Consider the following 115,343-nt stretch of genomic DNA (forward strand, 5'->3'; position numbering starts at 1 on the left):
TGGATGTGGACATACCTTACAAAAGGCGTTACATTTTCCGGAAAATTGAATCTCTATATATTCTGGAAAATCAGAAATTTCTGTGAATTCTTTATTTTTTTCAAGTTTTCCATCATTTCTTAACATAACTTTTTCCTGCTTCTTTAAATTTTCCATACTAAATAATTCCCCATAAATAAATAATCAATATCTGACTCCAAAAAACAATCAATTGCATCGTGTGGACTTTCACAAATAGGACGACCTTTAATGTTAAATGATGTATTTAAAACAACTGGAATACTGGACAGTTTATAAAATTCCTGTATAACTGAATAAAATTGTGGATTGAACGTTTTCGTTACAGATTGTACTCTTGCTGTTCCGTCAACATGAACCACAGCGGGTATTCGAGAAATCACTTCTTTGTTTGTTTCCGGAATTAGCAACATATACTCATTGCTTTTTATCATTTCAAAATATTCTTTTTCATGTTCTGCCATCACTGCAGGAGCAAATGGCCGGTAACTTTCTCTAAACTTTACTCTATTATTTAAAATGTCCTTCATCTTCGGATTACAAGGATTTGCCAATATACTTCTATTGCCTAAACTTCTGGGTCCAAATTCAGAACCTCCTTGATACCAAGCAATAATCCTATTCTCCTTTATGAGTTTTGCTGCAAGCTTTTCACCGTTCGCTAATTTACTGTAAAAAATTTTATCTTGCTGCTTTTCCAAGCTCTGTTCTATTTCTTCGTTATTGTACGAGAAACCATAAAAATTATTTTTCATCTCTTTTTTTGAACAGTTATTTTTTTCATAAAACTTTGATAAAGCAGCCCCTATTGAGGTACCCGCATCATTTGCTGCTGGGCAAATAAAGATGTTTTCAAATTTTGTATCCATTAAAATTTTCTGATTTGCTAATCCGTTTAATCCAACACCTCCAGCGATACATATGTTTTTACTTTTAGTAATTTCATATAAATAATCTGCACATTTTACTACTAAATCTTCTAATATCTTCTGAGCAGTAGCGGCCAAATTCATTTTAGTTTCCTGCTCACTTTTAGTTTCAGCCAAAACTTTTTCTACGTATTGTCTGATATTCTCAACTTCAATCTCTACCTGCCCTTGTTCAAAACGAATAAAACGCTCAAAATCCTCTTTATATACAGGTTTTCCATAAGAAGATAGGCCCATCAATTTTCCTGATTCACTGTGAATCTTATTATCTCCACCCATGCTTTGACATCCAAGCATTTTTGCTATCATAGAATAAAAATAACCTATTGAATTATTCGGTTTTTTTACAATTCCATTTTTTATCTCACCATCACCACTTACTCTATCCATAAGTGCAATTCTATTTTCTGTCCCTCTATAATATGAAATAGTTTCCGTAGAAAGCCCTTTGGAGTCCTTTATGATACTGCCACTATGATCAATCACCAAAATAGCTGTATCTTCAAATCCAGACTCATAAAATGCACTTGCTGCATGTGTATAGTGATGATTATAAAGTTGATTCATCTTCCCTTTTACACAATCAAAATAGTCCTTATTCAATAAGTCATTACTGACAAAATAGTCAATTTCGGCTTCTTTAGTATTCGTTTTTTCAAGAACATATTTATAAGCCAGATTCTCTCTTAACTCACAGCCGTACCCATACTTTTTTTTTGCCAACCGTTCTTCCTCAATCGCAATTTTCACTTCTCCATTTTCAACTAAACAAACTGAAAAATCATGAGTTGATCCTCCAAAACCAATTATTTTCATAGTTCCCTCCTATTTTCATTTTATCGTTCTTAGGGTTTTTCTTTCTGTAAACACTTTCTCAGAACAATCATTAACTCTCTGTTTTCTAAAGCTACACCTCTGTAATCACTTGAGTTTATTTTGTTATACAAACTATCTAATTCTAGTTCATTAATAGGATCAGTATACTCAGTAAAATGTGGAACCTGCAGATTTTCAAACATTTCTATCAAAGTCTGTTCAATACAACTGTTACCAATTGCAGTCTCAATATTCTTCATTTTTTCATCGATTTTCTTATCCTTAGAACGAAGTTGCTTTATTGTTTCAACTAAAGTAAATACACTCGCAAAACCATGTGGTATTTTATATGTTGGTCCCAATACATCACTTATATGATGTGAAAAAGTTAGACCTACACCAGTTGCGAAAGACATCGTTGCTAGCAAACTTGCTAAAAACATATTTTCTGCAGCCTCTTCATTCTGATTATTTTGATATAGTTTTTCAAGATTCATACTAATAAGCTTTAGTGCAGAGATTGAGAATAAACGACAAATTTCATTCTTATCATTAACAAGATAAGATTCTAGTGCATGAGACAAGGCATCTACTCCAGAGGCAGCAATCTGTTCTTTTTTCAATGTTTTTGCTACTAGTGGATCAATCAACGCGATGTCTGCAAAGCACCCTCCACTACTAAATCCCCGCTTAATTTTATGCTGTTGATCATATAGTACAGTCCCTCTGGTAATTTCGGCACCAGTACCTGCAGTTGTCGGAATCAAAATCATAGGAATTTTTTTCTCAGCCAAAGTTGTGTTTGGGACGAGATAGTCTTCAATATTATTGGCTTTAGAGCTCAATAATATATTGACAGCTTTTGCCGAGTCCAAACAACTGCCACCGCCTATTCCGATGATTCCATCATAAGAACAATCCATACATATTTCTGCAATTGCATTAATAGACTGATCTGTAGGTTCGCATACTACATAAGGACAAACATCTACGCTGATACTATCCTTACACAAATCTTCCCGCATCTTCTCAAACCATTTTTTTTTACTAATTTCTTCATCTGTCAGAATTAGGATAGCAGACATATTCAGTCTGTTTGTATATTCTAAAATCTCCTTCAAAATTCCTTTTTTAAAGTGAACCTCCACAGGTAAATGGTACTTAAAGTCATACTTCATAATGCCTCATTCCTTTCTGAATTGTTGATATTTTTCCATACGATTAAAGTCAAAAACACGTTCTCCAATATGCAAGGAATCAATTATTTTTGTTTTCCCATCAAAAGAATACAATTCATGTGTCTTGGCAGATGGATATTCTTTTATTAGATCTAAAATTGAAGGTTCATTTAAACCAAAGAAGTCATTACAAATTGAAAAAGTATAGAGTACTTCATCAGATACTTGAAAATCCTCCACTCTGGTAATAAAAGAATCTAGTTTTTTTTCTTTCAATACTTTATGAATCAAAATATGAACATCACAAAGCTTATAAAGCGCTAAATCTTTGTAGGTTTTAACTTTTTCCAATGATACAGCTTCTTTGTAGAAATGGATACAGACGAAAAGAAGCAAATCGATTAAACTCAACGAATAAAAAGATTGTTTATCTTTTTTTCCAGCATATAAAAATCGGCTACCATGCATCTTATTTACATACTCATCTGTTCTATTGGTTGAAAATAAATCTAACGAAAATTGAAAGTCCAGAATATGATAATTCAGATACTCATTATCCACTTGCTTAATCAATGGATAAATTTCATGAGAAGACAGAGGCCTCATCAGCACTGCTTTTCTGGTGGCTTCTTTAATTCCATTATGAATATAGTCCTTTTTTCCAAAAACATATCCTTCATCTTTTGCAATTCTGACAATAGCATCTAGATCTTTTTGTTTAACAAGAATATCATTATCATTAAAACTTCTGTATACATCTTCTGGATACCCGTATTCAGATAGGGCAAGACCTTTGACTAAAACATATTCAATCGCTTCTTCAGTCATTTTTTGGGTAATCCTAAGCGTTTGTTTCTCTTGTGCACTGTTAATGCTTTGCAATAATTTATTTTCCTGATCTAAAATCGTTATAAATCGATCATAGGAACACAAAAAATTTTCTTTTTTAAAACAGTATTTCTTTACAGTTGCCCAAGAAATACCGAAAATCCGATGTATTGCCAACTGACCTAAAACAACGGACCAATCTAATCCATTCTCCATTAAATGAATTAGTTCAAGCTCTTCTTTTTCATCTAAATAATATTTAGCTAACAAAGTAACTAACCTATATTCTTTTTTCATTTCACTGATTTTCATATTTTTCTCCAATTGATTAATTTTTCAATAAATAAATCTAAAAAACAAACTAATTCTCCTGTTAAAGAAATATTTGAAGCTTCTACTGCTTCTGATTCTGATTCTCTAACACTAACTCCAATACTAGCTGCTTCTAACAGTTCAACATCATCTTTATCGTTTCCAAAGAACATCGTATTCTGAAATGTAGATTCCTTAAATTCTGAAAAAAGAAACTGTGCTGCCCCTTCTTTTTTTGTTATTTCAGGAAAAATCCTTACGGTGTTAAGCTTTCTGTACTGTCTTATGACTACACCTTCTACCTCTAAATATTCCAAGTTAAATGACGTGTTAGGAAATATATAAATACTTAATACAGCTTCTTCTTTTAGCTTTTGTTTAAGCAAATCACTTGATATCTCGGCTAGTCTACTTGAAGCTACTTGAAAAACCATTTGATATTTTATTCTACTTTTTTTATTTATAGTATAGATGTGTTCTGGACAGACAATTGCATAATCATATCCTCTTCTAGTAACAAACGTAATTATTTTTTCTATGCTTTCCGAATTGAGTCTGTGAATAAATTGATTTTTTCCACTTTCTGAATAGGTAATATTTCCGAACTGACCCAAAGATTTCTCATAAAAATATTGGTCTATTTGATCCTTTTTTACAAATTCTTCTAGACTATCATATTCTCGTCCACTAATAATAATGGAGATAATTCCTAATTTTTTTAACTGCTCTACTCTTCTTAAAACTGGCTTTACATTGGCATTTGTTTTTGTAATTATCGTTCCATCAATATCAAAAAAGCAGTATTTGATTTTTTCTATTTCCTTCAACCCTTCTCCTCTTTTCAAAATTGTTGGTCAAGGCAGTAGTATGCTCTCAATCGTCTCTTTAAGCTTCTCAAAATTTTCAAATGTTCCAGGAACTAAATAGCTGTCAGGGATTTGAATATCAAATTCAGTTTCAATTGAAATCAGAAGCTCAATTGACGACATAGAATCTAATCCGAGGTTTCTTAAATTTTCACTCTTTTGAATTTCCTTAATGTCTTCATATAAATAATTATTTATAATACGTTCCAATTTTTTTTCCACTTTATAACTCCAATCTACATTTTTGACTTCAAAACCTTTAAAAATTATCTTTTGTCTGGTGGCATTCCTCCCAAATATCCCTGTTATTTTCGATATTTTACTATGCTAACTATTTATTTTTTTACCAAAGCCTTTCCACAAAAAAAGAATTTGATTATTAACGATTATAGTAAAAATAGGAACTGAAGTTAATAATTTAGATAAAGGTCAAAAGAAGATTTTTATCATACATATAAATCCATATTTCAAACATTCATTTTGTTTTACCGCTTTTTATAAAATATTCAAAAAAACTATAGCCGCGAACTATCATAATTTAATGACAGTTCGCGGCTATAGTTCAGAAAAATATTTCCATTTTCTATTTCATCACAAAACATATTTGTATCCAACTTCTCACATATAAAGTTTCATTTCTTTTTTTGAATCAAACTTCACTTCTTTTTTCGAATTAATTCTCATAATTTTATCCTCCTTTTTCAAAAATTGATACTGATTAATATCTTCTTTTATTATAAAGTACTAGAAAAAGGTAAACTAGATTATCTCTGTTTTCCAAAATTTTTTTAGCGTGATTAAGTTTTTCAAGCTGTTAACTAAACTCTTTTGTCTTTTAAAAATAACGTAAAACAATGTATACTTTAGATCATTAACGTCCAAATATTATAAGATATCTAATTAAAATTCAATTTCACTTTTTTCAATGATAGTCTGAGAAATAGAAACAATTTGATTATTGTAAAAGCAAATCTCTTTAGGTACTTCTCTGCTTAAAAAATTGATTAAGCTAGAGGATAAACCGTATGCTCCAACATTGTTTATATAAAATAGGTCTCCCGAGTAAATCTCTCTTGATGTTTCAACGCGAGAATTAACGATATCCAAAGGAGAACATGACGGCCCAACTAATCTGTAACAATTTTCTCCCCGGCTACTATTCATAAAATTGATATCATTTTTAGGTGGTAGTGTTCTCCTACTTCCAGAAAACCCGTTCAAACAATGTATTCCAACGTCTGAAATCAAATACGGTATGCCTTTGCTCACTTTTTTATATAAAATACTCCCTAAAAGAACTCCAGATTCAGAAGTCAAATATCTGCCAGATTCAAAGAAACATTTCTTACTTTCTCGATTATCAATCTTCATAAAACATTTTTCAAGATTTTCTTTTAGGGAAGTAAGCTCAAATGCATTATCATTACTTGCATACGGGGCTGGAAATCCACCACCTAAATCTAGCATCTGTAAAGAAATACCCATGTGCTCAATTTTATTTCCTATTTCCACTATCGCTTCTACATTTGAAACTATTTCATTCAAGTCTGTAATATTACTACCAAAAAAACTGTGTATACCCTTCACTGTAATGTGTCCCGATTTAAACCTGTCTATATTTTCTAGAAAAACCTCGAGATCTATGCCAAATTGACTCGAACTGCCCCCCATTTTTAATGATGAGTGACTATTTTTTGAAGAAATGTTTAACCTAATAAAAATGCCAATTTCTTTATTTAATGACATACAAAGATGGTTGAGCATTTCAAATTCTGGAATAGATTCACATGAAATCAGACTAAGTCCATGACAAATCATATAATGTACTTCATTATACGTTTTTGCCGGAGAAGTAAAAAGAATTTTGCTAGGTTCTACATTATTTTTTATTAATAGCATAAATTCTTCTTTGTTTGCGACTTCGAAGTGACTACCTAACTTACTTAAATGCCTAATTACCCCTGGATTGTTATTACATTTCACTGAATATAAAATAGTACTATCTTTTGGTAAAGCTTTTTTCAGTCGTGTATATGCTTTCGAAATTATATTCAAATCATAGATATATACGGGGCTGCCGTAGTTTTCGATTACTTTTTCAAGATTCATTTTTTATCTCTTTGACCCTTTCTTTTAAAAAATCCACTGCATCATGTTCCATTACTGTTATTTCTTTCAATAATCGCTCCATTGTGTCATAAATTTCTTCTTGAATACAAGTTGATACGATTATTTTTAAAATAGACATAAATACATTTGACCATTTAGTATAAATTTTAAGATAGAGAGATCGAATTTTTACTTCACCTCTAAGCTCAAAAAAATCGGCTGCCTGTTTCCTACTTCTTCGAATAGTATCAATTCCTTCTGAGAAGCTATCTAGTCTGTAAAAATCTTTGTTCACTATTGCTTTTAAAATATCTGTTACAATTTTTTCTAAGGCGTCGAATCCATAACTAAACTGGTAATCCCCATAGGACTGATATATATTCTGATCAGTCATCAATTTTATATTATGTTGCAATGCTTCTAACGTACTAATCTCTTTGCAAGTTGCCGCATCTATTACTTCTATTCGAACAAACTTACATTTAACAAATTCTTGGGAATAATTCCACCATGATAGTAAGGTTTCCTTCTCTATGATTTTCTCACAGCCAAAGTAATTATCCTGAATCGAAACTAGATCTTCGTTTATATCTATTATGAATGCATGAATATGATGCTCTTTTTGATACATATTACAGTAATTCAGAAAAAAATAATCTAGTTTAATTATATAACTCCCACTCTGCTCTATTTCCACTTCAATAGCAGGATTAATTTTTTCCTCAAGAAGTATACCAAAATAGTTCAAGAAATAGTAATCATAATAATGATCTTGGGTAGCGATTGTAAATAAATTAGAGTGGCATTGCTTTCCATATTCCAAACCAGCTCTCCAAAAAAAATGTTTAAATTCATAATTCATAGCTTTTAATTTTTCTGCTAAAAGCATCTCAAAACAATTAAACTGTGGCTCTTGTAACATTTAATCTACCCCTCTATTTTTAAAATAATGTGATTGCAAAAATCCGAATACATAAATTATCTGGTAATTTTATATAGTCTACTTTATATTCTGAATCTAAAGGTACCTTCATCTCAAAAACAGAAGCCTGTTGATTGATTTTTCTTGCTTCTGGGTGTTGGGAAATAACATATTTTGTTGTGTAAAAAATAGAAGTATTCTCAAAATTGACAGATGTTCTGCTAAAATTCGGGAAATTAACTTCTACTTCATACTCGCCTCTTTCTGATCCAACAACGACTTTTTCTATATAATCACCATACAACCCCAAAGCGATGATTCCCAGATAATCAAATTTTTCTTTTGCTTCAATTTTAATATTATTATTTTTCGCTTCAAAATTATCTAATTCTTCATCATAGCAAATTTTATAATCTGATCGATTGCTAAATATATTTTTAGGGTAAGGAAAAGCGGTACCCAATAAAGTCAGCATAGCCTCATTATCAAGATCATCTTTCTGATAAGCTTTGTTATTGAAATGTTTTGATATATTTATACTTTTCATTCAGTAGGGCTCTCCAATTCAGCACAATATTTTTTAAGCTTTAGAACATCTATTTTTCTGTTAGAGGTCAATGGCATTTTTTTTATTTTTAACACTTTAGGAATTTTGTACTTATCGAGTTTAAACTTTAATCCATCTCTTACGATTTTTTCTGAACATTCTCCCTGATAGACCAAAAAGAAATGGTCATCAAGTGTAAATACTTTTGCAAAAACCACTTCAGGGGTTTTCATTGCGATTGATTCTATTTCAAATGGATCAATCCGATAGCCATTATATTTGATAAATTCTGAACTGCGCCCTTCAAAAAATAAGTAACCTTGCTGATCAATATAAAATTGATCTCCAGTTCTAAAATATCGCGCTTTATCAATCTCAAAATAGTGGATAGCTTCTTCTGTTGATTTATCTGATAAATATCCAAATGTAACACTTGGTCCTTCTACAACTAATTCGCCATAACCATATTCACTTAATTTATTTGATTCATGATCTATCACATAAGCTTTTGTTCCCGGCAATGGTTTTCCTACAGAAGTTGGTTTAAATTTGAATTCTTCCGGAGTTAAAATAGAAACTCTCTTACATTCCGTAATGCCGTACATAAAATAGATATTTAAATTTAGATTTTGTTCCCAAATTAGTTCCTGTATTGAAGGAGATAAATATTCTCCTGTGTTTGTTATCGTTTTTAACGACAACATATTCAACAAATTGTTTCTTTTGGCCAACCAGATTAAATTTGTTGTCGTTTTAGGTAATGAGGGCAGAAAAGTTATTTTTCTCTCTGAAATAAAAGACAGCAGCGCAAACTCTGAATACTCTTCAGAAAAGAATTCTAATCTACAATTTTTAATTACTGTAAAAAAAATATGATACAATCCGTAATCAAATGTAATCGGAAGAAATAGACCAATTCTATCCTCCGAACTTAGTTTCAATATCTTTAAAATAGATTCGATACAAAAATAAATATTAGACATCATTATTTTAATCCCTTTGGGTACACCTGTAGAACCTGAAGTAAAAATGGTCAGTACTTGTCTATCTTCAATGAAATAGTCAATATCAGTTTTATTTCCAGTATACTTTGAGGAATAAATTGACTTGATAGAAATCTCATTATTAACTAATACATTCTCACTCTCCATAATAATTATTTCTGGATGAAAAATAATTCTACGTTGTTTTTTTGATTTACTTTCTCTTTTTAAATCAACTAAACAGACATTTATTCCTAAAGTAATTGTAGCTATCAATATAGGAATAATTTCAATCTCATCAAAAAATTCAATTAATATACTTTGATCAAATATTTTATGGGCATTGAAGTAATTTATACAACATTGAGTTTTTTCATATAAGATTTTATTAGTTAGTTCATTTTTCCCTGACTTAAAAATAATTTTATAAGGACTATTTTTTGCATTTTTAATCACATTTTTATATAGAATATCGCATTCTCCTTCCTAAGTTGCTATAATAATTTTTTGTTCATTTTACCTATTCAAACAGTATTTATTTAAGGAATTCTTGTTTTATATTAACGAACTTTTTTGTTGCACATAGTATATTTAGTCAACTTTTCTGATTTTATTAAGTATTCAGCAGCTTTTTTATATTTTCTATGATTAAAATAAAAATGGGCCAAGCTTCTAATAGCAGCTTTTTGATATAAAAGCACATGATTGTTACAAAAAAAACTACAACACAAAAGCATTGTCTCTTCATAATGTAAAAAATTAATATTTTCTTCTAAATTAATACAACAATACATATAAATATGCTCTAGTGTTTTATTGTAAATTATTCCTTTGACTTTTTTTAATTCTTCTTTTGCAAGTTCCTTTTCGCGAATTTCTAACAAGCAAAAACTCTTAATGATCTTTAGAAAATTGTCTTTAGGTAATTTCTCATTATTCTTATCAATCAATTCTAGACTATCTTGAAAGCTTTCTTTTGTTATATGCTCCATGATAAGCAGCATTAATTGCTTTTGATTACAGTCTGAATCACTCACTTCATCTTGAAAAACAGTATTTTCGACCTCTGTATTTAAACTTGCCATAATTTGTATAACTTCTTCAACTTGCCAATTCACTTTCTTCTCGATACTATCCGTACATCTTCCTATTTTTATCAACTGCTCATTACAAGCAGAGGCTCCTTCATAAATTTTTTTTAAGCAAAAAACTAGTTCTATAACATTTGAATCTTCTGAAGAAATTAATTCAGACATTTTATTGATTAAAGAATAGAAAATATCAAAATTAATACAGTCTAATTTGAACATTGCAGACTCAAATTGACAATTTGAAAATAAATCAGCGATCTCATAAATATTATCAATAAAAAAATGTTTAAATAACTCATTTGTTAATCTCATATTTTTAAAATGATTTGATACCTGCATTCTATCTAACATCAAAAAATATGTTTGCTGGTCAAAATGATACTTACCTGATATCATATTTGAAAAATGACTTTCACTTATAATTCCTTCACATAATTTCTTTTGTGGAATACATTTTTTCTTACATAAGAATAATGCAATAAACATTCTCATCCTTTCACCCATTTAATCTCCACCTTTTTTAACTTAATTCTAATAAAAAGCCAGCATTTTTTTAATACTTTATGCTAAGCAACAAAATTTTTTCTTTTATTCACAGTTTATTAAGAAATTATAGAAATACTTTTTTCTTCTATTTTATGCTTAAAATACAAAAAAAAAGCCAGAATTAGTCTATTCTAACTGTTCCAAATACAGTATCTTACTAAGTATATTCCAACACCCATTCCTACCATGCAAACTAGAGTTTGGGACGTAAGTCCTAAGAACCAAAAAATAGAAGACCGAAAATCATAAAAAAGATTTTCAGTCTTCTATTTTTTAGATTATGGGGAGAATCATGTTTATTATTGGGTCTATTCAATCGATATTTCCTTAAATTTACAGCCATTAACGCAAAGCCAATTTCATTATGTGTCTTCTGTTTTCCTCGAACAGAGAACCGAGTGAAGCCTAAACAAGCTTTCAAATGTCCGAAAGCTGGTTCAACGTCAATTTTTCGTTGACGGTAGAGTTTACCTGTTTTTGCTTCTGAAAGTAGCTGTTGAATCCTCGCTTTAAAGTATTCCCAGTTCATGTTCTTATGAATCCCACAATTCTTGTTACTCTTCGCTTTTGTACATTGGCTTCGAAGAGGACTATTCGAGCAGTCTTCACGTTCATATTGTTTTAAATACCGTGTAAACCCATACTTATCTGTACGAATAGAATAATTTCGAAAATTCATTATAAAGGAAGGTTGATTTCTCAGTGAGCTTTTTGTCAAAGTTATCAACGGATTTTCTCCAAACAAAGGTATATTTATTTGCGTTGGCTTCAATCTTTGTGCCATCTATAAAAATGTCATCTTCATCGATTAATTGTTCCTTGACTAATTGACTACGGAATTGGACGAAGCACTCCCGAAGGAGTGCGTTCACTAAGGGATTCACACGGAAACGATTGATCGTTCGATAGCTCGGCTGATAACTTTGAGTGAGCCACATCATCCGGATACTATCCTTCGTTAAAGCTTCAATCTTTCGACCAGAGAACACAGATTGTGTATAGGCACATAAAATCATCTTCATCATCATTTTCGGATGATAAGAAGAAGGGCCCATTTGATGGTGAAAAGGAAGAAAATGTGCCTCGGGAATACTTTCAACTAATTGATCAATAGCGAATGCGATATCATTATTTTCTAACTGAAAGCTAAAATCTAGAGGAAGAATGACTTGATTTGTGGTATAATTTTTAAAAATAATCCAGATGTCAATCAATTTGACTGGTATCTGGATTTTTCGTTAGGACTTATTATACGAAAACTAAACTCGTAAAAAAAACAAAAAAAGGCTACCTCCTACCTAATGCGTAGTTAGCCATAATTGGTCTAGAACACTTTAGCAGTTATATATTAGAGTGTTCTTTCTATTTTTTAAATAACTTTCTCCAAGTTCATCATAGCGGGACTGATCGGAAAACATCCGATAAATGATACGTAACAATAAATGAACGGTCGCTACAACCGATTTTTTGTGTCCAGCATTTCTTCTTACTCGAAAGAAAAATGCTTGAATTCGAGTAGGTTTCCCTTGGGAAACCGCCAGTGCCCCTTGTGCTAAGACTTTTTTTAGATAAGAATTTCCTTTTCCTACCCGTTTACTTCGCGTCTTTCCAGCACTTTGATTATTTCCTGGACTCGCTCCTGCCCATGAAGCCAAATGCCCAGATGAGAGGAAAACAGACATATCTATTCCTACTTCTGCAAGTACAACTGCCGCCGTTCTTCGATTGATTCCAGGGATTTCCTCTAAACGTTCTACGTATTCTTCATAAGGAACGAGATAGTCGTTTATTGTTTCTTCGACTTCTACTAATTGTTTTTCTAGGGATTCAAGCAATTGAGGCACTTTTCTGCGTAATGTTGTATAAACACACTCTAAAATGAGTGTTTCTGTGATTGGCCTGTTTTTTACTAAAGCATAGAGCAACGCTCTACCTGATTTTCCGTAGATATCTTTAATCACCGAGGTTAATTTGATTCCAGCATTCTGTATTACCATGTGTCCGCGATTTTTTTCCCGATTCAAATCTTCCACTAAATGTTTGCGATAACGTGTTAAATCTCTCAATTCTTGAATAGGTTCTGGTGGAACAAAACTTGTAGGAACGACTCCTAATCGTGTGAGACGAGCAATCCATTCCGCATCTTTCATATCCGTTTTTTTCCTGGAATATTTTTGATGTGACGAGGATTCGCTAACTGCAGCTCAAAATGATTCTGTAAAATCCGCCACACGCATTTCCAATAAACACCGGTACTTTCCATACTTATATGTGTGACTTCGTAAGAAGTCAACCAATCAGATAGGTCAAAAAGACCACGAGTTGTCGTATCAAAACTACCAAAGAATTTTTCTGGGCGTTTTTTCCCTTCAGCAGAACGAATAATGCACGCAACAATTACTTTTTGATGGATGTCTAATCCAGCACAACAAGAACGAAGTACATCTTCCATTTTCAACATTCCTCCTTGAAAAAAATTACAGAAGAGGTTATTCTACTTATAGAAACAATTTATTTTTATACGCAGGTTCTATGACCTAATGATTGGTGCAAATAAGTAGAATGATCTAGTTTGTCCCTCAAGGTTACTTGGAGCAGAACCTCAATAAGTGATCGACCTACAAGCCACTCCTGTCATCTCTAAGTATGACAGGAAAAAGCCTGCAGGTCGATCACTTTCGTTTTCATTCTGTTCGGTGAGGGCGATCGCCCTCATGGGTGTTTGTCCCAAGCTCTGGTCTAACTGTTAAAGTCTATTATGAGCGTGTTTTACAAGCCATAGTACACACCTCCATCTATATATTGATTTCAATACTAATCAGTACCACTATATATTTTATTATGTTTAACTTTTATTAACCACATGAGTTATACTTTTCAAAAGTGGTTACTTCGATTATGAAGTATTTATGTTTAATGATATTTATTTTTGTTCTCAAGGTATAAGTCATTTGTCATTTTCAACAATCACTCGTGAGAGCTATCGAACGTATAAATCTAATCCAAAACTCTGCATTCATTGTCCATTACTTGAACCCTGTACTCTGAGTGAAAAACATCAAAAAGTTGTGACTCGATATGTTTGGGCTGATCTGATGGACAAACTTGAACATCAACGCCATACGACGTTGAATAAAGAAATGTATAGAAAGAGAAAACAGACAATTGAACGAATATTTGCAGATGCAAAAGAAAAGCATGGAATGCGTTGGACGAACTATATATTTTCGTCCTATTTAGATAAGAATAAAGACTTTTGCGAGCCATGTCTATATAATAAAAAGAAGAGGTCAAAAGACTATTTGACAAGGGAGGTAAGACATTGGTGAGACACAAAAAAATGAATAAGGAGTGGTCAAAAAAGAAAACAAAGGAAATTACTAGAAGCCCATTATGAAGATGCAATTCCAATCGAACTTTTCAAAAAGGAACAAGCCACTTTGAAAAATTCACTTATCGGTATTGATAACCAATTGAAGCTCCATGTTAATTATGGTCAACATGCAAAAGAGAACTATAGTCGAATTCTTGAGATGATCGAAGGTTGCCATAAAGTGTATGCTACTGCACCCAATTATATCAAACACTTGTTTAACCAAGCATTATTTGCTAAAGTTCTTGTATACTCAAGTTGCAACCTATCTTATGAAGCTGCTGATAGCTTCGACCCCGTAATAAGCATTAAAGCGCACAATAAAAAAGAATCCGCTAATTCTAGCGGATTCTTCGACACATTTATCTCAGTACCTAACACCTTAAAAAATTTTTTTGGTGCAGGTTTAAATAATGACAAAATGGTCGGGAAGACAGGATTCGAACCTGCGACCCCTTGGTCCCAAACCAAGTGCTCTACCAAGCTGAGCTACTTCCCGTAGCTATAATAATAAAAAAAGACTAAATGCTTAAAAGGAACTAGTACCACTACCCTCTAAACCGTAGTCAGACATTTCAACTATGCACCCAAAGGGAGTCGAACCCCTAACCTCTTGATTCGTAGTCAAGCACTCTATCCAGTTGAGCTATGGGTGCTAAAACAAGGATCAAAGCCAGATGAATTCATCTACTTCGTACTTGCCAACATCTATTCTGTCAATTGTACAATTGACATTTATAGTGTTTCAAAGCAATGCCGAGGACCGGAATCGAACCGGTACGGTGATCACTCACCGCAGGATTTTAAGTCCTGTGCGTCTGCCAGTTCCGCCACCCCGGCGAAAGAACAAGCTAAGCGGAAAACGGGGTTCGAACCCGCGACCCCCACCTTGGCAAGGTGGTGCTCTACCACTGAGCTATTTCCGCAGTCTGGATGCCGGCTAAAGGATTTGAACCCTCGACCCTCTGATTACAAATCAGATGCTCTACCAACTGAGCTAAGCCGGCGTATAAGCGCCTAGTTAAAAACAAGACTAAAAATGCGGGTGAAGGGACTTGAACCCCCACGCCGTAAGGCGCTAGATCCTAAATCTAGTGCGTCTGCCAATTCCGCCACACCCGCAAAATATTCCTATGAGCCGTGCAGGGCTCGAACCTGCGACCCTCTGATTAAAAGTCAGATGCTCTACCAACTGAGCTAACGGCTCAAAAAATGGAGGTTGACGGGATCGAACCGCCGACCCCCTGCTTGTAAGGCAGGTGCTCTCCCAGCTGAGCTAAACCTCCAAGACAACACTTTAGCGTGGCGACGTCCTACTCTCACAAAGGGAAACCCTTCACTACAATCGGCGCTAAGAAGCTTAACTTCTGTGTTCGGCATGGGAACAGGTGTATCCTTCTCGCTATCGCCACCACACTGGGTGTTGTTGCTATTTAGTTGAGTGATTATTCACTCAAAACTGGATTGAAGTAATAGAATCAAACATTCCGAAAAACTTTTTTATTTCGTTTCTTTGGTTAAGTCCTCGACCGATTAGTATTGGTCCGCTCCGTACATCACTGCACTTCCACTTCCAACCTATCTACCTCATCATCTCTGAGGGGTCTTACTTTCTTAAAGAAATGGGAAATCTCATCTTGAGGTGGGCTTCACACTTAGATGCTTTCAGCGTTTATCCCTTCCCTACATAGCTACCCAGCAATGCCCTTGGCAGAACAACTGGTACACCAGCGGTAAGTCCATCCCGGTCCTCTCGTACTAAGGACAGCTCCTCTCAAATTTCCAACGCCCGCGACGGATAGGGACCGAACTGTCTCACGACGTTCTGAACCCAGCTCGCGTGCCGCTTTAATGGGCGAACAGCCCAACCCTTGGGACCGACTACAGCCCCAGGATGCGACGAGCCGACATCGAGGTGCCAAACCTCCCCGTCGATGTGGACTCTTGGGGGAGATAAGCCTGTTATCCCCAGGGTAGCTTTTATCCGTTGAGCGATGGCCCTTCCATGCGGAACCACCGGATCACTAAGCCCGACTTTCGTCCCTGCTCGACTTGTAAGTCTCGCAGTCAAGCTCCCTTCTGCCTTTACACTCTGCGAATGATTTCCAACCATTCTGAGGGAACCTTTGGGCGCCTCCGTTACTCTTTAGGAGGCGACCGCCCCAGTCAAACTGCCCACCTGACACTGTCTCCCACCACGATAAGTGGTGCGGGTTAGAGGGTTCATAACACAAGGGTAGTATCCCACCAGCGCCTCCACCGAAACTAGCGTTCCGGGTTCATCGGCTCCTACCTATCCTGTACATGTGGTACAAACACTCAATATCAAGCTACAGTAAAGCTCCATGGGGTCTTTCCGTCCTGTCGCGGGTAACCTGCATCTTCACAGGTACTAAAATTTCACCGAGTCTCTCGTTGAGACAGTGCCCAAATCGTTACGCCTTTCGTGCGGGTCGGAACTTACCCGACAAGGAATTTCGCTACCTTAGGACCGTTATAGTTACGGCCGCCGTTTACTGGGGCTTCAATTCTGAGCTTCGCCGAAGCTAACCCATCCTCTTAACCTTCCAGCACCGGGCAGGCGTCAGCCCCTATACTTCATCTTTCGATTTTGCAGAGACCTGTGTTTTTGATAAACAGTCGCTTGGGCCTATTCACTGCGGCTGACCGAAGTCAGCACCCCTTCTCCCGAAGTTACGGGGTCATTTTGCCGAGTTCCTTAACGAGAGTTCGCTCGCTCACCTTAGGATACTCTCCTCGACTACCTGTGTCGGTTTACGGTACGGGCAGTTGTTTTCTCACTAGAAGCTTTTCTTGACAGTGTGACATCAGGAACTTCGGTACTATTATTTCCCTCCCCATCACAGCTTGTCCGTACAGAGTAAAGCATTTGACTCTACTCAAGACTTACTGCTTGGACATGCACTTCCAGTCGCATGCATTCCTTAGCCTCCTGCGTCCCTCCATTGCTCAAACAAAAACAACTGGTACAGGAATATCAACCTGTTGTCCATCGCCTACGCCTTTCGGCCTCGGCTTAGGTCCCGACTAACCCTGGGCGGACGAGCCTTCCCCAGGAAACCTTAGTCATACGGTGGACGGGATTCTCACCCGTCTTTCGCTACTCATACCGGCATTCTCACTTCTAAGCGCTCCACTAGTCCTCACGATCTAGCTTCGACGCCCTTAGAACGCTCTCCTACCATCACACCAGAGGTGTGATCCACAGCTTCGGTAATATGTTTAGCCCCGGTACATTTTCGGCGCAGGGTCACTCGACTAGTGAGCTATTACGCACTCTTTAAATGGTGGCTGCTTCTGAGCCAACATCCTAGTTGTCTGTGCAACCCCACATCCTTTTCCACTTAACATATATTTTGGGACCTTAGCTGGTGGTCTGGGCTGTTTCCCTTTCGACTACGGATCTTATCACTCGCAGTCTGACTGCCGAATATGAATGAATGGCATTCGGAGTTTATCTGAATTCGGTAACCCGAGATGGGCCCCTAGTCCAAACAGTGCTCTACCTCCATCATTCTTAACTTCGACGCTAGCCCTAAAGCTATTTCGGAGAGAACCAGCTATCTCCAAGTTCGTTTGGAATTTCTCCGCTACCCACAGCTCATCCCCGCACTTTTCAACGTACGTGGGTTCGGTCCTCCAGTGCGTTTTACCACACCTTCAACCTGGCCATGGGTAGATCACATGGTTTCGGGTCTACGACTACATACTCATTCGCCCTATTCAGACTCGCTTTCGCTGCGGCTCCGGCTCTTCACCTTAACCTCGCATGCAATCGTAACTCGCCGGTTCATTCTACAAAAGGCACGCCATTACCCATTAACGGGCTTTGACTTGTTGTAGGCACACGGTTTCAGGATCTATTTCACTCCCCTTCCGGGATGCTTTTCACCTTTCCCTCACGGTACTGGTTCACTATCGGTCATTAGGGAGTATTTAGCCTTGCGGGATGGTCCCCGCGGATTCCGACGGAATTTCTCGTGTTCCGCCGTACTCAGGATCCTCCTAGGTGTTGCCAACATTTCGTCTACGGGGCTATTACCCACTTTGGCGAACCTTTCCAGGTTCTTCGACTATCTTGACAGACTACCACAACGGAGTCCTACAACCCCAACAAGCAAGCTTGTTGGTTTGGGCTCTTCCCGTTTCGCTCGCCGCTACTCAGGGAATCGAATTTTCTTTCTCTTCCTGCAGGTACTAAGATGTTTCAGTTCTCTGCGTCTACCTCTAACCAGCTATGTATTCACTGGAAAGTAACATCCTATAAAAGATGTTGGGTTTCCCCATTCGGAAATCTCTGGATCATAGCTCACTTACAGCTCCCCAAAGCATATCGGTGTTAGTCCCGTCCTTCATCGGCTCCTAATGCCAAGGCATCCACCGTGCGCCCTTATTCACTTAACCTTATGACCTTACGGTCAATTGTTTGGTTCGTTTCTCTAGCGATAGAGGCGTCACCAATAAAATAAGCTTCGAACAGTTAATTAACTCTTCAACGCGGTGTTCTCGGTTTGTTTTGATTACTTTTTTACTTCAATATCCAGTTTTCAATGAACAATTCGTTTGAGAGAACTATATGAATAGAAAAAATCAATTGATATCTTCTATTTATAAGAGTAAACCTCTCAAAACTGAACAAAGTGTCGACGAATGTGTAAGTTTCCGTAATATTCCTTAGAAAGGAGGTGATCCAGCCGCACCTTCCGATACGGCTACCTTGTTACGACTTCACCCCAATCATCTATCCCACCTTAGGCGGCTGGCTCCACAAGGGTTACCTCACCGACTTCGGGTGTTACAAACTTTCGTGGTGTGACGGGCGGTGTGTACAAGGCCCGGGAACGTATTCACCGCGGCGTGCTGATCCGCGATTACTAGCGATTCCGGCTTCATGTAGGCGAGTTGCAGCCTACAATCCGAACTGAGAGAAGCTTTAAGAGATTTGCATGACCTCGCGGCCTAGCGACTCGTTGTACTTCCCATTGTAGCACGTGTGTAGCCCAGGTCATAAGGGGCATGATGATTTGACGTCATCCCCACCTTCCTCCGGTTTGTCACCGGCAGTCTCGCTAGAGTGCCCAACTGAATGATGGCAACTAACAATAAGGGTTGCGCTCGTTGCGGGACTTAACCCAACATCTCACGACACGAGCTGACGACAACCATGCACCACCTGTCACTTTGTCCCCGAAGGGAAAGCTCGATCTCTCGAGTGGTCAAAGGATGTCAAGACCTGGTAAGGTTCTTCGCGTTGCTTCGAATTAAACCACATGCTCCACCGCTTGTGCGGGCCCCCGTCAATTCCTTTGAGTTTCAACCTTGCGGTCGTACTCCCCAGGCGGAGTGCTTAATGCGTTAGCTGCAGCACTGAAGGGCGGAAACCCTCCAACACTTAGCACTCATCGTTTACGGCGTGGACTACCAGGGTATCTAATCCTGTTTGCTCCCCACGCTTTCGAGCCTCAGCGTCAGTTACAGACCAGAGAGTCGCCTTCGCCACTGGTGTTCCTCCATATATCTACGCATTTCACCGCTACACATGGAATTCCACTCTCCTCTTCTGCACTCAAGTCTCCCAGTTTCCAATGACCCTCCCCGGTTGAGCCGGGGGCTTTCACATCAGACTTAAGAAACCGCCTGCGCTCGCTTTACGCCCAATAAATCCGGACAACGCTTGCCACCTACGTATTACCGCGGCTGCTGGCACGTAGTTAGCCGTGGCTTTCTGGTTAGATACCGTCAAGGTAAGAGCAGTTACTCTCCTACTTGTTCTTCTCTAACAACAGAGTTTTACGATCCGAAAACCTTCTTCACTCACGCGGCGTTGCTCGGTCAGACTTTCGTCCATTGCCGAAGATTCCCTACTGCTGCCTCCCGTAGGAGTCTGGGCCGTGTCTCAGTCCCAGTGTGGCCGATCACCCTCTCAGGTCGGCTATGCATCATGGCCTTGGTGAGCCGTTACCTCACCAACTAGCTAATGCACCGCAGGTCCATCCATCAGTGACACCCGAAAGCGCCTTTCAAATCAACACCATGCGGTGTCGACTATTATGCGGTATTAGCACCTGTTTCCAAGTGTTATCCCCCTCTGATGGGTAGGTTACCCACGTGTTACTCACCCGTCCGCCACTCTTCTTTTCAAATGAGTGCAAGCACTCGGTAGAAAAGAAGCGTTCGACTTGCATGTATTAGGCACGCCGCCAGCGTTCGTCCTGAGCCAGGATCAAACTCTCATAATAAAAGTTGAACACGATCTTGCGATCGATAAGCTCATTTGGTTGCTAGCATATTGCTTGCTTGTTAAAAATTGTTGTTTGTTTTTACCGTTGTAAAAACAACCTACACATTTGGTTCGTCTTACTTTGTTCAGTTTTCAAAGGTCTACCGTGTTACCTCGCAGCAACTTTTATATCATATCAAATCTTTGATTTGATGTCAACACTTTTCTTCAAAAGTTTCAAAGTTTTTTCTGCTTGATGTTATCGAACGTTTCGCCGACAACTTCATTAGTTTATCAGGTTTGTTGTTATTTGTCAACAACTTTTTCCTGATTTTTCAAGTTTTTTAAAACCTGAATTGTTATTTTATTTCTTTTTCATTGCCATTCATTTCTGAGACAACTTCATTAGTTTATCAGGTCAGTTATCATTTGTCAACAATAATTTTTCTGATTCCTAAAGTTTTTTTCACCCGTTAGGATGTTATGTTATTTCTATCGTTCGGCGTGTTTCATTGGTGCCTTGCGACAAGATATAATATACCAAGTTTCTGGGCTTAGGTCAACTAAAATTTCTATTTTTTTCAAAGTTTTTTTCGTTACCGATTATTCTATTACTTTTGTTCTTTATTGTTCGTTTTTAAGCAGAAAAACCTATTTTTTTAGTTATTTCTTAATTTTTAGTAACAGATTCTAAATTTCCCATAACTTCGCTTTGTTTTTGTCAATTTTCTCAGTTTTTTGTTAGAATGAAGGAGAAGAATTCTACTATATAATGGGGGAAATGAATGATATGAAAATTTTAGTTGCTGATGATGACAAAGAAATTGTAGAACTGCTGAGTATTTATATACACAACGAAGGCTATGAAGTAGTAAAAGCTTATGATGGAAAAGAAGCTTTGTCTAAGATTCGGACAATAGCAGATATCGACCTTCTTATTTTGGATATCATGATGCCGATCATGGATGGGATGCAAGTTGTGAAAGAATTACGAAAAGAGTCACAGATCCCGATCATCATGTTAACCGCCAAAACAACTGATATGGATAAAATCAAGGGACTTGTAGCCGGAGCAGATGATTACGTTACAAAACCTTTTAATCCATTAGAAGTCATGGCACGTGTTAAATCTATTTTGAGACGTAGCCAAATGCAACTTAAAGCGGATGAACCTGATATTCTTGAAACTGGTTCATTGATCATCAACAAGGATTCCCATGAAGTAAAAACCGTTGATGGAAAGGAGATTCAGCTAACCGCCTTAGAATTTGGTATTTTGTATCTACTGGCTAGCCATCCGAATCGTGTTTTTAGTGCTGATGAAATTTTTGAACGCGTCTGGCAACAAGAAAGTATTGTTTCTGCAAAAACAGTAATGGTTCATGTAAGTCATTTGCGGGATAAGATAGAAGAAGCAACTGGTGGAGAAAAAGTCATTCAAACAGTTTGGGGAGTTGGATATAAGATCGATGCTCGTTAGACAAAAGAAAATTGAAAAGCAAAAACGAATTACCTTAACATCAAAGGAAATTAGTGAATTACTTGCTGAAGGAATTGTCACGATTATCCTGTTACTTCTATTAAATGTCTCAATCACAGTTATTCTTAGCGGCAGTCAGACATTACAAGGAATCATCTGGGCAACAAAAGGCGCCTTTGCCCAAGAACTAAACACAGACTTATTTTGGAGCTTAAGTAAATTTGTGATCCCTATCTTTTTTATTGTTGATGTCGGTGTCTTGTATTGGCGCTTGATTCGCCGTTACCGTCAAATGCAGTTGCGTCATATTATTAGTGAACTTCATTACATTGCCGATGGTAACTATGATCATCGTATTCCTTTTGAGTTAAGCGGTGATTTAGCAAAAGTCGTAACCAGTATTAATGGTCTGGTAGACAGTACTGTTGCCGCAATTGAAGACGAACGGAAAATAGAAAAATCAAAAGATGAATTGATCACAAATGTAAGTCACGATATACGAACACCGTTAACTTCTATTATAGGTTATTTAGGATTGATTGAAGATCGGCAGTTTCATAATGAAGCAGATCTGCTGAAGTATACCCATACAGCTTATGTGAAAGCAAAACAAATGAAACTACTCGTTGACGATTTATTTGAGTATACAAAGGTTCGTCAGCCTTCTGTTCCTATTAATACAATTAGTTTTGATATGGCACAATTGATTGAGCAACTTGCTGCTGATTTCGAATTGGAAGCAAGCAAAAATGCTATGACGATTCAAGTGAATGCTAATCCGGCCTCCATAAAAATGGATGGTGACACTGAAAAACTAGTACGGGTCTTCAATAACCTTTTATCAAACGCACTTAAGTATGGGAAAGGCGGGAAAAATATCGTCATTGATGTAGAGAAAGTGGGCACTGAAGTGGTGGTAGCGGTTAGAAATGATGGTCCTCCGATTCCGAAAAAATCTTTAGATCAATTATTCGATCGTTTTTATCGCGTAGAAGAATCTCGTTCACAGGAAACCGGCGGAACAGGTTTAGGTTTGGCTATCGCCCAAAGTATTATAGCCTTACATGGCGGTTACATCTATGCTACTTCTGATAACCATTGGACATCTTTCATCATCCACTTACCTCTACAACGAAACTGATTAATTGAGGTTGACATTCAAAAGAAAGTTTTGTATCCTAGTGACAAGCAAAGAGAAAAAGTATTTGTAGTCTTGAATCAAAGAGAGTTTGCGGTGGTGAAAGCAAATATTCTACTATAAAGAAGTCCGTCTCTATTACTATGCGTTTGATGAAATAAGTCAAACCGGCCTGCAGCCGTTACCTGCATAACAAGGGCAGCGTACAGCTGAACTTGGGTGGTACCGCGAAATTCAAGTCATTTCGTCCCAAGATTTTTTTCTGGGGATGGAGTGGCTTTTTATTTTACTGCAATTCTAACCAGCTAAGCGAATGTCCCCCTCAGAAAAACCAGATGTGCCTGTGATGAAAAGTGCTACATCCTATTTTTTCAGCTAATGATAACCCACTCGTTACACTTCCATGAGCTTATAGTGATTGGTATATGGTGGCTGAACGAAAGATTGCTTCCAATTTTTCATTTGAGGTTAAAAGCACAAAATGTAGCACAGTAAAATATTGTTACCTATATATTAAGGAGGAGTTATTATGTTAGATGTAAAAATGATTCGTCAAAATTTTGATGACGTGCAAACAAAGTTGAAAACCCGTGGTGTAAAAGAAGAGATATTAGTAGAATTCTTACGATTAGATGAAAGTCGTCGTAACTTATTAGTAAAATCAGAAGAATTAAAAAAATACCGTAATGATGTCTCTGCAGAGATCGCACAACTAAAACGAAACAAAGAAGATGCTACAGCAAAAATTACTGAAATGAAAGAAGTTGGCGGCAATATTAAGGCGCTAGATACTGAAATCGAAGAAATCGATGCTAAACTTCTAGAAATTTCTACCACCTTACCCAATCTTCCACATGACTCAGTGCCTGTCGGAGCAGATGAAAACGATAATGTTGAAGTCCGTCGCTGGAGTGAGCCTAGAAATTTTGCCTTTGAACCTAAACCCCATTGGGATGTAGCAGAAAATTTGGACATTCTTGATTTTGAGCGAGGAGCAAAAGTTTCAGGTAGCCGTTTTGTGTACTATAAAGGTTTAGGTGCTAGATTAGAGCGCGCATTATATAACTTTATGCTGGACATGCATGTCTATGATCATGGCTATACTGAAATGATGACGCCGTATATCGTAAATAGCAATTCTATGTTTGGAACTGGGCAATTCCCTAAATTCAAAGAAGATGTTTTCCAGCTAGAAGGAACAGATATGACCTTGATTCCAACCGCGGAGGTTCCTCTAACCAACTATTACAATAATGAAATTTTAGATGGGAAAGATTTACCAATCTATTTTACAGCACTAAGCCCATCTTTCCGTTCTGAAGCTGGCAGTGCTGGCCGTGATACTAGAGGTCTGATTCGTCTACATCAGTTTAACAAAGTAGAAATGGTGAAATTCAGTGATGCAGAACATTCTTATGAAGAATTAGAAAAAATGACTGCTAATGCGGAAGATATTTTACAAAAATTAAATCTACCGTATCGTGTTATGTCACTTGCTACTGGCGATATGGGCTTCTCTGCTGCTAAAACTTACGACTTAGAAGTGTGGATTCCAGCTCAAAATGCCTATCGTGAAATCAGCTCTTGTTCAAACTGCGAAGATTTTCAAGCACGTCGTGCCATGATCCGCTACCGCGATGAACACGATAAGGTTCAATATGCGCATACCTTGAATGGTTCTGGTTTAGCTGTTGGTCGGACTGTCGCTGCTATTTTAGAGAACTACCAAAACGAAGATGGTACTGTAACGATTCCAGAAGTTTTAGTGCCTTATATGGGTAATTTGAAATTAATTAAATAAATAAAAAGAATCACTAATTTAACTCATTGGCTGTTGAAACTATAAATCAATAATGATACATTTGGATTACTAAAAACAGTCAAATTTATAATTAGAAGGATCAAACATTATGCATAAAAAAAATCACTCACGAATTACTCGAAACAGTCGGCGTGAAAAGAATAAACATAATATTACAAAAAAAATAGTTCTGACATCAATTGCTGGACTTTCACTCATTTTAATCTGTGGTGGTGTTTACGCAACTTATGCTATACAACATAATCCAAAACAAGAAAGTCAGGCTGAGGATATTAGTCAATACGAACACAAAGAACATGCATTACTGGAAAAGATCAGAACCTCTCAAAAACATGATGAACTTGAAAGTACTGAGCAAGAAAAAACAGATAAAAATATTCAAACACTGATTTACGAACCTCTTACAACTGAGGCTATTCCTCAACTACCAAAAATCAATTCAGAATTAACAACTTTGATAGAGGCAGCTCACAAAGAGAGTTCAAAAGAAACACCTATCAAACTTGTTGGTCATATAAAGAGGATAAAAGTAAATGAACAATTGGTTGGGTACCAACCAATTCTTGATACCTATACATGGAATCAAGAAAAAAACGAGTGGTCTGAGAAAACTGAGCTGGGAAAACAGCCCGCATTCGTCAATCAAAAAACAAAACAACCATTGACACTGCAGGATATTTTTATAAGTGAAGCAAATGCCTTAGCTGTTCAACAGGTCATCGAGCAAAAATTACTGTCAGAAAGCCCTGACGGTAATGCTATTATTGATGGCATTCTCAATATGCCAAGCATTTCTTTAGCTGAAACGGCCTTCACCTATTACTCTGATAAAATCAGTCTTACTCTAGCAGAAAATTCATCTGGCAAAACAGAAATCACATTGCCTTATAAAGAGATTGCTGGCTATGTAGATCCTCAATTTATCGATACAGCTTCTATTAAGGATGTAGTACCAGAGCCTTTGGATCCAAACAAAAAGTACATTTCACTCACTTTTGATGATGGCCCCAATCCTGACACGACACCTAGACTTTTAGATATCCTAAAAGAAAAAGGCGTTACAGCTACCTTCTTTATGTTAGGGCAAAATGTTGTCAAACATGAAGCACTAGTAAAACGTGTAGCAGAAGAAGGCCACGAAGTAGCTAGTCATTCCTATTCACATCCGCAATTAACTAGTGTTGATGCTCAAAGAGTGACAGAAGAAGTTCAAAATACAGATAAAGCCATTTATCACGCTATCGGAAAATTGCCAACTGACTTTAGACCGCCATATGGAGCAGTCAATAAAGAAGTAGCTACTATAATTGGTAAGCCGATCATTCAATGGTCTGTAGACTCGCAAGATTGGCAAAGTCATAATGCTGAGGCAATCATTAAACGGATCGATGAAACGGCCTACAATGATACGATCATCTTGATGCATGATATTCATCCAGAAACTGTGGATGCTGTATCAACCGTAATCGACCACTTACGCAATGATGGCTATGAGATTCTACCTTCCAAAGAATTGTTAGGAAAAAAGGCCAAACCTTTGCACATGTATTATGGTTCAAAAGACGAGCGACCAGTCCAATAATAAAAAAACCTCCTATACCAGAATTCTTTGGCGTAGGAGGTTCTTTCATTTTCTTACTGTTCTACAGAGTAATTAGGTGCTTCTTTAGTAATTTGTACATCATGAGGATGAGATTCTTTTAATCCATTCCCACTCATTTGAATAAATTGTGCTTCTTCACGCAATTGTGTTAAATCTGCCGCACCAACATAGCCCATCCCAGATTTTAGCCCACCAATCAGTTGGAAAACAATATCTGATACGCTACCTTTATAGGCAACACGGCCTTCAATACCTTCAGGAACTAATTTATTTGCTTCATTGACGCCACCTTGGAAATAGCGATCACTTGAACCTTTTTCCATTGCGCCTAGTGAACCCATTCCGCGATATGTTTTGAAACGACGACCTTGATAAATTTCAAATTCACCTGGCGATTCGTCTGTTCCTGCCAGCATACTTCCTAACATAACTGCATGTCCACCAGCAGCTAAAGCTTTTACGATATCACCTGAATACTTGATCCCGCCATCAGCAATAATTGCTTTTCCATATTTACGTGCGACAGAAGCAGCGTCATAAATCGCAGTCAGTTGAGGAACACCAACACCTGCTACAACACGAGTCGTACAAATAGAACCAGGTCCGATCCCAACTTTAACAACATCCACACCTACATCATAAAGTGCTTTAGCTCCTTCAGCTGTCGCGATATTTCCTGCAATCAATGTCGCATCTGGGAATGTATCACGAATTTCCTTGATTTTGCGAATCACACCTGCACTATGCCCATGAGCTGTATCAATAATGATTGCGTCTACTCCTGCTTCCAATAAAGCTTCCGCGCGTTCAAATGTGTCACTTGTCACACCAACTGCTGCTGCCGCTAGCAAACGACCATGCTCATCTTTCGCCGCATTTGGAAATTCGATTACTTTTTCAATATCTTTGATGGTGATCAAACCGCTTAAACGATTATTTTCATCAACGATTGGTAATTTTTCGATTTTATGTTTTTGTAGAATCTTTTCAGCATCTTTTAGAGAAGTGCCAACTGGGGCTGTTACTAAGTTGTCCTTGGTCATTACTTCATCGATTTTCATTTGATAATCTGTTACAAAGCGCATATCACGGTTCGTGATGATCCCAACTAATTTACGATTTTCCATCGTTTCGACAATCGGAACGCCACTAATACGATATTTACTCATTAGATTTTCAGCATCTGCTACCAAATTTGTTGGCGTTAAGAAAAATGGGTCAATAATCACGCCACTCTCAGAACGTTTTACTTTGCGAACTTCGTCAGCTTGTTGTGCGATGCTCATATTTTTATGAATAACGCCTAAGCCGCCTTGACGAGCCATCGAGATGGCCATTTTACTATCCGTTACAGTATCCATACTTGCACTGATTAGAGGAATATTCAACTTAATATTTTTTGCTAGTTGGATACTCATATCCACTTCATTAGGCAATACGTGACTTTCTGCTGGAATCAATAAAACATCATCAAATGTAAGACCTTTTTTCGCGAATTTTGTTTCCCAGTTAGACATTTTCTAGACCACTCCTCTATTTAATTTTATATAAGAAAATAACAGATAATAAAAGGTAAGTCAACCACATTTCCCCGTTTACAGAAATTTTCTTTCCTTTTCTCAAAACATGAGTATTTTCTCATTTTTTTGTTATTAAAAACAAAGGATAACTGTAGTTATTCCTTTGTTTTTAACTTAGTAAAACGCATGGGCGCAACTTTCCATACTATACAAGCCAGCAGAGTCAACACAGAGATACTTAAAGAAACTTTTTGAGCAAAAGTTGTCTGATAAGAAATAGAAACACGCCCTTTTTTAGATAATTGACTATCGACTAAACCATTTTGTTTATTTAAGGATGCTGAAATTATTTTTTCTTTACCCTCACTTACTATTTTAGCTTGATAGCCATAATAGTAGATAAACGGAATAGTAACAGTCGTTTCCTTTGTATTATTTGTACGATAATCGAAAGCCACTGAACCAAAGGTCATTTTAACATTTGTTACTTCTATTTCAGCAGCATCATAAACGACTTTTCGTTTTTTATTTTTTTTAATAGTAGTATAATCAACTTCTTTGGGTAAATATTCATGTCCCGCACCGATATAATAACTATTTGTTTGATCGTATGAATGGTGTGATAAGATACGATTTCCTTCAGTGTCAATACTTTCTTTTTCATACAATCCAACTCCAATTAAAATAACCATAACTACGATTATCTGACTACTTGGAAATTTTTTAAATAATCCGATATCATCATTTGCAATAAGAAATGCTAGCAATAAGGTCACGATTGATAAGAAGCGCCAAGGAAACTGAATCGTATTAAGCGGTGTATGGTCGAAAAGCTTCCAAGGAAAAAGGTCTGTCGTCATAAACATAAAAAGCAAAGCAAGAATTACCAACTCACGACTGGGTGAATTGCCCTTAAAAAGCATCCCGGTGTAGATGACTAAACCAAACAACAAGATAACGCCTATATTTGCTGAAGACGCATGAAATACGCTATTTTTAAAGCTGTTGGCCACTAACTCACTCAAAGAGTAGCTTTTATCTGATATCAATGTCAATGGATTGGATGTTACTTGAAATGTCACATGACTCATTTGTTCAAAAACGGGCACTAAATAAAAAGCCAATAATAAAATAGTCACTCCGGCAGCCTTTAATAGTGCAACAATGACTTTTTTCTTTAAAAAGTGCTTCAAATTTAAAAGAATGTACATTCCTATAAAAATGCTGACAATTTCCAATGAAATGAAATGTGCTAAACCAATTCCTGTCATAGCAACTGTCAACAACAGCCACTTCTTCTCTTTTCCATTTTTCAATAGATATAAACTTGCTAGAACTAAGGGGAAAAAGCCCATTGCCAACAGCTCTCCAATAGCCTGGCGATTAAAAAAATCTTGTAAACGGTAAATCGATAACGTATACAATAATGAGAATAAGTAACTTTTTACTTTCGTTAATCCCATATACCTTCCAGATACATAGGTTAAACTAAATGTAGCAAAGTTGATTCCAATCGAAAAAATGACAAAACTAGTTGCGAGTGAAAAGCCCATGATACGTAAAATTGCTGGAAAATACAGATAAAAATCTGGATAAAACAAGCTGGATGCATACCCATATCCTCCAATAAAAAAGTAACTAACTTTGGGCAGCAATATGCCATGCCTTAAAGACTCCGCCAAGCCTTCGATCCGATTTTGATGGAAATGATAATCATCACCAATCATGATACGACCATTTTGGAGATAAACAATATATAAAGACAATACACTTAATATAAAAAAACTCAGAAAAACCAGGAAATGACTATGTTGTTTGATCCATTTTTTCATTGCTCCACCTCTTCATAATGAAAATAAATTGTAAATTTCATTCCTAGTTTCTATGGTAGCGTGATGAGGCTGTTCTTTCAAACATGAACCCTTTTAGTTTGAATTATTTTATATTAACGGTATTTTGATTTAGTCAATAAGAAAAAAGAGTCTTGATCAAAACTATCACTAGTTTTAAACCAAGACTCTTCTGGTTGTATTCTTTAACGCGCTAAACTGCTGCGCATATTATATTTTTTCTTTAATAAGTAACGAACACCTAAAGAGATTCCACCAATGATAATCACAATAACTGGATCTAAAATAGGATTGATGACCGCTGGCAGCATTGCGGAACCCGCAAAAACAACAAGCCATAAAAGCATCGCTCCAACCAAGATCGCACCCGTTTTAAACCAACCAGGGCGCTTCGATTTATCCACACCAGGACGATCATATTGGTAAACATATTTATACATTAGATAAAACACATACCCACCTGCCATCGAGGCCAACACCAAGGTTAATAATCCCAATGGTTGTGATTTTCCTTTAGACCACATCATCATAATTGAGAACATAATCGTCATTACTCCAAATAGTAATAACGTATTGTCCAGCCACATCAAAGCTGGGGTCGATTCAGGAAGTTCTTCGGGCTTACTTAAGATAGACTCTGTACGTTCAGCCACCGTTCCGAAAAGCTGACGTGCAGTTTTTCCGCTTTTTTGACCTTCTACTAGATGAGGTAGAATTTCATGTAAAGCAAGTGTCCGTGCTTCTTCTGAAAGATTAGCAGCAACTAACGATTTTTTTAAGTCAAAGATGTATTGTTCATTTCTCTTTGTTAATTTTTGTTCAAGTTCACGATTTTCTGAAACAATATCACGAAGTGCTTCTGATTCCATTATTTTGCGTCCTCCTCGCCCGTGGCCAACGGGGCAGTCTTTACCTAAAAAGTATTCTAACATATTTTTTAGGGAGAAAAACAGTTTTTAGCAATTTTTTTACTATACGTTAAAGCGGAAAAGCATAACATCGCCATCTTGCACAATATATTCTTTGCCTTCTAAACGAACTTTACCTGCTTCTTTTGCTGCCTGCATGTTGCCATACGTATTTAAATCATCAAATGAAACTGTCTCTGCACGAATAAATCCGCGTTCAAAATCAGTATGGATGATTCCGGCCGCTTGAGGAGCTTTGATTCCTTTACGGAAAGTCCATGCACGTACTTCTTGCTCACCAGCAGTAAAGTATGTTGCTAACCCTAACAAATCATAGGCTGCACGAATTAATTGATCTAAACCAGACTCTTCAATGCCTAAGGCTTCTAAAAAGTCAGCTTTATCTTCATCATCTAATTCAGCGATTTCTTCTTCTGCACGGGCGCAAACAACAATCACTTCTGCCTGCTCATTTGCTGCAAATGTTCGAACCTGCTGAACGTACGGATTATTATCTGAATCTGCCACCTCATCTTCGGATACATTTGCTACGTATAAAATAGGTTTCGCTGTTAGTAAAAATAAACTCTTCACGATCTTTTGTTCATCCTCAGTAAATTCGATCGTTCTTGCTGATAAGCCTTCTTCTAAAACAGGCTTAAGTTTATCTAAGACAGCAAGTTCTGCCACCGCATCTTTGTCTTTTGTTTTAGCTATTTTAGCCACGCGTGTATAACGTTTTGTAATCGAATCCAAGTCAGCCAATACTAATTCCAAATTAATGGTGTCAATATCTGCTAAGGGATCTACACGTCCTTCAACATGAGTAATATTATCATCGTCAAAACAACGTACCACATGACAAATCGCATCTACTTGTCGAATATGACTTAAAAATTGGTTTCCTAAACCTTCACCTTTACTGGCACCTTTTACGATCCCAGCGATATCTGTAAACTCAAAAGTAGTTGGTACTGTTTTTTTAGGTTTCACTAACTCTGTCAAACGCAGCAAGCGCTCATCTGGTACTTCAACCATTCCCACATTCGGATCAATTGTTGCAAACGGATAGTTTGCTGCCTCCGCTCCTGCTTTTGTAATTGCGTTAAAAAGGGTAGATTTCCCTACGTTAGGTAAACCTACGATTCCAGCTGTTAATGCCATCGATCATTCACTATCCTTTATTAGTTTTTTTTCTAAAATTTTTTTCATCTTTTTTTCAAAGTCTCGGCGTGTCATCATCACGATATGACCGCAGTTGGTACATTTTATTTTAATATCAGCACCCATTCGGATAATTTCCCAACGATTTGCCTGACAGGCATGGTGCTTTTTCATTTCTACAATATCACCAAGATCATACATAACAGACATATCCCTTCTAAAAATAGTCGTTAATAGTCAGAAAATCAGACATAAACATACAAAGATACAATACCATTTTTTGGGCAATCAAGCAAAGCTATTTTATTGATTCACCTTTTTTATGTATTTAATAATTGTCTACAAGAAATAAATAGTATTATTCCTCAAAAAAACAAAAATAAACCCTTTTAATTTAGATTGTGTTTACCGTATTTATGTTGGATAATGAGGTCATTGTCATTGCGGACAGAGATAGAGCGAAAAGGGGTTTGTCCTTGATAGTAAAGGCTTTTTTTGTGATTTCTTATTCATGTAACACTGTAAAGCCGTACTTTCCCTTTACCTCATACTGGCATTTAAAGGAGTTTTACTATGAGAAAATTTGACTTACTAGAAAAAGTGGAAGTTTATCAAATTGACTTATTGATCTATTTGAGCAATGTTGGTGGTACTGCAACAAAAAAGGAGCTTTTGGCTCATTTAAATATTGGTGATTATTTTCTTTCAAAACTGATTGAAGGATTAGCCACCCTCGCAAAAAAATCAAATGGATGCTTTTCCATTGAAGTAAACAAACAAACTATTACATTTCAAACAAAACCAGATTACTCTCTTCACACTTTATACAATGAAATGATTATCCATGCACCGATGTATAGAATATTGGAAGAGTTATTACTATATGGAACCATTGATACTAGCCGTTTATGTGAAAAAATTGGCATCAGTTACTCAACCTATTTTAGAAAACTCAATGAATTGAACAATTTATTAGCTGAATTTGATTTATCTATCCAAAATGGATATTTGTTAGGTTCTGAGTTACAGATTCGGTTTTTTTTCACCTCTCTTTACTTAGTTACGGATCCTAAACATCAGTTGAAAGTTCCCAATATTGATCCTCGAATCTATGAAACAGTCAATAGTATTCAACAGATTTTAGGCACACCGATTTCGTTTTTAGCACGAAAAAAGTTGATTATTTACTTAAGTTTATTAAAAAGAAGAAATGCACAAAAAATAATACAGGATTATAACAAGCAAGATTTTTTTTTCAGTAATAAGACAGCTATCAATAGTCAAAAAAGATTTATAGAGGCCTTAAGAAAGACTCACTTATTTAAAAGAATCGATCAAGTATTAGGATTATTTTTAGTCTACTACTCCTTTAAAATGCTTCCTAGTGAAACTATATTACTATTGCTCTTCATGCTTGGTGAAGAAATCATCCCTGCTAATGCTCATTGTCTAAAGGAACTTGACCTGATCGAAAGATACAGTAATTTTTTTATCAGAACCTTAAATCAAAAATTTTTAAAATTTATGAAAGAAATTTACCCCGATACTTGCTTAAATCATACGCATAGCTCAATTCTTCATTATTATCTAACTTCTACTGGTTATCATCACTTGATATTCAAAGGTCATATTGATTACTATTGGGAATTGAATGATACCAAGTGGGCACAATCTAGACATTCTATGACTGTCTATCGTTTTATTGATTATTTAAAGGAAACCTATCCAGTAATTTTTGTAGATGAGACCCGTGATACTGTCCTTATTACTAAGTATGCTCATGCCATAAGTTTCTATGAAGAATGTATCAAACCTAAAATTTCTGTCGGAATATTTCTTGAAGGTGATTTACTCTATAAAAAAAAAATTACGGACTGGTGGATCCAATATATAGAATTGACCGCTTTGGCACAAGCAGAACCTTTAGTAGACAATAAATTTTATGATTTGATCATTAGCAATGTAGATTGTTCCTATTTAAGAAAACAAGGAAAGTATTTTTTTATCTTGACCAATTACAACGAAAAAAAGGACATCACTGATCTGGATCAGCTACTTTATACGATTTTTTACTCTTCTACAAAATCCTGATATTTTGATACTGCTCTGTCTATTATGAAACACAAAGCAGTATCTATTTTAGCTATCTCCATAGAGCATTAAACAAATTCTAATTTTTCTACAAGCTGTCGTTCTTCTGAAAAAAATGAATTCGTATAACAATCTAGTGTCATTTTTGTTGATGAATGTCCTAATAGAGAACTGATTGTTGCAATGTTTCCTCCAGCCTCCAAGCACCGTGTAGCAAACGTATGCCTTAAAGAATGGAAAGAAAAATTTTCCAAACCAATTTTTTTCCGAATAATTTGAAAGCGATACGCAATCGTGCGCGGCTCAAGAGCCTTATGCTTATTTGAAATGACATAATCACTCTTTGATATCGCTTTAAGTTCCAATAATTTTTTCCTTAAAGACTTACTAATAGGAATTTTTCGTTGAGAATTAGTGCTTTTAGGCGTTACTTCTACGATTTCCGTCTTTCTTCCAGATGTATCTTCTATCTGGATTCTAAGCACTGTTCGATTAACACCCAATGTGTTATTTTCAAAATCGATATCTTCCCATTTTAACCCACAAATCTCTCCGATTCGAAGTCCAGTTTGCAATGCAAGCATAATCGAAAAAAACTTTTGGCTCGTATTGATTTCTTGGACTAACTTCGCTTGATCTTTAATAGATAATGCTTGAACTGTTTTTCTTCTTATTTTTGGAAGCTCTAAACCTAGGCATGGATTTTCTATTAATAATTTTAACGAGACTGCTTTACTTAGACAGTTTTTCAACACAGAGACGATTGATCTAATTGAGCTTGCTTTTAGTGTTTTATCCATCTTTTTAAGCATAGAATCAATATCCGCCTGCGTTAGTTTTTGTAATTTAATTGATCCAATTCTTGATAATACGTGGACGTTCATTTTATTTTTATAGCTCGCGTATGTACTACTTTTTACGGTTGGACGAACGAATGTCTCTAACCAATAATTCGACCAATCTAGTAATTGCCCTTCATAAGGAAGCAGATTTTTACTATGGTTTGTCTGTTTCTCGTATTTTTTTAAGATAAGTTGATGCTTTACTTCTGAATATTTATAGCCATAAATATAGCCATAATGAATTTTCCCATTTTGCTGTCTGCCTTTTATGTATCTGCCTTCCCAACGCCCATCTTTTCTTTTATAAATATTTTCCCCTCTTCTTGCCATAACAAAGATCCTTTCTAAAATTTAATTTTTAATGCTTTAAGAATCAACAATCCTTACAAATTTCTAAATTGTTATATGTTATTTTTACAAACCCAAAAACTGTTTATTTAAAATCGATGCAGTGGATTTCTTTTCTCGTTTACTCCCAAATAAGTCCAATCAAGACTTTACAATACGTTCAATTTTCTTAACTAAGTATGCATTATATTTTTTTTTACTCAGTTTCAAAAATTTCGGAAAAAAAAGGAATTTTTGGAAGTTTAAGGTCATGTTTTTGTTGTACACTTACTATTTAGATAATATTATGCTGAAAAAGAAAGAGAGCCCATACATCTGAAACCGTTCTAGTTTCTTGTATACCACCCTTTCCTGCAGATCAATTATTCATTAAGCATTGTATTTGTATTAAACTTTAAAGCGTTACTTAAAAAATCTTTTAGTACAGCATATCCTTCTAGTTTGACCAACATCTCTTGCGAACAATACACCCAATAACTAAATATTGTCGGACCTGTAGCCACCTTTTCTACACTTTCCATAAACTGACCTAACTCTTCAATCAGCTTTCGACAACTCAGTTTATCCGCAATAATAATTTCTTCTTTCCCTTCTAGTTCCAACAACATCCATAAATAATCAATAAATTCTACTTTTGCTTTTAAAGTTAAAAACTTTTTTTTCGGTACCATGTGTTTCTTACTTCCCTCTTCACCTTCTGTGAAACATTTTAAAACATCCATCTCAAGTTTTGTAACTGCTTTTTTTAATCCTTCTTTTTTTGTTGTTTTTTCTCTCTTTGTGCTCTTTTTTAATTGTTGAGTTGATACCCAACGCTGGACTTCTAAAGCTTCTGACGATTGCTTAGAACGATCGAGCATATATTTACGTACTTGTGTGTTCTCTTTCTTCACCGCTTTTTTCTTGAAAGGTGCTTCTACAACCTTAGGGGTTATTTCTTTAACTCGTTTGTTCTTTTTAGCATTATTTGGGGCATTCTCTGTACTAGAGTCTACTTGGTGTAGTTGTTCTTTTATTGTTTGACTTACCTTTGTAAGTTCCGTTTTCAATAACTCACCAGAATCCATAACGATGGATTCATTTTTTATCAGTTTGTCTTCTAAGGCTTCCATCTTTTTCGTTAATTGTCCAAATTTTTCTAAAGCGCTATAAAGTTCTGTTTCTTTCTTGTTATACTCCGCTTCTTTTTCCTGTTTGACTAAGTTGTCATATGTTTCAATAAGTTCTTTGGCGCACTCTTTTAACTCCCTTAATTGTTTTACATGAGCTTCCTCATAAAAACCTATTGTAAACGTTAATACGATATAGGCAGTCGATGTGTATACATTGATTTTCTTTATAAGTAACTGGTTGTTCTTTTTTGTCCAAGTTTCATAAATTTTTTTTGTTATTTGCTCAAGTTCTGTTAATGAGCGAATATCTTTTTTAAAAATCAATTTACACGATAAATATGCTTCGTTTGGCGTATCTAAATGCTTATTCAAAAGTTCGACTCCTAAAAGTTTAGGGTTAACTTTTTGATGGAGAATATATTTTTTGATTATTCTTCTTCCTAATTTTGAGGTATTTTCCTCAGCTTCGTTCATATCCACCAACTCCTAAAATCGCTATACTAAAAATCCTTTTTTCATGATTCAAAACCATTGATCCATAATTTTCTGATAATCAATTCTGTTATCTAAAACAATAACAACAGATTTCACCTAGTTTTTCTCTTTTTCAGTAGATCTTTTAGTCTGAATCTATTTTGATTGTTTTTTTAGGCCTTCTCGGCTTTTCAGAACTTATAGGACGTTTTTTCCTAGTACTAACTAGTTTATTATTTCTTGGTCTCTGAACCTGTTGACTAGCTTTATTGGTGCGTCCTCTTTTTTTCTTTTTTTGGTATAGAGCCTCTACGTAGCGTTTTTCTTTGCGTTTCCTTGAAATCAACAGTACTAGTAAAAATATTAGCAATGCACTAAGTGTCATAACACAAATAGTGATGTACAGCATTAGGTTACTTTTATCCGAACCTATAGCTGTATTCGTTGTCTTTTTTTCTTCATTCTTTGTAATTTTAAATTCCTTATCCCATTCCCACTCCTGATTCGTTGCTTTAGATTTAGCCGTCAGATGAATTTGATATGTTCCATCTTGAAATACTTGCTTTTCCTCAGCGATATGAAAAGTAAAACTTGAATTAGGAGCCATTCGATAACCCGTTACTTTAGCCTGATGGATAATTTTATCTGAGTTTTTTTTATAAATCTTTGCTATATATTCAATATCTTCTACATTTATGGCTTGATCATTTTGAATAGTTGCTTTTATAGCCTTTTTACCTAAATTAGTTTCTGAAACGACACCTAATAAGTTTAATTTTGCGACAACAGGAACATCCGTTTCCGTTAGCTTCACAGCGACAATATATGTTTTTTTTTCTTCGGGAACAGCCTCTCTTGGTTCAATTGATTTTTCTGCTGAAACAACCTTGATTCCACCTAGAATCATTCCGTCAAACCGTTGTTTGGGCATCTTTAAATGTACTGTTGCTGTCATCGACTTGTTTGCAGGAATTGTCAATTCTGATTCAACAGTTGCAATATCTTTTAGCGAAGTCTCCAAACTCTTATCTCTTGAAACGATTTTGGAACGGTCAGAATAATCTATATCCCCAATTTCATTAGTTGTAGCATCATTGATTTGCATGGTAACTTTTTGTTGTCTATTTGACGTATTGGTCAATTCTAATTGCAATGCTTGTTCCTGACCAGGATTCATTCTAAGGTCATAATAAGTTACTTCTGGATCATGCTGATTTTCTGGTAAAATCGGTTTTACCGAAACAGCTAAGCCAATTTCAGTTCCAATAAACATAAATGACAGCGATAGAATAAAAAATACTATCACTAAAATCACCAAATGAAGTGTTTTTCGTTTATTAATCATTACATTTTAAACTCCCTGCATAGTAAAATCTTATGTATTAAAAAAGAATCAAGTCTAGCAGTTCTATATATCAAATGACCATAGATAGAAGTACTATTTCCAAGTAATTAGTTCTTTTTTATTTATGTCAACCGATCTTCTTTTACTTTACTGGCGGGTAGTATTTTCATTGATTGACCTGTTATATGATGATGTTTATTTTTCAATATTGTTTAAAAAAGAGTCGATACTTCAATAAACTATGTAAGATTGGATGGGAAAAGCCGACTATTCCCAATCCTCTTCATCTCCTTACGTTAAATCATAAAGATTCTCGTAAATGATTCTTTTAATCGTTAACAATAGACTCCTCGCTCAATACTATTTGTTCAAGCAAATAATTTTCACCTTGTATCAAATCAAAATAAGCAGCTTTATTCAATATACTGTCATAATCCATTTTCATGATCCGAACATGAGGCTGACGGAACCAAGATTTTTTTTTAATTTTGACTCTTGACTCAATTAACTTACACTCATCTAAAATCAAGTAAATTTCATTTGTAGAAACTGAGTCCTTAAAACTTCTTACTTGTTCTCTTTCATAAGTTAGTTGATTATCTGAAATCGTCATTTTTTCGGACTTTGTAACCAGTTCTTTATTCATCATCCAAGACTGCTCTAGAAATTTAGCCTTTTGTAGTAATTGAGAATATTCTCTCAAATCAACTCTTAAAATTTGATCCCAATTTTCATTTTCATCACTAGTTGATTTACTTAATTCTTTCATTGCTCTGGATAGATTTTGTCGCTCCATTTGATCGATGACAACTTCCAGTTTCTTATTTGCAAGCCGCATTCTTTCTTTTGCATATTTTTCTCTACTAATGGATTCTTCTAACTTCAGTAAATAAGTTGCATCACCCTCACCGTATTCTACAACTTCTATTTTTTCTGTAGATTCAGAACTAACGGTCTTAAAAGGTTTGATAAATTTTGCTACGAGTCTTTCAATCTCATAGGCAAATGCTTCCAGCACATCTATATCTTCTTTATTATCGTATAATTGTTGCTTTAAAGATTGTAGCAAATTGACCATAAAAGGAAATCCGCTCTCTCTATAGGCAATCGGGACAAAGTCGATATAGTAAACCACTCGATTGTCTTCTTTTTCCTTAGAACCGCCGATCCACGCAATCTGAGGGAATGTATGGATCAGCTCATCTAATAAAGCAGACCAATCAAGATCGACAAAATCTAAAGTAATCTCTACATGTTTAAAAAAAGAAATTATGGTGTGAAATTCTTCAAAATATTCTTCAACTTCTTTTTGAGGATAAGGGATTCTTTTATTCTTTGTTTGAAAAATCTCTTCACAAATATAATAAATATCCCGCAACATATCATCATCAAAAAGGCGCTCGCCCACTGCTGGAGAAGCGGCTTGATAGATATCGACCATAATATTTTGATAAACCACTTCTTGTTCCCCTTTCCCTTACTCTAGTGATTGATCAGCTAGTCGACTAGATTTGCTTAACAATTCTTCCATCAGTACGCTTGTTTCACTTTGCAATCGTAATATCCGTGTATGATAATTTGCCGCTTCCTGATTGATCATTTTCAACTCGATTGAGGCTTCTGAAACAGCCTTTTTGGTTTCATGCCTAGCAGCTTCTACTGTTCGATCAGCTTCAATGGTGGCACGTTCAATAATTTGTTGTGCTTTTTCTTTTGCTTCCATCAAAACTTCTGCGATTTGATTTTTCATTAAATCTTGTTGACGCAATTGTTTTTCCGTCTCAATGCATTTATTTCGTTCATCTAATAGTTGTTCATCTAATTGAATCCTTAGATTTTCTGCTTGCTTCACTTGTTCTTCAAGTGCGATAATCGTTTCTTTAGACTTAGAAGAACTTGTCAAACGCATGGTTAGCTGATCAATCTCTTGCTGTTTGTTTTCAACTTCCGCCTTTAATCGTTCCGCCATGGTTCGTTGACGTTGCATTTCCTTTTGAAATTGCTGGTTTTCATTCTTTAAATGTTCAATTACAGCAGCTTGTTCTTGTTGAGCTTCTTGTTCTTGTTTTCTCATAGTATTGTCCAAACGCTCTCTTTTATTTGAAGTTTCTGGCCGACTTTTTTTCGGAGGCTCATAAGTTTCCTCTTCAAATTCATCATCAGAATATTCCTCATAATCATCATACTCATCGTATTCGTCATATTCATCGTAATATTCCTCGTAATCATCATCATGGTTCTTTTTTTTTTTGCTTTTTTTGTTAAATATAGCCAAATCTCCCGCTTCCCTTCTTACTTAATCCTTTTGGGTTAAACACTGCCTACCAGCAGTTCTCTTATTTTTTCATTATTTTGTTCATCTAATGCCACAAATTCTTGATTCAAGTAATAGCCAATACCTTTTTTATTTAGAATAAAGGGTTCAAAAATCGACGTTTTTTCCATTATTTTTTGTTTGATTCGATTAATCAAATTACTTAACAGCGCTTGTTTATTTTTTTGTTTAGCATTTGTCCAAATGGCTTCACACAAGGACTGACTTGAAAAGACTCTCTGATCTGATTCTATAAAATGTTCTAATACTTGATGTTCCTTTTTAGTCAATGGAATCAACCAATTGTCTATAATCAAGGTACGATCTTTCAATTGGAAAGAATATTGTTTTTTTACTTTCACTACATTTGAAAAAGATGACGCATTTTGAGTATTGTCAATAGAAGCGTCTACTGCCCTTCCTTGACTATTTTTACTTGCTTGACCCGCAACCTCCTCAAAAATAGAAGCCAATTTACTTGCTAAATCAGTGACCGATATTGGATAGCGAACGAAGCTCACATTAGTATTATTGAGATACTTAGACTTGTTAATCTGTTCTGATTCAAAAGTTAAAACTACAATTGGTTTGTTCAACAACGCTAAATTATCTAAAAACGATTCTTTTAAGCCACTGTACATTGACTGTTGATAAATAATGAGATCAAAATTTTGCAGAAAGTAGAACTCTTTATCTTTTGGCTGAGTCAATATATCTTTTGAAACCATAATTTCGTAATCCATATTCAATAAACTATTTTGTAACAGTCCATTTGCACTTAGTGTGTCAGTCAATATAATTATTTTTTTCCTCATAATGGAAAATCCTCCTCTTAATTTTTATATATAGTAAATTCCAACCATTTACGTTTGATAAAATTCTCTAGATAGATAAATGTAATACATGCTTTAAACTGCAGAATACATAAAACTTAGCTAACGAGAATTTCCTATTCTTATATAAAATAAGAAAAAACATATTAGATGTTTAGTTATATGGACATTTATACTTCATTAATGACGGCTATATGACGGTTTAATGATTGAATAGTTGTAAAATAATACTTTAAAAAATAATTATTTTAGTAAATTAAACGAATTAAAAATGTTTATATAAAATAAAAAGATGAATATTAATTGCCCATTACTTCCAAAATACAAATAGACTAAGTTTTCTTTTTTTAAATTTTCTTTGTAAGTCTATATTTTTTTGTAAGATTAAAAAAAGGAAGAATATAGAAAGTCATAATTTTTATGGTAATATAGTAGAAAGTTTAATGATTTTTTGACGGTCTATTTGACGGCGTATAGAACTAAGTAAATTCATTTAGCACCTATATTTATTAATAACCTACGAAAATTAAATATAATTTATCGTAGCGCTGTATAATCAGGTAGCTGTTTATCAACGTTTTGAGGTTAAGCGTATGATTTACTCTGTTGTCACGATCATAATATATATAAATTAAATATATTGTTATTTTTTTATTCCTCATTGACATGCACAAATTATGTATTGTATACTCATATTATAAGTATTTAACTTAAGCACCTATTAAACTAGATTCTTATAATTTAATATGGTTTAATTTAAACAATTATAAATTTTTCTTATTTTATATAAAAACAAGAAAAATTATATTTATTTTGGCATATAGTAATTTTTATAGATATTTCTATCTAAAATTAGTCATTTCCGTACAAACCAAGCTCTTGCATTGTCATTAAAGCCTAGTTAATACTGGTTATCTTTCAATCGCTCACGGTAATCAAAAAGAGTGCAGAACAAGTTTCTGAAGTGAGCCCCCTAAGTTAGACCAGAAAATCTAACTTAGGGGGCTTTTTATAGTGGCTAAATATGATTATGACTTTAAAAAATCAGTAGTTGAAGCGTATCAGAGGGGAGAAGGTGGGTATGTGGCTCTAGCTCGCCGATACGGTATTCCAGCTGATTCAACAGTAAGAAAATGGGTAAAGATTGTAGAAAAATTGGACTTTAATGCCTTAAACCGACGTAAAAATAAACAAACTTATTCTTCCCAATTCAAGCAAGATGTCATACACTATTATTTGACTAGCGGTGACTCTTACCTTAATGTCGCATTGAAATATGGATTGCCATCTGGAAATCTACTCCAACATTGGCACCAACTATTTCTGCGTGAAGGCATTGAAGGTCTCTTACCGAAACTGAAAGGAAGGCCTTCAATGACTAAGAAAAAGAAGAAACAAATACCAAAAAGGCCGTTAACGCGTGAACAAGAACTGGAACGAGAAAATGAACTGCTTCGTGCAGAACTGGCCTTCGTAAAAAAGCTCCGAGCTTTAGGGATGAATATCCCAGATCGACTCAAGAACGAGATGCACGAATCATCCACGAACTCCGAAAGGAGTTCCGATTAACGATTCTTCTTGAAGCGACAAAATTTCCTAAAGCGACATACATGTATTGGCAAAAGCGATTGAATCGTGGGAATCCAGATGCCAAGCTAGAGGAAACCATTCAAGAAATCTTCGAAGAAAACGATGGGAACTATGGGTATCGTCGGATTCAAATCGCCCTGAACGAACAGGGAGTAAAGGTAAATCAAAAGAAAATCCGTCGAATCATGCGTAAGCTTGGGCTGAAGAGCGTAAAGTTTACACGCAAATCACGTAAGTACAATTCCTACAAAGGGACTGTTGGACGAGTGGCAAAGAATCGGATTCACAGACGATTTGTTACCTCGGTTCCTCATCAAAAGATTACAACTGATACTTCTGAATTTAAGTATTATGAACAAGATACGAACGGAAAACCTGTCATCAAGAAGCTGTATTTAGACCCATTCCTAGATCTGTTTAACGGGGAAATTCTGTCCTATCGAATATCAGAAAAACCAAATGCAAAGGCCGTTCTTGATGCTCAAAAAGAAGCCATAGAACAAACCGCGGACTGCCCCTATCGTCGGACTTTCCATTCTGACCAAGGCTAGGCTTACCAGATGAATGGTTATAGAAAGCCTTTAGCGGAGAAAAAAATATTCCAGAGCATGTCCCGAAAAGGGAATTGTCTTGACAATTCACCGATGGAAAGCTTCTTTGGTCTATTAAAGCAAGAAATTTATTATGGTGTGATTTATACAAGCTTTAAAAGGTTGAAGAGGGCAATTAAAGAGTGGATTAATTACTATAATCATCACCGAATCAAAACAAGGCTCGGCTGCAGTCCCGTTCAATATCGCAAACGGATGACCGCATAAAAACCCGACCAAATTTCTTCGGTCGGGTTATGGTCTAACTATTGGGTCTCACTTCATTCACCAAACTTGTTCTGCACTCTTTTTTTTCGTCTTACGCTTCATCAAAGTGAATCTCTAAGATGTCTAAGATTCTTGCTAAATCAGACTGGGAAAGGTACTCTATCTCAATTTTCCCCTTGCCTTCTTTTTCTTGAATAGCAACAGTCGTACCAAATTTATCCATTAAACGATCTTCACTTTCACGAATATAATATGGTTTGTCCTTGCTGTTTTTCTTGTCCTTCTTTGGTATCTTTTTCCCTTGATTCTCATTTAAATCATTAACGATTTGTTCTAGTTGACGCACGGTCAAGTTTTCTTTCACAACGCGTTTTGCCAAGGTTAAAATCAAGTCTTTGTCTTTTAATCCCAGTAAGGTTCTGGCTTGTCCCATTGATAAAGTTTCACCTTGAACCATTTCTTTGACCTGTGTTGGTAATGTTAATAGGCGTAAGTAGTTCGCGATATACGGACGGCTTTTTCCTAAACGTTCTGCGACTTCTACTTGGGTCAGCTTCAAGTTCTTCATCAGCATATCGTATGCTTCTGCTTCTTCTAATGGATTTAAATCTTCACGTTGTAAGTTTTCTAAAACGGCCACTTGCATCATTGCTTCTTCATCAAATTCACGAACGATAGCAGGAATCGTTTCTTTCTCTGCTAGTTTTGATGCACGGAAACGTCGCTCGCCTGCAATGATTTCGTATCCTTTAACAGCAGATTTTCTAACGATGATTGGTTGAAAGACACCTGACTGCTGGATTGAATTTGCCAATTCTTGAAGAGATGCTTCATCAAATGTTTTTCTCGGTTGGTATGGATTTGGACGAAGTTCATTTAAAGGAATTTCAATGACTTCTTCTTTTTGGACATCTACATCTTCTAGACTAGCAAAATCTTGAAACAACGCATCAATACCTCTGCCTAAACCTTTTCCTTTACTCATTATCCAACACTTCCTTTGCTAGTGCTTGGTACACTTCGGCACCACGTGAACGGGGATCATAATCAATAATCGACAAACCATGACTTGGCGCTTCAGACAAACGAACGTTTCTAGGAATGATCGTATCATACACTTTCTCACGGAAATATTTGCGGACTTCTTCTACAACTTCAGCACCTAAATTCGTGCGGGCATCGTACATCGTTAGCAAGACTCCTTCGATACGTAATTCCGGATTAAAATGCTTTTGAACTAAACGAATAGTATTTAATAATTGGCTCAAGCCTTCCAAAGCATAGTATTCGCATTGTACGGGAATCAAGATCGAATCACTCGCTGTAAAGGCATTGATCGTTAAGTGTCCTAATGAAGGTGGACAGTCGATCAAAACAAAATCGTAGATATCATCGATTTCTTCAATAGCCGCTTTTAAGCGAGATTCTCTGGCCATCATTGACGTCAATTCAATTTCAGCTCCAGCTAATTGGATCGTTGCCGGGACAATATCCAAATTTTCTCTAGAGGTTTGCTGAATCACATTTTTGATTGGTTCTTCATTGACTAATACATCATAAACGTCTGTTGCAACGTCTGGTTTACGTACACCGATTCCACTTGTTGCATTTCCTTGAGCATCAATATCGATCAGCAACACTTTTTTGCCATAATAAGCAAGACAAGCACCCAGATTCACAGTGGTCGTCGTTTTACCGACACCGCCTTTTTGATTCGCTACAGAAATTATTCGTGCCATTTGTGTCCCTCCATCTTATTTGATTGGTTGTTTATTTGGTAACCCTGGTTTTCTTGGGTATTTTTTAGGGGTTTCTTTTTTCTTTTGGATCACAACGATATGACGTTCATCTTCGGTAATGGGTAACTCAAATGACACTTCTTTTTGAAATTTACCACCTAAAATCGCAATCGCAGGTTTTGCTTCAATAATTTCCTCTTCACTTTTGGCTGCTTTCAAGGCTAAGAAAAAACCTTCTTTCTTAACTAACGGCAGACATAACTCACTCAACACATTCAAACGAGCGACTGCTCGAGCGGTCACATAGTCAAAAGCGCCACGAAATTCAACCTTTTGACCAAATGTTTCTGCACGATCATGATATAAAGAGACATCTTCCAACTTCAATTCATTGACTAATTCAGTTAAAAATGTGATCCGTTTATTCAAAGAATCAACGATCGTTACTTGTAAAGTCGGAAAAACGATTTTCAGTGGGATACTAGGAAATCCTGCACCTGCACCGACATCACAAATTGATTTGTTAGTTGAAAAATCTTCGAAAAAGGCTAGTGAAATAGAATCATAAAAATGCTTTAAATACACCTCTTTTTCTTCCGTGATTGCTGTCAGGTTCATTTTTTCATTCCATTCAACAAGTAATTCAAAGTAACGGGCAAATTGCTCCATTTGGTGATCCGTTAGCTGGATCGCTTTTTGACTTAATAATTGTTTAAATTCTTCAGGTTTCATATGTTTCCTTCCTTCCGTGAAACAGAAAATGTTTCACAGTTGTCTTTTCTTACTTTAACGCAAATAGAGATTTCTTGCAATGTTTTTAGCAAGATTTTTAGTAGTTGTAATAAAATGTTTCTTTCTATTATATACCACAAAAAAATCCCGCTCTTTTTTACAGCAAAAAAAAGAAGCAGCCAGTTTAAAATGTAAGAACATCTTAAACCAGTTGCTTCATTTTCGCTTTTTTTAGTCTCCACCAGCCGTGATTTTGATTTTCTGATTATAAATCGGTTCATGGTTCATTAAATCGGCAATCGTACCAATTTTCACTCCTTTAGAATAGTAACCATCCAAAATTCCTAGCTTTTGGAAAATTGTTTGTTTATAAGCAATTTCAGCATTCCATTCAACGGTGTCAAGGATTGCTAAAGCAGAATGGATTGCTTCCATTCCTGTTTCTCCACCAGTAGTGATCAACACACCATGACTATCTAGTAAAAATTCATGCGGTAATGTTTTTCTGGCCATTGTTTTAATATGATTACTCACGATTTCAGCTAATTCTTCTGAGCAGTTCGGTTCAAATTCTAATACTTCGATGTATTCTACTTTTTGCGTAGCTTCGGTTAAGTTCGGCATATCCAATCCGCTCGTTGCCCAAAACATACTATTAGGAGCATGGGCATGCAACACAGCTTTAATTTCTGGATTCGCATCATATACTGCTTCATGCATATTGATTTCCCGAGTCAAGCCACCTTCACCTGCAATAACTTTCCTTGTATGAGGTTCTACCACTAAAATCTGTGAGGGTGACACTTGGCCTAAATATGCCTGTGACATCATCGTTGGTGTCATAATAATAAATTCTTTGCCTGCTTTATCAGTTGTCTTAAAGGAAAAGTTGCCGCCTGCTACATTTGTATTCTTACGTTCAAAAATCAATTGTACAATCTTTGCCATATCTTCTCTTTCACGCTCAAATAATATTCTGCCATCTGCCATAATTGATTACAGCTCCTTCTTTTTTAATAATTTTCCTGTACGGATCGTTTCTTTTGCCGCTTGCTGAACGACTTTATATTCTTCATATTTTTGTTTTTTTCTTTCATCATATTCTTTGAAAAGTACTGCATTTCCATTTTTATAGATGAAAAAGGAAAGAAACATGACTAGAAAATACATCGGCATACTATTCAGGGATAGCGCGCCTATAAACAATAAGATAGCCAAAAATAGTAACATCATCCACTTTGTTTTTTGATTCATACGATCCAGTCCTCTCTAGCATTTCCCTAATTTTTGATTTCATCATAGCGTTGACTTGGAACTGGTTCTTTTGCCATATATTTGTACAACCAGACAAACATGGCTATAAAAATGATAAACCCAATAATAGCTGGGATATTTAAATTTGCCGCCTCTGCAAAAAGAATTCTAAATTCCGGTCCTTCAATAGATGACCAAGTAATACTGCCACCTTTTAAATCTACTGCTCCAGTTTTCTTCGCCAATCCTGTCAAAACTGGTGCCAGATACGTTGCGCCATATAAATAAAGCGGCGTATAAATAATGCCCAGCGTGATCATGCGGTACAGGTTTCCGCCAGTTAGTAATAATCCCCCGACCGCAATGGAGTAATTAATGATTCCGGCTAAAGGCAACACTTGATTACCAGGTAAAATCATCGCGTATCCAATAAAAACAGGGACTAAAATAATCGCTGTTACCCAAATTTCAGAACGTCCTGCTAAAATCGGCCAATCTAAACCAATATAAACTTCACGATCCTTGAACCGTTTTTTCATCATTTCAGACATCGCATCCGCTAACGGTGAAAGGGACTGCATGAACATCTTACTGATCATTGGAAACAAAGCCATTGCTGTCGCAACTTGGATTCCTAAATTCAATGAACCAGAAATACCATATGCTGCGCCAAAACCAAGCAATACACCAATAATAAAACCCATTACACTATTTTCAGAAAAAATCCCAATTTTTGCTTTTAAAGCTGATGTATCTGCTTTTTTATTAAAGAAGGGAATTTTATCCATCACAATATTGACTGGTAACATCAACACTGCGGAAATGTTCATTAAATGCGTCACTGTTACTAATGGAATTCCAGTTAAATCTTGAATATGACGCTGGAACATATCGCCCATTTTCAGTTCCAATACAACTTGAATGACAGCCGCAATAAATCCTGCAACCAACGAACCGCTAATAAAATAGACCAGATAAGCCGTTAAAGCTTTGCCCCAAACATTCCACATATCGACATTTAATGTCTTGGTTAAATTTAGCAATAACATAATGAAATTCACGCCCAAAACGACGGCGAAAAAGACAAAAGCATAAGACCAAGACCAGGTAATACTCGCAGCTCCTGTCCAGCCTAAATCAAGTGCTGGCAAACTGATTCCAGTATTTTTAGCCATTGCAACAGACGCTGGACTTACCGCATCTGACATAAATCCAATCACCATGCTCATGCCAGTAAAGGCAACCCCTAAAGTAATGGCTGACATAAAGGCCTTTTTCAATGGCATACGGGCAATCAGCCCAATGATCAGGATAATCAACGGAACAAAAATTGCTGAACCCAGATTTAATATATAATCAATCACAGATTGAAAAATTTCCATCTCTTCTACCTACCTATCTTTTAAAATTTTTGGTATGATTAATTTGTATGTTATAAATGCTGAGAGAAGAGCTTAGCCTTTTCTCACAACTATCGGGAGGTTGGGACAGGGGTGTTTAATCCCGAGAACCACGTAGGTACTGTACAACATCAACTCATACTTCGTTGTGTTTTACAGCAATAAGAAGGAGTTCACGAAAATTGTATTTCAAATTTTTGTGAATTTCGGCTTATTTCCGAAGCCTTCAAATCTTAGTGCTTTAGCACTTAGAATTTGATGTGATCGAAGCGTAGTGATTGCTTCTGCTCCCACCGTTTATACAGACTCTTCTTTTTTACTTTCTCGTGTCGTTGATGATTCCTTCATAAATAGTATCAACGCCCATACCAGTTAAAAATGGTACGCCGGCATACACTGAAACGCCTAATTTCTCTGCTTCTTCTAATACTTCGTCATCAGGTTTTGCAATATAAACATAAATACTGGCACTTGGTAATTCTTGTAAGATCGATTTATAATCCACAGCTTCTACAGGATAGTCAATTCCATCTTCATCGAATTTACTCTTGATTTTTTCTGCTACCGTAGTACTTGTTGCGACACCACTGCCACATGCTACAATTAATTTTCTAGCCATTTTTTACTTCCTCCCATTGCTTCATGAATAAGTTGAAAAGCTGTTCATTTTCACTTATCGCTTTTAATTCTTCTACAAACGCTTCATTTTGGAATAAAATCATTAGTTCTTGCAGTAAGCCAACCTGTTTTGTAGGTTCTTTGATTCCTAAGAAAAATAGATCTCTCACCTCCATTTCTTGATTATCGCCCATTTGTTTGACCTTGATCGGCTTTGTTGTTCTTGCAATATATATGAAAGGCCTTTCAATATAGTCTGTATCAGAATGGGGTAAAGCGATATTTAGATATTCTGTGATCAGTCCAGTCGGAAATACCTGTTCTCTTGACTTGATTCCTTCCAAATAACCACCATTTACATACCCTGTTTGCTGCAATCGCTTTGCAATAAGTTCAAATAATTCTTCTTCATTTTGAACCGTTATGTGCAAATCAATCAATTCTGGTTGAAACATCTGTTTCATCTTTGTAATTCCTCCTTCATTTTGCTTCAATTCAAAGTTTTTATGTTCAACTTTGTAAATATATGTTAAACTTTGTTTATACAAAAAGAATACAACTTGTTAAATGGTTTGTCAACGCTTTCTTTCGATTGTTTTTTGTTCATTTTACGTTTAAAATGTAATAGATAAACATTTTCGAACAAAAAGGGGAGCATATTATGTTAAAAAGAGAGCGTCATGCCCATATTCTAGAATTATTAGAAAAAAATACCTTTATGACCGTATCCGATATTGCAGCAGAGCTTCAAGTTTCTGAAATGACGATTCGCCGAGATATCACTGAATTGAGCGACACGAATCAACTCGTTCGTTTATACGGTGGTGCTCAAAAAATCGATCGTAAAGATAAGGAACTGGCAACGCATGAAAAAATTAATCTACATATCGAGCAAAAAGAATACATTGGGAAGATCATGAATTCATTGATTCAGGACCATCAAGTTGTTTTTGTTGGGGCTGGGACGACTATTTTATATGCCCTACCATTCATTCAAAAGCAAAACTTGATGATTGTGACAAACAGTTTGCTCGCGTTTAATTATGTTATTGCACACACGGACTATCGGATTTTATTAACAGGGGGGGATTTTACACCGATCACAGAAGAATTTATCGGAGAACATGCTGAGCAGACATTCGAGACCATCAATATCGACATTGCTTTTGCTGCAACAAATGGCATTTACAACAATAATGTCACCACCTCCAACTATCTAGAAGGTGGCGTACAGCGGGCAGCATTTAAAAATGCGAAGAAAAAAGTCGTGGTAGCTGACAGTACAAAATTCAACGTCAGTGATGTCTATACTTTTTATAAAATGTCTGATCTAGACTACGTGATCACGGATGACAAAATAGACGAACAAACATTTAAATTCTATCAATCTTATGGAAAACTATTAAATAAAAAAAGTTAAACTGGGTTTCACAGCTCTTTCGGGGACCCAGTTTAACGAAGGACCTGAAGGAGAGAAGCAATTATGATTTTAACAGTGACACTTAATCCATCAATGGATTCCATTTATTTTGCAGAAACATTTATTTTAGGTGAAATGAATCGTTGTAGTAATCCGATCAAAGCCGTCGGAGGTAAAGGAATCAACGCTGGCAGAACAGCGGCAATTTTAGGCAGTGACGTAACAGTAATGAGCGTTTTAGCTGGGACAAATGGAGAACTGATTCGAAACGCACTTGAACAAGAAGCTTTTAAATCCGTATTTATCCCCATTCCAGGTGAGTCTAGAAATGCTGTAACGATAATGGATCGCGAGAAAAATCAAACCGAAATCGTAGAACTTGGGCCCGTGATAACGGTCGAAACTGCCCAAAAAGTACTTGCTAACGTGATTGATTTTTCCTTTACACAACAAAAAAGACCGATCATCGCACTATGCGGATCAGCCAATACTAAAAACGAACGACTATACCAAGACTATTTACAACAGTTATATGAACAGCTCGGAGCAAAGGTGAAAATTCTAACCGATATTTCAGGCCAACAGCTTAAAAATGTCTTACAAGGGACGATTAAACCCTATTTTATCAAACCGAATATTCATGAATTTGCAGAATTACTTAGTCTTTCAATTGTAAACAAACAGGAAGTTATTAGACAACTCACCCATCCGATATTGCAAGATATTCCGTTTATTCTCGTTTCTTGCGGCGGAGATGGCGCTGTCGCAAAATACCAGGGACGGATTTTTGATGTAACGATACCAGCCATCAATAGCATCAATCCAACAGGTTCTGGCGATGCGACAGTAGGCGGGATTGCATTTGCTTTGGATCAGGGGCTTTCGATCGAAGAGACGCTCCGTTATGGGATGGCTTGTGGCATGAGTAATGCTTTGGAGCAAGCGGTAGGTTATGTTTCGGTTGAAAATGTTGAGGAACTGAAAAATAACATCGTTTTACAAGAAATAAAGTAAATGTTTCACGTGTAACAATGGATTTTTCAAAATAAAATAAGGATCAATACGTCAAATGACAGGTTGATCCTTATTTTTGCTATTTAACACATTGAAACGCTTGATCTTTTGCTAAATAAAATGGCCGTAAATAGCCTACTGTATTAGACATCGGGATAATATCTTCACTTAGATCGATGTTTAAGGTTTCTTTGATATATTTTTTTCTGATCGTGATTCGTTGCCACAATTCTGGATAGTTTTCTTTGATTTGGTTTTGTAGATCCGAATCTGCTAAAGCCACGCATTCTTCAGCACTTACTCCAGTGAAGCCTGACACAGAAGGAATAATATCTAGCTGTAAAATCATACCGCTTTTCAATTTTTCCTCCGAACCAGCATAAATCGGTGACGACATCCACTCTTCATCTGCCACTAAATGTCCAGGATTCAAGTGCCAGTGATAATCCGCTTTTGGAAAGACTGTTTCAATTGTTTGATAAAGTTCGTTTCCAGACATACCGATCTTGATGGTTTCCAACCAAGCTGTAATTGCTTGATAGTATGGCTTTGCTACCTTTTCTACGTATTCTTTTTGTGTTGCTGGGAGTTGTGTTGCATTTTCTACAACAAATCCAGTACGGCTAGACAAGCCACCTTTGAAGGCGGTTGTCAGAGATAGTGGATCGCCTAATGTCACTTGTTTGTGTGTGGGATAGATATTGGCATATTCAAATCGTTGCCCTGTTGCAGCAATTGTCACAACTGTATTCGTTTGTCCTTCCGCTGTTAATTTATTCCCTAAAACAGCTTCAGTTACACCGATTTCAACGGCATCCATTGCGTTTAATACGGCACTGGATGATAGATTTGCCCCATATTCATAATGAGCAAGTTCGTTTACATTATTTGTTATCCGAACTCCTTTATCTCCTCGAATAAATAAATGCGCTGCGTTTTTAAGAACTGCCTCCTCCCTCTTACTTGCTAAAAGAGCTTGAACAATAAAATAAGGCAAATCAAATAGTGTATCATTAGCTGATTGCGTTGCGGTAAACATTTTCCAGCCGACGACGCCGATCTTGTTCTTTTTCGATAAGCCAATCGTTTCAAAAATATTTTCCAAACTCACTTCGTTATCCATCGGTTGATTCGGCAAAGAAAACAACGGATAGTGGACTAATTGATTGTCGATCCGTGAAACTTTTGCCATTTTGAGATTTTCATTGCCTAATAGTAGTGTGCATGCTCCAGTAACATCCAAAACAAGCAGTCCTTCTTCAAAACGAGGAATAAATCCAGTTAAATATTCAAAATTCCCGCCATGCTCTTTGTCCGCGTAGACCACTAAGGCATCAAAATCTTCTGACTTCATATTTTCCAAAAGCTTATGCTTTCTTTCAGCCATTGTTTCATCCGTTAAAAAGGTTGGTGCAACATCCGGAAAAATGGCAGGCTTAGGAATCTTTGCTAATTGAATTTCTATTTTTTTCATTTGATTCATTTCCTTTCAAATACACTATTTTTGTGTTTAACATTCTTTCAGGCGCTTTTTTTGCTGGCCATCAGCCGTAAAATTGCTAGGAGCTAACCATGATTCTAGACGGGATTTCGTTTGTGTCCATTCACTATCAATGATAGAAAACCATGCCGTATCTCTGTTTCGATCTTTATAAACCACAGCATTACGGAAAATTCCTTCAAAGACAAACCCTAAACGTGTGGCAGCTTCTCTGGAAGGGTCATTCAAGGCATCACATTTCCATTCATAACGTCGATAGCCTAGCTCATCTAGCGCATAACAAGCTAAAAGATATTGGGCCTCTGTAGCGATCCGCGTTTGTTTCAATTGATCAGAATAGATAACATATCCTACTTCGATCGTCCCTTGCTCTCTATTTGTTCGCATCAAAGCCAACGTGCCTATGGCTTTTCTATTAAACTTATCAATAATCGCATAATGAAATGGATCTTGTGATCGACTAATTGACTCTAAATAAGTAAAAAATTCAGCTTTATCTTCAAATGGCTCCATTGGTAAATATGTCCAGTTCTTAGCTGGACTCGTTGGACCATAAACTTGATATAAATCTTCGAGATGCTGCTTAGGATCTATTTTTTCTAAATCACAATAGGTTCCCTCTAGTATAGCTTTTGTTGGGTACTCTCTTTTTGACCAATTCGTTACAGAATAGCCAATTGGTTGCCCATCTGAATTGTAACGTATTTCCATTTCATCTCCCCCCTCGTCACTCTATGTTAGTTTAACAAAAAAAACGCTTCATATATAGGAATAGCCTTCTTAAAAATCAATTAACATTTTTATTTATTGATAAAGATTATAACAAATTCTCTAAAAACACCGCTTTTCGTACAATTTTTGAGAATTTCTGTAAAAAAAATATGCTACAATTGTAATTGACCAAAATAAAGCAACTGAAAAGTGATAAATACTTTATAAACATACATTTTTAATCTTATACTCAAGGGGAGATGAGCGATTGAAGATTGCATTGTGTGATAATAACCAGAAAGAAATAGGAAACATTGAGAAGATAATCCATCTGCACACTTCTCAGCAATACGAATTTGATTTTTTTAGTAACGGTGAAAAGTTGATACGACACCTCAACGAAATCGGGACAAGTTATAATATATACTTTATCTCTATTGAAATGACTGAAACAGATAGTGTTGCGTTAGCCCAACAAATACGAGCCTTTGATGTAGAAGCATTGATCATTTTTGTATCAGATGATATTAAACGGATGCCAGATGTGTTCAAAGTGCAAGCTTTTGATTATTTAGTGAAGCCAATTTCAAGTGCTTGTTTATTGGAAACCATGGATCGAGCAAGGAATTATTTTAATGCGATTCATGCTTATTTTGAGTTTTCATTTAATCGAAAACTTGTTGTATTGCCGATGAATGAAATTGTCTATATCGCAAAAAGTGGACGTGTCGCATACATTCACACGACGGAACGAATCTATAAGACGTATTTAACGATGGCCGAAATCATCGCTAAATTAGATAAACATTTATTTGCTCGAATCCATGGCAGCTATGTGGTGAATTTGACCTATATTGTTGAAATCGCGAAAAATGAAATCTTCGTTAAACAATTTGAAGATGGTCTACAACAAGAAAATAACCTTTCCTTACCAATGAGCAGAACATTTAAAGAGGAGTTAAAAGTATCCTATGCAACGTTCCTAAAAGCTAGAAAAAGTCTATAATGTATAGGCTTTTTTTATTTTTCAGACTTCTAGATAACTATAAAAACCACAGAAATCTAAAAAATTTCCTTAAAGGTAAATTATAATTCTATTACCCTTGTTATTTTTTACCTAAAACACGCAACTTATTACATTAAGTATTTTACAGCCTCTTTTTATGGTAACGTTTAGGTAACTAGCGGGCACAAATAGTGCTCTCTAAAATAACAATTTGGAGGAATGAAAAATGGCAGGCGATAGAATTAAATTATCCCCACAAGAACTTAGAACTTCTGCAACAAAATATACGGACGGTTCGCAACAAGTTCAAGATATTTTACAAAAATTACAATCTGAACAAGATACGATTCAGGGAAACTGGGAAGGTAGCGGTTTTGATAGCTTTAACGATCAATTCACTGCTTTAAAACCAAAAGTAAGCGAGTTCGCTGAGTTATTAGATCAAATCAACAAACAATTGAACGAAGTTGCTACTATTGTAGAAGAAACAGATCAAAATATCTCTTCAGCAATCGGAAGAGGTCTATAAGAAACACATAACTGAGGAATAGGGAGGGCACTTGCTCCTCGCTGTTCCTCTTTTGTTTAGGAGAATGATAAATGAACAGTAAAAAACTATATTATATGTTGAAATCTGTTTGGATGGTTGTAATTTTACTTATTATGCTGATATTTATGAATCGCGATTTTACCGATATCTCTGCGAATAAAGCGAAAGAAGATCAAGATATGCGGTTGAATATTGCGTTAGTAAATGAAGATAACGGGATTAACAAAAATAACATAGACTATAACCTAGGCGCAGATTACGTAAAGAAAATCGAAAAAGATGCGACATACAACTGGTTCACAGTGAGTCGAGGAATTGCCGAGAATGGTTTAAAAACTGGCACTTATAACCTACTTGTTACGATTCCAAGTAATTTCTCAAGCAAGCTTTTAGAATTAGACAGCGAAGCACCTGAAAAAGTTCAAGTCAATTACAAAATCAATGCGAATGGTAATGCTACTTTAGAAAATGAATCAAGAAGTGTTGGCCGAAAAATCGTCAATGATTTGAACCAACAGCTTGTGGATTTATATGTGGTGAGTATCATTGATAATTTGTATACGGCACAACAAAATATTGAAAAAGTGTATACAAATCAAACAGATTCCGTTGGGAAGTTTCAAGACATTCTTTACCAACCGACGATTAATTTTAAAGACTATTTACCAGGTATTACCTCACAGTCTCAAAGTGCCCTACAAGCAAATGACTTGTTGACAAATACATTAACTGAATTTATTAAAAATCCTGAGTCTCTCGTAAGTAGCCATCAAGATTTTTCTACTTTGCTAGAACAGTTATTACAGCAACGGGCTGATGGAAAATTGACTTACGAAGAGTTTGTTAAGATTTTGACCTCAATGGATGACAGTGTGTTAAGTTCTGAAACAAACAAATTATACAGCACACTAGAAAGCTTGAATCAATCATTACAGGATGATTTCATTGCCTCAGATGATGGAAATGGCCGTTATATCGAGCAGATGAATGCATTGAATGAACAACTACTTGCTTCTAAAGCAGATGTTGAAAAGCAGATTGATGAATTGACCGCTATTCAGAATGAGTATTTTGATACTTATAGTGAAGAGTTCTTCAACCAATTTAGAGTCACTACTCCAGATGAAGTGACGTTTAGAGATGTCCTTAAAAAAATGGATTACGATTCTGGTCAACTCTCAGATGTTACTAAATTTAATGATAATTACCTGCTGAAGATGCAAGAGCGTTTGGACAGTCTACCTTTTAAACAAGATACCCGAGATATTAATCAGTTCAATGAAGTCTTTTTATATGGTCATTTTCCATATACTGAAAACCCTGCTATTGATGACATTCGAACATCTATGTATGGAAACTCTGGCATGTTGGCTACTATAGAAAAAATCAATCAAAAAATTCGCGATACCAATGATAAATATCCTGATAATCCTAAAATCGAAGAATTGGAATGGAAAGTCGATAGTGAAACAGTCAGTAAAAGTCAATATCATGAGAAGTTGAGAACAACCTATGATAATTTGATTAAGGAAAGAGAAGATGCTATTGAAAACCCCCATTCGTTCAGAATCCAAACAGAAAACTATAAAACGGATGGAAAGATTATTTTTGGTGAAATTCCTTCTGAAATTGCATCTCTTACTTATAATAATGGTACCGACCAAGTTGATCCTGCTGGTGAAGAGATTCCAATTACTAGTTCTTACATGGACTTTAAGTACACCTTTGCAGCTGATTTTGAAGAGACTAACGGTGCACCTACAATCCCAATTTCAGTGGTAAAAGTGCTTCATCCAGATAATGATGGAAATGCACCAGTTACACGAGCACTACCAACTGTTGATGTAACGACCGACGAAACAGAGCCTGAGTCCCAAGAAAACCAAACTACTGAGAGTACTTCTACTGAAGAAACAAGTCAGTCAGCACAATCAACTGAGGCAGTTACGCCAAAAGATACACCTCAAGTTGACACGTATACAGCTAGAGCAGTGGCAGGCACATATGTAGTTACTTGGAAGCAGACAACCGATCTATCTGCCTTTTTAACACCCAATTACCAAAGGGCTCAAAGAAAATATACAGAACAATTAGGAAAAACAATCGAATTGTATCAAACAGTCAACGCAGAACTAAAAGACTTCGATAAATACCCATTCGATGTCTTCAACAACTTATTGGACATGAACATGACGGAAATGTTCAAACAAGTCCTTAACGGAACCTTCGCGACAGGTCATTACAAAGACCAATATGCCAAGCTTGAAACACTACGTCGCCAAGCCGACGATATCGATCGTCAATCTGGTCGCATTGGTGAAAAGCTTCAAGATATTCAAGGCAATACTATGAGTCTAAACGAAAATGTCCAAAATCATTTAGCTCAAATCGCCGACTGGCAAAAGAATATGTCCGAAGCCACAGCATCTAACCTGAAAGTTGAAGCGGATAATGCTGCCACAGACACAGAGATATCTGCAATCGACTCGATGCTTAAAACGATCAAACAACAAGCTGAAATGCTGAAAGAAGCATCTGATATGAATGTTAAAGAAGCCGAAAGCGTTAAATCGGTCTTCACATCTTTCGACAAAGAAGTCCAAACCGCACAAAAAAATGGGGAAGATCTATCTGCTAATGCCGATGTGATCATGGACAATTTAAACAAAGAATTAGCCAACAACAATGATTTCGTTTCAGCCTTTATCAAAGTGCTGAACAACGCTCATAAAGACGGCGTACCAAACAATACCTTACTACAATTTATCGCCAATCCAGTGAACGGAAAAGCGGAAGCAACCATCAAAACAACCGAGGTCAACGAACCTTTCACTTGGATCTTGATCATGTACACGTTGAGCTTATTTATCGCTTACCTCTTTGCTACGCAACCTGTCGCAAGAAAAGTCAAGAATAAATTCAAACGAGAAAAACTCTGGCTCAAAGACAACCTGCTGGAAACAATGCTACTCAGTTTAAGTGCTATCGGCATTGGCTTGATTTTAAGTCTGTTAAGTATCAGTGAATTAGGAATCGTGAAAGAATCCCAAATCGTTTGGGGCATGATGATCGTACTCTTTATGCTGATTTTCTCATTATTGAATCACTATGCGTTGAAGCAATTCCATATCGCAGGCTTTGCCTTAAGTCTTTTCCTATTTATCAGCTATGTCTTTGTCACCAACGCCATTGGAAAAACCAAAGGCAATAACCCGATGGTCGATCTTATTCGCTCCATCAATCCATTGTCGATCGGTGAAAATAACCTAGCAGATATCTTGGCAAATAACGCCTTGAATATTATTCAGATCATTTTATATCTACTAGCGATCGCAGCATTGATCGTATTCAATATTTTTATTTGGAAACCGAGACGTAAAGCGAAGGAAGTGGCCTCAAAATGAAAAAGCGAATGTCCTTATTTTTACTAGGAATCAGTCTCATTTCTTTTTCTGTTACGGCTAACGCAGAAGAAACATTACTTGATAACAACTTAGAATTACAAACAGATCGCTTGAATAAAGAACAAGTCGACGATGGCAAAACCAAAAGCTTCGTCGCAGAAGATCGCCTGTTCGAAGCAGAAATGATCCAAAAAACAAGCGATGCAAAAGCACTAGAAGAAAAACAAAAACAAGAAGACATGTCTAAGCTCTTCCTAACAAAAGCAACAAAAGTAAAAGAACTAGATGCGACACAACTATTTGCAGGAACTGAACAGAACCAAGCAGCGGTGAAAAAAGAAGAAACGGTCTCCACCGTTTCTTCTCCCCCTGCTTTGTTTCCTTTAATTTTAGGATTAGCATTAGTGACAGTCGTTACCTTACTTTTGTATCACAACAGAAAAAGAGGACAAACTCATGGCGGATAATACAGAACACATCAACGTAACGTTGTTGTATCAGAAAAATAAAGAAAAAATGGTCGATTTAAGAATCCCGAATAACATTACCGTTTTTCGATTCATTCGAGAATTAAATCAAATCTTTGGAAAAGAAAAAAATGTCCAAAAATACCAAATCAAAGTATTGAATAAAGGAATTCTTCTAGATGAAGAGAAAAAATTAAAAGATTATCCGATTACAGACGGAGACATAATTGAAGTGTTGGGAGAGTAAATAAATGGAAGCAATGAAAGAAACGATGGTCGCAATCATTATTGAAAAACATACGTATGAATTTAAGAAAACAATCGAAAACTGGCAACTTGCGTTAAGAAAATCAGAAGTTCAAGTCAACGAAGAAAAGGATTTAGCCTTACTTAAAGTCGCTCACCCACTATTAATGGATACAAGCATCCATTGGGAAGAAGACGCTGTAACATTTACCTATGATTTGCCAAAAGAACGCATTACCTTCAACGAATTAAAAGCAGGATCAAAAGAAGATAAGCTACGCGCCATGACCAATATGGCTGCGGTTGAGCAACTATTAGACTTACCACTCACCTTCTTTATCCACCCGGAAAACCTGCTGTTTGACTACAACTTACAGCCCAAAATCGCCTACCGCGGTCTAGAAGGAAAAATGCCGCCAACAGTGACGAGCAATGACTTATTATTACGACAATACAAAAGCTTGATCATTGCGTTATTTGAAAAGAAAGACGATTTTACTAAGCTTTATGAAGGACAATTAGAAATCAAAAAAGGCTCTGAATTTATCCAAACGATCTTGAAGAAAGAAAGCTTTGAAGACATCAGAGAATACCTCGTTCAAATGTATGACCAAACGATGGAACACACAGCAAAAACAACCAAAAAAGTCAGCAAAACAAAATTCCAAGTGATGAAACAATTATCGATTTGGATGACTGTGTTATCTGCTATCTTGGTGATCCCATTAGTCTATTTACTCTTTTTCCGTTTACCGTTCTTAGATCGGATGCAAAACACAGATACAGCCTTCTTGAAAAATGACTACGAAGCTGTTATCACAACATTGGAACCTGTTAAAACAACCAGCATTCCATTTACTCAAAAATATGAGCTAGCCTTTAGCTTCATTCAAGGGGAAGCTTTACAAGAACAACAGAAAAAAGTCATCTTAAATAACGTAACACTACGTTCTGATGAAAATTATTTAGATTACTGGATCGAAAATGGTCGTGGGAATCTGGATGAAGCCTTAGACGTAGCGAAAAACTTAGAAGATTCTGATTTGATTTTATACGGCATTACGCAAAAAATCGAACAAGTTCGAAAAGACACGAAAATGTCTGGAACTGAAAAAGAAGAAACCATCGGTAAATTAGAAGCCGACTATAAAAAATACAAAGAAAAACGTGACGAAAGTGTGAATGCTGCAGCGCAAGCGGAACAAACACAAGGATCGACTGCTCAGGAGGGAAACTAGATGACACAGACACAAGCCATCCTTTACCTTCAAGGCTATCGCTATCAGCTACCCCTTGATGAAGAAAAAGTACAACGGATCGGTTCAGACAATCAAGCCTCTCTTCACCTACCTTTACTAACAGAAGTAGACGAATTAACGATCGAAATGAAAGAGGAGTGGATCTTGACACACCAAGGTCAAGAACAGGTCTTATCACTAGACTCGCCCCTTACCCTTTCACTATCTGATGAGCAACAAGTCACAATCATTTTAGCACCTGTCACGAAGATGCATGTATTTGACCTATTAGATAAAAAAGAACTGATTTTAAGTACTGATAAAGGCGCTACGCTGGAATTACCGAAAGACGATGTGACCAAAACGATTTCAGCTATTTTGAAAAAACAAGAAGATCAATGGTTGTTGACCGTCTTATCTGGCGAGTTGATGATCAATAATCAACTCTTTACTGGGACAGACTATTTACTTGGCAAAGGAGACGAGCTGTCTTTCCTACACCATACATTGAAAGTCTTTACTCATGAAATCCATGCCACAGAAGGCACGATCATCAAATCAGACCTCTGTGAAATTTACACATCGCGTTACGATGTCTATGAAGATTACCCAGATTTCCATCGTTCACCGCGGATCATTTACCGTGAACCAGAGGAAAAAATTACGATCAATGCCCCAAGTGAACCGAACAATAAACAACAAGATCAACTGATCAAAACGATTTTACCACCAATCGTCATGTTGATGGTAACGGTGGCAATGGCCTTTTTCAGACCAAATGGTTTATTCGTTTTAGCCAGTGCCGCAACGACCTTGATCACGATTATCTTCTCGATCACGAATTACTTTAAAACAAAAAAAGAACACAAACAAAGCTTGATCGATCGTGAAGTGAGCTATAAAAAATATTTAGTCGACAAGTCAGTAGAATTACACCAATTAAATCAAGAACAAAAACAAGGGCAATTGTATCACTATCCAAACGTTTCAGAACTATTGGAGATGACCAAAACTTACAGCCCAAGAATTTATGAAAAAACAGCACTACACTTTGACTTTCTCTTCTACCGTTTAGGGTTAGGAACCCTGCAATCGTCAAGTGATATTACCTACTCAAACAAAGAACGTGGGAAAGAAACCGATGATTTAGAAAAAAGTGGGTATGAGCTTTATACGAAGAGCTTAGAGCTTGAGGATATGCCGATCGTAGCCAATTTAGTCAATGGACCTGTTGGGTATATTGGCCCTAGAAACTTAGTGCTAGAACAGCTTCATTTATTAGTCAATCAATTATCTGTCTTCCATAGCTACCATGATTTACAATTTATCTCGATTTTCCCAGAAGCCGAAAAAGACCAATGGGAATGGATGCGTTGGTTGCCTCATGCAACGATGCAAGATGTGAATGTGCGTGGGTTTGTCTATAACCAACGGAGCCGTGACCAAGTCTTGAATAGTTTGAATCAAATTTTGAAAAACCGTAAAAATTCCATGGAAGAAAACCGCAATAGCCGGGATAGCACAATCTTCTCCCCTCACTATGTGGTGATGATTACTGATGAGAAGCTAATTTTGGATCATGTCATTATGGAATTCTTCAATGAAGATCCGAGTGAACTTGGTTGTAGCGTGATTTTCGTGGAAGATGTGATGAGTAGTTTATCGGATAATATCAAAACCGTTATCGATATCCGTGACCGTAATACTGGGGTTCTTTTATTAGAAGAAGGCAAATTGAAGAATACACCATTCCAATTGGATCACTTCCCTGCTGAATTTAATAAAGAACAATTGCCAAGACTGCTCGCGCCATTGAATCATTTACAGAACTTGAAATCAAGTATTCCTGAAGCGGTGACGTTCCTAGAAATGTACGGCATCGAGAAATTTGATGAATTTAATGTCACGCAACGTTGGGCCGAACATTCCCCACATAAAACCTTAGCTGTGCCGCTTGGTTTACGTGGAAAAGACGATATTGTCTACTTGAACTTACATGAAAAAGCCCACGGACCGCATGGGTTAGTCGCTGGGACAACAGGTTCTGGTAAATCGGAAATCGTACAGAGTTATATTTTGAGTTTAGCCGTGAATTTCCATCCTTATGATGTGGCTTTCCTACTGATTGACTACAAAGGTGGAGGTATGGCGAACTTGTTCCGTAACCTACCCCACTTATTAGGGAGTATTACCAACTTAGATGGCGCTCAAAGTATGCGTGCCTTAATCTCCATCAATGCCGAGCTAAAACGCCGTCAGCGCCTTTTCTCGGAGAATAACGTGAATCATATCAATCAGTATCAAAAATTATATAAAAGTGGCGATGTTGAAGAGCCGATGCCTCACCTTTTCTTAATTTCAGATGAGTTCGCCGAGTTAAAATCAGAACAGCCTGAATTTATGAAGGAACTTGTTTCCACGGCTCGTATTGGGCGTTCATTGGGAATTCACTTGATCCTTGCGACACAAAAACCAAGTGGTGTAGTAAATGATCAAATTTGGAGTAACTCGAAATTTAAATTAGCGTTGAAAGTGGCGGATAAAGCCGATTCGATGGAAATGTTGAAAACACCAGATGCGGCAGAAATCACGCAAGCTGGGCGTGCCTACTTGCAAGTGGGGAATAATGAGATTTATGAATTGTTCCAAAGTGCTTGGAGTGGAGCGGATTATCAGCCTGAGAAAGATGACCAACAGATTGAAGATCATACGATTTACTTGGTTAACGATCTTGGTCAGTATGAGATTTTGAGTGAAGATTTAAGTGGACTCGAAAATGCGGATGATGTGAAACAGATTCCAACTGAGTTGGATGCCATTATTGATGGGATTCATGAAGTGGCGGAACGTGAAAATATCACACCACTACCGAGACCTTGGTTACCGCCGTTGGAAGAACGAATTGCTTCTTCTACTCTTCATCCTGTGGACTTTAGAGAAGAATGGTTAACAGAGAAACAGCCGCTTGAACCTGTTTTGGGTGTGGTGGATGTGCCGAGTATGCAGGCACAGAATACGTTGCGTTTGAATATGACGCAAGAAGGTCATATGACCGTGTTTAGTAGTCCTGGGTATGGTAAGAGTACGTTTATGCAGACGGTTGTGATGGATTTGGCGAGAGTGCATAGTCCTGAGCGATTGAATGTTTACTTGCTTGATTTTGGGACGAATGGATTGTTGCCGTTGAAGAAATTACCGCATGTGGCAGATACGATGAGTATTGATGAAGAAGAGAAAATCGAGAAGTTTGCGAGACGGATCAATGATGAATTGAAACGCCGTAAGAAGTTGTTGAGTGAGTTTTCTGTGGCTAGTTTGGATATGTATGAACGAGCTAGTGGGAAAGAAGAACCGATTATCCTTATTCTGTTAGATGGATTTGAAGGAATGAAAGGTGCCAAGTTTGAAGAGATTCTTGAGAAGGTTATTACTCAGGTCGCTCGTGAAGGTGCCGGAATTGGGATTCATTTACTCCTATCTGCAGGTAGACAAAATTCAATGAGAGCGACTCTTTCAAGTAATATCAAAACACAAGTCGTATTAAAAATGATCGATGATAGTGAGCCTAGAGCAATCGTTGGACGAACAACATTGACCATCGATGACTTGCCTGGTCGTGGGTTGATCAAGTTGGAAGAACCTGAATTATTCCAGACTGCCCTTCCATCAGATGGTGAAGATACGTTACAAATTATTGAAGCGATTCAAGAAGAAGTGAGCCAGATGGATCAACACTGGACTGGGGCTAGACCTGAGCCGATTCCGATGGTGCCAGAAGTGCTTTACTTTGAAGAATTCAGACAAATGAAACAAGCACAGCAATTAGTATCTGATGGGTTATTACCAATGGGCTTAAACTATGACACCGTTGAACCTGTAGCAAAATCATTAGATGCCTATCAGCAGTTAGCTGTCTTTGCTCCTAAATATGAACGTATTATTAGCAGTCTAAGCAGCATCCAGCAATTCCTTAACATGACTGGTAAATATGAGTATGTCATCTTAGATGATCAGGAGGAAAACTTTATGAATCTTGGAGCCAGTGCCAAACGTTATAGCTCAAATAAAGAGGACTTCTTACCTATTTGTCAAGAAATTATAGAACTGATGGAAGATAGAGAAGACGATTTTGATGATATGAAAGAAGATGGAGAAGTAAGAAACCTTAAAGAGTACCTCACTACCATCAAGCCAATGGTGATTGTTATTCCAAATATTTCCTATTTCTTAGCAGATATGAATGCCGATGTCGAAAAACTATTTACCAAAATCTTACAAAATGGTGCTCAGATGGGTATTTACTTGCTTTACGGATCACTCTTCAATGCTGTAAGCGGCTATGATGAAGTAAGCAAATTACTCAAAAAAGTGGACAAAGGTCTTGTACTTGGGAAAGTTGGTGACCAAGGTCAACTGAAAGCCTCAAACATCGGTTACAGAGATCCAACACCGGATGATACTGAAGGATACTTTATTGAAAATGATTATGCTGAAAAAATCAAAGTATCCTTGTCATTATAAAAAGGAGGATTAAAATGAGCGATAGTAAAGAAAAAGCACATGAACAAGCGAAAAAAGCAGCAGAACAAGCTGAAAAAAATAGACGCCGTCAAGAACTTCAAATAAAAGCTGAGAAAGTCAGAGGGAAAATCTCTAAAGCTAATAACCTTGTTTCTAGCTTCCGCTCCAAAAAAAGTGAATTCGATCAAGCAATTTCTCAGATAGAGCAGAAAAAAAGTTCTGCTCTATCTAGTCAAATTGTGTCACAAGTAAGAGTTCCTAAGGTATTTGAAGGGGTTATTGCTGAAAAGCAAGCCTCTCAACTGCCCAAAGGAATCAAAGCAATGGATGAGAATATAAAAAAAGTGAGAAAAGTTGTAGAAGGCATTGATGATCAAATAAGAGAATTAAATACCTATCAAGATACACAACAAGATATTTTAACCAATATTATGGCTCAGATAGCCAGCATTTAAATCAAGGAGTGAGAATATGAGTGGAAAAATAGCAGTAATTAATCATGAATTTGAGCAAACTACATCAGATTTAAAAAGAAGCCATCATGAAATCATCGATTCTTATAAAAAAGTGATTGAATTGACAAATCAACTAAGTTCAGGCTCTTTAAACACAGATAATCTAACACCAAAAATTCAAGGTTTAATGGACGGTGTTAACTCCGATGTAGTTTCTAGGTTAACAGAGCTATTCAACCAAACAGAGAATGTAATCAAAGATTATGAAGCAGTTATCATGAATGTGGATACTAGCTGCTAATTAAACTAGGAGGAATAAAAATGGGAAAAGTAGATATAAATTACGGACAAGCAAGAAGTGAAATCAGTCATATAGAAAACCAAATCAACTCTAGTTTATCTTCAGCTAAGAGCGCAGTCTCTCAACTATCTTCTTTACTTAATGAGTCAGAAGGAGCATTTGTCACGGAGATCAAACAGCAATTCAAAGCAGAAGAACAAATTATTATTGCATCAGAAGGTTTTTTCAGAGAGATGTGCCAAGCCCTGTTAAGTGCTGTTGATACTTATGAGGAGCAAGATCGCAATATTTCAAATAGTATGGATAAAGCTATTTCTTAATAAAAAAAGAAATTGGAGGAGAAAAAATGGGTGTAGGAAAAGATCGCGTGTTTCTTTTATCGGCTATTGTCGAATTAAAAACACAATATGAATCACTCTTCAAAACAGCAGAACAATTCAGTCACGAAATGGAATCTAAAGTATCGACTGTTCGTTCATTAGAATCTCAGGTTCCCTCAGAAGCCAAAAGTGGGCGTTTATCTGGTGCTACCAGCAGCTTTAAATTAGAGAAAAATAAATTTCAGGATTTACTACAAAAATTACAACGGGATGTTGAAAAGCTTCAAAATGATTTACCAACTTTAGACAGAGCTGCGGCTAGTAATGTTTCTGAACTAACTAGCGCTGCCAATGAACTCGCTAGTCTATTTAAAGAATACCAATCGTTTATCAATGGCGGCTTCACTGCCCAAAGCGTTGATGCCTTTAAAAAATCCTTATCCAAAATGCGCTTAAAAAACGGCATGTCTATGTCAAATGTAGACAAGACTCTAAAACGAGTATCTGAAACGTCTAAAGGCTTAAAAGTAACCAGTGCCAGATACAGTAAAGATCCAGTCAACCTGACAACTGGAAACTTCAGCGCAGACAAAGAAGATTTAATCATTCAAGGCGACGTGCCTTTGAGTTTCACCCGTACGTATAACGCAATGGACGAGTACCAAGGGGCTTTAGGAAAAAATTGGGTCCATCCGTTTGAAGTCTGTGTGACCGAAGAAACAGACGAACTGAAAATTATGATGGAAGATGGTCATGTTGTTTTTTATGAATCCTTAGAAGAAAACAACTACCACTCTTCTCTCTTCCCTAGCCACATTGTGATAAAAGAAGAAACAGGCTATCAGCTAATTACAGAAGACCAAACCCATTATCACTTTAATACCAAGGGTCAACTAGTGACTAAACAGTCAGAATCTGGACAAAAAATTCGCTTCTCCTACAATTCAGAGCAACGATTGAAAAAAGTAGAAAGTCCTAGTGGCTTCATTCGTTTCCGTTATGATGACAATGGGTTACTCACTAGTATCAAAGATCAAGCCAAACGGAAAGTAAGCTTCTCCTACGTAGATGATTGTTTGACCGAAGTGACATTACCAAATAAAGCGATCGTCCGTTACGGCTATGAAAATGGCAAACTCACAACAACGACCAATCCAAGAAGAATTGAATTAGTCAAAAATGAATACGACTATCTCTCAAGAATTACCAAACAAACCTTCCCAGATGGTGGTGTCATGACCTATGAGTACGATGATGAAGCCAAAACAATCGTTGTAACCGAACAAAACGGATTAAAAGTCACCTACTATCGAGATAAACACTACCGAAATACGAAAGTCGTTTATCCGAACGGTGAGGAAATCACCACCTACAATGAACAGAATAAACCTACTTCTGTAACCGACAGAAAAGGCAATAAAACACAATATAGCTATGACGAACAAGGAAATCTAATCAATGTCACCAATCCATTAGGCGAAGTGACCACAATAAAATATGATGAACAGAACCACCCAATCTATATGAAACAACCAAACGGTGGCGAATATACCTTTACCTATGAAAACGGCAACTTATTGAAAGTAGAAAATCCTTTAAACTGCTCATCTGAAACGACCTATGATGAACAAAATCGACCAGTCAGTGTAAAACAACCCGACGGTAGTCTGATGCTCTTTACTTATGACGAACGTGGCAACCTAGCAAGTATCCAATACCCAAATCAAGGAACTACTCACTATGTATACGACAACCAAAATCAAGTCATTGAAACCACGAATCCAACGGGTGCCGTAACGAAATTTGAGTATGATTCAGAAGGTAATTTGACGAAAGTTACAAATGATGAAGGCAATACACGCGAATATACGTACAATGAAATCAATAAAGTGACAGCCGTTAAAGACTTCGATGGGACAACCATCACACAAGAATACAATGAGTTAGGAAAAGTTTCAGCTATCACGAATCAATCTGGACACGTGACGGAGATGGATTATGATTTGATGTGGAATATCTCCAAAATTAAAGAACCAAACGGCGCAGAAACTGCTTACTTATACAATCAATACAACCAATTAAGCCAAGTCGTTAACGCCAAAGGACACAGCGTTCACTATGACTATGATGAAAATCAAAATGTGACCAGTATTCGCTCTCCTAAAGGTGAAGAGACAACGTTTGCGTATGATGCCTTAAACCGACGGACAAAGATGGTTGAAGCCGATGGTGCGACCACTCGTTATACCTATAACAAGCTAGGAAAAGTCGCAACAATCACCGATGCCTTAAACCATACAACAACCTTTGAATACGACTTGTTGGGACAATTAGTCCGCCAAACAGATGCCTTAGAAAATGAAATCACTTTTTCTTATACCTCACTTGGACAAGTAGAAACCGTTACGGACGCAAACGGTGGGATCACGTCTTATGCGTATTATCCTGGTGGCAACTTAAAACAAGTCACCTACCCTGCCGGTGAAACAGAACAATATGTGTATGACTTGAATAACAACGTCATTGAAAAATGGACAGGTGAAGAAAGTAAAATCACCTATACCTACGATACCTTAGATCGTGTCACAGCGATTACCAATCCATTAGGCAACTCTCGGAAGTTCTCTTATGACGCTGCCGATCGAATTGTGTTGTATCAAGATGAAGCGGGAGCCATTACGGAATACGATTATTCTCCGACAGGGAATCTTACTCTCGTCAAAGATGCGTTAGGCAATGAAACCCACTATGATTATGATACGGTGGGCAACCTAACCACCATTCAACAATACGGATTGATTGATGCCGAACTAGAAGAAGTGTCTGAACAAAATCGTGTGACACAGTATCAATACGATCTACTAGGAAACGTGACCTCTGTCACAGATGCTTTAGGCAACCAAGAATACTATGGCTATGACGAAAATAATCGATTAATTAAGAAAACAGACAAAGATGGCTATCAAACAGTTTTAGACTATAACCAAACAGGACAAGTTCAAAAATTGAACTATTCCGATGGTAAAGAAGTCATCATGCAGTATAATCCTTTACGTAAATTGGAAGCGGTGAAAGACTGGTTAGGCACCACTCAAATGACATTAGATGCTTTAGGACGTGTGGAAGAAGTTCAAACGCCAGATCAACAAGTGACGAAATACAGTTGGGACGGGCAAAACAATCGAACAAAATTAGTTTATCCAGATGGCAAAGAAGTACAATATGTTTACAATCCATCCAATAAACTAACCGAACTGCACACTGGAGATCAGGTTTATCGTTATCACTATGATACCCAAGGACGCTTGATTGAAAAATCTTTACCAAATCAAGTGACAACACACTATGAATACACGCCTGCTTATCAACTGAGTGCCTTGATTCATCAAAAAGAGCAAGAAATTCTGGAAAAATATCAGTACCACTATGATAAAACAGGCAATAAACAAGTGGTTGAAAAACAACGTCAAGGTTTGACTGAAGACAGCGGACACTATCAGTATCAATACGATGCCTTACAACGTTTGACACATGTATCAAAAGACCAAGAAGTCTTACGTCAATACACCTATGATGCGTTTGGCAACCGTACAAGTAAACAAGAATCAACTGGTTCAACAACCTATCAATACAATGCCTTGAATCAGCTAATCAAACAAAATACACCACAAGCAACTAAACAATTTAACTATGATCAACGCGGAAACCTTGTAGAAGAATTGATTAACAATCAAGTTACTAAATCATTTACCTTTGATGCGACAAATATGATGTCACAAGTGACCACTGCATCAGGTGACAAAGCAACCTATCAATATAACGGTTTGAGAAATCGAACAGGTCAAACAGTTGAAAAAGTCAATGAACCATTAAAACAGATTCAGTATATTTTAGATTTAACAAAACCATATAACAATCTATTAGAACGAAAAGTGAATGAAGACAAAGAACTGTATTTATGGGATAATGAATTGTTGGCAAAGAATGAAGAAGAATACTTCTTGTTAGATGATTTAGGCAGCCCGTTACGTCAGTTAACAAATACTGGACAGTCTCTTGAAGAATATGCCTACGATGAATTTGGACAGAGTCTATTCAATACACCAACTAATCAACCTTTTGGTTTTACTGGGTATCAACAAGATGAAGTTAGTGGAATGAATTATGCGCAAGCTAGATATTATGATCAGAAGCAAGGACGTTTTGTATCTTGGGATCCAGTTTTGGGTATTCTAACTATACCCGAAAGTATAAATCCTTACTCGTACTCCATGAATACCCCTACAAACAAAACAGACAAAAGTGGGTTGTGGTTTGGGTTAGATGATGCAATTGCTGCAGGTGTTGGAGCAGTGGTCGGAGTAGTTTCTCAAGGAGTAAGTGATGTGGTAGCTGGTGTAGTAACTGGGAATTTTGAATTATCGAGTGTAGAATCTTATGTTGGTGCAGCCGTTGGTGGTGCCGCTGGTGGTGTTAGCTCTATATACCTTGGACCTGTGGCAGGAGCTGCTATTGGAGCAAGTACTTCAACTTTAGTAGGAGAAGGCCTAGAGAAATTAACTGGAACTAATGACCGTTCTGTGGGTAAAATAGCTGTAGACACTTTAGTTAGCGGAGGTATTGGCGGTGTTGTAGGAAAATATATTCCTAAGTGGGATAAAATTGATGATTGGATTTCTGGAGGTAGTGGAGGAAAATCATTCATTGATAAACTTTTAAAAGAAGGAGCAAAATTTGATAATAGTCTTTTAGAGAATAAACTTTTCCAAAAATTTATGGAAGATTTATTTGATGAATTTGGTCCTGGATTTTTTGCAGGTATGACTGCAAATGCAATGGCAGATAAAATAAAAGAATGGTTTAATATTACCCCTATTATTAGTGCATCAAGTTGTTTAGACTAGCTACATTAACAACTTAGTTAATGTATACTTATTTTTCCAGTAAATAAAAGAAGTATGCAAGGGAGAAAAGATAAGATGAACAGATTTTTTTTGATACTAATTTACTCAATAGTTTTACTCTTCATTTTTTTTAGTTTTACATTTGGAAGAAAGCTTATTGTTGGTGAAAGATTAATTAAATATGAGAATGCTGCTGCTTCAAAACAAGATTTTATGAAGAAGTATGAAAAAAAATTCGATCTAACTGCAAAAATAATTGTCGGTTCAGCTTTAATATTTATGTTATTTTATTTTATTTTCCCAGCAATATTGGATATCCCAGTAATTGTTACTGGAAAATACTCTACCATTATTGGAAATGCTACGAGCAATGGATATGCAGGAAATAGAGCATTTCCAAAATCAGTGAATATAAAAGATTCAGAAACTGGAGAAATTATACAGCTACACTTTTATTCGCTAAAGAACATCAAAATTGGTGATCAATTAAAATTAGAATATTTACCTCATTCAAAATATGCCACCTTAATTAAACAATCTTAAATATTGTTCAAATCATGTATTTTATTAATGGTGAGAAGGGACTACTATGAATAATTATGAATTAGAAATTCCCAACGCTTTTAAAAAAATGCTAAAAATATGTATAGCTACAGGAATAGGTTTGTTTGTACTTTTTAGCATATTCAAAAATGCTACTGTTGGTCATTTTTCTTTAGCTTTAATTTTCTTTTTAATTGGTCTTTTAGGATCCATCTGGGCAAATAGTTGGCGAGTTTATGTAACCGAAGAAACTATAAAAACTCGATTTATATTTAAAAGAAGTCATCAATTTCTTTTTAGCGAAATTGATCGAGGAGAAATAGGATTACAAAAAGAATTAAAATTATTTTCAAACGGGAAAAAAATTATGACTATTGATCCTAAAGTTGTAAATTACTCTAAATTAATAAAAACTTTGAAACTAAAAAACATACCTATTGAAAAATAAGATCTATTATAGTAAATGATTCAACGAGTATAGTGGTTCTTGATGATTTCTTAATTGGACCAGCTGGAGCAGCTCTTTCACAACTACTCTTTAAATTAGGAGATATGTTTGGCAAAAATCCATAGTTTACATCCGCTATGATTTGCAATTTATCATAAGGAGGGGACCATGAAAAAAATACTCACTTTTCTATTATTAGGAGGGTGTATCCTTAGTTTGCAAGGATGTATTAGCTTTGGTGACGAGGATAATAATGTAACCAAAGTAAATAGCATCACCGATCATGATGCAGATTTTAATGAAGATGACTACATCAATAATTATTATTCAACAATTAGCGAGGCAATCAAACACAACAATTTTGCAGATGGAAAAAAAGCTGATTTTACACTAAAGCAAACTATAAAAATTATTGAAGATACTAAAAGCTGTAACTTTTATGGTACTATAATTCAACCTGGTGGGGAAGAAATCTTTGTGGTTATGCGATTTAGGTTAAAAATAATGGATGGCAAGAAAAATTATTCAAATCCTCTAGCCTATAGTCCATCATATGATTTTATTAATAATACGTTGTACAAAAATAAAAGTGTTGTTGAGGAACAAGAAATGTTTTTACCTATAAATAATGACCCTTACGCTATAAAAAGTGTAGAAAAGTATCCTAACTTCATTTGGTCATTAACAGCTAAAAAAGATGTGAAAAAAATTAAAGTAAATAATCAAAAACCTACTGAAATCATTCCTTTCAAAATAGGGAAAGATCAGCTATATTTTTATTACTTTGATGATTTAAAAAATAACGGCGAGTTTACTATAACAAATTAACCTATAGAGTAAAAAAGTGTACTTATCGATAATGAGATATTTACACTTTTTTGCTTGAATACTCCAAAGAACTAGTTAAAGTGATTCCACACCGTTGCAACCTAGAATTATACAAATTTTCTAACATACCTACTATGAGCTACAACCTAGCATACGGAGGGAACTATGAAAAAAATACTCACTTTTTTACTATTAGGTGGATGTGTCCTTAATTTACAAGGATGTATTAACTTTGGAAATAGTGAAGAAAATAATACAACTAAAGTTGAGCATGTTACAGAAGGTGATCAAGAGTTCAACGAAGATGATTACATTAAAGGGTACTATCCAACACTTGCAGAAGCTATAAAACATAATACCTTAGCAGACGGTAAACCTATTGATTTTGAGTTAGTGAAAACCATAAAAATAATTGAAGATGAAGAAAGTTGTATTTTTTATGGAACATTATTTCAAGCTGATGATGGTGGTGAATTTTTTGCAGTTTTGAGATTTAGAACCAAAGAAAAGGATGGAAAGAAGACATATTCAAACCCATTATCTTATGGACCAACGCCAGTTGAATTCATAGATAACCAAGTGTACAAAAATAAAAATATTATAGAAGAACAAGATTCATTTTTATCATTGTACAGCAATTCTTATACTACAAAAACGATGAAAAATCATCCTAATTTCGCATGGTCTCTATCCACTAAAAAAGAAGTGAACAAAATTAAAGTGAACAATCAAAAACCTACTGAAATCATTCCTTTCAAAATAGGAAAAGATCAGCTATATTTTTACTACTTCAATGATTTAAAAATAATGATAAGAATGATGAATTCGTTATAACCACTGAGTAATAGATTCCAAAAACAGTGGAAACAACTTAATGGTATGCTTCCACTGTTTCCTACTCATTTATATGAAAAAATAACTTAAAAAATGGAAGAATAAGTTTTTTTAAAGCTATGGAGAGTGATATAAAACATGAAAAAATTCTATTTTCATGACTTAATAAAGTATTTTATTCTGCTATGTATTTTTCTAACTGGATATTTTATTTTTACTAACACTAGCAGAAAAGATGCTGACAGTATCACTTCAAATTATCTTGTTAAACCTACCAACAGGATCACAAAAATTGAATACCGCGATAGTGTTGATGCATTTTACAGAGTAAAAAACGACTTTATTTTCCATTCATACAAAGATAAAGATGAAAAAAAGATACTATTAGAAACAAAATCTGAAAATTATTTTGACTATAAAGCTCAGAAAAAAATGGAAAAAGATTTTGGGCTTGAGCAAATGATCAAAATAAACATTGTTGGGAACACAAACGATAAACTTACACGTCAGCCCTCCTATGGTGTAAGCATTAACCCGAAGGTAAAAAAAATAAGTGTTGATGGGAAAGAAGCAGATAAAGTTTTCGATTATGAATATAACGGAAAGGTATTTTATATTTGGTATTTTAAAGACTTAGAAATCAGTTTAGATAAAGTTAATTCAGAAGAAGACTGGGACAATATCTCAGTAAATTTTTCTTGAGAACAATATTAAATCTGTTCTATCGAGATTATAATACACTCATTTTATCAAACTTATACTAGTAAAAAATATGTTATTTCTCAGAAACAAACTCCATAATATCCCCTGGCTGACAATCAAGAGCCACACATATCCTCTCAATAACATCCATCGATACTTTTTCATTTGCAGAAAGCTTCGCTAATGTAGCCGTTCCTATCCCAATTTCTTTACGTAACTGTGTTTTTGTCATTTCTTTATCTATCAATAACTTCCATAAACGATTATAAATTATCGGCATTTGCCTTATCCTCCCATTTTCTACTAACTATATCCTCAGTATAAAGTGTAGATATTCTACAGTCAACACAATAAATTCGTTTAATTGAACAAATAATTCTTAAAACGAAATAAAACCATCGACTGAATATTCTATTTATGGCATCATATATTCATTAATACGAACATTAAATTCTTTTTATCGAATAAAAAGGAGAGTTGACTATAAATAAAAAGAAGCAGAGCTTTAACGATTAAGAAATGAATTTTTTAAACTAAAACTCCACCCTAGGAAAGTTGAGTATGTCATACATTTAAGAAATTCTCCAAAAAAATTTGAAGGAGAATCACATTGAATACAATAAAACAGTTAGATATTAAAAACGACAGAAATCAACCAATTAAAAGTATTAGCCACCAAGATATTTACTCATTACATGACCTTTTAGAACAACTCAATTCTTGGCAAAATGCACTGAATCTACTAAATGATTTTTTTAGTGATAAACAAAGACCAGTAAACAAGAAAAAAATCGCAAGTAACTATTATGCTTGTTCACAAATCTTCTCTATTTTTCATAATGACTTTACGCAAACCTTGACGAAAATGGAGCACCAAATTACAGAGTTGAGACAAAAAGAAAAAGTTAAACATTGAGTCACTTTCAAAGTAAAAAATTACTATTTTTAGTAGTTTTTTACTTTTTTCTTTTATCTCCCTAATATTATTCCCTATTTTGTTAGTATTAAACAGAATACAGCTAATTAAAAATTAGCCGTAGCACTAGATTTACGTAGAAAAGACGATATTGTCTACTTGAACTTACATGAAAAAGCCCACGGACCTCATGGTTTAGTCGCTGGGACAACAGGTTCTGGTAAATCAGAGATCGTACAGAGTTATATTTTGAGTTTAGCCGTGAATTTCCATCCTTACGATGTGGCTTTCCTCCTGATTGACTACAAAGGTGGGGGTATGGCGAACTTGTTCCGTAATCTCCCTCACTTATTAGGGAGTATTACCAACCTAGATGGCGCTCAAAGTATGCGTGCCTTGATTTCCATCAATGCCGAGCTAAAACGCCGTCAGCGCCTTTTCTCGGAGAATAACGTGAATCATATCAATCAGTATCAAAAATTATATAAAAACGGCGATGTTGAAGAGCCGATGCCTCACCTCTTCTTAATTTCAGATGAGTTCGCCGAGTTAAAATCAGAACAGCCTGAGTTTATGAAGGAACTCGTTTCCACTGCTCGTATTGGGCGTTCATTGGGGATTCACTTGATCCTTGCGACGCAAAAACCAAGTGGTGTGGTGAATGATCAAATCTGGAGTAACTCGAAATTCAAGCTTGCCTTGAAAGTGGCGGATAAAGTTGATTTGATGAGAATCACACCGAATAGAATGAACCACTGAAACAAATTAAGTATATTTTAGCTTTAACGAAACTGTATAACAATCTTTTAGAACGAAAAGTGAATGAAGACAAAGAACAGTAGTTATGGGATAATGACTTATTGGCAAAGAATGAAGAAGAGTACTTCTTGTTAGATGATTTAGGCAGTCCGTTAAGACAACTAACGATCACTGGACAGTCTCTTGAAAACTATGGATTTGATGAGTTTGGGCAAGCGTTATTCGGCACACCGACAAACCACCTCTTTGGTTTTACTGGTTACAACCTGGTGAAATTAGTGAGTTGAATTATGCAATGGCTAGGTACTATGACCATAGATTAGGAAAGTTTATCTCAAAAGATGCAGATCACTTTTTAATTGTTTGGATTAAATAACTATATAAGGAGAGGAATGTTTTGTCTAAATCCTATTTATTTTTAATCTACACTTTAGTTATCATTTTTTCTATTGCAGGATTTGTGGTCGTAAAAAAAACTATTTTTAGAGAAAGCTTTATTGATTTAACTAAAGTAAAAAAAGAAGATTTTGAATATACAAAAAAACATCAAGGAAAAGTTGATATCTTTATTAAGATTACTGGGAATATTTTTACTGTTATACTATTTTGGTCTTATATTTTGCCTGGACTAAAAGATTTACCTGCTGTGCTTACTGAAGACTATCAATTAATTGAAGGGACAGCAATAACTCGTGCAGGTATCGGAAACAGAAGAGAGCCAACTGTGGTCACAATTGCGGGGGAAAATGGAGAAACAGTTCGTTTAAGATTCTATACCTCAGAACCTATTGAAAAAGGAGACACTCTAAAGGTTATTTATCTGCCGAATTTAAAAAGAGGAACTCTACTTACTCATCTATCAGAATAATCAGTCTCAACAATTTTAAACTACGTTTTGTTTGGAAAGGGGAATGTATGAATAACTACGAATTGAGGATTTCAACCTTTTTAAAAATGCCTGTAAACTCTGGATTTTAGCAGGAATGTTATTATTACTATTCTTCGGATCTTCGATTTTCTTTAAACAAGGGAATGTTACTATTGGGCATTTTTGTATTGCTACATTTTTCCTTGTTGGTGGTTTTCTAATGTTAATCGGTGCAAACAGATGGAAAATCTATGTGACAGAGGAAGAGATAACAATTCAATTTATATTAAAAAAAAGGAAGACTCTTACTTTTAGTCAAATTGAAAAAGTGGAAATAGATACACATAAAAATTTAAGACTATTTTCAAGTGGGAAAAAAATTATTACTATTGATTGCTATACGACAAACTACTCTCTGTTTATAAAAGATTTAAAATCAAAAGGTTTACAAATAGAATATAAAGTTTAGTTGACCCCAATAGTATCTCCATCACCTAATAGTCACTTTACTATCAGGTGATGGTATCTTCAGCCAAAATTAAAGCTAATTTAGCATCAGATGGAATAGAAATAGGTACCCCAGGGCTAATTGGTATTGGTCTATCTGGAAAAAAAGTTGACCTAATAGATTTAGATACTGATCTTTAATTTGAAAGGAAGAATGGTGTCATGCATTTAAAACAAAAAATAGGCTATGTACTTATATTAGTTTTTACTACTATATTTTTTATCGGTTGTAAAAATACCACTGATACCGATGTTTCAGCTAGTACTAGCAACGAAATGATTACTAAGGAACAAGAAGATTATCTAAATAATGGCTATCAAATTGGAGAGTACAAACTCCTATTAACAGAAAATCAAAAAAAAGACGAGAAACAGATATTTATAACTAATAATTTTTTTGAATCTGATTTTCTAAAAAAACAAAATGATATAGATTTATCTAAAAAAATAAATATTATATTATACGGATTACATTATTCTCCAGAAGAAGAACTTTATACATTGGGAACTTTTATGATAAACACTTCGGATATAACTATAAAGAAAATAAGTCTAACTGTCACTACTAAGTTTAAGAATATAGGTGAGGTATCGCCTACAAAACTTACTTTAGAGGGAGATGATTTTGCTGAGTTAGCGCCAAAAAACTTTTTGACACTAGCGCTCTCTGGAGATGCTCCTTTAAAATCCGCAGATCTATTAATGGAAAATAAAGGTCCAGATATCACTTTTAAAATAACAGATTTAGAAATAAATGGAGAGAAGGTGGATAACACCAATGAACATTAAATGGGCAAAATACCTACAAGAAACACCTGAATATGATACAGTGACCATTGATAAAAATTACATTATAGCTTGGAAAGAATTTCTAGAACAAAATAAGGACAAATTTCCTACCAATGAACTAGTAATCATCACTGGAAATATGACTATTAAAAATGAAAATATGATATTAGAGTATGCTCTACTTAAACAATCTGAAAAAACAATCAAGGAAATTGAATTTGGGGTTACATTATCTTTATTTGGAAAGGAATACTTCACGGGTGCTTTAAGAACCAACAAAAACTGCTATGAAGAACTTCTTCCGAATGATGTGCGGCTAGATTTAATTGACTTTGGAAATGATCGCTATGATAACTACCAATTAGTCATTCACTATTGTAACGAAATAAACTATGATACAGATGAATTAACTGTAAAGGAGCTACAAAATAGTGCAAAGTAAACATCCTGGAGATAAACTAGATACTATGGCGACTATTCTTCTTTTTGTCCAAGTGATAATGACTATATTTAATGTTATTTTTGGATTTTGGGCTGGGAGTCAATACTATTTATATGGGCTACTCGTAAGCGGAATGCTTATTCGTGCGGTTATTCAAACTATTGTAATGTTTTGGCTAGTAAATAAAGAAAAAAATTTCCCAAAAAACTCAACTGCATGGTGGATATTTGTTTGCTGTTTAGCTTCAGGTTTTACTAATATTTTTTCTAGCTACAGTTCCTTTACTTGGGGAAACTTAGAATTGATACTCATTTTATGCGGTATTATCTTGTTGTTTCGCCACTACGCTTATATGAAAGCTATTCGGATAGAATACGAAGAAAAAAAGAAGCAACAGCAGGAAGAATATATCTATGTAACTTATAAAATAGGCAATAGCAAAAAAGGAGAAAATTTTGAAAAATAAGAAAAACTTTATTGTTACTTTAATTAGCGTTGCCCTTGTTGCTATTATCGGAGGATGGCTATTCGTATCTTCCAACAAGAAAACATATAACTCTTTCCCAGACATTTTTAAGACAATGGATGTTTCCACCAAAAGTGAAAAATCCAATACTGAAACATTGAAAAGATTTGCTGAAAAAAATGATTATACTTTCCAAGAAACTGAGGATAACAATGTTTCTAAAATTTTAGTTGTTTCAAAAGACTATATTCAGAATTTAATATACTCTCCAGAAGAAAATGAATTATCGTTTATCAAAATGAACAGTGCTGATTTAACGATGCCTGATGATAAGAAGATTAAAAAAATAGCAGAAGAAGATTCATTTGATAAGGTAATAAACGAGCTTGGAGAGCCTGACAGCATGAAAAAGGATGGAAATGGGCTAATTGTATTGATATGGAGAGATACATTAGAAAAAGGATATGAATCTCTATCTATAGAACTAAAAAATAATAAGGTAACTAAAGTAACAAACTTAGACATATAGAATAACAAACTGTGTAACTATTACATTTCTGATAGTTACACAGTTTTTCACTTCAACCAAATTATGTCAGATATATCATTAATATACCACACCCAATTCACAGACTATTCGTAAAATGAAAATTTTAATTGAGGTGTTGCTTTGAAAAAAATTAATTACTTATTACCTCTTAGAATTAGAAACTATTTTTTTAGAGCAACTTTTGACTTTTTCTTTCAAACGAAAATATACGTTCACTCTTTATGTTAAAATTAAATAGAGTTCGTGTTCGAAGTATTTTGATTCTAATGAAACTATGGAGGGGAATAATGAAAAAAATAGTTCTTTTAGTAGGTGGATTAGTCCTCTTGACTGCTTGTCAAGACACTAAGAGTAATAATGACTCTACAAGGGATAGTCTTTTAGAAAAATATCAAGCTAAAGAGAGCTCTATGGATACCGAGCGTAAAACAATTAATTTAAAAGAATATAAATTTTTTATTCCTAGAATATATGATGATGCACTTGTTAAAGATTCAAAAAAAATGGAAGAATTTCTATTTAATCAAAAAGAAATAGAGGTCCAAGATTTACCAATCTCCACAATCATGTATGGTGGAACTTATGATAAACAAAATGAAATGTTCATTACATTAATGTATTTGGTGAATAATACTGATAGGGAAATCGAAAATATTTCTTTCGAATACCATTTAGACTTAACTACAATTGATGGAGAGGATGAGGGAGATTATCCTTATAATTACAAGAAAATAAATGATGAGATTATTTCTCCTAAGACTATTTTACCTATTTTTTTAGGGTCTAAAAACATTAAATTATCTCCCCAAAAGGACTCCTACTTCGGAGAAGATTTAAGTAAAATAGAAGTTAATAATATTATAATTGATTATAAAGATGGACTTGAAGAATCTAATAAATAAATATCCAACAATATTTTCGATTATAAATAATTTTCATTCTTTCTTTATGTTAAACTTAATATAAAGGTAGCAGAATAGCGAACTTGTTCTGTCACTCTCATCACTTGTCAGGGAGCATTATCAACCTGTATGGAGCTTAAAGTATGCGTGCCTTACTCATTACGATCAATGTCCAGCTAAAACACCGTCAGCGCCCTTTTCTTGTAGAATAACGTAAATCATCTCAATCAGTATCAAAAACTACATACAAATGGAGAAACAAAATGAATCTTAATTTAAAACAATTTAAAAAAGAAGATTTATTTGAATATACACTATCAATAAAATCTGGCCGACATGATTCAGATAGCTTAAAAATACTGACTAATTTTTGGATACTACTGGGTCCGTTATTTGTTTTTGGTATAACTCATTACTTTAATGAATACATAGGTTTTGTGCCTAGTATTGTTAAAATAATATCTACTGTTTTTATAGTAGTTTCTGTCATTTGCCTCTTCTTTAGTATAAACAAAATAAGAAAACATTTTGAAAAAGCTCAATCGATCCTTTTTCTTATCGTTCTCTTTCTCTTTGCATGTTTAGCTTTTTGTATGGGAGTCATTTTATATCTTCAAAATATCTACAATCACTACAAACAGTTTACTCTAGAGGTTATTCCTCTCAATATAATTAATTTAATCCTAATAATGGGGTTTCTTAGTTTCATCATTCCGATAACATCAGGATACATTACGATCTTCACGTATATAAAAAAAGGAAAAGCTAGAAAAGAAAATCTTGTAAATCAGAATGAAAAAATGTCTAGAGAGACTTTCATAAATCTTCTTTTCCTATTTTTCACGCCTATAGTGTTTCCTTCAATGCTCTTTTTCAGTCACGTACCTATGAATGGGCTTTTTAATTTCATTTTAGGTCTATTAGTAAGCTATGGTATATTGTTTTTTTTACCTGGTCTAGCAACGACTTTTTATACAAAGTGGAGATTTCCGGAGTTATAAAAGCAGAAGGAGTAAATGGAAACGTACAAAACCTTTTATACTATTTTTATTTATATTATTACTAAATATTTGTCAAACCAACATATAAAGTAGTGGAAAGAAATAAATCTTGATAAATTAAACCCCACAAAGAAGAATTAGCATTAATTTATAACAGAAGGACAAACACATGTCTAACAATAAAAATTAATTCATACTATTATTTTCTTTAGCAATCATGTTAACTGCTTATCAAATATATACTATTAGCGATACCAATGAATCTAGTTTTCAAACTTTCATAAAAACGCTAACTGATCAACAAAATGAAGTATTAAATAATGTATGGCGAATCTGGAAGATGTTATTCTAGCCGTTTCATACTTTATTTTCTACTATTAGATAATAATAGCTTTACAATGCTTCATAATAAGAATAAATTTTCAAGTTAATCAAAAGATAGATGATCTAGAACGAATTGAAATTATAAAAATAAAGCTTCTATTAAAGGGGAAATTTATCGTGGAAAATTTAGTATACAATAATGAGCTTATCTCTTGGACTTTGGATGGAGAAAAAATTGACATCAAACTAAATAAAGTGTTCTTTGCCTCTTATAATGAAGAATCCAAATTAATTTATGCTGAAGTCGGCAAAAATTTTATAATAACCTCTGTACATTATTTTGAAGTAGACGGAACTTGTAGAATGAAATACAATCTTGAAACTGGAGAAATCAACTGGTTATACCAAGGAATTTCTAAGTTTCTTACATTTAATGAACTAATACAAGTTGGGTATTTTCCTTTAAAAAATTTACTTTTAGTTATGCTAAATAAGATAAGGAAAAATGTCATTGCTTTAGATTTGGAAGGTGAATTCTTATATGCTGTAGACAAACCTGTTGACTACGAGATACTATATTTTCAAGAATTTCCTCTCTATATAGCCTTTGTTTGTGAAGGGAATACCAATCACGAAGAGCAATATGGCAGGAGTAGGTTTAATTTCAAGTTAAATTTAACTACTGGGATTTTAGAGAAAAAAGCTCTCTCTCACTAATGAGTATTAGTTATCCGAAAAATCTAGATGTAACACTTTTCAACTTTAAATTTTGGCTGGGAGGCTATAGTTCATGATAAACAAACTAAAAAACAAGTGGTGGTTATTCACTATTTTATCCGGTATTTGCCTATATAACGATCCTTACTTTGGTCTATTTTCTATTTTTATGATACTTATTTTATTTTTTGATATCATAATGTCCACCATTATGATAGGTCATTTTAATATATTTTCAAAAAAAATAGCAGATAAAACTGAGCACCTCAATATAATTAAGAAGATTTTTAATAAGGAAATACTTTCTTTTAAAATTGGTAAATTATTCACTACTATTTTTACGATTTTCGTAGTATTTGTCATTTTCATCCAAAATCTAAAAGCAAAAGAGATACTGAGTCCTTATTATTTTTTAGCTATAAAAAATAGCGTTGCTTTGCAATTAATTTGTATAATTCTCGCTTTAGCTTCAATAATATTTTCCTCCGTTCTATTCTGGTTTTATACAGATGCTTATAAGCAAAAATTGAATGAATTGGAGCATTAACATGAGAAAACATTTATTAATCTTATCTACCTTTTTTATGTTTATCGTTACATTATTAATCAATAATCGTATAAAATATTACGGATTAATCAGCTTATTCTTAATTCTTCCTTACTTTATCCATACTGTGAATTTAGCTATACACAAAAAATTGGCAGCTAGAGAAGATTTTCTAGGACAAGAAGCACAGCGGCAACTAAAATGGTTCAGCAGTTCCAGTTATAAGAGGCTCCTACTAGTCTTAACCATTCTTCTTGGGGTAGCGTTGTTCATTACTTATTTATTTTTAGTATTTGTTTCAAGTAAATCATTTGAATTGTACAACATCCTCTTATTGTCGATCAGTGGTGCCATTCTGATGGTTTTTTTATGGCAGTTTTATTTAGAGATGAGAAAATAATTCAGAACATGATGGGACTTTTACTTATTTTTTGAAAGCCAAGAGGTTCATTTAAGGACATTTTTATAAAAAGGACAATAGATTCAAAAATTATTATCGTGCATTATAAAGCTGGTGTTAAAAAATCTAACTAATCATCAAATAAAAATCACTTTATCAATTTTTCTGATAAAGCAAAACAAGGAGCCAAACATGTCTGTACATCCAATCAAAGGATATCATTTAGAAAAAACAATCAGATACACCATTTTTTTTCAAATTGCCACCACATTATATATCTTAGTAAGAACAATCATCACAGGACAAAGTGCGTTTATTTATTATAGCCACTCTATGGATATGAAAATATACCTACTACTAATTCTATTGCAATGTGTAGTGAGTCTCTATTTATTAAATTCTCAAGGGAAAAATCCAAACTATTGGAAAGCATGTTTTTTGCTGCTTTCCACTATCTTTATAAGTTCAATTAAAATCAAAAGTCACAGCTATTCAATCGTGTTAGATATTATCGGCGTTCTTTTAGTTCTCTCTTGTATATCTGTCATTATTACGACACATAATTATCTAAAGAAGATAGAAAAAGCTTCTTAGCATTTTTAAGCTTATCGTTATCTGTTGTTTAAAAAATTCACAAAGAATTATTGACTCTTCAAACAGAAAAAAGGAGTACGGGGTACAATGAAGGATTTCAAAAAAATAGCAGGTATATTATTTACAATAACCTTAACCCTCATCTTCACAAAAAAATATTGTCCAACAACTACTCACCAATCAGAACAGGCATTACAAAAAAAGCTGCAACAACTGAAATCCTAAAATCTCCTACTCATTTTTTTATCGTTCAACCAGAACTATGGACAACAAGTAAAGGATGGAAAATCACGTCCATTAACAAGAACCGTTCAGAAGATGTCGAATTGGTCAGTAACTCCCCAGCCAATGCCTTCCTAGTATGGTTCTATTGAATGAAGCAATTTCTTTTTTATCTAATTAATATAATTTAAAATAAAATTATCGCTAAACTGGTGAAAAAATTCAAGTAAGTGAGAGTATTATTGGATTGATGTTCCTATTAGATTCATGTTTATATTTGGTATATAGGAAAAGGAAGTCTGTTAGATAATCTAAAATAAACTATGAAAGTAACTGACATAGAATCAGTTACTTTCATAATCTTTTATTTTCTACTATTGTTTTTTATCTTCGTTTTACGTCAACCTATTTTAGAAAAACGTTTCAAATATAGCTTTTTAGACGGTCATTCATCTAATGAGATACTCCCGCTCATGCTTCAACAACCATTTCTTCCGCTCTACCCCGCCGCCATAGCCACCTAGACTCCCGTCTGTCTGAATCACCCGATGACAGGGAATAATGATTGCTAACTGATTTGCGCCGTTAGCATTCCCAACCGCTCGCATGCCCTTCGGACTACCGATCTTCGCTGCTAGCTCTTTATAAGAAGACGTTTCACCACGTTTAATTTCTGTCAATGCTTGCCAAACACTTTTCTGAAAATCAGAACCTAAACACAAATAGGGTGTTTGAAATTCATCCAGCTTCTTCTCAAAATACAATGCTAATTCATTTTTGATCTGTTCATTGATTTTCGTTTTTCCTGGAACGATCGAAGCATTCATCCGATTGCGGAGGTGTTCGATTTCTCTTTCCAAGCCACAACGATCGACAAACTCAAGTAAGTACAGGTATTCATCATCGGCAATGCTCATCATTGGTCCGAGAATCGTATCGATCCAATCAGCAGATAATACCTTGATTTCTTGTGATTGCTTCGGGTTTCTTCCCATGATTTTTGAAAAAGCGTCATAAAAGCCACTGGGAGAATCATACCCCGCATCTAGCTGCGTGTCGATTCGTTTTTCACCATTCTTGATTGATTTCAAGGCGATTCCCATTCTTCTTGAACGTGCATATTGTACAAATGTCATGCCATAAACTTTTTTAAACTGTCTTCTCGCAGTCATTGAGTGAATGCCTAAATCAGCGAAATCTTGGTCTTTCCAACGCTTTTCGGGATTTTCTTCCACTAGCTCCACCATTTTCTGAACGAATGGCGGAATTTCTCTTGGAAAAGATAACGGTTTACATCGTTTGCACGGTCTATAACCCGATAGAAGAGCCTCTTCTGCTGTTTCGTAAAATGTACAGTTTTCATACTTCGGTTTTCTTGCGGGACACGTTGCGTGGCAAAAAACACCTGTGGAACTAATACCCACAAAGAAAATTCCGTCATAGGTTGAATCTTTTGCTAATAACGCTTGATAATAGTCTTTTTTTTCTTTTTCGCTGATCATTGGACATTCCCCTTTCTACTTTATTTTGAATAATTCGATGCTTTTTTGTTCTTCGTATTGTGTTATATCAGCAATTAGTGCAGTATAAAAATGGTTTAAATTTTTGCTCGTATTTTCATTATAAAGTAGATAAATCGATGGCCAAAACTGATTCTAGAAATTCCTGTATTCAAATATTCTTCGATAGAATCCTCATGAATATCCAGCATGATATTGAGTGGTACTGTGGTTTCATTTGCTATTTTTTTGATGTGTTCTTTATTTTTTAATCCTGGTATAAAAATACCATCAATTCCAGTTTTTTCATAGGCTTTGATTCGATGGATCGTTTGGTTTAGCACCTGTTCATCTTGATTATTTTTAATGATATCTCCAGTAAAATAGGTATCCGTTCGAACATTAATAAATAGATCTTTTTTTATCGTATTGAGTTGTTGCTTAATTGAATCTAATCGCTCACTTTGTTCGGTAATTGTATATAAAACTTCTGTATTTGGTCTTTTGTCCTCGATATTGATGCCAACCACACCAATATTGATAAGCGCTTCTATATTCTCTGCTAGATCTGTTAGTGTTGAGGCATATCCTGATTCGATATCTGCTGTGATGTAGTTAGTGATCGGGTCCATTTGTTTAATATAGTCTAGTATTTCTGTAAAAGGCATTGTTTCACCATCTTGATAACCATAATGAGTAGACATTGCATAGCTGCTAGTTGGAACCAACTTGATTGTTTTCTTTGTTAGTTCAGTCGCACTTGCCACATTCCAGCAATTTATTAAAACAAGTGGTTGGTCTTTTTTATGTGCTTTTCTAAATTGCTCTACTTTATTTTCCAGCATTGATCATCCGCTCCTTCATTTTATATCTTTAGTTTACTGCGGATAGATCAATGCTTCTTTCGAAAAATGAACATCAATTTTTTTCTAGTGATCCTTCTCTTTATTTTCTTGAAGTCATAACTTACTGGTGATTCTCTTGTATGGTAACTTCGCTCCCTTTGGTCGCCAAGTATTGCTCATCATCTGCTCTGGCAAAGCCTATCGTGCTATGGTCTTTTCTGGTTATCCTTCTCTGTACTTTTGTGAAGTGAGAACTTGTTGGTGATTCTCTTGTATGGTAACTTCGCTCCCTTTGGTCGCCAAGTATTGTTCATCATCTGCTCTGGTAAAGCCAGTCGCAGTGATTCACAACAAATAACCCACTCTTCGGGGAAAGAGTGGGAAAAGGAGTTAAAAAATGAAAAAGTGTTTGGTTAGGGTTGTTTGTTTGGTATGACTATATATTATCGCGAAATTGTGATAATTTTGTGTTGAAAGTTTGGATTATTTAGTACAACTATTTATTTAAAGTATGAATTTTTTCATGTTTTATTGCTTTTTCTATTCTTATTTTAAGTTTTCGAGAGATTTTCTTTTCATTAACAGAATCCCAATAGTTCCGATTAATATAGCTATCCCCATAAAATAATAATTTTGTGGTTGTTCACCTGTTCTTGGTAATTTATTTCTATTTGTTTCATTCCGTTCAGAATTTTTGCTCATAGGATAAGAGGAACTCGTAGAATTGTTCCCTTCAATTGGGCTTATTTTTTCTTCACTAGCATTATTTGAACTACTCGTTGATTCACCTGTCGTTTCTTCAGTATCACTGGAATTGGGTTCTTTCTCAGTATCATCACCGATATAGGTATTGGTAATCGTTAAGCTTGTATGGTCGACCTCACTTGTATAGTTTACCGGAACATCAACTTCTTTCATTGTATAACTATATTTTTGATCGCTTTGTACCTTATATTCTGGTAATCCTTCTAGCGAAAATGACCATTCATCTGTCTGATTCGAGTTTACTATGAACGGATTCCCGTAAGCTTGTCCATCTTGATATACTTGAACCTTGATTGATTGAGGCCGTTCACTTTTTTTATTTTTATCCCCTTTCCAAATTTTCTTTCCTTCAATTTTTGTATATGTCGGCAGCGCTAATAATAAGCCTAAATCCCACTCACCATTGCGGCCTTTTGTCACTTTTATACTATCTGTTTTCCCATTAAGATTAAATTTAGAAACTTGTTTTTCCGTTCCTTCTCCTTTGATTGTCGGGACGTAATCAACCGGAATCTCTGCTTGAATCTGGTAATCTCCAGGTTTGATATCTGAACCTGTAAAATAATATTTGCCATTTGCACCAGTTTGAACCTTTTTTACAAATAAGTTTTGTCTATTATTATCTACTCGATAAAGAGAAACGGTGATATCATTCGTAGGAGCTTCACCAGCCGATTGTCGCCCGTCACGATCACTATCATACCAGATATATCCATCAATCGTAGTTGGTTCCGTGTATCCGCCATCAATATCCAGCGGTTTTTCTTCTGTTGGTAGGTCAACAAAAGCTTCTCCGTACTGTTTGGCTCCATCTAGTTCTAAAAAATCATTGTCAATCGTTTTATCGGAACCCGCTTGATACGTTGTTAAGTTGAAATTTGAATTGACTCGTTTAATTGTTATTCGATATTTTTTATTGTACAATCGATTAAATTCATAGGATCCATCTTCTTTTGTTTTTGTTGTTTCAACCAAATCATTATTCCAGTCATAAAGATTAACCTCAGCATCAGGAATTCTTATCTCAGACTCTTCTCTTAGTCCATTCATATTTTCATCTGCCCAAAGAATGCCTGCTATTTGTTTAGTTGGTTCGTCTGCAGCAAGGTATGCACCAGATTTTACAGGTTCTCCGACTTCTAAAGTTGTATTGGTTGTACCGTCGACATAACTACCACCAACAGCAAAACTATTCCAAAGTGTCTCTAGATCATTTGTTGCTTTTGGAATATGATATGACAAGCGGAAGGAAACGAGCTGATTGCTCTCTAATCCATCCTTTTTGATGATTTTAATTGCTGAAACGGCCTTATCCAAAGGCGTTTGACCATCCCAAGACTGCCATATAGATTGATCGTTTGTTAAATTATTTAATTCCCTTAGATTATTTTCAGCTGTCGTATTTAATGAGTAAAATAATTCATAATTTCCATCTAGATAAGAGCCATCAGCTAATGTGATCGATTTCAGCTGTCCCCCTATCGTAGAATGACGGCCATCCGCTGAGATAGTCATGGTATCCTGAGGATTCGGAAGGTTATCAATGACATGCAATTCATTGATTTTAACATTACCATTGTTTGGAACCGTTAGTCGATACGTTACATCTGTTCCTGTACCTTGTTGATCTAACAGGTGAATAAAACGAGAAAAATCAGCACCGTTGTTGGAAATTTCCATTTTACTATCTAACCCAACTGAACGATTGAATTGAACTACTCGATTTTTCGACATTGCTGCTACAACATTTCCCACACCAGGAACACCTGTAACCCAGTCGGCTCCACCGTCATAATTTTGTTTGGCATCTCCTGATACTAAATAATTATTGAATTCCTCCATGCTATTTACATTTTTGGAGCCATTTGCGGTGATTTTTATCTCGTGATCAGCGTTATAGTTTTCATTGTTGCGCCAATCATTATTGTAGCGAATCGTCACCAGTTGTATGGTATTACTCACTTGTTTGATTTCAATTTGCGCATCTGGATCATTCTGTGGATTCGTTAATGCTACATTTTCAATAGTGATACTCGAGGGTACAGTGATATATAAAATAGGATCTTTCAATTTCCCTGAGCCTAAGACATTATTGACACGAATTTTGTAGCTGAAGGTTGAACCAATGTCATTGATCCTCGGATAAAAAGGAGACTCCCATCCAGAATAGCCAGGATATGCACCTTCACCTGTAAAAATTGTCGTTGCTGTTTGCGTATTATTTTTATTATCCTGATTCGCTTCATAGCCACCTTGTACAAAAGGCTCATAGGAACTTTCAGATGCATTCGCATGTTTGCGGTCTCCGTAAATATACAACGTATTGGTCAAACCATCTACTAGTGAAAGAGTAGGATCTTTCACTCCTTCCATGGTTTTACCAACTGCTGAAATTGACACCTTCCCAGCATCTTTAGGGATGTTCTTTGACCCTTGATAAGTAAATACATACTTTACAGTGGTAATATAATCATCCGCAGCCAGACCTAAACTTGATACTTGAATTGTATTGCCTAGACTTGTGGGTCCCATCGAAACCCAGTTGTTATTTTTTTTAGTTTGGTAAAATAATTCTGTACTAATCAATCCTGTGATTCCCGGATTTTTGCTTTTTTGTGCTGACCAAGAAAAACTTTGATAGCGGAAACCTTCAAAAAAATCTATCTCATCTGAACTTCTGAGAGGATCGTCCACTAAATAACTATTTCTCATATCCAATTTCGGTGAAAATGAAAGTGTATAAGCCAATGTTTGATCTTTCTCTTTAAGCATTCTGTTAGGCGCTGTTTTTGTAAAAAATTTAATGCCAGGGTAACCGCTTAAATCTCCTAAAGCTGGCACTGTTTCTGATAAAATGACCTCATCATTTACAAATGTACCGTCCAAACGTTCCCCCTTCAGAGTTGCTTTGATTTCATGATTTTTGGGCATTCCCGTTGTAGAATACGGGTATTCGTAGGTTAAATCCACCGTAGTCACTGCACCTTCAACATTGATATCTCCAACTGGAATAACTACGTTGTAAAGTCCATTTTCAGGTCCAACTACAGGATAATTCATTCCTTGATAGGTTACACTATAGAGCTCAATTTCAGCTGGGAATTCAATATGCAAATTGCCATTTTTAATATTGACACCGCCGACTTCTGATTCAGGAACGATCTTTATTTTAGATGTATGGATCTCTATAGGTTCCGCGTCTGGATCTTTTTCGGCAATCAAATGATTCACGCTTTCATTGATTTTTGGGTGAATACCATCTAGCGTTTTTTCTTTTCCATTTGCATTATTTGCACTCACTTTGATTAACCCACTCAATGTTGTTGTAGGCAAACTAACGCCTCTTTTAAAACGCAAACCAAAAGGTAGTGTCAGCATCTTTCCAACGGATAACTCTTTTAAATAGTTAATCGTTATTTGTTTATTTAAACCTACATTTTCCGTGGTTACTTGATAAACATTACTTTCTGGTACTGAAATAATTTCTATAGTATCAGGTAAAGTAACAATAATTTTGGTGTTTTTAATTGGTGCATCTGATTCACCAATACTACCGCTATTGATCCGAACAGTCATATCAAAGTATTCACCTGCCAATGGCGTACGGTTAGAGTAGACTTCTGAAATGGAAAGATTGGCTACAGGTTGATTATTATTTTTGATATCCGGTAATTCATGAATAATTGGGGATAATCCTTGTTGTTCAGGTTTTATTTCAGGGATTTTTTGTGTTTCTTCCTCTTCAGTTGGGATAGTCAAGACTAAGGTTAATGGTTTTACTTCTTCTCTACTCTCCCCATAAATTAACTGAATAGAATTAAATTCGAAACTACTTTTCTGATTGTTCATCTCTTTTTTTTCAAGTACCACATCTATTTCTTCACAATACTCTGTTGCTTCATCTAATAATGACGTACTGATGATTTCCCATTGTCCATTTTGAGGCAGATTATGTACACCTACTTCAGGATTTTTACTGGATAATGTTCCATTAAAATCACTACCCATGTCAATAATATAGCGTATTTCAGCATGATCTTCCCTTGGAACAGTTCCGCTAACGCGTAATAGCCCTTTCCAATATTCTTGTGTAAAAATTTCGTTCAAATAATTAGTCTCTGTTCCATCGACGCCTACCCATGTAACATTGAGTTGATTCTTTTTTTCTGCATCAGGATTTGACAGTTGATGCTCCTCCTCTACAGCCTCTACATGTGTACTAGACATACTCGTTTCGTCTAGTGGTTCATTTCTCAGTAAATTTTGGGTATTTGCACTAGTTGACTCAACTCCCTCTACATCCATAGCCAGTCCATAGGCATTTATCGGCCCTAAAAAAATAGGTACTAGTAAACACACAAGCATCAATACATTTATTTTCCTCTTTTTCACTCTATCGCTCCTCTTTAAAAGATATTTCAAGCCTTTATATATTCAAACTTTATCATTTTTTACATAAGAATACAAATATGTTATAAAAAGAGTTATACTATTAATAGAAAGATTGGTTATAATGCCTTTTTCTAATTACTATTTTTTTTAAGAAGGAGAATTTTTTTACTTACATAAACAAAACCTGCCCTTTAGGCAACGACGGGACAAGAAGTTAAACAATGAAAAAATGTTTTGTTAGGGTTGTTTGATCTGGATTTATACTAACAAACACTGTTCATCATTATATTTACGAAAGTTTTGATTTTTTACTATATTAACATTATTACAAAAAAGGAAGGTAAGTGTGCTTTAATGAATGACTCATGGAAAAAAGGTTCATTTAAATTTATATTATTTTCAAGTACGGTTCTAATCGGCTCTGGTAGCTCAGTACACGCATTAGCTGCAGCAGTTGAGCAGACCCGATCTGTTCAAGCAACGTTGGAAAAAGATTATAAGAGTATATTAGAAGAATATACAACTGCAAAAAAAGAATACGAGGATACAAAAGAAGCGTACGATACTGCATTAGAAGACTATGATACCCATAAAAACCAAGCTGATAAAACGTATGCTGCAGCAAATCAACTTAAAACAACTTTAGACGAACTAAAAGAAACCTACCAAACACAGTTAACGATTTTTGAAGCAGCGGCTAAGACTTATAACACACATAAAGCTACATATGAAACAAACAAATCCAGCTACGAAGCACATATTGAAACTTATAATGAAGCCAAAGCGGCTTACGAAACAGAAAAAGCCCTTTATCAAAGGGCGGAAGCAACTTTTTTGGATAAGCAAATAAAGTATGTAGATGCGCAAGCTAAATATGAAGCCTTGAACAAAGATGCTGAAGCAAAAAGAATACTCTACGAAAATTTACGAAGTAAGTACGAAACGAATCGAAAAATTTACGAAGATGCTGCAACAGCTTACCAAACCGTTCAAACAGCATACAATGAGGAAAAAAATAAATACAACACTCAACTAACAAACTATAACGCACAAAAAATTTCTTATGGAACGCTGCTTAGCAATTACAATACTGAAAAAACAGTTTATGATACCAAAGCAACAGAATTAAACGGAGCAACACAGGTATACAACACCTTAAAAATAGAATTTGAAACAGCCAAAACGGACTATATTAAAGTAAAATCTGATTATGATAAAGACCTTGAAAAATATAACGAACTATTAACAGAATATAATGAGGCGAACACAAGTTATATGACTGATAAAACAGTTTACGAAAAACAGCTGTCCGATTTAACGATATCAATCAATGATTATGCGCGAAAACTAGCGGGGTATAATCAAATCAAAGAAAATTACGTTACTACGAAACAAGTATACGAAGAAGCGAAAACAACTTATAAGACTTTATCTAGTCAATTAAAAGAAATCGCAACTCAATATGAAACGGAACGCACAACGTACGAAACAAAAAAAACGACCTTCGATCAACAAACCAAAGCATATGAGACAACTAAAACAGCCTATGATCAACAAAAAGCTGAATACGATGCTACACTCACTACTTATGAAACTGATTTGACTATCTATAACGAAAAAAGAGCAGACGCAGAGGTAATTTTAAAACAGTATAAAGAAGGGGCTGCAGAATATACCGCCGCCCTAGCAGCCTATAACGAAAATAATGCTCGCTATATCGAAGTAAGCAAAAAATACCAACAAGTAAAAGAACAAGGAGAGCTACTCACTACGAAATTTAAAGAAATTCAAACAGTATATGAAACAGCAAGCGCTGACTATCATCTGTTTGCTGCATCTTACCAGTCGCTCAAACAAAAGCATGATACTCTTGTAACACAATGTAATCAAGCAACTGCTGACTATCAACAATTAGAAAAAGACTACCATGCACTCAGTATTGAATACAAACAAGCAACGAGTGTCTATGCTGAAACAGAAAGCGCCTATCAAGCGGCGCTCACAGAATCTGCTGAAGTAAAAGTCCAGTATGATCAGTTAAAAGAAGCCTATGATGCCCTATCAGAGAAATTTATAAATGGATCAGAAGCCTTCAAGACTATTGAGACGAACTATCTTAAGGTGAACGAAAAATATAAAGAAGCGCGGCTAAAATATGAAGCAGCACGTACCAAATATGATCTTATTTTACCGGAATATCACGTATTAGCAGAGCATTTAATCAAGCTAAAAACCGACCTGACTATAGCTGAAACATCTTTCGCCAAACTAGGTGAAACATTGAACGTAACCCAAAAACAATACACATCTTTAGAAACACAATACACTGAAACAAAAGTAAATTACGATAAGATAACGAAACAATTTGCTGATTTAAACACCGAATACATTGTTGCTGAAACGGCTTATACAACAGCCACAACAGCTATTTCTAAAGCCAAAGAAACGTTTATACTACGCGAGGAAGAATATGCAGATCTAGCTGCTTACTATGCTGGTCTAAAAACTAAATATGGCGAAACTTTAGAAATTTACACCGCGACTTTGACTAAATTAAGCGAAGCGAAAAATGAGCAACAAGTCCACGAAAAAGAATTCACGGCTGTTTCAAAAGAGTATACAGAATCAGAAAATGCATTTAAAACACTTCATGAAAAGTATAAGGAGGTTGGTAAAGCATACGATGCCGCCAATGGTGCATGGAAAGTGGCTGATGCTGACTATAAAATAGCTAACGGAAAATTAAACACTGTTAATGCAGACTATGATACCGCCCTAGCACTCTTTACTAAACTAAAAACCAAGTATGATCTTGCAAAAGAAAGCTTCCTTACAGCTGGAAAACCCTACGAAGATGCACTTGATGCTTATCAGAAAGCTGTTACTGCTGCAAGTGAAATCAATGCTGCCAAAATGGGAATGGATAACATTCTTAATGACTTTCCAGCTGATAACATTACATTTGAAAACCTTGATAATATTCCTGCTGATTTAGCACTATGGCAAACGAAATATGACACAGCTAAACTAGCTTTAACTAAAGCTTTAAATGAGTCCTGGCCAATCATTGAAGAATATCAAACTAAAAATGAGCTTTACAATGCTAGTTCTATTAAACCAGAAATCGTTCATGACCTTATTTATGGACCAGAAAATTTTCAAACTACTTTAATGAACTATATTGCGGAAGCTGAACAGGTGATGGAAACTAATAAAAACAGTGCTAGCGCCTATCAGCAATATTACCAATCATACAAAAACTATTCTGAGGCTTTCGATGCATACACTAAAGGGTGGTCTAAAGGAAATGCTGGAGATCCTAACGAAGAATTAGATTCTTGGCTTGACATTATTAACACCACAGGAAACCGTGATTATACTCCTATTGGCTATCCAACTGAACGTTTAGAATCATTAAATACATCAGAAGACGGGGCTGAATTTGTATCAACCTATAAGTCAATTACAGGTGAAGCAATTGATAAACTTAAGAAGTATGCTGATTACCTAAAAGATGTTTCTACTAAATGGAAAGAAGCCAATTCGACCATGGCTACTGCTATTAAAGAATTCAATTTAGCAACGGGCAATAATGTTAAACTACCCCGAAACTTAGATCGAATTCCAGATTCTGTTAATCACATTCTTGCGACTATAATAAGTGCTTATGAAAAAAATTTAGAAACTTTTTATGAATATCCTTATAATAAAGATGATTTTTACTCTCTCTACCCCTGGATAGAATGGGCTGTTTTACCTATAGGAGTTTCTTGGGAATTATCCACACAATATACTATTGGCACGGTCATCCTTCCACCTATTAACCTAGAAACAATTAAAACTGAATTAGACACGCTAGTACTCAAAAAAATTAATGCTCCAGAAATTCCCGAAGTTCCTGATATGTCTTTGACTCCTACAAAACCTGTAGGAATCAATATGCCGAAGAAAGTACAAAATGGAGCAAAACAACCTAATCCAGTATCTGCGCCAGCTGTTGCTTCAACTAAAATAATTGAACCAATCACAGGAATTAATCTACCTACTCTAACAGAAAAGCGTGCGTCTACTCCTCCGGATTCAATTGTAGAATTAGGTATTTCTGATGATGTAACAAATGTGGCATTAGATAGTGAAAAAGCTGAGGAAAGCAGCCATCCTAATGGTCCTGTTGCACTAGACGACTTGGAAGATGTTAAGGATATAGCTCCTTTAGAACAATCTAAAGAATTTGAAAAAGCTCCCATCGTTGACACCCCAATTATTCCAGAAATTGTAACACCAGAAATAATTGATCCGGTAATACCTCCGATAGAACAGCCAATTGAGCTTACTGCACCAACTAAACCTAATACACTAGAAGCACCTGTTGCAGTCCAGCTAACCGAGGCACCAGCAGCATTAGTAGAACCTAAGAAGAAACTTGAGGAGAAAGAAACAACTGTTGTCATAAGTAAAAAAATAGACACAACTTCAGCTCCTACAAACAGTAAACTACCAAATACTCGTTCTGAAAGAAGATTACCAAATACAGGTACAGAAACTTCTTTATTGGGACAAGGACTAGGTGCTTTTATAACAGGCACAGCCGGGTCCCTCCTTTTCTGGAAGAGAAGAAAAGGAAAACATACTAAATAGTAATATAAAAAATGAACGATACTCTGGTAAAGCTTATCGTGCTATTGTCTTTTCTGGTTATCCTTCTCTGTACTTTCGTGAAGTCATTACTTGCTGGTGATTCTCTTGTATGGAAACTTCGCTCCCTTTGGTCGCTAAGTATTGTTCATCATCTGCTCTGGCAAAGCCAGTCGTGCTATGATTTTTCCGGTTATCCTCTTCTGTACTTTCGTGAAGTCATAACTTGCTGGTGATTCTCTTGTATGGAAACTTCGCTCCCTTTGGTCGCCAAGTATTGTTCATCATCTACTCTGGCAAAGCCAGTCGTGCTATGATTTTTCCGGTTATCCTCTTCTGTATTTTCGTGAAGTCATAACTTGCTGGTGATTCTCTTGTATGGAAACTTCGCTCCCTTTGGTCGCCAAGTATTGCTCATCTTCTGCTCTGGCAAAGCCAGTCGTGCTATGATTATTCCGGTTATCCTCTTCTGTACTTTCGTGAAGTCATAACTTGCTGGTGATTCTCTTGTATGGAAACTTCGCTCCCTTTGGTCGCCAAGTATTGTTCATCATCTGCTCTGGCAAAGCCAGTCGCAGTGATTCACAATAAATAACCCACTCTTCGGGGAAGAGTGGGAAAAGGAGTTAAAAAATGAAAAAGTGTTTTGTTAGGGTTGTTTGTTTGGTATGACTTAATAATAACTGGAGATTGTGACTATTTTGTGGTGAAAGATTGGTTTCTTTTTTACTATTATTTGGCGAAAATCTGAAGTTGCGGTTTTTTATACTCTTTTTGATTCGTTGGTTGTTCTTAATAATGCTTGTGTGGTACAGCGGAATGAACCACCGAATATTCTAGAAACCTCATAATCTAAGGTTTCCACTTTTATGTCATGTGCTTTCAGCTCTTCGATCAACTGTGTAAATGACTGATCGGTAATGTAGACAGATTCATTGATTGGAAGTCCATTTGCCATCAATATTGACGCAGCTTAACGCACAATCTAAATGTAATATAGTAGGATCGGTATAGTCAAAATGAGCTAAAATTGACTGTAACCAATTGAGCTATCTGTTCTTTTTTATTTTTTATAGAAATCCAGTTTTTTTATCAATTGAAGAAGCCAGTTCCCCATGTTGTATCGGTCCGCTCATCATCTGGTCCTACTGCAACATAGCGGCGTACACCTCCAGGACTGACATAACTGATCCAAACATAGCCATTGCTATGCAGATAATGATCGTAGTTGATCGCCATTTTCGGTAAATAATACGCCAGTGCTGGACTAATTTTGTCATCTGGATTGGTATCTCGGCTTACTGCTAATTTTCGGTCTGGATAGAATGTCCCTGACATTGGGATTAACCGTGATTGTGTCTCTTGTGGAGTAGGTTTAGCATTTGCAGTGACTAGATGTGAGGATGAATCTGCCTCTTTATTATAGCGATAAATCGTTATCTCAGGGCAACTATTTAATCGCCAAATTGTATCATGGTCGTTGATTGTAATGCCGTTGTAGCCGTAATTACAGTGAATAATGTTGTCACTGTTGTCTATAAAAATACCTGTGTGACCTGCCGCACCACCAGATGCTCCACGTTTTCCCCAGATAAAAATATCACCTTTTTTTGCAGGATAATTGCCTGTTGTATCTACTTGAATCTGAACCCAACCGGCATTTTCTAGATGTGAGAAAAGAGTATCCGTATTTCCCATCATTCCAGCTGATAAAAACCCTCCATTGATCAACGCGAAATAAACAGCACTAGAACAATCATAGCTATTCGGTCCTAAGCGTGCCGCCATAGAATAAGTGATTCTTCCTTTTCGATCTGACATCCATTTGATCATTTGTTCCATACTTTTCATCTTCTTTTGCTCCTTCATTTTTTGATTAATAAGACTGTTATTGCTATCTATGTAAAGCAGATAAATTATAGCTAGCATGTTCTTTACACCTTGATCTTACTTCATATTTGTTCTGAGTAACTTTTACTTTACTGTTAAAAGTCTCCCTAAAATAGTTATAAAAAAACTTAATGCAAAATGATTAGATTTCGACAGTACGCGAGCTTTTTTACGACGAATAGAGACAAAATGTTTCACATGAAACAAAAAAAGGCTTGAAATCAAGCCTTTTCTGGTTGTACCTTTGCTATTTTCCCTTGTTCGATATAGTCTAAATTACTCTATTTTCAGATATAAAAAAGAAGCAAATTAGAGTGTAAACTTCTAACTTACTTCTATTAAATATCATTAATTGTTATTAGTTCTAATATGAATAGCATTCAACATGGCATTCAAAAGTAAATCCAATTTATGTGGGCACATAAAAATAACTAACCCCTTGATAGATACTTTCATATCCGTCAAGGGGTGTTATACAGTCCTCTTAAGAGGCATTCATTTCTACATAAAGAATATCATCGTTTAAAACAATAATCAACTATTTTTTATCATTTTTTTCCACTCCTTGTATTGTGAGTGCCCCATCTCCGTTAATAATCGCTCATTTAAGTCATAATACTTAGAGCTAAACTTTCTATTATTTCTATATAATATCTTTCTTATGGGCTTAATTAATGGTGTTATATCTTCGTAGAATCCTAATATTTTTAAACTATCATAAAGAGTTAGACCTGTAGCAGGATGTTGCCATTTACTAGGAGTGAGATTAAATCTATGTATTAATGCCCTACTTATTCCTATATTAGAAGATGTTTTAAATCTAAATAATAAAGAAAAATGAGCGCAAGCATTTCTAAGTTGATGAATAATATCTAATGTATTAAGAAAAACAAAACGATCTGTTGGATTCAGACCAAAATCTCTTAATACTAATTTTAAGACATTTGGTTTCAAATAGTGAATCATTCTCTTTAAACATCCAAAGTCAAAAGTTTGTATAGCAACCCATAATGGAACTGCAACATTATTATCATTATGAAAACAGGCAACATCACAAGGATTGTTTGGATTATATTCAGATGAACGATAAAATGATTTATCTATGAAATCATTATCTCTTATCAATTTATCAAGAAAATCAGTCCTGAATAACTTGAAATTATCAAAGCTATAATGAATACTTTCATATTGATACGTCACGCTATCACCAGTATATTGTCTAAATGGATAATTACAATCTTGAGAAATATCTTGATAGTTATTTTTATTTGTATACTCCATTGTGTTATTAATCCCATTACAATTAATTTTAGAGAAATTATGTGCTAAAGATGTTTTTAATTTCATCTCAAATTTAGATATTATATGAAGAAGTTGGCTACTCATTTCTTTATCAAAATCATAAATAGCAACAAAATCAGATATACTTTCTGTTCTAAACTCTTTTTTTCCACCATTAAACTGTTTATCCATTGGTAATAACAAATTCTCAATACCGTTAACTAATTGAAAATAGTTAATCTCTTTAAGTGTTTTTTCAGTATTATCATCTAGTTTTAAATTTCTTCCATCCAATACTGTGATTAAATCACTGAGACCTTTATGAGGTTTTATAGACATGAATGCACTCTCCTTTACCTTCACTTATTATACACAATAAATTTCTTTATGTTAAGAAGGCAAAAAAATATTAGAAGCTATTTCCTTACCAAGTAATTTTATATATGAAATATGTCAAGTTTTGACAAGTTCTATCAGCTTCATACTAATCTAAAAATGTAAGGTTTTGTGAGGTTCTACTTTCCAACATTTTCCTACAATTTAAAATAATAAATTCATCATTCTCCATCATGAAATAAGTAAAAAATGCTATCATTTGTTAGCATCAAGCCCAATAATTACCAATAGTAAATCTGAGTAATCCCAAGCATCCTATACCACGTCTTACCACGTTTATATCTTAGTAAATATTAGTATTAACCTTAACAATTCTTAGCATTTATCTTAGGGTTTCTTAGGCTCTGACACCGACAATTCCCAACATGAATACTAGGGTTAAACTCACTCTTAAATAGCTTTGTAACGCTGCAACGCGACACCTAACGTTGCATTATTTTGTGTGCATACTTTTTGAGCTAAATATTATGTTTAATTTTTCATAGAAATATGATGTTGATCTAAAATTTTTATTTATACCAATAACTCATAAGCTTATCAAATATCAGCTTAAACCTACTACAGAGAAAATAAGAGCTATTAGAGATGGCGTTATTTTAAACGTATAATCATAGGATAACCGTTCATAGATTGAATAATAGTACCCTTATAAACGTCTGAAAATGATTGTTTGTGTTTCCACTTCCATTAATAACGTATCGCCTGTAATAGCACTCTTATAGTTACTCACATCATCTACATACTCATTCGGATTATTATCATCTCCAATGCAGCACATAGTACCAATCAAATTACTTAGAGCAAAACGCTCATTAAATTGTTTCACTTTTAAACTGGCCACGTTATTCAAACCAACTAAATTAGTAATAAGTTCTTGAAACGTTCCTTTAACATTATTACCACGTTCCCCATATAACCATATAGATTTACATCTAGAGATGTTAGGATTAACCACATCACTAATTACTTGCCATAATAAAGTATAGACTTCCTCATCATGATTAGAGATATCATAAAGCCATTCCTCAATGTCAAATGTTCCATTTTTAGTTTTGATTTTTGGATTATTAGCTTTTTTATTGTACTCGGTATCTGTGGTGGATAAAAATATATAATCTTTGCTAAATGGCATTAATTCTTTAGTTTTACGGTTATAAATACCGTTCTTAACTGGTGCTAAGTTCTCATCATTAGTTTGTTCAGTGAGTTCTAAGCCTTTTTTGAGATGAAATAAGACATCTCTAGATAAACGCAGTAGGTTCTAGCCACGACATAGCCATGTATATATCATCTTCCTTAATGGTTTAAGCAGCACTCTAAAGACTTAAAACAAACCACTATCCAACGTATCAAACAACATTTTGATAACCACATCTTACCTAAATTCGGCAGTAAAAGAATTGATAAGATTACACCTTTTTAAATTAAGAGTTTTGAGCATAAGAAAAAGGCTTGATACTAAGCCTTTTCCTCATTTCTTTTCGCTATTTTCCCTTGTTCGATATACACCATCAAAATCGAAACGTCAGCCGGATTGACGCCACTGATCCGACTTGCTTGGGCAATTGTTTCTGGTTGGATTTTTTGTAATTTTTGTTTGGCTTCTGTCGCTAAACCGTTGATTGCTTCGTAATCAATATTTTCTGGAATTCGTTTGGCTTCCATTCGTTTTAGTTTATCAACTTTGTCCAACGCTTTTTTGATATAGCCTTCGTATTTTATTTGAATTTCTACTTGTTCAATCACTTTATTATCCAGTTCTTCTTGTGCTGCTGGAATAAATTTTGTCACTTCGTAATACGACATTTCCGGACGTTTTAAGAAGTCGCTGGCTAAGACTCCATCTTTCAATGGAACAGATCCTTTTGCCTCTAAAAATGCTTGTACATCCGCTGTAGGTTTCACTCTGACTGAACTTAAGCGTGTGATTTCTGCTTCAACAGCTTTTTTCTTTTCAAGATAGGCTGTATATTGGTCTTCTTTCACTAACCCAATAGCATGACCTTGTTCTGTCAAACGTAAATCTGCATTATCATGACGTAAAATCAACCGGTATTCCGCTCTTGATGTTAATAAACGATAAGGTTCGTTGGTTCCTTTTGTTACTAGATCGTCGATCATTACACCAATGTAGCCATCACTACGTTTCATCACGAATGGTTCTTTGCCTTGTACTTTAAGTGCTGCATTGATTCCTGCAATCAATCCTTGGCCTGCTGCTTCTTCATAACCGCTCGTGCCATTGGTTTGACCTGCTGTAAATAAGCCGTCGATGACTTTTGTTTCTAAGGTTGGACGCAATTGATGCGGCACGACCACATCATATTCAATTGCATAGCCTGTACGCATCATTTCAGCTTTTTCTAACCCGGCAATCGAATGTAGTATATCCGTTTGAACATCTTCTGGTAAAGAAGTTGACAGCCCTTGAACATAGACTTCCTCTGTATTCAAGCCTTCTGGTTCTAAGAATAGTTGATGACGAGGTTTGTCCGAAAAACGAACGATTTTGTCTTCGATCGATGGACAATAACGTGCGCCTACTCCTTCTACGATTCCGGTAAACATTGGTGCGCGGTGTAGATTGTCTTGAATGATTTCATGCGTTCCTTCATTCGTATAGGTCAACCAACAAGAACGTTGATCTAAATTATAGGCATCATCTGGCGTACTGAAACTAAAATGATTTGGTTCTTCATCGCCTGGTTGTTCTTCTGTCACTGAATAGTCGATCGTACTAGATTTCACACGTGGTGGTGTTCCAGTCTTGAAACGATCCATTTCAAGGCCTAGCTCTTTTAAATGATCCGCTAAACCAATTGATGGTAAAGAATTGTTAGGCCCAGAAGAATATTTCAATTCACCGATGATGATTTCTCCGCGCAGTGCAGTTCCAGCTGTAATGATCACCGCTTTACTTTGGTATTGTGCGCCTGTTGTTGTGATAACGCCTTTGCAAATACCGTCTTCTACGAGCAAGCGCTCCACGATTCCTTGTCTTAATGATAAGTTGTCCGTACGCTCAATCGTGTGTTTCATTTCAGTAGCGTAAGCATGTTTGTCCGCTTGGGCGCGCAAGGCGCGAACGGCCGGACCTTTTCCAGTGTTTAGCATCCGCATTTGGATGTATGTTTTGTCTATATTATGACCCATTTCGCCGCCTAAGGCATCGATTTCTCGAACCACGACGCCTTTAGCTGGACCTCCCACAGACGGATTACATGGCATAAAGGCCACCATATCTAAATTGATTGTTAAAAGCAGCGTTTTGCTGCCCATGCGAGCGGATGCTAAGGCCGCTTCTGAGCCTGCGTGCCCTGCTCCGACTACGATTACATCATACGATTCTGCTTTAAATTGATTCATCGACTCTTCCTTTCTATTTTCCTAAACAAAATTGACTGAATAATTGGGTGATTAGTTCGTCTTGAACACTGTCACCGACGATTTCACCTAAAAAGTCCCAGCAACGTGTCATATCCATTTGAACGAGATCCACAGGCATTCCAGCTTCGATTCCTCGAATCACTTCATCTAATGCGAGCGCTGCTTGATCTAGTAAAGCAATGTGACGGGTATTGGATACATAGGTTGCATCTTTTTCTCCAGTTTGTCCACCGAAGAAAAGATCAGCGATTTTTAATTCCAACTGTTCCATCCCTGTGTTAGATAAGACTGACACAGGTAAAATTTCTTCATTATTAACAAGTTGTGTTAATTCTTCTCGATTTAGTTGAGTAGGTAAATCCATCTTATTCAGTAGGATCACTCGTTTTAATCCGTCTGTTGCTATCAATAATTGACGATCTTCTGCTGTTAGTGGTTCATTTTGATTCAAGACCAATAAAATCAAATCAGATTCAGCTAATGCTTTACGGCTACGTTCCACACCGATCCGCTCTACGATGTCTTCCGTTTCTCGGATACCTGCTGTATCGATCAATTTCAATGGAACGCCACGGACGTTGACATATTCTTCGATCACATCACGCGTTGTGCCAGCGATATCTGTTACGATGGCTTTTTCTTCACGTAATAAATGATTCAATAAGCTTGATTTCCCAACATTTGGACGACCGATGATCGCCGTACTTAATCCTTCACGCAGAATTTTTCCTTGTTTAGCTGTTGTTAGTAACCCTTCGATCTGGGCTTTAACAAAACCTGCTTTTTCAAGTAATAATTTAGTCGTTAATTCTTCCACATCATCATATTCGGGATAATCGATATTTACCTCAACTTGAGCTAATGTTTCTAAAATTTCTTGTCTTAAAGAACGAATTAAGGAAGATAAATTTCCATCTAATTGATCCAAAGCCACGTGCATCGCTCGGTCTGTTTTCGCCCGAATCAAATCCATCACAGCTTCTGCTTGTGACAAATCCATTCGACCATTTAAGAAGGCTCTCTTTGTAAATTCACCTGGTTCAGCTAAACGTGCGCCTTCTCTTAATAATAGCTGCAATAATTGGTTCACAACGACGATCCCACCGTGACAGTTGATTTCCACCACATCTTCTCTAGTAAATGTTTTTGGTGCCCGCATCACTGAAACCATCACTTCATCCAGCAAGCTATCATCTTTGGGATCAAGGATGTGCCCATAATGGATTGTATGTGTGGGAACCTCTAACAATTGTTTACTTCCAGATTGGTAAACTTTATCGGCAATCTTGATTGCTTCATCACCGCTTAAACGAACAATGCTGATTGCTCCTTCACCAGGCGGTGTTGAAATTGCGGCGATTGTATCGAACTCTAGCGTTATTTGTTGCATGATTAACTTCCTTTCATTGATGGATTGAGATGTTTTTTGCGTAATAATTACTATGTATGAAGCCATTTTTGGCTACAAAAAAAGCGCCCACTCCACCCCTTATTTTTTCAGGTTGGATCTAGCACTTTCACTGCGTCAATTCCTATTAATTTCATGACATAGAATAGCATATTTTTTATTTTTTCGCAACATTGTTTATTTAAGAAGGTTGTTCTTTAACTTTGCATTTATTTTACATTCTCTTTAAAATAAACGTAACAAGAGGAGGAGGTTCTTAACTGCTGTTCCAATGATTATTCAGATTTTATGTGACTGAGTGAACGTGGCTAAGGAATTAACATTTTTGTCTATTATTTCCTTAGCCACTTTAACAAATATTCCAAATTAAAGGGAATTTCGTTCGAAAGATGCCCCAGTGTACCTGTTTTATTACTTCTAAAAAGAACAGTTCGTTTACTTTTCATAACAGTAACTATTTTAAAATATCTATTATATCTTTTTTAGCCGCTTCAGAAGCTGGGACAACTGAAAATAGCAAACCAATTGCTGAAGATACCCCAAGAGCAAGTATAATTGTAAAAATATCTATAGTTACAGTTATCTTAAGTAATGCGCCAAGAGCATAAGCAAATGACATTCCACAAAAATAACCAATAAGTCCTCCTGAAATCGTTAATGTTAACCCTTCTAGTAAAAATTGAATCCTGATAGAATTTTTTGTTGCTCCTAAAGCACGACGAATCCCAATTTCTTTTGTTCGTTCAGAAACAGAAGTATACATCATGTTCATTACACCAACTCCCGCAATAAGCAAGGATATACCAGCAATTGCTGTAACGAAATACGTAATTGTACTTAAAACCGATCCAATCCCTTTAGTAAGTTTGCCTGTGTCAAATATCTGGTAGTCCCCAAATGTACTCATACTACCCTTTCCTGTCAAATGTCCGATAACATCTGAAGCTACTTCATCTAGCTTTACGCCTTCATTTAAAGTAATTGTTATACTAGATTTATTTTTTTCTTCACTAAAGTAATAAGTATACGTATTGAGAGGAATTTGAATATTATTCTCTGATATAGAAAACATCTCGGCTTGATCTATCCCCTCATATATACCTACAATCCTAAACAGCTGATTATCAATCTCAACACTTTGATTTAATGCATCTGGCACATAACCAAAAAGTTCACTAGCAAGAGTAGAATCAACTAAGGCTACTTTTTCTAGAATAGCGTTATCAAATGACGTCAGAGTCCTGCCATATTTCACTTTTTTACCATTTTCTTTAATTAGTTCTATTTGTTGATCTTTTTTCTTTTCTCTTACATAAATTTCTTTTGATATACTATTTCCTTCATTTTTAGTATAATTTACGTTTTCGACACCCTGAACCCCTTTTACTATCGTCAAATCTGAATCTTGAAAAAAATTTGTATTCATTGAATAAATATTAGATTCATATGGTTTAAAATTAATCAGAATCTCAATCTTTTTTGAGTTATTTTTCGTTAGATTTCTTATCATATCTTTTTCAAATCCACGACCAATTGATAGTATAGTAATAACTGAAGAAATACCTATAATAATTCCAAATATTGTTAATATACTACGTTTAGGACTGTTTTTAATAGCTCTAAAAGCTGAACGCCAATTAACATAGAAGTTCATGTTTATAGCTCCTTATCATCAATAATTGCTCCATCTCTAATCTTAATCAGTCTATGACAAGAAGTAACTACTTCTGGATCATGAGTCACAATAATGATCGTGACCCCATGCTTTTGATTCAAATGAACAAATAAATCCATAATTTCCTTGGATGTTTGTGTATCTAACGCTCCAGTTGGTTCATCAGCAATAATAAACTCGGGATTGTTGATTAATGATCGAGCAATGGCCACACGTTGTTGCTGTCCCCCAGATAATTGCTTCGGGTATTTATACATTTTTTCTTTCAGACCGACTTTTACTAGCATCTGTGAAACTTTATTTTTCACTTTCGAAATATTATAACCTCCATAAAGTAATGGCAATTCAATATTTTCAAATACAGTATTATTTTCAATCAAACTAAAATTTTGAAAAACAAATCCTACTGTCTGATTACGCAATTTAGATAACTTATTATCATTAGTAATCATAAACGACTCACCTTCAAATAAATATTGTCCCTCAAACTTCTGATCAATAAAGCCCAATACATTAATTAAAGTAGACTTCCCTGAACCAGAAGGACCCATTATCGCAATCATCTCGCCTCTCTTAACTCGTAAATTAATATTTTTTAAAACATGATGATGTTCCTCTTCATTCTTGTAATACTTGTTAATACCGATTAGTTCAATCACTTTTTTTCACTTCCTGACCCTGCTTTAAATTTTTGTCAGGATTAACCACAATTTGATCTTTCTCTTCCAAACCCTCTTCAACTATATAGTTTTTTTCTCCCTCTTTAACTTTAACTTTTTTCTTGTACACTTTACCTGACTTATATAAAAAAATAAACGTTCTTTCACTTTGCTTGAGAATACTTTTTTTAGGGATCTCTAACGTATCACTTGGTATTACAATTTGAACCGTATATCCATAATTCAAATTTTCCTTAGGTGCTACTGTAAACGAATAATTGGAGACAGTATTTTTATCAGCTGACTGTGCCTTGTCACTTGAAAATGTTTCAGGCAATTGATCAATCATTGTAATAACCCCGGTTATTTCTTTTTTTTCACTCATGGGTCGGATAGTAACTTGCTGATCTTTCTTTATTTTTTTGTAATCATATTCGGTTACGGTTCCTTTAATGATTGTTTCTGGGCTAACAATTACCGCATACGGAACACTTGAATCCGCACGACCTTTCTCATCAACATGAACAATCCCAGATATCGCAGATGTAACAACTTGTGTTACTTTTTTTTGAGATTGTTCAATAATCGTATTCGTACTAGATAATTCAACGCCTGTACTTTCTAATGCTTGTGTCGCCTGTACAACTACATCTTTTTGTGCTTCTAGCGCTTGTTGGCTTTGTTCAACTTTTAACTCCAGTTCAGATTTTTTCGCTTCAAATTCATGACTTTTAGTGTCAACACTATCACGTTGACTTTCAGCAATAGTTAATCTGTCTTGTAATTCTTGTTGCTTTAGAACAGCACGATCTAAATTTTCTTGTGCATTAGAAACTGCCAAATGTAATTTATCTAAAGATTGTGCATGTTCGGTCGCTTGATTTTCAACAGCAGCATTTTGGTAAGTCGCAATAACATCTTTCTCTTTAACTTCCTGACCATCTACCACAGACAAATTAGTAATGACTCCTAAAGATGAATCTAAAAAAAGATTACTTATTCTTGCTGGTTGAACTAATCCTTTGAAATGTATTGGTTCTGCCTTTTTAATGACTTCAATTTGATAGATATTCTCATGATAATCACTCTTCTCTGCTGTTGATTTGTTAAAAATAGTAACTATAGTCATTAATAGAACAGCAATAATAACAATAATCAATGATGTATACCTATTTTGTTTCATTTTTTCCACTTATTTAAGTCTCCTAATTCAATTTAATTGTGACAACTAAAAACTACGTTTTCGGATACTATCAAAATTTTATCTATACGTATTTTAAAGAGAATTTTATAATGTAAGTAAATAGTTTACTAATCATGGTTATCTTGAGTTTAATACTTTTTCTAGCTATTAATATTTCAATATCTTATTTAAATATTAAAAATCTCTTTCCCCTCCTCCAAACCAACCACCTAGCCACGAATGAATTGTTGACATACTTCTCACCTCCTGAAATTATTTTACTAGTAAAATTCTAAAAAGAATCGATCTATTTTTAGAAATAGCATACTTTTTATGAAAAAACTAAACCAATAACATAATTAGCAACCACTAAAATCACCTTTGCTATGGCTAATCCTTTAGTTGCCTGAAAATTTTTATTTGAAGAATAAAAAAGATAAACGAACAAAATAAAGTCTAGAATAGGCATAAGCAGGGTTACCAATGGTACAGATAAAAAATTGATGAATAGTAGACTTAATGTGTTAACTACGATATTTGTGAGCAATAAGGAGATAAAAATTTGATCATTATATTCCTTTTCATTTTTATAAAACAGCTTAAATAATATTTTGATAAAAAAATAAGTAGCAAGAAGCATTAATAATATAAAAGGAATTATTATTATTACTACAAAGAACAAAAAAGAAGCTTGAGATATGTCTAGGCTTTCTTTAGCTTGTATAAGAATATTGTTTACCTTTTGATTTTTCTGCGCCAGATTAAACGTTAGAAATATATATGACAATATATAAACACACACCATTACAAATTTTAATCCTAAATTTTTGGATTTTTCAGACAATTGAAATCCCCTCCTTATTCATAGTAATTTTTGTATACGATAAATTGTTAGATGAGGGCAACTCGTTATGTGTAACAACAATAGCACATGTTCCTTCAGAAGTTCTTTTATCCAAAAGATCATAAAAGATATCTCTTGACTCTTTATCAATATTTGCTAATGTCTCATCTAATACAATTATATCCCAGTGATCTTTTATAAATAACAAAGAACAACCTATCTTCATTTGCATTCCTAATGAAGCATTTCTAGCTAGTACGTTCAATTGCTTCTTTCCATAAATATGAGTTAAATTCTCTGTATTCAAAACAACTCCATGAAGCTTATGAATCAATTCAATATTCTCTATAACAGTCAAGTAATTAAACCCAACGGACTTATCAGTCAAATATAAAATTTTTTCTCCATTAACCTTCATGGTTCCCTCTTCGAATGTTTCTATGCCACATATACTTCTTAAAAATACACTCTTACCAATACCATTTTGACCCGTAAAAAAATATAAATTTTGACTCAATTCTAAGTACTTTATCGAGAACATGACAGTTTGATCCTTATATGTCTTCACAACATCTTTTAAAAGAATTTTGGCTTCTTTCAATTAAATAACTCCTTCCAAGATACCGGACACTACAATCACTAAAATTGAACATAAGTATATTTTATAATTCTCTTTCATAAAACTTATTATTATTCCTATTTTTCTATATTTCCACAGTAAATAAAATTTATATACTGAAAGAAATGAATATAGTAGGAGATTAGGAAGCTCAATCCACCCATGTACAACTATTAATTTAAATGTGGCAACAGTTCCTATCAATTGATTAGATACGTAGATTTGCAATACATTCATAAAAATATCCATAAATACAAGCAACGGTGCAACAATAAAGAGCAATTGGAACTGAATAAAATTCTTTATATTATTAGCTATAATTTCTTTAGAATAAGCCCACCCTCTAACTCTGTATTCAACAATCTCTGTTCCAGATGAAATAGGCATAACCAGTTGAAAAAAAAAATAAACCATTATCGAAATAATAATAATTGATAACGACCATAAAAAATATTTATAGATGAATTTCATAGAAGATACTCCTAAATCAAATAATGGTTTTTTAATAAAAATAATGCATATAAACCTACAAAAATAACAAACTGGCTTAATCCATTATTCTTTTTTGAATTCGTTTTAATGCTTTTTACATAAAAAGTATAGTAAACATATGACAATAACAAAGTAACTACTATCAAAACAACAGAACCTAATATGGAATAATCTTTTATAGGAAGTAACAACATCACAGAATAAATAATTCCACTATAAAAATATCTGCTTAATGTATAGTACTTAAAGTTTGATACACCTAATTTTTTATAAAAATAGTACATACTAGCTTGCTGATGAATATCTTTAAAAAAACCATCTGTTATTAATTCAAACTCCAAAATACAAAGAAATACAAAGAAATCTATTCCTGTAACTATTTTAAAGTTAAATAAACTCATTATTTGAACAACAACTATAATTACTATGTATTCTAATTTTTTTATGAGCGGTAACCTGACTAGGTATTTTAACAAATAATTCATTTTAATTATTTGTCTTTCCTTAACTGGAGCACTATATTTGTTTCTATAGCTTCGCTTTACATACAGGTCAGCTCTGTTCAGCATAAATGAAAATAGTACTAAAATAGTACTCAGGATCAGTAATGATAAAAAATCATTTTTATACCACATCGAGACAACAGTTAAAACAAAAACCATTGATAAAATAGCATGAGCATCTAATAATCTAGCCGTTAAAATTGTCAAATTAATGATAATTGATAAAAGAATTGCCACAGTCATTGATGGAGAAAATAGAATAAAGAGTACATTATATGGTATAACCAACAATAATAATAAATTATCAGATAACTCCGCAAAAAAAAGATATTTATTTAATACTTTATTAGAATACATAAAGTGTTGTATCTGACTGTTATAAAAGTTTTGACGAATTTTCGGATAATTATATTCCAAGAGTAAAAAATTGACAAATAAAAAATAAAAACTTTCGCTTATCAAATTTCCAACAAAAGCTAAGATAAAAGATGAAAAAAAAGCTAAGACTCCTAATACATAAAGTATTATAGGATCTTCAAATTTACTATTTAATAGACGAATAAAAAATTGCATAATTTTAACTCCAATTTACTAATCTTTGTATACTAACATTTCATAACAAGCTCTACTCTGAAAATTGAAATATTATGAAGAAAGGTTGAAATAAGTTTATTTCAACCTTCATTTTTTAATTACCACGCTGCCGCTGCTGCTTTCCCGTATCTTTGTGCTAATGCTTTCGCAGAAGCTAAAATTGCAACACCTATGCCACCTCCGCCTATTACAGCTGCAACAATGCCTACCACAGCCCAGATGCTTCCTGCTGCTGAAATAATATCAATGACTTTCTTTGAAGCATAGATATTAAGTCCTAAAGTAGAGGATAAAAATGCTGGCTGTACGCTAACTGCTAAGCATGCGCAAAGTGCTACTGCAGCACCAATCACAAAAACATTCAGCTTATAGTTTGTTTTATCTTTCATATTATCACCTCCCTTGTATTTACATTAACATCCATCCATCTATAGGGCAATGTTTTTTTAACTAAAAATAATTAATTTTAATCCTTGAGTTACATTTAACGTTTTTAATATAGTGATTTTAATTGTCCCATATTAAAAAAAATCGCTTTAAATATGGAACCGACACTGTAAACAATTGCTATATTTGAAAAAAATATGTAGCATATCAAGGGACATCATTCGCAGAAATATTCGCCTATAGTACTGTAGTTCAGTTTTCTCATACTAATAATAGGTTGATCAATAGAATAAAAAAGCGGATAACAGTTGGCTTTACCCGCTTTTTTAACTAAACTATTGTATGAAATGCGCCAGCTAACATCCCTATAAAAAGAACTAGCACCCAAACCCAACGCGTCCAAGCATCCTTATTTTCTTCTTTGATTGCGGCTAACCTTAAACGTAGGTTTTCATTTTCCAGTTCTAATTCTTCGACTCTGTTTGTTTGATTATTCATAATAATTTCTCCTTAATAGTTGATAAACTTATTATGCAGGAGATTTATCATTTTCGTTAGATTATGTTGTCATCATCTAATATGAGTTTTGTCATGTAGCTTGATATAGATAAAATAAAAAAACCTGATTCTAAAAGAACCAGGCTGGAAGAAGCACAAATGCTCCAACTACTTTATCATCGTATTTTGTACGTTGATAAGAATGATTTCGTTTAAAATATACTTTGTTTCATAGTATTTGTCAATGTGTTTTTTAGTGCTGTACCGTGATTTCAACAAAAAATGACCCTTTAAAAAATTGCTTTTTTAAAGGGTCATCAACTTTATTATTAATATTTTTTAACTGGTTCAACAACTAGGTAACGATAAGGTTCATCGCCTTCTGAGTGCGTTTTGATATGGTCATCTTTGCTTAGCGTAAAATGAATTTGCTTTCTTTCAAATGCTGGCATCGGTTCTAGAAAAACTGGACGCCCTGTTTGTTTAACCTTCTCTGCTGTTCTTTCCGCTAAACGCTGTAAAATCGCTTGGCGTTTTTCACGATAATCACCAACATTTACCACTACAGACAATTTATTCTTAGCAGCACGATGAACAAAAACTTGTGCTAAATATTGCATCGCATTTAAAACTTTTCCGTGTTTCCCAATCAAAATCCCTTGTTTATCTGTATCTAAATGGAAAACCAATAATCCATCTTTACGTTCTAAACGGACTAAAGCTGGTGCATTCAATTCTTTTGAGATCGCGGTTAAATACATAGCTAACTCAGTGATTGCTTCTTCATCTTCTAGGTTTTCCAAGACTTTTGTTTCTGAGGGATCAGCCTTATGCACTAATAATTCTTCAAAAGCTGTCTCAGCTTTGACTTCCTCATCAGTCACAATGATATCTTCAACTGTCTCTTCAATGGCTTCTGCGATTTGTTCACTGACTGTAGGTTCAATTGATACTTGAGCAAATTTTTTACCAAAACCCAAGAACCCCTTTTTAGCATCTGTGATCACGTTGATCTCTACATCTTCTTTTGACAAATTCAGTGCGTGCAACCCTTTATTTGTTGCTTCTTCAATTGTGTTTCCCTCATAAACCGGCATCTGGAAAACCTCCTTTTATTTTTTCTTATTTTTTTTCTTAGGATTCATTGCTTTCTTCAATGCTCGCTCGCGTTCTTTTACTTGTCGCTCTGCTTCTGCTCGTTCTTTGCGGATTTTGAATGGATTGTTGATCAATAAAGTTTGACCTACTTGGAAAGCATTTGAAACCACCCAGTAAAGAGATAGTCCACTGGCTAAGCTCATCCCCATCACAAAAATCATAACGGGCATGACAAAATTCATGATTTTCAATGAAGCATTTGATTCGATTTGACTCATACTTGTTAAATAACTGCTGGCAAATGTAAAGACTGCCGCAAGAATCGGTAAAATTAGATAGGGATCGGGTTGACCTAAATTCAACCACATGAAACTTCCTTGCTTCAATTCTGGAACGCGAGAAATGGATTGATATAACGCCATCATGATTGGCATCTGAATCAATAATGGTAAACAACCTGCATATGGGTTTACATTATTTTCTGCATATAGTTTTTGTTGTTCTTCACGGAATAAACGTTGTGTTTCTGGATCTTTTGATGAATATTGTTTTTGTAGCGCTTTTAATTTAGGTTGTAATTCTTGTGTTTTGCGCATACTTTTGGTTTGGAAATGCATCAATGGTAATAAGATAATCCGAATCACTAATGTAAATAGGATGATCCCAACACCTGTATTTGCTGAAATGGATAAAAATTTAATTGCTTCAGCGAAATAATAGACAATATAGCGATCCCAAATTCCTGTACTACTCTCGTTAATCGGAGCTGTTCCACAGGCAGATAATACAAAAACAAGCGTTACTAAACCTGCCATCAATAATAAGCGTTTATACTTCTTCACAAAACTGTTCCTCTCTTATTTCAAAATTTTTGCAAGTTTTAAAACATGCTTGATATTACTATGAACTTCTTCAGATGTTAACTTGTCGATACCTGGTCGTGCAATAATAATAAAATCGCACATCGGATCGATTGATTCTTTCAATTGGTAGATCGATGTACGGATTTTACGCTTTACAGCATTTCTAACTACGGCATTACCGATTTTCTTCCCGACGGAAATTCCGACCCGAAAATGTTTTTGTTCCGGTTTTTCCAATACGTATACAACAAATTTTCGA

The 115,343-nt window shown here is 35.2% G+C and carries 90 protein-coding genes, 8 tRNA genes, 3 rRNA genes, 7 pseudogenes and 1 other annotated feature (2 of these 109 cut by a window edge); of the genes and pseudogenes, 41 read left to right on the forward strand and 67 right to left on the reverse strand.

Features of this window, described 5'->3' with window-relative positions:
- From IGJ55_RS16255 to IGJ55_RS16315, 13 genes and pseudogenes are all read right to left on the reverse strand, one after another.
- Positions 1 to 156: the 5' end (the start) of a radical SAM/SPASM domain-containing protein gene (locus IGJ55_RS16255; protein WP_069639725.1), read on the reverse strand. It extends 813 nt beyond the left edge of the window; only the first 156 of its 969 coding nucleotides appear in the window; it begins with the start codon at positions 154 to 156; the stop codon falls past the left edge of the window.
- Positions 144 to 1,763 carry a carbamoyltransferase family protein gene (locus IGJ55_RS16260; RefSeq protein WP_430606890.1) on the reverse strand — a complete coding sequence of 540 codons (1,620 nt, stop codon included), beginning with the start codon at positions 1,761 to 1,763 and terminating at the stop codon, positions 144 to 146. Before IGJ55_RS16260 ends, IGJ55_RS16255 begins: the two co-directional genes overlap by 13 nt.
- 29 nt (positions 1,764 to 1,792) lie before the next feature.
- Positions 1,793 to 2,941 carry an iron-containing alcohol dehydrogenase family protein gene (locus IGJ55_RS16265; protein ID WP_069639723.1) on the reverse strand — a complete coding sequence of 383 codons (1,149 nt, stop codon included), beginning with the start codon at positions 2,939 to 2,941 and terminating at the stop codon, positions 1,793 to 1,795.
- Positions 2,942 to 2,947: 6 nt separating this feature from the next.
- Positions 2,948 to 4,066, reverse strand: a complete 1,119-nt coding sequence (locus IGJ55_RS16270; protein ID WP_157804674.1) for a nucleotidyltransferase family protein — start codon at positions 4,064 to 4,066, stop codon at positions 2,948 to 2,950.
- A gap of 11 nt (positions 4,067 to 4,077) precedes the next feature.
- Positions 4,078 to 4,908 (reverse strand): HAD hydrolase family protein, encoded by an 831-nt coding sequence (locus IGJ55_RS16275; RefSeq protein ID WP_069639721.1) that lies wholly within the window; start codon positions 4,906 to 4,908, stop codon positions 4,078 to 4,080.
- Positions 4,909 to 4,935: 27 nt separating this feature from the next.
- Positions 4,936 to 5,169: a phosphopantetheine-binding protein gene (locus IGJ55_RS16280; protein WP_069639720.1), complete on the reverse strand. Its 234-nt coding sequence runs from the start codon at positions 5,167 to 5,169 to the stop codon at positions 4,936 to 4,938.
- Positions 5,170 to 5,847: 678 nt separating this feature from the next.
- Positions 5,848 to 7,056 carry a hypothetical protein gene (locus IGJ55_RS16285; RefSeq protein ID WP_069639719.1) on the reverse strand — a complete coding sequence of 403 codons (1,209 nt, stop codon included), beginning with the start codon at positions 7,054 to 7,056 and terminating at the stop codon, positions 5,848 to 5,850.
- Positions 7,046 to 7,978: a hypothetical protein gene (locus IGJ55_RS16290; protein ID WP_069639718.1), complete on the reverse strand. Its 933-nt coding sequence runs from the start codon at positions 7,976 to 7,978 to the stop codon at positions 7,046 to 7,048. The genes IGJ55_RS16285 and IGJ55_RS16290 overlap by 11 nt, the downstream gene beginning before the upstream one ends.
- Positions 7,979 to 7,997: 19 nt before the next feature.
- Positions 7,998 to 8,525: a hypothetical protein gene (locus IGJ55_RS16295; RefSeq protein WP_069639717.1), complete on the reverse strand. Its 528-nt coding sequence runs from the start codon at positions 8,523 to 8,525 to the stop codon at positions 7,998 to 8,000.
- On the reverse strand, positions 8,522 to 9,964 hold the full coding sequence (locus IGJ55_RS16300) for an AMP-binding protein (protein WP_207120499.1): 1,443 nt from the start codon (positions 9,962 to 9,964) through the stop codon (positions 8,522 to 8,524). The genes IGJ55_RS16295 and IGJ55_RS16300 overlap by 4 nt, the downstream gene beginning before the upstream one ends.
- Before the next feature lie 104 nt (positions 9,965 to 10,068).
- On the reverse strand, positions 10,069 to 11,103 hold the full coding sequence (locus IGJ55_RS16305; RefSeq protein WP_429948230.1) for a hypothetical protein: 1,035 nt from the start codon (positions 11,101 to 11,103) through the stop codon (positions 10,069 to 10,071).
- 256 nt (positions 11,104 to 11,359) lie between these two features.
- Positions 11,360 to 12,341: pseudogene (locus IGJ55_RS16310) on the reverse strand (transposase).
- 138 nt (positions 12,342 to 12,479) lie between these two features.
- Positions 12,480 to 13,597: pseudogene (locus IGJ55_RS16315) on the reverse strand (IS110 family transposase).
- 427 nt (positions 13,598 to 14,024) lie between these two features.
- On the opposite strand from IGJ55_RS16315, the pseudogene IGJ55_RS16320 reads away from it, so the two are divergent.
- Positions 14,025 to 14,360 (forward strand): annotated as a pseudogene (locus IGJ55_RS16320) (transposase); the annotation flags it as partial.
- 580 nt (positions 14,361 to 14,940) lie between these two features.
- Here IGJ55_RS16320 and IGJ55_RS16325 read toward each other — a convergent pair.
- The 11 genes from IGJ55_RS16325 to IGJ55_RS16375 all read right to left on the reverse strand — a co-directional run bounded on the left by IGJ55_RS16325 (position 14,941) and on the right by IGJ55_RS16375 (position 20,778).
- Positions 14,941 to 15,017, reverse strand: a tRNA-Pro gene (locus IGJ55_RS16325).
- An 83-nt stretch (positions 15,018 to 15,100) separates the two neighbouring features.
- Positions 15,101 to 15,174 (reverse strand) — tRNA-Arg (locus IGJ55_RS16330).
- A 98-nt stretch (positions 15,175 to 15,272) separates the two neighbouring features.
- Positions 15,273 to 15,358: transfer RNA gene (locus IGJ55_RS16335), tRNA-Leu, on the reverse strand.
- A gap of 14 nt (positions 15,359 to 15,372) precedes the next feature.
- A tRNA-Gly gene (locus IGJ55_RS16340) sits at positions 15,373 to 15,444 on the reverse strand.
- Positions 15,445 to 15,452: 8 nt separating this feature from the next.
- Positions 15,453 to 15,525, reverse strand: a tRNA-Thr gene (locus IGJ55_RS16345).
- Between the two features lie 33 nt (positions 15,526 to 15,558).
- Positions 15,559 to 15,640 (reverse strand) — tRNA-Leu (locus tag IGJ55_RS16350).
- A gap of 12 nt (positions 15,641 to 15,652) precedes the next feature.
- Positions 15,653 to 15,725, reverse strand: a tRNA-Lys gene (locus IGJ55_RS16355).
- 6 nt (positions 15,726 to 15,731) lie between these two features.
- Positions 15,732 to 15,804 (reverse strand) — tRNA-Val (locus IGJ55_RS16360).
- Between the two features lie 14 nt (positions 15,805 to 15,818).
- Positions 15,819 to 15,934: ribosomal RNA gene (rrf, locus tag IGJ55_RS16365) — 5S ribosomal RNA — on the reverse strand.
- Between the two features lie 97 nt (positions 15,935 to 16,031).
- Positions 16,032 to 18,943, reverse strand: a 23S ribosomal RNA gene (locus IGJ55_RS16370).
- A gap of 274 nt (positions 18,944 to 19,217) precedes the next feature.
- Positions 19,218 to 20,778 (reverse strand): 16S ribosomal RNA (locus IGJ55_RS16375).
- Together the 16S, 23S and 5S rRNA genes with 8 tRNA genes alongside form the textbook arrangement of a ribosomal RNA operon.
- Before the next feature lie 771 nt (positions 20,779 to 21,549).
- On the opposite strand from IGJ55_RS16375, the gene IGJ55_RS16380 reads away from it, so the two are divergent.
- The 4 genes from IGJ55_RS16380 (at position 21,550) to IGJ55_RS16395 (ending at position 26,781) form a co-directional block, all read left to right on the forward strand.
- The gene (locus IGJ55_RS16380) at positions 21,550 to 22,239 is read left to right on the forward strand and encodes a response regulator transcription factor (RefSeq protein WP_083244363.1); all 690 of its coding nucleotides are present in this window, start codon (positions 21,550 to 21,552) and stop codon (positions 22,237 to 22,239) included.
- Positions 22,229 to 23,380, forward strand: a complete 1,152-nt coding sequence (locus IGJ55_RS16385) for a sensor histidine kinase (protein WP_430606895.1) — start codon at positions 22,229 to 22,231, stop codon at positions 23,378 to 23,380. The genes IGJ55_RS16380 and IGJ55_RS16385 overlap by 11 nt, the downstream gene beginning before the upstream one ends.
- A 43-nt stretch (positions 23,381 to 23,423) precedes the next feature.
- Positions 23,424 to 23,632, forward strand: a binding site (T-box leader).
- A 274-nt stretch (positions 23,633 to 23,906) separates the two neighbouring features.
- Positions 23,907 to 25,178, forward strand: coding sequence for a serine--tRNA ligase (serS, locus tag IGJ55_RS16390; protein ID WP_069640172.1), 1,272 nt, complete (start codon positions 23,907 to 23,909; stop codon positions 25,176 to 25,178).
- 109 nt (positions 25,179 to 25,287) lie between these two features.
- A complete protein-coding gene (locus IGJ55_RS16395) occupies positions 25,288 to 26,781 on the forward strand; it encodes a polysaccharide deacetylase family protein (protein ID WP_069640171.1) in 1,494 nt (497 codons plus the stop codon).
- 53 nt (positions 26,782 to 26,834) lie between these two features.
- On the opposite strand, the gene guaB is transcribed toward IGJ55_RS16395, so the two are convergent.
- The 5 genes from guaB to IGJ55_RS16420 all read right to left on the reverse strand — a co-directional run bounded on the left by guaB (position 26,835) and on the right by IGJ55_RS16420 (position 32,445).
- A complete protein-coding gene (guaB, locus tag IGJ55_RS16400) occupies positions 26,835 to 28,319 on the reverse strand; it encodes an IMP dehydrogenase (protein WP_069640170.1) in 1,485 nt (494 codons plus the stop codon).
- Positions 28,320 to 28,477: 158 nt separating this feature from the next.
- On the reverse strand, positions 28,478 to 30,154 hold the full coding sequence (locus IGJ55_RS16405) for a 6-pyruvoyl-tetrahydropterin synthase-related protein (protein WP_430606897.1): 1,677 nt from the start codon (positions 30,152 to 30,154) through the stop codon (positions 28,478 to 28,480).
- 203 nt (positions 30,155 to 30,357) lie between these two features.
- Positions 30,358 to 31,041, reverse strand: coding sequence for a DUF1129 domain-containing protein (locus tag IGJ55_RS16410; protein WP_207121828.1), 684 nt, complete (start codon positions 31,039 to 31,041; stop codon positions 30,358 to 30,360).
- A 102-nt stretch (positions 31,042 to 31,143) separates the two neighbouring features.
- Positions 31,144 to 32,244 (reverse strand): redox-regulated ATPase YchF, encoded by a 1,101-nt coding sequence (ychF, locus tag IGJ55_RS16415; RefSeq protein ID WP_069640167.1) that lies wholly within the window; start codon positions 32,242 to 32,244, stop codon positions 31,144 to 31,146.
- Between the two features lie 3 nt (positions 32,245 to 32,247).
- On the reverse strand, positions 32,248 to 32,445 hold the full coding sequence (locus IGJ55_RS16420; protein WP_430606899.1) for a DUF951 domain-containing protein: 198 nt from the start codon (positions 32,443 to 32,445) through the stop codon (positions 32,248 to 32,250).
- 372 nt (positions 32,446 to 32,817) lie between these two features.
- Between IGJ55_RS16420 and IGJ55_RS16425 the strand changes: the two genes are divergently transcribed.
- Positions 32,818 to 34,335 (forward strand): helix-turn-helix domain-containing protein, encoded by a 1,518-nt coding sequence (locus IGJ55_RS16425; RefSeq protein WP_207121829.1) that lies wholly within the window; start codon positions 32,818 to 32,820, stop codon positions 34,333 to 34,335.
- 68 nt (positions 34,336 to 34,403) lie between these two features.
- Here IGJ55_RS16425 and IGJ55_RS16430 read toward each other — a convergent pair whose 3' ends face one another.
- The 6 genes from IGJ55_RS16430 to IGJ55_RS16455 all read right to left on the reverse strand — a co-directional run bounded on the left by IGJ55_RS16430 (position 34,404) and on the right by IGJ55_RS16455 (position 41,585).
- Complete coding sequence (locus IGJ55_RS16430; RefSeq protein WP_069640165.1) at positions 34,404 to 35,507, reverse strand: tyrosine-type recombinase/integrase; 1,104 nt, start codon at positions 35,505 to 35,507, stop codon at positions 34,404 to 34,406.
- A 380-nt stretch (positions 35,508 to 35,887) separates the two neighbouring features.
- Positions 35,888 to 37,111 (reverse strand): hypothetical protein, encoded by a 1,224-nt coding sequence (locus IGJ55_RS16435; protein WP_207121830.1) that lies wholly within the window; start codon positions 37,109 to 37,111, stop codon positions 35,888 to 35,890.
- Positions 37,112 to 37,256: 145 nt separating this feature from the next.
- On the reverse strand, positions 37,257 to 38,456 hold the full coding sequence (locus tag IGJ55_RS16440; RefSeq protein WP_069640163.1) for a DUF916 and DUF3324 domain-containing protein: 1,200 nt from the start codon (positions 38,454 to 38,456) through the stop codon (positions 37,257 to 37,259).
- 328 nt (positions 38,457 to 38,784) lie between these two features.
- Positions 38,785 to 39,915 carry a hypothetical protein gene (locus tag IGJ55_RS16445; RefSeq protein ID WP_069640162.1) on the reverse strand — a complete coding sequence of 377 codons (1,131 nt, stop codon included), beginning with the start codon at positions 39,913 to 39,915 and terminating at the stop codon, positions 38,785 to 38,787.
- An 18-nt stretch (positions 39,916 to 39,933) separates the two neighbouring features.
- Positions 39,934 to 40,731: a hypothetical protein gene (locus IGJ55_RS16450; RefSeq protein ID WP_207121832.1), complete on the reverse strand. Its 798-nt coding sequence runs from the start codon at positions 40,729 to 40,731 to the stop codon at positions 39,934 to 39,936.
- A gap of 35 nt (positions 40,732 to 40,766) precedes the next feature.
- Positions 40,767 to 41,585, reverse strand: a complete 819-nt coding sequence (locus IGJ55_RS16455; protein ID WP_069640160.1) for a helix-turn-helix domain-containing protein — start codon at positions 41,583 to 41,585, stop codon at positions 40,767 to 40,769.
- A 1,032-nt stretch (positions 41,586 to 42,617) separates the two neighbouring features.
- Here IGJ55_RS16455 and IGJ55_RS16460 point away from each other — a divergent pair.
- Positions 42,618 to 44,011: pseudogene (locus IGJ55_RS16460) on the forward strand (IS3 family transposase).
- Positions 44,012 to 44,102: 91 nt separating this feature from the next.
- Here IGJ55_RS16460 and IGJ55_RS16465 read toward each other — a convergent pair.
- The 8 genes from IGJ55_RS16465 to IGJ55_RS16500 all read right to left on the reverse strand — a co-directional run bounded on the left by IGJ55_RS16465 (position 44,103) and on the right by IGJ55_RS16500 (position 50,218).
- Positions 44,103 to 44,996, reverse strand: a complete 894-nt coding sequence (locus tag IGJ55_RS16465; protein ID WP_069640043.1) for a ParB/RepB/Spo0J family partition protein — start codon at positions 44,994 to 44,996, stop codon at positions 44,103 to 44,105.
- Positions 44,989 to 45,750, reverse strand: coding sequence for a ParA family protein (locus IGJ55_RS16470; protein WP_069640042.1), 762 nt, complete (start codon positions 45,748 to 45,750; stop codon positions 44,989 to 44,991). Before IGJ55_RS16470 ends, IGJ55_RS16465 begins: the two co-directional genes overlap by 8 nt.
- Before the next feature lie 15 nt (positions 45,751 to 45,765).
- Positions 45,766 to 46,482: a 16S rRNA (guanine(527)-N(7))-methyltransferase RsmG gene (rsmG, locus tag IGJ55_RS16475; protein ID WP_069640041.1), complete on the reverse strand. Its 717-nt coding sequence runs from the start codon at positions 46,480 to 46,482 to the stop codon at positions 45,766 to 45,768.
- 231 nt (positions 46,483 to 46,713) lie between these two features.
- Positions 46,714 to 47,472, reverse strand: a complete 759-nt coding sequence (locus tag IGJ55_RS16480) for a class II aldolase/adducin family protein (RefSeq protein ID WP_069640040.1) — start codon at positions 47,470 to 47,472, stop codon at positions 46,714 to 46,716.
- Positions 47,473 to 47,478: 6 nt separating this feature from the next.
- Positions 47,479 to 47,736 (reverse strand): hypothetical protein, encoded by a 258-nt coding sequence (locus IGJ55_RS16485; RefSeq protein ID WP_069640039.1) that lies wholly within the window; start codon positions 47,734 to 47,736, stop codon positions 47,479 to 47,481.
- A 26-nt stretch (positions 47,737 to 47,762) separates the two neighbouring features.
- Positions 47,763 to 49,118, reverse strand: coding sequence for a PTS galactitol transporter subunit IIC (locus tag IGJ55_RS16490; protein ID WP_069640038.1), 1,356 nt, complete (start codon positions 49,116 to 49,118; stop codon positions 47,763 to 47,765).
- A gap of 334 nt (positions 49,119 to 49,452) precedes the next feature.
- Positions 49,453 to 49,755: a PTS sugar transporter subunit IIB gene (locus tag IGJ55_RS16495; protein ID WP_069640037.1), complete on the reverse strand. Its 303-nt coding sequence runs from the start codon at positions 49,753 to 49,755 to the stop codon at positions 49,453 to 49,455.
- Positions 49,748 to 50,218: a PTS sugar transporter subunit IIA gene (locus tag IGJ55_RS16500; protein ID WP_069640046.1), complete on the reverse strand. Its 471-nt coding sequence runs from the start codon at positions 50,216 to 50,218 to the stop codon at positions 49,748 to 49,750. The genes IGJ55_RS16495 and IGJ55_RS16500 overlap by 8 nt, the downstream gene beginning before the upstream one ends.
- 197 nt (positions 50,219 to 50,415) lie before the next feature.
- Here IGJ55_RS16500 and IGJ55_RS16505 point away from each other — a divergent pair, with 197 nt between their 5' ends.
- A complete protein-coding gene (locus tag IGJ55_RS16505) occupies positions 50,416 to 51,174 on the forward strand; it encodes a DeoR/GlpR family DNA-binding transcription regulator (RefSeq protein ID WP_069640036.1) in 759 nt (252 codons plus the stop codon).
- 63 nt (positions 51,175 to 51,237) lie between these two features.
- The gene (locus tag IGJ55_RS16510) at positions 51,238 to 52,188 is read left to right on the forward strand and encodes a 1-phosphofructokinase family hexose kinase (protein ID WP_430606905.1); all 951 of its coding nucleotides are present in this window, start codon (positions 51,238 to 51,240) and stop codon (positions 52,186 to 52,188) included.
- A 79-nt stretch (positions 52,189 to 52,267) separates the two neighbouring features.
- On the opposite strand, the gene IGJ55_RS16515 is transcribed toward IGJ55_RS16510, so the two are convergent.
- Positions 52,268 to 53,662, reverse strand: a complete 1,395-nt coding sequence (locus IGJ55_RS16515) for a M24 family metallopeptidase (protein WP_207121688.1) — start codon at positions 53,660 to 53,662, stop codon at positions 52,268 to 52,270.
- Between the two features lie 36 nt (positions 53,663 to 53,698).
- Positions 53,699 to 54,400, reverse strand: coding sequence for a GNAT family N-acetyltransferase (locus tag IGJ55_RS16520; RefSeq protein ID WP_430606908.1), 702 nt, complete (start codon positions 54,398 to 54,400; stop codon positions 53,699 to 53,701).
- Between the two features lie 268 nt (positions 54,401 to 54,668).
- On the opposite strand from IGJ55_RS16520, the gene IGJ55_RS16525 reads away from it, so the two are divergent.
- The 16 genes from IGJ55_RS16525 (at position 54,669) to IGJ55_RS16600 (ending at position 75,167) form a co-directional block, all read left to right on the forward strand.
- Positions 54,669 to 55,406, forward strand: coding sequence for a LytR/AlgR family response regulator transcription factor (locus tag IGJ55_RS16525; protein ID WP_430606910.1), 738 nt, complete (start codon positions 54,669 to 54,671; stop codon positions 55,404 to 55,406).
- A gap of 226 nt (positions 55,407 to 55,632) precedes the next feature.
- Positions 55,633 to 55,935, forward strand: coding sequence for a WXG100 family type VII secretion target (locus tag IGJ55_RS16530; RefSeq protein WP_069640032.1), 303 nt, complete (start codon positions 55,633 to 55,635; stop codon positions 55,933 to 55,935).
- A gap of 71 nt (positions 55,936 to 56,006) precedes the next feature.
- The gene (gene esaA, locus IGJ55_RS16535; RefSeq protein WP_430606914.1) at positions 56,007 to 59,360 is read left to right on the forward strand and encodes a type VII secretion protein EsaA; all 3,354 of its coding nucleotides are present in this window, start codon (positions 56,007 to 56,009) and stop codon (positions 59,358 to 59,360) included.
- Positions 59,357 to 59,827, forward strand: a complete 471-nt coding sequence (locus IGJ55_RS16540; protein ID WP_069640030.1) for a hypothetical protein — start codon at positions 59,357 to 59,359, stop codon at positions 59,825 to 59,827. The genes esaA and IGJ55_RS16540 overlap by 4 nt, the downstream gene beginning before the upstream one ends.
- Complete coding sequence (locus IGJ55_RS16545; protein WP_069640029.1) at positions 59,817 to 60,074, forward strand: EsaB/YukD family protein; 258 nt, start codon at positions 59,817 to 59,819, stop codon at positions 60,072 to 60,074. Before IGJ55_RS16540 ends, IGJ55_RS16545 begins: the two co-directional genes overlap by 11 nt.
- A 4-nt stretch (positions 60,075 to 60,078) precedes the next feature.
- Complete coding sequence (gene essB / locus IGJ55_RS16550) at positions 60,079 to 61,311, forward strand: type VII secretion protein EssB (protein WP_429951523.1); 1,233 nt, start codon at positions 60,079 to 60,081, stop codon at positions 61,309 to 61,311.
- Positions 61,312 to 65,832 (forward strand): type VII secretion protein EssC, encoded by a 4,521-nt coding sequence (gene essC, locus IGJ55_RS16555; RefSeq protein WP_430606918.1) that lies wholly within the window; start codon positions 61,312 to 61,314, stop codon positions 65,830 to 65,832.
- Positions 65,833 to 65,846: 14 nt separating this feature from the next.
- A complete protein-coding gene (locus IGJ55_RS16560; protein ID WP_430606920.1) occupies positions 65,847 to 66,287 on the forward strand; it encodes a hypothetical protein in 441 nt (146 codons plus the stop codon).
- A 16-nt stretch (positions 66,288 to 66,303) separates the two neighbouring features.
- Positions 66,304 to 66,588 carry a hypothetical protein gene (locus IGJ55_RS16565; RefSeq protein WP_430606921.1) on the forward strand — a complete coding sequence of 95 codons (285 nt, stop codon included), beginning with the start codon at positions 66,304 to 66,306 and terminating at the stop codon, positions 66,586 to 66,588.
- A gap of 20 nt (positions 66,589 to 66,608) precedes the next feature.
- A complete protein-coding gene (locus IGJ55_RS16570; RefSeq protein ID WP_430606924.1) occupies positions 66,609 to 66,908 on the forward strand; it encodes a hypothetical protein in 300 nt (99 codons plus the stop codon).
- 26 nt (positions 66,909 to 66,934) lie between these two features.
- Entirely contained in the window at positions 66,935 to 71,812 is a 4,878-nt protein-coding gene (locus tag IGJ55_RS16575; protein ID WP_430606925.1) for a DUF6531 domain-containing protein, read from the forward strand.
- Between the two features lie 75 nt (positions 71,813 to 71,887).
- On the forward strand, positions 71,888 to 72,355 hold the full coding sequence (locus IGJ55_RS16580; RefSeq protein WP_430606927.1) for a hypothetical protein: 468 nt from the start codon (positions 71,888 to 71,890) through the stop codon (positions 72,353 to 72,355).
- Between the two features lie 46 nt (positions 72,356 to 72,401).
- A complete protein-coding gene (locus tag IGJ55_RS16585) occupies positions 72,402 to 72,803 on the forward strand; it encodes a DUF6560 family protein (RefSeq protein WP_430606929.1) in 402 nt (133 codons plus the stop codon).
- Positions 72,804 to 72,971: 168 nt separating this feature from the next.
- Positions 72,972 to 73,631, forward strand: coding sequence for a hypothetical protein (locus tag IGJ55_RS16590; RefSeq protein ID WP_430606931.1), 660 nt, complete (start codon positions 72,972 to 72,974; stop codon positions 73,629 to 73,631).
- 165 nt (positions 73,632 to 73,796) lie between these two features.
- Positions 73,797 to 74,465, forward strand: a complete 669-nt coding sequence (locus IGJ55_RS16595) for a hypothetical protein (protein WP_430606933.1) — start codon at positions 73,797 to 73,799, stop codon at positions 74,463 to 74,465.
- Between the two features lie 138 nt (positions 74,466 to 74,603).
- Complete coding sequence (locus tag IGJ55_RS16600) at positions 74,604 to 75,167, forward strand: hypothetical protein (RefSeq protein ID WP_430606934.1); 564 nt, start codon at positions 74,604 to 74,606, stop codon at positions 75,165 to 75,167.
- Positions 75,168 to 75,240: 73 nt separating this feature from the next.
- Here the strand turns inward: IGJ55_RS16600 and IGJ55_RS16605 are convergent, their stop codons facing one another.
- The gene (locus tag IGJ55_RS16605) at positions 75,241 to 75,447 is read right to left on the reverse strand and encodes a helix-turn-helix domain-containing protein (protein ID WP_430606935.1); all 207 of its coding nucleotides are present in this window, start codon (positions 75,445 to 75,447) and stop codon (positions 75,241 to 75,243) included.
- 330 nt (positions 75,448 to 75,777) lie between these two features.
- Here IGJ55_RS16605 and IGJ55_RS16610 point away from each other — a divergent pair, with 330 nt between their 5' ends.
- The 14 genes and pseudogenes from IGJ55_RS16610 (at position 75,778) to IGJ55_RS16675 (ending at position 84,355) form a co-directional block, all read left to right on the forward strand.
- The gene (locus IGJ55_RS16610; RefSeq protein WP_430606936.1) at positions 75,778 to 76,083 is read left to right on the forward strand and encodes a hypothetical protein; all 306 of its coding nucleotides are present in this window, start codon (positions 75,778 to 75,780) and stop codon (positions 76,081 to 76,083) included.
- A gap of 114 nt (positions 76,084 to 76,197) precedes the next feature.
- Positions 76,198 to 76,818: pseudogene (locus IGJ55_RS16615) on the forward strand (FtsK/SpoIIIE domain-containing protein); the annotation flags it as partial.
- Between the two features lie 125 nt (positions 76,819 to 76,943).
- A complete protein-coding gene (locus IGJ55_RS16620; RefSeq protein ID WP_242551070.1) occupies positions 76,944 to 77,129 on the forward strand; it encodes a hypothetical protein in 186 nt (61 codons plus the stop codon).
- A gap of 110 nt (positions 77,130 to 77,239) precedes the next feature.
- A complete protein-coding gene (locus tag IGJ55_RS16625) occupies positions 77,240 to 77,710 on the forward strand; it encodes a hypothetical protein (RefSeq protein WP_207121733.1) in 471 nt (156 codons plus the stop codon).
- 115 nt (positions 77,711 to 77,825) lie between these two features.
- The gene (locus IGJ55_RS16630) at positions 77,826 to 78,179 is read left to right on the forward strand and encodes a DUF6560 family protein (protein WP_429951502.1); all 354 of its coding nucleotides are present in this window, start codon (positions 77,826 to 77,828) and stop codon (positions 78,177 to 78,179) included.
- 200 nt (positions 78,180 to 78,379) lie between these two features.
- A complete protein-coding gene (locus IGJ55_RS16635; protein WP_207121731.1) occupies positions 78,380 to 79,006 on the forward strand; it encodes a hypothetical protein in 627 nt (208 codons plus the stop codon).
- The gene (locus IGJ55_RS16640) at positions 78,996 to 79,448 is read left to right on the forward strand and encodes a hypothetical protein (RefSeq protein WP_207121730.1); all 453 of its coding nucleotides are present in this window, start codon (positions 78,996 to 78,998) and stop codon (positions 79,446 to 79,448) included. The genes IGJ55_RS16635 and IGJ55_RS16640 overlap by 11 nt, the downstream gene beginning before the upstream one ends.
- Positions 79,438 to 79,914 carry a hypothetical protein gene (locus IGJ55_RS16645; RefSeq protein WP_207121729.1) on the forward strand — a complete coding sequence of 159 codons (477 nt, stop codon included), beginning with the start codon at positions 79,438 to 79,440 and terminating at the stop codon, positions 79,912 to 79,914. The genes IGJ55_RS16640 and IGJ55_RS16645 overlap by 11 nt, the downstream gene beginning before the upstream one ends.
- Entirely contained in the window at positions 79,904 to 80,443 is a 540-nt protein-coding gene (locus tag IGJ55_RS16650; RefSeq protein WP_430606942.1) for a hypothetical protein, read from the forward strand. Before IGJ55_RS16645 ends, IGJ55_RS16650 begins: the two co-directional genes overlap by 11 nt.
- Before the next feature lie 308 nt (positions 80,444 to 80,751).
- Positions 80,752 to 81,366, forward strand: a complete 615-nt coding sequence (locus IGJ55_RS16655; RefSeq protein ID WP_429951496.1) for a hypothetical protein — start codon at positions 80,752 to 80,754, stop codon at positions 81,364 to 81,366.
- A gap of 263 nt (positions 81,367 to 81,629) precedes the next feature.
- Positions 81,630 to 82,367, forward strand: coding sequence for a hypothetical protein (locus IGJ55_RS16660; protein ID WP_207121726.1), 738 nt, complete (start codon positions 81,630 to 81,632; stop codon positions 82,365 to 82,367).
- 501 nt (positions 82,368 to 82,868) lie between these two features.
- On the forward strand, positions 82,869 to 83,408 hold the full coding sequence (locus IGJ55_RS16665; RefSeq protein ID WP_429951494.1) for a hypothetical protein: 540 nt from the start codon (positions 82,869 to 82,871) through the stop codon (positions 83,406 to 83,408).
- Between the two features lie 73 nt (positions 83,409 to 83,481).
- Positions 83,482 to 83,955 (forward strand): hypothetical protein, encoded by a 474-nt coding sequence (locus tag IGJ55_RS16670; RefSeq protein WP_429951492.1) that lies wholly within the window; start codon positions 83,482 to 83,484, stop codon positions 83,953 to 83,955.
- 1 nt (position 83,956) lies between these two features.
- On the forward strand, positions 83,957 to 84,355 hold the full coding sequence (locus IGJ55_RS16675; protein ID WP_429951491.1) for a hypothetical protein: 399 nt from the start codon (positions 83,957 to 83,959) through the stop codon (positions 84,353 to 84,355).
- A 1,265-nt stretch (positions 84,356 to 85,620) separates the two neighbouring features.
- On the opposite strand, the gene IGJ55_RS16680 is transcribed toward IGJ55_RS16675, so the two are convergent.
- From IGJ55_RS16680 to IGJ55_RS16690, 3 genes are all read right to left on the reverse strand, one after another.
- Positions 85,621 to 86,673 (reverse strand): bifunctional transcriptional activator/DNA repair enzyme AdaA, encoded by a 1,053-nt coding sequence (locus tag IGJ55_RS16680; protein WP_430606945.1) that lies wholly within the window; start codon positions 86,671 to 86,673, stop codon positions 85,621 to 85,623.
- Between the two features lie 95 nt (positions 86,674 to 86,768).
- Complete coding sequence (locus tag IGJ55_RS16685; RefSeq protein WP_430606947.1) at positions 86,769 to 87,515, reverse strand: isocitrate lyase/PEP mutase family protein; 747 nt, start codon at positions 87,513 to 87,515, stop codon at positions 86,769 to 86,771.
- A gap of 546 nt (positions 87,516 to 88,061) precedes the next feature.
- Positions 88,062 to 92,672, reverse strand: a complete 4,611-nt coding sequence (locus tag IGJ55_RS16690) for an SdrD B-like domain-containing protein (RefSeq protein WP_430606950.1) — start codon at positions 92,670 to 92,672, stop codon at positions 88,062 to 88,064.
- A gap of 354 nt (positions 92,673 to 93,026) precedes the next feature.
- Here IGJ55_RS16690 and IGJ55_RS16695 point away from each other — a divergent pair, with 354 nt between their 5' ends.
- Positions 93,027 to 97,310, forward strand: coding sequence for an LPXTG cell wall anchor domain-containing protein (locus IGJ55_RS16695; protein ID WP_430606952.1), 4,284 nt, complete (start codon positions 93,027 to 93,029; stop codon positions 97,308 to 97,310).
- Between the two features lie 760 nt (positions 97,311 to 98,070).
- On the opposite strand, the pseudogene IGJ55_RS16700 reads toward IGJ55_RS16695, so the two are convergent.
- The 4 genes and pseudogenes from IGJ55_RS16700 to IGJ55_RS16715 form a co-directional block, all read right to left on the reverse strand.
- A pseudogene (locus IGJ55_RS16700) lies at positions 98,071 to 98,356 on the reverse strand (amidinotransferase); the annotation flags it as partial.
- Positions 98,357 to 98,399: 43 nt separating this feature from the next.
- Positions 98,400 to 99,158: a peptidoglycan amidohydrolase family protein gene (locus IGJ55_RS16705; RefSeq protein ID WP_430606954.1), complete on the reverse strand. Its 759-nt coding sequence runs from the start codon at positions 99,156 to 99,158 to the stop codon at positions 98,400 to 98,402.
- A gap of 573 nt (positions 99,159 to 99,731) precedes the next feature.
- The gene (locus tag IGJ55_RS16710; RefSeq protein ID WP_430606956.1) at positions 99,732 to 100,817 is read right to left on the reverse strand and encodes an Abi family protein; all 1,086 of its coding nucleotides are present in this window, start codon (positions 100,815 to 100,817) and stop codon (positions 99,732 to 99,734) included.
- Between the two features lie 703 nt (positions 100,818 to 101,520).
- Positions 101,521 to 102,129, reverse strand: coding sequence for a phage/plasmid primase, P4 family (locus IGJ55_RS16715; RefSeq protein ID WP_430608176.1), 609 nt, complete (start codon positions 102,127 to 102,129; stop codon positions 101,521 to 101,523).
- Between the two features lie 57 nt (positions 102,130 to 102,186).
- On the opposite strand from IGJ55_RS16715, the pseudogene IGJ55_RS16720 reads away from it, so the two are divergent.
- Positions 102,187 to 102,297: pseudogene (locus IGJ55_RS16720) on the forward strand (hypothetical protein); the annotation flags it as partial.
- A 35-nt stretch (positions 102,298 to 102,332) separates the two neighbouring features.
- On the opposite strand, the gene mnmG reads toward IGJ55_RS16720, so the two are convergent.
- The 14 genes from mnmG to rnpA all read right to left on the reverse strand — a co-directional run.
- The gene (gene mnmG, locus IGJ55_RS16725) at positions 102,333 to 104,240 is read right to left on the reverse strand and encodes a tRNA uridine-5-carboxymethylaminomethyl(34) synthesis enzyme MnmG (RefSeq protein WP_430606959.1); all 1,908 of its coding nucleotides are present in this window, start codon (positions 104,238 to 104,240) and stop codon (positions 102,333 to 102,335) included.
- Between the two features lie 13 nt (positions 104,241 to 104,253).
- Positions 104,254 to 105,651: a tRNA uridine-5-carboxymethylaminomethyl(34) synthesis GTPase MnmE gene (gene mnmE / locus IGJ55_RS16730; RefSeq protein ID WP_430606961.1), complete on the reverse strand. Its 1,398-nt coding sequence runs from the start codon at positions 105,649 to 105,651 to the stop codon at positions 104,254 to 104,256.
- Between the two features lie 472 nt (positions 105,652 to 106,123).
- A complete protein-coding gene (locus IGJ55_RS16735) occupies positions 106,124 to 107,323 on the reverse strand; it encodes an ABC transporter permease (RefSeq protein ID WP_430606963.1) in 1,200 nt (399 codons plus the stop codon).
- 2 nt (positions 107,324 to 107,325) lie between these two features.
- The gene (locus IGJ55_RS16740) at positions 107,326 to 108,003 is read right to left on the reverse strand and encodes an ABC transporter ATP-binding protein (protein ID WP_430606965.1); all 678 of its coding nucleotides are present in this window, start codon (positions 108,001 to 108,003) and stop codon (positions 107,326 to 107,328) included.
- Positions 107,996 to 109,195, reverse strand: a complete 1,200-nt coding sequence (locus IGJ55_RS16745) for an efflux RND transporter periplasmic adaptor subunit (protein ID WP_430606967.1) — start codon at positions 109,193 to 109,195, stop codon at positions 107,996 to 107,998. Before IGJ55_RS16745 ends, IGJ55_RS16740 begins: the two co-directional genes overlap by 8 nt.
- A gap of 322 nt (positions 109,196 to 109,517) precedes the next feature.
- The gene (locus tag IGJ55_RS16750) at positions 109,518 to 110,030 is read right to left on the reverse strand and encodes a hypothetical protein (RefSeq protein WP_430606969.1); all 513 of its coding nucleotides are present in this window, start codon (positions 110,028 to 110,030) and stop codon (positions 109,518 to 109,520) included.
- Entirely contained in the window at positions 110,023 to 110,631 is a 609-nt protein-coding gene (locus IGJ55_RS16755) for an ABC transporter ATP-binding protein (protein ID WP_430606971.1), read from the reverse strand. The genes IGJ55_RS16750 and IGJ55_RS16755 overlap by 8 nt, the downstream gene beginning before the upstream one ends.
- On the reverse strand, positions 110,632 to 111,120 hold the full coding sequence (locus IGJ55_RS16760) for a hypothetical protein (protein ID WP_430606973.1): 489 nt from the start codon (positions 111,118 to 111,120) through the stop codon (positions 110,632 to 110,634).
- An 11-nt stretch (positions 111,121 to 111,131) separates the two neighbouring features.
- Positions 111,132 to 112,217: a hypothetical protein gene (locus IGJ55_RS16765; protein ID WP_430606975.1), complete on the reverse strand. Its 1,086-nt coding sequence runs from the start codon at positions 112,215 to 112,217 to the stop codon at positions 111,132 to 111,134.
- 119 nt (positions 112,218 to 112,336) lie between these two features.
- Positions 112,337 to 112,627, reverse strand: coding sequence for an uberolysin/carnocyclin family circular bacteriocin (locus IGJ55_RS16770; protein WP_430606977.1), 291 nt, complete (start codon positions 112,625 to 112,627; stop codon positions 112,337 to 112,339).
- Positions 112,628 to 112,955: 328 nt separating this feature from the next.
- Complete coding sequence (locus IGJ55_RS16775) at positions 112,956 to 113,123, reverse strand: hypothetical protein (RefSeq protein ID WP_430606979.1); 168 nt, start codon at positions 113,121 to 113,123, stop codon at positions 112,956 to 112,958.
- A gap of 329 nt (positions 113,124 to 113,452) precedes the next feature.
- Positions 113,453 to 114,220: an RNA-binding cell elongation regulator Jag/EloR gene (jag, locus tag IGJ55_RS16780; RefSeq protein WP_069640157.1), complete on the reverse strand. Its 768-nt coding sequence runs from the start codon at positions 114,218 to 114,220 to the stop codon at positions 113,453 to 113,455.
- A 15-nt stretch (positions 114,221 to 114,235) separates the two neighbouring features.
- Positions 114,236 to 115,063: a YidC/Oxa1 family membrane protein insertase gene (locus tag IGJ55_RS16785; RefSeq protein WP_069640158.1), complete on the reverse strand. Its 828-nt coding sequence runs from the start codon at positions 115,061 to 115,063 to the stop codon at positions 114,236 to 114,238.
- Positions 115,064 to 115,078: 15 nt separating this feature from the next.
- Positions 115,079 to 115,343 carry the 3' portion of a ribonuclease P protein component gene (gene rnpA, locus IGJ55_RS16790; RefSeq protein ID WP_207121716.1) on the reverse strand. Its footprint extends 74 nt past the window's final position, so only the last 265 of its 339 coding nucleotides appear in the window; its start codon lies beyond the right edge, outside the window; the stop codon is at positions 115,079 to 115,081.

The organism is Enterococcus sp. AZ170, from assembly GCF_050545135.1.
GTDB classification, from domain to species: domain Bacteria; phylum Bacillota; class Bacilli; order Lactobacillales; family Enterococcaceae; genus Enterococcus_L; species Enterococcus_L ureilyticus.

Bases quoted from the DNA above. Each gene is read 5' to 3' on its own strand.
- IGJ55_RS16605 (WP_430606935.1), bottom strand. From the start codon at position 75,447: ATGCCGATAATTTATAATCGTTTATGGAAGTTATTGATAGATAAAGAA.
- IGJ55_RS16290 (WP_069639718.1), bottom strand. From the start codon at position 7,978: ATGTTACAAGAGCCACAGTTTAATTGTTTTGAGATGCTTTTAGCAGAA.
- IGJ55_RS16495 (WP_069640037.1), bottom strand. From the start codon at position 49,755: ATGGCTAGAAAATTAATTGTAGCATGTGGCAGTGGTGTCGCAACAAGT.
- esaA (WP_430606914.1), top strand. From the start codon at position 56,007: ATGAACAGTAAAAAACTATATTATATGTTGAAATCTGTTTGGATGGTT.
- IGJ55_RS16580 (WP_430606927.1), top strand. From the start codon at position 71,888: ATGAACAGATTTTTTTTGATACTAATTTACTCAATAGTTTTACTCTTC.
- IGJ55_RS16305 (WP_429948230.1), bottom strand. From the start codon at position 11,103: ATGGGTGAAAGGATGAGAATGTTTATTGCATTATTCTTATGTAAGAAA.
- IGJ55_RS16570 (WP_430606924.1), top strand. From the start codon at position 66,609: ATGGGAAAAGTAGATATAAATTACGGACAAGCAAGAAGTGAAATCAGT.
- IGJ55_RS16560 (WP_430606920.1), top strand. From the start codon at position 65,847: ATGAGCGATAGTAAAGAAAAAGCACATGAACAAGCGAAAAAAGCAGCA.
- IGJ55_RS16575 (WP_430606925.1), top strand. From the start codon at position 66,935: ATGGGTGTAGGAAAAGATCGCGTGTTTCTTTTATCGGCTATTGTCGAA.
- IGJ55_RS16420 (WP_430606899.1), bottom strand. From the start codon at position 32,445: ATGTATGATCTTGGTGATATTGTAGAAATGAAAAAGCACCATGCCTGT.
- IGJ55_RS16395 (WP_069640171.1), top strand. From the start codon at position 25,288: ATGCATAAAAAAAATCACTCACGAATTACTCGAAACAGTCGGCGTGAA.
- IGJ55_RS16660 (WP_207121726.1), top strand. From the start codon at position 81,630: ATGAATCTTAATTTAAAACAATTTAAAAAAGAAGATTTATTTGAATAT.
- IGJ55_RS16635 (WP_207121731.1), top strand. From the start codon at position 78,380: ATGCATTTAAAACAAAAAATAGGCTATGTACTTATATTAGTTTTTACT.
- IGJ55_RS16470 (WP_069640042.1), bottom strand. From the start codon at position 45,750: ATGGCACGAATAATTTCTGTAGCGAATCAAAAAGGCGGTGTCGGTAAA.
- IGJ55_RS16405 (WP_430606897.1), bottom strand. From the start codon at position 30,154: ATGAAAAAATGGATCAAACAACATAGTCATTTCCTGGTTTTTCTGAGT.
- IGJ55_RS16680 (WP_430606945.1), bottom strand. From the start codon at position 86,673: ATGATCAGCGAAAAAGAAAAAAAAGACTATTATCAAGCGTTATTAGCA.
- rsmG (WP_069640041.1), bottom strand. From the start codon at position 46,482: ATGAAACCTGAAGAATTTAAACAATTATTAAGTCAAAAAGCGATCCAG.
- IGJ55_RS16760 (WP_430606973.1), bottom strand. From the start codon at position 111,120: ATGAAATTCATCTATAAATATTTTTTATGGTCGTTATCAATTATTATT.
- IGJ55_RS16435 (WP_207121830.1), bottom strand. From the start codon at position 37,111: ATGAACGAAGCTGAGGAAAATACCTCAAAATTAGGAAGAAGAATAATC.
- IGJ55_RS16565 (WP_430606921.1), top strand. From the start codon at position 66,304: ATGAGTGGAAAAATAGCAGTAATTAATCATGAATTTGAGCAAACTACA.
- IGJ55_RS16540 (WP_069640030.1), top strand. From the start codon at position 59,357: ATGAAAAAGCGAATGTCCTTATTTTTACTAGGAATCAGTCTCATTTCT.
- IGJ55_RS16710 (WP_430606956.1), bottom strand. From the start codon at position 100,817: ATGTCTATAAAACCTCATAAAGGTCTCAGTGATTTAATCACAGTATTG.
- IGJ55_RS16510 (WP_430606905.1), top strand. From the start codon at position 51,238: ATGATTTTAACAGTGACACTTAATCCATCAATGGATTCCATTTATTTT.
- IGJ55_RS16655 (WP_429951496.1), top strand. From the start codon at position 80,752: ATGAAAAAAATAGTTCTTTTAGTAGGTGGATTAGTCCTCTTGACTGCT.
- IGJ55_RS16490 (WP_069640038.1), bottom strand. From the start codon at position 49,118: ATGGAAATTTTTCAATCTGTGATTGATTATATATTAAATCTGGGTTCA.
- IGJ55_RS16775 (WP_430606979.1), bottom strand. From the start codon at position 113,123: ATGAATAATCAAACAAACAGAGTCGAAGAATTAGAACTGGAAAATGAA.
- IGJ55_RS16765 (WP_430606975.1), bottom strand. From the start codon at position 112,217: ATGCAATTTTTTATTCGTCTATTAAATAGTAAATTTGAAGATCCTATA.
- jag (WP_069640157.1), bottom strand. From the start codon at position 114,220: ATGCCGGTTTATGAGGGAAACACAATTGAAGAAGCAACAAATAAAGGG.
- serS (WP_069640172.1), top strand. From the start codon at position 23,907: ATGTTAGATGTAAAAATGATTCGTCAAAATTTTGATGACGTGCAAACA.
- IGJ55_RS16440 (WP_069640163.1), bottom strand. From the start codon at position 38,456: ATGATTAATAAACGAAAAACACTTCATTTGGTGATTTTAGTGATAGTA.
- IGJ55_RS16705 (WP_430606954.1), bottom strand. From the start codon at position 99,158: ATGAAAAGTATGGAACAAATGATCAAATGGATGTCAGATCGAAAAGGA.
- IGJ55_RS16295 (WP_069639717.1), bottom strand. From the start codon at position 8,525: ATGAAAAGTATAAATATATCAAAACATTTCAATAACAAAGCTTATCAG.
- ychF (WP_069640167.1), bottom strand. From the start codon at position 32,244: ATGGCATTAACAGCTGGAATCGTAGGTTTACCTAACGTAGGGAAATCT.
- IGJ55_RS16455 (WP_069640160.1), bottom strand. From the start codon at position 41,585: ATGAGGAAAAAAATAATTATATTGACTGACACACTAAGTGCAAATGGA.
- essC (WP_430606918.1), top strand. From the start codon at position 61,312: ATGACACAGACACAAGCCATCCTTTACCTTCAAGGCTATCGCTATCAG.
- IGJ55_RS16585 (WP_430606929.1), top strand. From the start codon at position 72,402: ATGAATAATTATGAATTAGAAATTCCCAACGCTTTTAAAAAAATGCTA.
- IGJ55_RS16260 (WP_430606890.1), bottom strand. From the start codon at position 1,763: ATGAAAATAATTGGTTTTGGAGGATCAACTCATGATTTTTCAGTTTGT.
- mnmG (WP_430606959.1), bottom strand. From the start codon at position 104,240: ATGAATCAATTTAAAGCAGAATCGTATGATGTAATCGTAGTCGGAGCA.
- IGJ55_RS16685 (WP_430606947.1), bottom strand. From the start codon at position 87,515: ATGCTGGAAAATAAAGTAGAGCAATTTAGAAAAGCACATAAAAAAGAC.
- IGJ55_RS16545 (WP_069640029.1), top strand. From the start codon at position 59,817: ATGGCGGATAATACAGAACACATCAACGTAACGTTGTTGTATCAGAAA.
- IGJ55_RS16285 (WP_069639719.1), bottom strand. From the start codon at position 7,056: ATGAATCTTGAAAAAGTAATCGAAAACTACGGCAGCCCCGTATATATC.
- IGJ55_RS16515 (WP_207121688.1), bottom strand. From the start codon at position 53,662: ATGAAAAAAATAGAAATTCAATTAGCAAAGATTCCTAAGCCTGCCATT.
- IGJ55_RS16595 (WP_430606933.1), top strand. From the start codon at position 73,797: ATGAAAAAAATACTCACTTTTTTACTATTAGGTGGATGTGTCCTTAAT.
- guaB (WP_069640170.1), bottom strand. From the start codon at position 28,319: ATGTCTAACTGGGAAACAAAATTCGCGAAAAAAGGTCTTACATTTGAT.
- IGJ55_RS16385 (WP_430606895.1), top strand. From the start codon at position 22,229: ATGCTCGTTAGACAAAAGAAAATTGAAAAGCAAAAACGAATTACCTTA.
- essB (WP_429951523.1), top strand. From the start codon at position 60,079: ATGGAAGCAATGAAAGAAACGATGGTCGCAATCATTATTGAAAAACAT.
- IGJ55_RS16695 (WP_430606952.1), top strand. From the start codon at position 93,027: ATGAATGACTCATGGAAAAAAGGTTCATTTAAATTTATATTATTTTCA.
- IGJ55_RS16675 (WP_429951491.1), top strand. From the start codon at position 83,957: ATGAGAAAACATTTATTAATCTTATCTACCTTTTTTATGTTTATCGTT.
- IGJ55_RS16505 (WP_069640036.1), top strand. From the start codon at position 50,416: ATGTTAAAAAGAGAGCGTCATGCCCATATTCTAGAATTATTAGAAAAA.
- IGJ55_RS16500 (WP_069640046.1), bottom strand. From the start codon at position 50,218: ATGAAACAGATGTTTCAACCAGAATTGATTGATTTGCACATAACGGTT.
- IGJ55_RS16530 (WP_069640032.1), top strand. From the start codon at position 55,633: ATGGCAGGCGATAGAATTAAATTATCCCCACAAGAACTTAGAACTTCT.
- IGJ55_RS16270 (WP_157804674.1), bottom strand. From the start codon at position 4,066: ATGAAAAAAGAATATAGGTTAGTTACTTTGTTAGCTAAATATTATTTA.
- IGJ55_RS16640 (WP_207121730.1), top strand. From the start codon at position 78,996: ATGAACATTAAATGGGCAAAATACCTACAAGAAACACCTGAATATGAT.
- IGJ55_RS16425 (WP_207121829.1), top strand. From the start codon at position 32,818: ATGAGAAAATTTGACTTACTAGAAAAAGTGGAAGTTTATCAAATTGAC.
- IGJ55_RS16590 (WP_430606931.1), top strand. From the start codon at position 72,972: ATGAAAAAAATACTCACTTTTCTATTATTAGGAGGGTGTATCCTTAGT.
- IGJ55_RS16410 (WP_207121828.1), bottom strand. From the start codon at position 31,041: ATGGAATCAGAAGCACTTCGTGATATTGTTTCAGAAAATCGTGAACTT.
- mnmE (WP_430606961.1), bottom strand. From the start codon at position 105,651: ATGCAACAAATAACGCTAGAGTTCGATACAATCGCCGCAATTTCAACA.
- IGJ55_RS16480 (WP_069640040.1), bottom strand. From the start codon at position 47,472: ATGGCAGATGGCAGAATATTATTTGAGCGTGAAAGAGAAGATATGGCA.
- IGJ55_RS16520 (WP_430606908.1), bottom strand. From the start codon at position 54,400: ATGGAAATACGTTACAATTCAGATGGGCAACCAATTGGCTATTCTGTA.
- IGJ55_RS16630 (WP_429951502.1), top strand. From the start codon at position 77,826: ATGTTATTATTACTATTCTTCGGATCTTCGATTTTCTTTAAACAAGGG.
- IGJ55_RS16735 (WP_430606963.1), bottom strand. From the start codon at position 107,323: ATGAACTTCTATGTTAATTGGCGTTCAGCTTTTAGAGCTATTAAAAAC.
- IGJ55_RS16770 (WP_430606977.1), bottom strand. From the start codon at position 112,627: ATGAAAGATAAAACAAACTATAAGCTGAATGTTTTTGTGATTGGTGCT.
- IGJ55_RS16380 (WP_083244363.1), top strand. From the start codon at position 21,550: ATGAAAATTTTAGTTGCTGATGATGACAAAGAAATTGTAGAACTGCTG.
- IGJ55_RS16485 (WP_069640039.1), bottom strand. From the start codon at position 47,736: ATGAATCAAAAAACAAAGTGGATGATGTTACTATTTTTGGCTATCTTA.
- IGJ55_RS16600 (WP_430606934.1), top strand. From the start codon at position 74,604: ATGAAAAAATTCTATTTTCATGACTTAATAAAGTATTTTATTCTGCTA.
- IGJ55_RS16265 (WP_069639723.1), bottom strand. From the start codon at position 2,941: ATGAAGTATGACTTTAAGTACCATTTACCTGTGGAGGTTCACTTTAAA.
- IGJ55_RS16465 (WP_069640043.1), bottom strand. From the start codon at position 44,996: ATGAGTAAAGGAAAAGGTTTAGGCAGAGGTATTGATGCGTTGTTTCAA.
- IGJ55_RS16430 (WP_069640165.1), bottom strand. From the start codon at position 35,507: ATGGCAAGAAGAGGGGAAAATATTTATAAAAGAAAAGATGGGCGTTGG.
- IGJ55_RS16670 (WP_429951492.1), top strand. From the start codon at position 83,482: ATGATAAACAAACTAAAAAACAAGTGGTGGTTATTCACTATTTTATCC.